General features: G+C 63.6%; 99 protein-coding genes and 4 pseudogenes (2 of these 103 running past the window's edge). 51 read left to right on the top strand and 52 right to left on the bottom strand.

The annotated features are described in order from the left end of the window. Window positions 1-1324: the 3' portion of a helicase HerA domain-containing protein gene (locus NKI63_RS19520; protein ID WP_352691798.1), read on the top strand. The gene continues 176 nt to the left of window position 1, outside the view; 1324 of the gene's 1500 nt are visible here — the last part of the coding sequence; its start codon lies off the left edge, out of view; it ends in the stop codon at window positions 1322-1324. 312 nt (window positions 1325-1636) lie between these two features. Here the strand turns inward: NKI63_RS19520 and NKI63_RS19515 are convergent, their stop codons facing one another. From NKI63_RS19515 to NKI63_RS19480, 8 genes and pseudogenes are all read right to left on the bottom strand, one after another. Further along, a complete protein-coding gene (locus NKI63_RS19515) occupies window positions 1637-2704 on the bottom strand; it encodes an ABC transporter ATP-binding protein (protein ID WP_352751956.1) in 1068 nt (355 codons plus the stop codon). Beyond that, window positions 2704-3492, bottom strand: coding sequence for an ABC transporter permease (locus tag NKI63_RS19510; protein WP_352452724.1), 789 nt, complete (start codon window positions 3490-3492; stop codon window positions 2704-2706). Before NKI63_RS19510 ends, NKI63_RS19515 begins: the two co-directional genes overlap by 1 nt. Continuing rightward, window positions 3492-4361, bottom strand: coding sequence for an ABC transporter permease (locus tag NKI63_RS19505; RefSeq protein ID WP_352822939.1), 870 nt, complete (start codon window positions 4359-4361; stop codon window positions 3492-3494). The genes NKI63_RS19510 and NKI63_RS19505 overlap by 1 nt, the downstream gene beginning before the upstream one ends. Before the next feature lie 60 nt (window positions 4362-4421). Beyond that, on the bottom strand, window positions 4422-5483 hold the full coding sequence (locus NKI63_RS19500; protein ID WP_352692027.1) for an ABC transporter substrate-binding protein: 1062 nt from the start codon (window positions 5481-5483) through the stop codon (window positions 4422-4424). 39 nt (window positions 5484-5522) lie between these two features. Then, window positions 5523-6509 (bottom strand): PfkB family carbohydrate kinase, encoded by a 987-nt coding sequence (locus NKI63_RS19495; RefSeq protein ID WP_352822935.1) that lies wholly within the window; start codon window positions 6507-6509, stop codon window positions 5523-5525. Further along, window positions 6506-7561, bottom strand: coding sequence for an ADP-ribosylglycohydrolase family protein (locus NKI63_RS19490; RefSeq protein ID WP_352822932.1), 1056 nt, complete (start codon window positions 7559-7561; stop codon window positions 6506-6508). The genes NKI63_RS19495 and NKI63_RS19490 overlap by 4 nt, the downstream gene beginning before the upstream one ends. Before the next feature lie 3 nt (window positions 7562-7564). Then, window positions 7565-8290, bottom strand: coding sequence for a GntR family transcriptional regulator (locus tag NKI63_RS19485; protein ID WP_352702513.1), 726 nt, complete (start codon window positions 8288-8290; stop codon window positions 7565-7567). Window positions 8291-8429: 139 nt separating this feature from the next. After that, window positions 8430-8669, bottom strand: a pseudogene (locus NKI63_RS19480) (ABC transporter permease); the annotation flags it as partial. 113 nt (window positions 8670-8782) lie between these two features. On the opposite strand from NKI63_RS19480, the gene NKI63_RS19475 reads away from it, so the two are divergent. The 10 genes from NKI63_RS19475 to NKI63_RS19430 all read left to right on the top strand — a co-directional run bounded on the left by NKI63_RS19475 (window position 8783) and on the right by NKI63_RS19430 (window position 22227). Then, window positions 8783-9382: an ANTAR domain-containing response regulator gene (locus tag NKI63_RS19475; RefSeq protein ID WP_023676288.1), complete on the top strand. Its 600-nt coding sequence runs from the start codon at window positions 8783-8785 to the stop codon at window positions 9380-9382. Window positions 9383-9384: 2 nt separating this feature from the next. Next, window positions 9385-10623 (top strand): CmpA/NrtA family ABC transporter substrate-binding protein, encoded by a 1239-nt coding sequence (locus tag NKI63_RS19470; protein WP_352822929.1) that lies wholly within the window; start codon window positions 9385-9387, stop codon window positions 10621-10623. 359 nt (window positions 10624-10982) lie between these two features. Further along, window positions 10983-12299 carry a CmpA/NrtA family ABC transporter substrate-binding protein gene (locus tag NKI63_RS19465; protein WP_352822926.1) on the top strand — a complete coding sequence of 439 codons (1317 nt, stop codon included), beginning with the start codon at window positions 10983-10985 and terminating at the stop codon, window positions 12297-12299. Between the two features lie 84 nt (window positions 12300-12383). Continuing rightward, window positions 12384-13280, top strand: a complete 897-nt coding sequence (gene ntrB, locus NKI63_RS19460) for a nitrate ABC transporter permease (protein WP_352649802.1) — start codon at window positions 12384-12386, stop codon at window positions 13278-13280. Window positions 13281-13291: 11 nt separating this feature from the next. Next, the gene (locus NKI63_RS19455; protein ID WP_352822924.1) at window positions 13292-14089 is read left to right on the top strand and encodes an ABC transporter ATP-binding protein; all 798 of its coding nucleotides are present in this window, start codon (window positions 13292-13294) and stop codon (window positions 14087-14089) included. A gap of 546 nt (window positions 14090-14635) precedes the next feature. Beyond that, complete coding sequence (locus NKI63_RS19450; protein WP_352822922.1) at window positions 14636-15937, top strand: MFS transporter; 1302 nt, start codon at window positions 14636-14638, stop codon at window positions 15935-15937. A 19-nt stretch (window positions 15938-15956) separates the two neighbouring features. Further along, complete coding sequence (nirB, locus tag NKI63_RS19445) at window positions 15957-18407, top strand: nitrite reductase large subunit NirB (RefSeq protein ID WP_352822919.1); 2451 nt, start codon at window positions 15957-15959, stop codon at window positions 18405-18407. Between the two features lie 66 nt (window positions 18408-18473). Continuing rightward, window positions 18474-18803 carry a nitrite reductase small subunit NirD gene (nirD, locus tag NKI63_RS19440; protein WP_352687031.1) on the top strand — a complete coding sequence of 110 codons (330 nt, stop codon included), beginning with the start codon at window positions 18474-18476 and terminating at the stop codon, window positions 18801-18803. 3 nt (window positions 18804-18806) lie between these two features. Beyond that, window positions 18807-21638 carry a nitrate reductase gene (locus NKI63_RS19435; protein ID WP_352822916.1) on the top strand — a complete coding sequence of 944 codons (2832 nt, stop codon included), beginning with the start codon at window positions 18807-18809 and terminating at the stop codon, window positions 21636-21638. 103 nt (window positions 21639-21741) lie between these two features. Further along, window positions 21742-22227: a hypothetical protein gene (locus NKI63_RS19430; RefSeq protein ID WP_352506987.1), complete on the top strand. Its 486-nt coding sequence runs from the start codon at window positions 21742-21744 to the stop codon at window positions 22225-22227. A gap of 27 nt (window positions 22228-22254) precedes the next feature. Here the strand turns inward: NKI63_RS19430 and NKI63_RS19425 are convergent, their stop codons facing one another. Further along, window positions 22255-23286, bottom strand: coding sequence for a hydroxyacid dehydrogenase (locus NKI63_RS19425; RefSeq protein WP_352506986.1), 1032 nt, complete (start codon window positions 23284-23286; stop codon window positions 22255-22257). 177 nt (window positions 23287-23463) lie between these two features. On the opposite strand from NKI63_RS19425, the gene NKI63_RS19420 reads away from it, so the two are divergent. Beyond that, entirely contained in the window at window positions 23464-24900 is a 1437-nt protein-coding gene (locus NKI63_RS19420) for an aldehyde dehydrogenase family protein (protein WP_352507006.1), read from the top strand. A gap of 38 nt (window positions 24901-24938) precedes the next feature. Then, window positions 24939-25520, top strand: coding sequence for a DUF1349 domain-containing protein (locus tag NKI63_RS19415; RefSeq protein WP_352506985.1), 582 nt, complete (start codon window positions 24939-24941; stop codon window positions 25518-25520). Between the two features lie 40 nt (window positions 25521-25560). Here the strand turns inward: NKI63_RS19415 and NKI63_RS19410 are convergent, their stop codons facing one another. Continuing rightward, window positions 25561-26313 carry an SDR family NAD(P)-dependent oxidoreductase gene (locus NKI63_RS19410; RefSeq protein ID WP_352506984.1) on the bottom strand — a complete coding sequence of 251 codons (753 nt, stop codon included), beginning with the start codon at window positions 26311-26313 and terminating at the stop codon, window positions 25561-25563. Between the two features lie 329 nt (window positions 26314-26642). Between NKI63_RS19410 and NKI63_RS19405 the strand changes: the two genes are divergently transcribed. Then, on the top strand, window positions 26643-27914 hold the full coding sequence (locus tag NKI63_RS19405) for an O-antigen ligase family protein (RefSeq protein WP_352822912.1): 1272 nt from the start codon (window positions 26643-26645) through the stop codon (window positions 27912-27914). Window positions 27915-27991: 77 nt separating this feature from the next. Here NKI63_RS19405 and NKI63_RS19400 read toward each other — a convergent pair whose 3' ends face one another. Together NKI63_RS19400 and NKI63_RS19395 are read right to left on the bottom strand one after the other, a co-directional pair. Beyond that, window positions 27992-29239: a polysaccharide biosynthesis/export family protein gene (locus NKI63_RS19400; protein ID WP_254816387.1), complete on the bottom strand. Its 1248-nt coding sequence runs from the start codon at window positions 29237-29239 to the stop codon at window positions 27992-27994. A 171-nt stretch (window positions 29240-29410) separates the two neighbouring features. Further along, on the bottom strand, window positions 29411-30088 hold the full coding sequence (locus NKI63_RS19395; protein WP_352479827.1) for a sugar transferase: 678 nt from the start codon (window positions 30086-30088) through the stop codon (window positions 29411-29413). A 559-nt stretch (window positions 30089-30647) separates the two neighbouring features. On the opposite strand from NKI63_RS19395, the gene NKI63_RS19390 reads away from it, so the two are divergent. From NKI63_RS19390 to NKI63_RS19355, 8 genes are all read left to right on the top strand, one after another. Further along, a complete protein-coding gene (locus NKI63_RS19390; RefSeq protein ID WP_352506982.1) occupies window positions 30648-30968 on the top strand; it encodes an exopolysaccharide production repressor protein in 321 nt (106 codons plus the stop codon). Between the two features lie 454 nt (window positions 30969-31422). Then, the gene (locus tag NKI63_RS19385; RefSeq protein ID WP_352702495.1) at window positions 31423-32445 is read left to right on the top strand and encodes a glycosyltransferase family 2 protein; all 1023 of its coding nucleotides are present in this window, start codon (window positions 31423-31425) and stop codon (window positions 32443-32445) included. Window positions 32446-32714: 269 nt separating this feature from the next. Further along, on the top strand, window positions 32715-33116 hold the full coding sequence (locus NKI63_RS19380) for a hypothetical protein (RefSeq protein WP_352702493.1): 402 nt from the start codon (window positions 32715-32717) through the stop codon (window positions 33114-33116). Window positions 33117-33247: 131 nt separating this feature from the next. Then, window positions 33248-34114, top strand: coding sequence for an endo-1,3-1,4-beta-glycanase ExoK (gene exoK, locus NKI63_RS19375; RefSeq protein WP_352702491.1), 867 nt, complete (start codon window positions 33248-33250; stop codon window positions 34112-34114). Between the two features lie 85 nt (window positions 34115-34199). After that, entirely contained in the window at window positions 34200-35531 is a 1332-nt protein-coding gene (locus NKI63_RS19370) for a UDP-glucose dehydrogenase family protein (protein ID WP_254816094.1), read from the top strand. 31 nt (window positions 35532-35562) lie between these two features. Continuing rightward, window positions 35563-36642 (top strand): glycosyltransferase, encoded by a 1080-nt coding sequence (locus NKI63_RS19365; RefSeq protein ID WP_352822909.1) that lies wholly within the window; start codon window positions 35563-35565, stop codon window positions 36640-36642. A gap of 187 nt (window positions 36643-36829) precedes the next feature. Continuing rightward, on the top strand, window positions 36830-37999 hold the full coding sequence (locus NKI63_RS19360) for a glycosyltransferase (RefSeq protein ID WP_352822907.1): 1170 nt from the start codon (window positions 36830-36832) through the stop codon (window positions 37997-37999). Next, window positions 37996-39459 (top strand): lipopolysaccharide biosynthesis protein, encoded by a 1464-nt coding sequence (locus NKI63_RS19355; RefSeq protein ID WP_352479832.1) that lies wholly within the window; start codon window positions 37996-37998, stop codon window positions 39457-39459. The genes NKI63_RS19360 and NKI63_RS19355 overlap by 4 nt, the downstream gene beginning before the upstream one ends. A gap of 222 nt (window positions 39460-39681) precedes the next feature. On the opposite strand, the pseudogene NKI63_RS19350 reads toward NKI63_RS19355, so the two are convergent. Then, window positions 39682-40734, bottom strand: a pseudogene (locus tag NKI63_RS19350) (polysaccharide pyruvyl transferase family protein); the annotation flags it as partial. Window positions 40735-41036: 302 nt separating this feature from the next. Here NKI63_RS19350 and NKI63_RS19345 point away from each other — a divergent pair. The 6 genes from NKI63_RS19345 (at window position 41037) to NKI63_RS19320 (ending at window position 48640) form a co-directional block, all read left to right on the top strand. Beyond that, window positions 41037-42209 (top strand): glycosyltransferase family protein, encoded by a 1173-nt coding sequence (locus tag NKI63_RS19345; RefSeq protein WP_352822904.1) that lies wholly within the window; start codon window positions 41037-41039, stop codon window positions 42207-42209. 11 nt (window positions 42210-42220) lie between these two features. Continuing rightward, a complete protein-coding gene (locus tag NKI63_RS19340) occupies window positions 42221-43213 on the top strand; it encodes a glycosyltransferase family 2 protein (protein WP_352822902.1) in 993 nt (330 codons plus the stop codon). Beyond that, window positions 43213-44163 (top strand): glycosyltransferase family 2 protein, encoded by a 951-nt coding sequence (locus NKI63_RS19335; protein ID WP_352822900.1) that lies wholly within the window; start codon window positions 43213-43215, stop codon window positions 44161-44163. Before NKI63_RS19340 ends, NKI63_RS19335 begins: the two co-directional genes overlap by 1 nt. After that, window positions 44153-45103 (top strand): glycosyltransferase family 2 protein, encoded by a 951-nt coding sequence (locus NKI63_RS19330; RefSeq protein WP_352822898.1) that lies wholly within the window; start codon window positions 44153-44155, stop codon window positions 45101-45103. The genes NKI63_RS19335 and NKI63_RS19330 overlap by 11 nt, the downstream gene beginning before the upstream one ends. A 70-nt stretch (window positions 45104-45173) precedes the next feature. Next, a complete protein-coding gene (locus NKI63_RS19325; protein WP_352649782.1) occupies window positions 45174-46070 on the top strand; it encodes a UTP--glucose-1-phosphate uridylyltransferase in 897 nt (298 codons plus the stop codon). A 149-nt stretch (window positions 46071-46219) separates the two neighbouring features. Further along, on the top strand, window positions 46220-48640 hold the full coding sequence (locus NKI63_RS19320) for a polysaccharide biosynthesis tyrosine autokinase (protein ID WP_352649780.1): 2421 nt from the start codon (window positions 46220-46222) through the stop codon (window positions 48638-48640). Window positions 48641-48655: 15 nt separating this feature from the next. On the opposite strand, the gene NKI63_RS19315 is transcribed toward NKI63_RS19320, so the two are convergent. Together NKI63_RS19315 and NKI63_RS19310 are read right to left on the bottom strand one after the other, a co-directional pair. Further along, window positions 48656-49420, bottom strand: coding sequence for a metallophosphoesterase family protein (locus NKI63_RS19315; protein WP_352822895.1), 765 nt, complete (start codon window positions 49418-49420; stop codon window positions 48656-48658). A gap of 129 nt (window positions 49421-49549) precedes the next feature. Beyond that, the gene (locus NKI63_RS19310; RefSeq protein WP_352822892.1) at window positions 49550-51457 is read right to left on the bottom strand and encodes a propionyl-CoA synthetase; all 1908 of its coding nucleotides are present in this window, start codon (window positions 51455-51457) and stop codon (window positions 49550-49552) included. A gap of 170 nt (window positions 51458-51627) precedes the next feature. Here NKI63_RS19310 and NKI63_RS19305 point away from each other — a divergent pair. Together NKI63_RS19305 and NKI63_RS19300 are read left to right on the top strand one after the other, a co-directional pair. Further along, window positions 51628-52152: pseudogene (locus NKI63_RS19305) on the top strand (DUF2259 domain-containing protein); the annotation flags it as partial. A gap of 86 nt (window positions 52153-52238) precedes the next feature. Beyond that, window positions 52239-52424, top strand: coding sequence for a DUF2259 domain-containing protein (locus NKI63_RS19300; RefSeq protein WP_352506971.1), 186 nt, complete (start codon window positions 52239-52241; stop codon window positions 52422-52424). A 283-nt stretch (window positions 52425-52707) separates the two neighbouring features. Here NKI63_RS19300 and dhaK read toward each other — a convergent pair whose 3' ends face one another. The 14 genes from dhaK to NKI63_RS19230 all read right to left on the bottom strand — a co-directional run bounded on the left by dhaK (window position 52708) and on the right by NKI63_RS19230 (window position 65433). Beyond that, window positions 52708-53694: a dihydroxyacetone kinase subunit DhaK gene (gene dhaK / locus NKI63_RS19295; RefSeq protein WP_352506970.1), complete on the bottom strand. Its 987-nt coding sequence runs from the start codon at window positions 53692-53694 to the stop codon at window positions 52708-52710. A gap of 26 nt (window positions 53695-53720) precedes the next feature. Next, window positions 53721-54143, bottom strand: a complete 423-nt coding sequence (locus NKI63_RS19290; RefSeq protein ID WP_352479842.1) for a hypothetical protein — start codon at window positions 54141-54143, stop codon at window positions 53721-53723. A gap of 8 nt (window positions 54144-54151) precedes the next feature. Beyond that, window positions 54152-55768 (bottom strand): phosphoenolpyruvate--protein phosphotransferase, encoded by a 1617-nt coding sequence (ptsP, locus tag NKI63_RS19285; RefSeq protein ID WP_352506969.1) that lies wholly within the window; start codon window positions 55766-55768, stop codon window positions 54152-54154. Continuing rightward, on the bottom strand, window positions 55752-56054 hold the full coding sequence (locus NKI63_RS19280; RefSeq protein ID WP_023676329.1) for an HPr family phosphocarrier protein: 303 nt from the start codon (window positions 56052-56054) through the stop codon (window positions 55752-55754). The genes ptsP and NKI63_RS19280 overlap by 17 nt, the downstream gene beginning before the upstream one ends. Window positions 56055-56076: 22 nt before the next feature. After that, window positions 56077-56466 (bottom strand): dihydroxyacetone kinase phosphoryl donor subunit DhaM, encoded by a 390-nt coding sequence (gene dhaM, locus NKI63_RS19275; RefSeq protein WP_352506968.1) that lies wholly within the window; start codon window positions 56464-56466, stop codon window positions 56077-56079. Further along, window positions 56463-57065: a dihydroxyacetone kinase subunit DhaL gene (gene dhaL / locus NKI63_RS19270; RefSeq protein WP_352506967.1), complete on the bottom strand. Its 603-nt coding sequence runs from the start codon at window positions 57063-57065 to the stop codon at window positions 56463-56465. The genes dhaM and dhaL overlap by 4 nt, the downstream gene beginning before the upstream one ends. Window positions 57066-57146: 81 nt before the next feature. Next, window positions 57147-58790: a dihydroxyacetone kinase subunit DhaK gene (locus NKI63_RS19265; protein ID WP_352506965.1), complete on the bottom strand. Its 1644-nt coding sequence runs from the start codon at window positions 58788-58790 to the stop codon at window positions 57147-57149. Window positions 58791-58857: 67 nt separating this feature from the next. Continuing rightward, window positions 58858-59871 carry an ABC transporter ATP-binding protein gene (locus NKI63_RS19260; protein WP_352506964.1) on the bottom strand — a complete coding sequence of 338 codons (1014 nt, stop codon included), beginning with the start codon at window positions 59869-59871 and terminating at the stop codon, window positions 58858-58860. Next, entirely contained in the window at window positions 59864-60976 is a 1113-nt protein-coding gene (locus tag NKI63_RS19255) for an ABC transporter ATP-binding protein (protein WP_352506963.1), read from the bottom strand. The genes NKI63_RS19260 and NKI63_RS19255 overlap by 8 nt, the downstream gene beginning before the upstream one ends. 3 nt (window positions 60977-60979) lie before the next feature. Next, window positions 60980-61180 carry a hypothetical protein gene (locus tag NKI63_RS19250; protein ID WP_352479849.1) on the bottom strand — a complete coding sequence of 67 codons (201 nt, stop codon included), beginning with the start codon at window positions 61178-61180 and terminating at the stop codon, window positions 60980-60982. Beyond that, window positions 61177-62127, bottom strand: a complete 951-nt coding sequence (locus NKI63_RS19245) for a carbohydrate ABC transporter permease (RefSeq protein ID WP_254816115.1) — start codon at window positions 62125-62127, stop codon at window positions 61177-61179. The genes NKI63_RS19250 and NKI63_RS19245 overlap by 4 nt, the downstream gene beginning before the upstream one ends. Then, entirely contained in the window at window positions 62124-63071 is a 948-nt protein-coding gene (locus NKI63_RS19240) for a carbohydrate ABC transporter permease (protein WP_302893612.1), read from the bottom strand. The genes NKI63_RS19245 and NKI63_RS19240 overlap by 4 nt, the downstream gene beginning before the upstream one ends. 128 nt (window positions 63072-63199) lie before the next feature. Continuing rightward, window positions 63200-64531: an ABC transporter substrate-binding protein gene (locus tag NKI63_RS19235; protein ID WP_352469942.1), complete on the bottom strand. Its 1332-nt coding sequence runs from the start codon at window positions 64529-64531 to the stop codon at window positions 63200-63202. A gap of 212 nt (window positions 64532-64743) precedes the next feature. Beyond that, window positions 64744-65433 carry a PIG-L deacetylase family protein gene (locus NKI63_RS19230; protein ID WP_352822884.1) on the bottom strand — a complete coding sequence of 230 codons (690 nt, stop codon included), beginning with the start codon at window positions 65431-65433 and terminating at the stop codon, window positions 64744-64746. A gap of 27 nt (window positions 65434-65460) precedes the next feature. Between NKI63_RS19230 and NKI63_RS19225 the strand changes: the two genes are divergently transcribed. The 5 genes from NKI63_RS19225 (at window position 65461) to nhaA (ending at window position 72385) form a co-directional block, all read left to right on the top strand. After that, window positions 65461-66351 carry a DMT family transporter gene (locus NKI63_RS19225; protein ID WP_352448474.1) on the top strand — a complete coding sequence of 297 codons (891 nt, stop codon included), beginning with the start codon at window positions 65461-65463 and terminating at the stop codon, window positions 66349-66351. A 75-nt stretch (window positions 66352-66426) separates the two neighbouring features. Further along, window positions 66427-69045 carry an ATP-dependent helicase HrpB gene (gene hrpB / locus NKI63_RS19220; RefSeq protein ID WP_352822881.1) on the top strand — a complete coding sequence of 873 codons (2619 nt, stop codon included), beginning with the start codon at window positions 66427-66429 and terminating at the stop codon, window positions 69043-69045. A 100-nt stretch (window positions 69046-69145) separates the two neighbouring features. Then, entirely contained in the window at window positions 69146-70471 is a 1326-nt protein-coding gene (locus NKI63_RS19215) for an ActS/PrrB/RegB family redox-sensitive histidine kinase (RefSeq protein ID WP_352506958.1), read from the top strand. 63 nt (window positions 70472-70534) lie between these two features. Further along, window positions 70535-71098, top strand: coding sequence for an ActR/PrrA/RegA family redox response regulator transcription factor (locus NKI63_RS19210; protein WP_023676342.1), 564 nt, complete (start codon window positions 70535-70537; stop codon window positions 71096-71098). Between the two features lie 93 nt (window positions 71099-71191). Beyond that, the gene (gene nhaA / locus NKI63_RS19205) at window positions 71192-72385 is read left to right on the top strand and encodes a Na+/H+ antiporter NhaA (RefSeq protein WP_352686959.1); all 1194 of its coding nucleotides are present in this window, start codon (window positions 71192-71194) and stop codon (window positions 72383-72385) included. Window positions 72386-72429: 44 nt separating this feature from the next. Here the strand turns inward: nhaA and NKI63_RS19200 are convergent, their stop codons facing one another. From NKI63_RS19200 to NKI63_RS19170, 7 genes and pseudogenes are all read right to left on the bottom strand, one after another. Continuing rightward, complete coding sequence (locus NKI63_RS19200) at window positions 72430-73857, bottom strand: gamma-aminobutyraldehyde dehydrogenase (RefSeq protein WP_352822877.1); 1428 nt, start codon at window positions 73855-73857, stop codon at window positions 72430-72432. 25 nt (window positions 73858-73882) lie between these two features. Further along, the gene (locus NKI63_RS19195) at window positions 73883-74698 is read right to left on the bottom strand and encodes an ABC transporter permease (protein WP_352506955.1); all 816 of its coding nucleotides are present in this window, start codon (window positions 74696-74698) and stop codon (window positions 73883-73885) included. Next, entirely contained in the window at window positions 74688-75638 is a 951-nt protein-coding gene (locus NKI63_RS19190) for an ABC transporter permease (protein WP_352822958.1), read from the bottom strand. Before NKI63_RS19190 ends, NKI63_RS19195 begins: the two co-directional genes overlap by 11 nt. Window positions 75639-75652: 14 nt before the next feature. Further along, window positions 75653-76648 (bottom strand): ABC transporter ATP-binding protein, encoded by a 996-nt coding sequence (locus tag NKI63_RS19185; RefSeq protein ID WP_352822873.1) that lies wholly within the window; start codon window positions 76646-76648, stop codon window positions 75653-75655. Window positions 76649-76839: 191 nt separating this feature from the next. Further along, window positions 76840-77994 (bottom strand): ABC transporter substrate-binding protein, encoded by a 1155-nt coding sequence (locus tag NKI63_RS19180; protein WP_352540421.1) that lies wholly within the window; start codon window positions 77992-77994, stop codon window positions 76840-76842. A gap of 201 nt (window positions 77995-78195) precedes the next feature. After that, a pseudogene (locus NKI63_RS19175) lies at window positions 78196-79108 on the bottom strand (LysR substrate-binding domain-containing protein). Between the two features lie 66 nt (window positions 79109-79174). Then, window positions 79175-79951 carry a DeoR/GlpR family DNA-binding transcription regulator gene (locus NKI63_RS19170; RefSeq protein WP_352686951.1) on the bottom strand — a complete coding sequence of 259 codons (777 nt, stop codon included), beginning with the start codon at window positions 79949-79951 and terminating at the stop codon, window positions 79175-79177. A gap of 266 nt (window positions 79952-80217) precedes the next feature. Here NKI63_RS19170 and NKI63_RS19165 point away from each other — a divergent pair, with 266 nt between their 5' ends. From NKI63_RS19165 to NKI63_RS19155, 3 genes are read left to right on the top strand one after another with little or no spacing between them, the layout of a single operon-like run. Further along, window positions 80218-80352: a hypothetical protein gene (locus tag NKI63_RS19165; protein WP_352506952.1), complete on the top strand. Its 135-nt coding sequence runs from the start codon at window positions 80218-80220 to the stop codon at window positions 80350-80352. 36 nt (window positions 80353-80388) lie between these two features. Further along, the gene (locus NKI63_RS19160; protein ID WP_352822955.1) at window positions 80389-81273 is read left to right on the top strand and encodes a phosphotransferase; all 885 of its coding nucleotides are present in this window, start codon (window positions 80389-80391) and stop codon (window positions 81271-81273) included. Beyond that, on the top strand, window positions 81270-83723 hold the full coding sequence (locus tag NKI63_RS19155) for a GcvT family protein (protein WP_352822869.1): 2454 nt from the start codon (window positions 81270-81272) through the stop codon (window positions 83721-83723). Before NKI63_RS19160 ends, NKI63_RS19155 begins: the two co-directional genes overlap by 4 nt. An 18-nt stretch (window positions 83724-83741) precedes the next feature. Here the strand turns inward: NKI63_RS19155 and NKI63_RS19150 are convergent, their stop codons facing one another. Further along, complete coding sequence (locus NKI63_RS19150) at window positions 83742-84374, bottom strand: class I SAM-dependent DNA methyltransferase (RefSeq protein ID WP_352506950.1); 633 nt, start codon at window positions 84372-84374, stop codon at window positions 83742-83744. 105 nt (window positions 84375-84479) lie between these two features. Between NKI63_RS19150 and NKI63_RS19145 the strand changes: the two genes are divergently transcribed. Further along, the gene (locus tag NKI63_RS19145; protein WP_352506949.1) at window positions 84480-85382 is read left to right on the top strand and encodes a phosphotransferase; all 903 of its coding nucleotides are present in this window, start codon (window positions 84480-84482) and stop codon (window positions 85380-85382) included. Here NKI63_RS19145 and NKI63_RS19140 read toward each other — a convergent pair. The 3 genes from NKI63_RS19140 to ilvD form a co-directional block, all read right to left on the bottom strand. Beyond that, window positions 85379-86302 carry a DMT family transporter gene (locus NKI63_RS19140; protein WP_352506948.1) on the bottom strand — a complete coding sequence of 308 codons (924 nt, stop codon included), beginning with the start codon at window positions 86300-86302 and terminating at the stop codon, window positions 85379-85381. The genes NKI63_RS19145 and NKI63_RS19140 overlap by 4 nt on opposite strands. Window positions 86303-86520: 218 nt before the next feature. Further along, the gene (locus tag NKI63_RS19135) at window positions 86521-87795 is read right to left on the bottom strand and encodes an amidohydrolase family protein (protein WP_352506947.1); all 1275 of its coding nucleotides are present in this window, start codon (window positions 87793-87795) and stop codon (window positions 86521-86523) included. A gap of 27 nt (window positions 87796-87822) precedes the next feature. Next, window positions 87823-89667, bottom strand: a complete 1845-nt coding sequence (gene ilvD / locus NKI63_RS19130; protein WP_352822863.1) for a dihydroxy-acid dehydratase — start codon at window positions 89665-89667, stop codon at window positions 87823-87825. A gap of 288 nt (window positions 89668-89955) precedes the next feature. Here ilvD and NKI63_RS19125 point away from each other — a divergent pair, with 288 nt between their 5' ends. Next, on the top strand, window positions 89956-90429 hold the full coding sequence (locus NKI63_RS19125) for a VOC family protein (protein WP_352506944.1): 474 nt from the start codon (window positions 89956-89958) through the stop codon (window positions 90427-90429). A gap of 170 nt (window positions 90430-90599) precedes the next feature. Here the strand turns inward: NKI63_RS19125 and NKI63_RS19120 are convergent, their stop codons facing one another. The 3 genes from NKI63_RS19120 to NKI63_RS19110 form a co-directional block, all read right to left on the bottom strand. Further along, window positions 90600-92192: a peptide chain release factor 3 gene (locus NKI63_RS19120; protein WP_352506942.1), complete on the bottom strand. Its 1593-nt coding sequence runs from the start codon at window positions 92190-92192 to the stop codon at window positions 90600-90602. Between the two features lie 86 nt (window positions 92193-92278). After that, window positions 92279-93196, bottom strand: coding sequence for a haloalkane dehalogenase (locus tag NKI63_RS19115; RefSeq protein ID WP_352506941.1), 918 nt, complete (start codon window positions 93194-93196; stop codon window positions 92279-92281). A 4-nt stretch (window positions 93197-93200) separates the two neighbouring features. Then, entirely contained in the window at window positions 93201-93791 is a 591-nt protein-coding gene (locus tag NKI63_RS19110; protein WP_352506940.1) for a TetR/AcrR family transcriptional regulator, read from the bottom strand. A gap of 116 nt (window positions 93792-93907) precedes the next feature. Between NKI63_RS19110 and NKI63_RS19105 the strand changes: the two genes are divergently transcribed. Beyond that, the gene (locus tag NKI63_RS19105; RefSeq protein ID WP_352506939.1) at window positions 93908-94984 is read left to right on the top strand and encodes an NAD(P)/FAD-dependent oxidoreductase; all 1077 of its coding nucleotides are present in this window, start codon (window positions 93908-93910) and stop codon (window positions 94982-94984) included. On the opposite strand, the gene NKI63_RS19100 is transcribed toward NKI63_RS19105, so the two are convergent. Then, complete coding sequence (locus tag NKI63_RS19100; protein ID WP_352507001.1) at window positions 94978-96351, bottom strand: amidase; 1374 nt, start codon at window positions 96349-96351, stop codon at window positions 94978-94980. The two genes, NKI63_RS19105 and NKI63_RS19100, sit on opposite strands and share 7 nt — an antisense overlap. Window positions 96352-96519: 168 nt before the next feature. After that, window positions 96520-96735, bottom strand: a complete 216-nt coding sequence (locus tag NKI63_RS19095; protein ID WP_023717932.1) for a DUF6356 family protein — start codon at window positions 96733-96735, stop codon at window positions 96520-96522. A gap of 115 nt (window positions 96736-96850) precedes the next feature. Here NKI63_RS19095 and NKI63_RS19090 point away from each other — a divergent pair, with 115 nt between their 5' ends. The 3 genes from NKI63_RS19090 (at window position 96851) to NKI63_RS19080 (ending at window position 98547) form a co-directional block, all read left to right on the top strand. Next, window positions 96851-97321: an Lrp/AsnC family transcriptional regulator gene (locus NKI63_RS19090; protein ID WP_254816142.1), complete on the top strand. Its 471-nt coding sequence runs from the start codon at window positions 96851-96853 to the stop codon at window positions 97319-97321. A gap of 84 nt (window positions 97322-97405) precedes the next feature. Beyond that, window positions 97406-97891 (top strand): dUTP diphosphatase, encoded by a 486-nt coding sequence (gene dut / locus NKI63_RS19085; RefSeq protein ID WP_352822858.1) that lies wholly within the window; start codon window positions 97406-97408, stop codon window positions 97889-97891. After that, complete coding sequence (locus NKI63_RS19080) at window positions 97891-98547, top strand: HAD family hydrolase (RefSeq protein ID WP_352479875.1); 657 nt, start codon at window positions 97891-97893, stop codon at window positions 98545-98547. The genes dut and NKI63_RS19080 overlap by 1 nt, the downstream gene beginning before the upstream one ends. 33 nt (window positions 98548-98580) lie before the next feature. On the opposite strand, the gene NKI63_RS19075 is transcribed toward NKI63_RS19080, so the two are convergent. Beyond that, window positions 98581-99165, bottom strand: a complete 585-nt coding sequence (locus tag NKI63_RS19075; protein WP_352506937.1) for a TetR/AcrR family transcriptional regulator — start codon at window positions 99163-99165, stop codon at window positions 98581-98583. 81 nt (window positions 99166-99246) lie between these two features. Here NKI63_RS19075 and NKI63_RS19070 point away from each other — a divergent pair, with 81 nt between their 5' ends. The 4 genes from NKI63_RS19070 (at window position 99247) to NKI63_RS19055 (ending at window position 102484) form a co-directional block, all read left to right on the top strand. Then, window positions 99247-99657, top strand: coding sequence for an SRPBCC family protein (locus NKI63_RS19070; protein WP_352506936.1), 411 nt, complete (start codon window positions 99247-99249; stop codon window positions 99655-99657). A gap of 75 nt (window positions 99658-99732) precedes the next feature. Further along, window positions 99733-100590, top strand: a complete 858-nt coding sequence (locus NKI63_RS19065; RefSeq protein WP_352506935.1) for a hypothetical protein — start codon at window positions 99733-99735, stop codon at window positions 100588-100590. A gap of 77 nt (window positions 100591-100667) precedes the next feature. After that, on the top strand, window positions 100668-101471 hold the full coding sequence (locus tag NKI63_RS19060) for an isocitrate lyase/PEP mutase family protein (protein ID WP_352506934.1): 804 nt from the start codon (window positions 100668-100670) through the stop codon (window positions 101469-101471). Window positions 101472-101485: 14 nt separating this feature from the next. Continuing rightward, window positions 101486-102484: a proline racemase family protein gene (locus NKI63_RS19055; RefSeq protein WP_352506933.1), complete on the top strand. Its 999-nt coding sequence runs from the start codon at window positions 101486-101488 to the stop codon at window positions 102482-102484. On the opposite strand, the gene NKI63_RS19050 is transcribed toward NKI63_RS19055, so the two are convergent. Continuing rightward, the gene (locus NKI63_RS19050) at window positions 102481-103176 is read right to left on the bottom strand and encodes a sulfate transporter family protein (RefSeq protein WP_352506931.1); all 696 of its coding nucleotides are present in this window, start codon (window positions 103174-103176) and stop codon (window positions 102481-102483) included. The genes NKI63_RS19055 and NKI63_RS19050 overlap by 4 nt on opposite strands. Window positions 103177-103259: 83 nt before the next feature. Then, window positions 103260-104150 carry a DMT family transporter gene (locus NKI63_RS19045; RefSeq protein WP_502896077.1) on the bottom strand — a complete coding sequence of 297 codons (891 nt, stop codon included), beginning with the start codon at window positions 104148-104150 and terminating at the stop codon, window positions 103260-103262. 208 nt (window positions 104151-104358) lie between these two features. Here NKI63_RS19045 and NKI63_RS19040 point away from each other — a divergent pair, with 208 nt between their 5' ends. Beyond that, window positions 104359-105351, top strand: a complete 993-nt coding sequence (locus NKI63_RS19040; protein WP_352506999.1) for an adenosine kinase — start codon at window positions 104359-104361, stop codon at window positions 105349-105351. Window positions 105352-105408: 57 nt separating this feature from the next. On the opposite strand, the gene NKI63_RS19035 is transcribed toward NKI63_RS19040, so the two are convergent. Next, complete coding sequence (locus NKI63_RS19035) at window positions 105409-107688, bottom strand: NADP-dependent malic enzyme (RefSeq protein ID WP_352506930.1); 2280 nt, start codon at window positions 107686-107688, stop codon at window positions 105409-105411. Window positions 107689-107890: 202 nt separating this feature from the next. On the opposite strand from NKI63_RS19035, the gene mutS reads away from it, so the two are divergent. Continuing rightward, window positions 107891-110539 (top strand): DNA mismatch repair protein MutS, encoded by a 2649-nt coding sequence (gene mutS, locus NKI63_RS19030; RefSeq protein WP_352506998.1) that lies wholly within the window; start codon window positions 107891-107893, stop codon window positions 110537-110539. Window positions 110540-110624: 85 nt separating this feature from the next. Here the strand turns inward: mutS and NKI63_RS19025 are convergent, their stop codons facing one another. The 3 genes from NKI63_RS19025 to NKI63_RS19015 form a co-directional block, all read right to left on the bottom strand. Continuing rightward, a complete protein-coding gene (locus tag NKI63_RS19025) occupies window positions 110625-111470 on the bottom strand; it encodes an aldo/keto reductase (RefSeq protein WP_352506929.1) in 846 nt (281 codons plus the stop codon). A gap of 109 nt (window positions 111471-111579) precedes the next feature. After that, entirely contained in the window at window positions 111580-111966 is a 387-nt protein-coding gene (gene copM, locus NKI63_RS19020) for a CopM family metallochaperone (RefSeq protein WP_352455040.1), read from the bottom strand. A 42-nt stretch (window positions 111967-112008) separates the two neighbouring features. Further along, the gene (locus NKI63_RS19015; RefSeq protein ID WP_352822850.1) at window positions 112009-114513 is read right to left on the bottom strand and encodes a heavy metal translocating P-type ATPase; all 2505 of its coding nucleotides are present in this window, start codon (window positions 114511-114513) and stop codon (window positions 112009-112011) included. A gap of 227 nt (window positions 114514-114740) precedes the next feature. On the opposite strand from NKI63_RS19015, the gene NKI63_RS19010 reads away from it, so the two are divergent. After that, on the top strand, window positions 114741-115343 hold the 5' end (the start) of the coding sequence (locus NKI63_RS19010; protein WP_352822848.1) for a [protein-PII] uridylyltransferase. Its footprint extends 2196 nt past the window's final position; the window shows 603 of its 2799 coding nt (coding positions 1-603); its start codon is at window positions 114741-114743; its stop codon lies beyond the right edge, outside the window.

Raw genomic sequence — 115343 nt, 5'->3', positions numbered from 1 at the left:
TCCCGAAGGCGACTTCGTGACACTGGGCGACCGTTTTGGCCATCTGGTGATCGACGCCGAGGAGCATACCGAGCGCGGCCTGCAGAGCGCCGGCGAGCGGGCGCGCATCCACCGCGTCTCCACGGTGCTTAATCTCGAGGGGCTCGACGCCGAGAACCAGATGCGGCGCGCCGCCGCCTTCCTCGGCGGACTTTTCGAGGTCGCCCGCGACCACTGGTATCCGATGCTGGTGGTGGTGGACGAGGCGCAGCTGTTCGCGCCGGCGGTTGCCGGCGAGGTTTCGGACGAGGCGCGCAAGCTCTCTCTCGGCGCCATGACCAATCTGATGTGCCGTGGCCGCAAACGCGGGCTGGCCGGGATCATCGCCACCCAGCGGCTGGCCAAGCTTGCCAAGAACGTCGCCGCCGAGGCTTCCAATTTTCTCATGGGCCGGACCTTTCTCGATATCGACATGGCGCGCGCCGCCGACCTGCTCGGCATGGAGCGGCGCCAGGCGGAAGCCTTTCGCGACCTCGAGCGCGGGCAGTTCATGGCGCTCGGCCCGGCGCTGTCGCGCCGCCCGCTCGGCTTGCGCATCGGCCCGACCGATACAAGTCCGCGCAACGCGACGCCGCGCCTGATGCCGCTGCCGGAATCGGGACTGGAGGACGCGCGCGCGATCATCCTGGCGGCCCCGCCGCCCGAAACCGTCCGGCCGCAGCGCCGGTCGTCGCCGGACCTGCTCGATCAGCTGATGGCGGCAAAATCGGCGGCGCTGGAAATCCGCCCCGAAGCGGTGGAGCCGCCGATCAGCGCCGAGGACTTGGCGGAGCGGCGCGAGCGTGTCGACCGGGTGCTGCGCGCTGTGCTGGCGCAACCCGACGCGGGCTTCCGTGTCATCGGCGTGCTCTATCAGGAGTTCGTGGTCCGCTGCCGCATAGAGGGCCTCGCCTCGGTCGTGCCGGACCTGCCCGCGTTCCGCCGCATGCTGACGCGCGCCCGCGCCGGCCTGGGCTCCGACATGGCCGACGATGACGCCTGGCAAGATGTCTCGGCGCGCGCCTCGCTGCTGCCCGAGGATATGCAGGGCGTGTTCATGATGATCGCCCGCGCGGCCAAGGAGGGGTGGCCCTGCCCGAGCGACGCGGCGATCGCCCGCGCCTATGGCTCGCACTCGCTGCGCCGCGCCCGGCGCCTGCTGACCTATATCGAGGAGCAGGGGCTGATCGTCTGCCAGCTGGATGGGGTTGGCCGGCGGACGGTGACGCTGGTCGAACTGGCCTGGGCGACGGCGCCGGGCGATCCGAATGCCGAGGAGGCGGAGCAGGGGAGGGTGGTGGGATGATGGGGAGGGCGATTTGGGCGAAAGCTGGCGTCGCTCAACAGCAGCAAAGCCAAAAGCGGTCATCGCCGAAGCATTACTCAGACGTCGCGTTTGGGCGGAAAGTGGACCGGCGGCTTCTTGGTGCGAGATGTGAGTGAGCCGGCGGTCTGCACGGCAAAGGATTTGTCCTGATCTGGACCCAACGCAGTCAATTAGTGCTGCCAATATCTGGCGGTGGATTTTTTCTTTGCTCACGATGAGCGACGAATGTTCGGTAGGGCAGAGGAGGTGGGGAGGTAACGCAACGTCCCGTTAGCACGGCCGCCCGCTAGACTAACTCGCTGCCATCAGGACGGTACTCTCCGGCGACCACCGCAGCACCACTTCCTGGCCCTCCGCCAGCTTGTCAGCACCGGTGTTCTGCACGATGACTTTCAGTATCTGTCCGCCACGTTCGACGAAGTAGGTGCTGCTATTGCCGGCAAAGATGCGTTTCGACACTTCCCCCCGCAGCACGTTCGCATTGGCCGTATCCGGAGCCGCAGCATCGGTGAAGATGCGGATCCGTTCGGGCCGTACGGCGCAACTGGCCTTTGCACCAGGGGCAAGGTTGGCGCCAGATCCAGCGAAAATCGCCGTGCCGTCCGGCAGCCGGATGCCGTTGCCTGTGCTCTCGCCACGAAAAATGTTGGCATCGCCGAGGAAGGTGGCGGCGAACTCGCTCTTCGGCCGATTGTAGATCTCCTCGGGCGGGCCTTCCTGCACCAGCTTGCCGTCTCGCAGAATGCCGACGCGGTCGCTCATCGTCAGCGCTTCTTCCTGGTCGTGGGTGACGAAGATTGTGGTAATGCCGATCTCGCGTTGGATGCGCTTGAGCTCGAGCTGCATTCCGACGCGCAGCGCTTTGTCGAGAGCGCCGAGCGGCTCGTCGAGCAGAAGTACACGCGGCTTGGTGATGATGGCGCGAGCGAGCGCCACCCGTTGGCGCTGGCCGCCGGAGAGCTGGTGTGGCCGGCGACCACCGAGCTTGCCGAGTTGCACGAGGTCGAGCGCCCCCTGCACCTCGGCAGCAATCACTGCCTTGAGCTCGCCGCGCACGGACAAGCCGAAGGCGACATTGTCGGCGACGCTCATATTGGGAAACAGCGCGTAGTTCTGGAACACCATGCCGATGCGCCGTTTTTCGACCGGCACCCGCTCGACGCTCTCGCCTCCGATCGCAATGCGGCCAGAGTCGGGAAAGTCGAAGCCGGCGATCTGGCGCAGCAGCGTGGTCTTGCCGCTGCCGGAGGGACCGAGCAGGGCGTAGAAGCCGCCGTCGGCAAAATCGATGGAGACATCGTCCAGCGCCTTGTGCGCGCCAAAACTGCGCGACACATTCGATACCTGCACGCCCGCCATTATTTCTCTCCGCCGAATTTGAAGAAACGCGCCGTGAGCAGCATCAATGCCATCGACACGACAATGATGATCGTCGAGACCGCATTGATCTCAGGTGTGAATCCCTTACGGATCGCGGCGTAGATTTCGACCGGCAGCGTCGTTTGGCCGGGCGTCGACAGAAAGTAGGATACGACGAACTGGTCGAAGGACACGGCGAAAGCGAACAGCCCTCCGGCAATGACACCCGGCATGATCCAGGGCAGCGTGACGCGGTTCGTCACCTGCCATTGATTGGCGCCGAGCGAGCGCGCCGCCTCTTCCAACTCGGGCGCGAAGGTCTGCAGCCGGGCCGATACGACGACGATGACATAGGGCAGTGCAAGCGCGACGTGGCCGAGCAGGATGGCGAACAGACCGCGCCCGATGCCGACGCCGAAGAAGAAGATCAGCATCGCCGTGCCGGTAATCAGCCACGGAATGGCGATTGGCGGAAACAGCAGCGCCTGCAGGAATTTTTTGCCGCGAAATTCATAGCGGTAGAGCGCCAGTGACGCCGCGGAGCCAAGCACCACGCAAATGATGGTGGTGATGACCGCGATCTCGAGGCTGTTCCAGGTGGCTGAGATGAGCTGGTCGTTCTGCCACAGCGAGGCATACCATTCCGTCGTCCATTCGAACGGCAGCTGATAGAAGGGCGAAACGTTGAAAGACATCAGCGCCATGATGATGATGGGCACATAGAGGAAGGCGAGCAATAGCCAGATGTAGAGGCGGCCGAGCCATTCGAGGACCCGTGTCGTCGCCATCACATAGCCCTCCTCAGCACCGGCGAGGCAACCGCCAGGATGACCAGCACGACGGCCAGCAGGATAAAGGAGAGCGCAGCACCCAGCGGCCAATTGAACACGGCGACGAACTGGTCCTCGATGACAGTGCCGTAAAAGGTGCCGGTACGGCCGCCAAGTATGCGCGGCTCCATGAACGAGCCAACGACCGGGACGAAGATGAGGGCCGCGCCAGCCACCAGCCCCGGCATCGACAGCGGAATGATGACCCGCTTCAGCATCTGCAGCCGCGATGCGCCGAGCGAGCGCCCGGCCTCGATCAGCGAGTCGTCGATGGCCTGTAGGGTCAGGTAGCAGGTCAGCACCATGTAAGGAACGTAGGAGTGCACTAGCCCGATGATGACAGCCGGATAGGAATACATCAGGTCGATATTGATCTTGAACGGCAGCACGGCGTTGAGCGCGGTATCGAGAATGCCCCCTTCGCGCAGCACCATCGCCCAGGAGAAGATGCGCACAAGCCCATTTGACCAGAACGGCAGGATGACGAGCAGGAAAATCGCTTCGCGGCTACGGCCTTTCAGCACCTTGCCTAGCACATAAGCGGCGGGATAACCGACGATGATGCACCACAGCGTCACTTCGAGGCCGAGGCGCAGCGAGGCGAGCAGAAGCGTCAGATAGAGGCTCTGCGAGAAGAAGGCGGTATAGTTTTCGAGCGTGAACGCCCACGGCTTGCCCGACAACGGCAGCTCGGTCATGAGAGAGAAGAAGACCATGGCTGAGAGCGGCAAGAAGATCGCAACCGACAGCCAGAGATAGGCAGGCACCAGTAGCGGCAAGGCCGATCTCAGCCCGCTGCGCGACGCGGCTGCAACCTGTGCTGCCATGACATCCTCCCAGGGAAGGATCAGCCGACATATATGATCGGCTGATCCCGCTTTCTGCTGTTACTTCACGTTGACCTTGAGCTGCTGCCAGAGCGACAGATAGGCTTCGCGCTGGGCGTTTGTGATCGGCGCCTGGAACTGAATGCGCTTGGCAACTGCCGGGTCACCCATCACCTTGCGGTTGAACGCATCCTCGGGAAGTGCTTCCACGGCCTTGGTATTGGCAGATACCGGGGCTCCGACCTTGGTGACCCATTCGACATAGAACTTCGGGTCGACCATGTAGTTGATGAAGGCCTCGGCGCCGGCGACATTCTTGGAACCGACGGGAATGGAGAAGGCGTCGAGCCAGGCGACAGCGCCCTCCCGCGGGATCACGAGCGAGACTGGCAGCTTGAAATGGGTCTTGGCGCGGTCGGCCGAGCCGCTCCAATAGGTGCCGATATCGATCTGGTTAGAGGCAACCATCTGGTTCCAGTCGTTCTCCGAGCTCCAGAACGTCTTGATCTGCGGCATGAGCGAGGTGAGTTTCGCCTTGACCGCCTCCATGTCCTTGACATCGTTGATGTTCTGGCCGGTGGCAATGGCGCCGAACTGCACCGCCTCGACGGCATCGTCACGGATGGTGACGCGGCCCTTGTGGGCGGGATCCCACATTTCGGCGATGCTCGTTGGCGGCTTGTCGAAGGACTTGTCGTTGATGGCGAGCGCCGTCAGTCCCCAGACCCACGGTACCCCATAGACCTTGCCGTTATGGACAAGCATCGGCGAACTCGCCTTGTCTTTGCTGATGTCGGCATAGTTCGGCAGCTTGGATGTGTCGATCGGCTGGATCAGCTTTTCCGCCATTGCCTGGTCGTTGAAGGCGGCGTTGATCATAACGACGTCGTAGAGGCCGGGATTGGTCCTGAGCTTGGTCAGCATTTCCTGTTCGGAATTGAAGAAGTCGTTGACGACCTTGTTGCCGGTCGCCTTCTCGAAGGCCTCGATGGCCCACGGCTCGTCGGCGCCGTAGCCCTTCCAGTTGAGTACGTGCACCTCGTCGGCCTTGGCGGCAAATGCGAGTGCGGAGGTGAAGACGGCGGCCGCCGTCACTAGGGCAGTAAAGTCGGGCATGCGCATGTTCGTTCCTCTCTGTGTTTGCCCGATTCCCGGGCTTTGTCAGGCTGTCGGGCGTTTGACCTCTTGCTTCCGGCCATGGAGGCCCATCTGGGGACCGCCGGCATGGCTTAGGAATGTCTGGATCTCGTAGTCGGTCGGCGCTGATGAACCACCGTGGCGGGTGACCGAAATGGCCGCCGCCGCATTGGCGTAGCGCGCTGCCTCAAAAGGCTGTACGCCGCGCGCCAGCGCGCTGACGAAAGCGCCGATATGGGCGTCGCCTGCGCCATTGGTGTCGAGGGCGTCGACCTCGAAGCCGGGGATGGTCTGGACGGAACCGTCTGCCAGCCGCACATGACAGCCCTTGGCGGCGCTCCGGATGACGACGCCGTCGGCCTTCGGGCAATGGCCGGCAAGAAGCCGCGCTGCGAGTGCCTTTACATCGCCTTGACCGGCGATCTCGGCCGCTTCCCCCATGTTGCAGCTCAACCATGTGGTGCGAGCAAGCACCCGCGCCAAGGTCGAGCCCGGAATGTCCGCTATGACCGGTGTCGGATCGAAGACGAAAGGTATCCCAGCCGGCAGGGCCTCGATCCAGTCGGCGAGCGCATCGCGGCTGCCCGGATAGCTCAACGTATAACCTGACGTGAACACCCAGTCGTCTGCAGCGACCACCACGGGCGCCAGCATGTCGAGGCTGAGTACGCTTTCAGCGCCCGGCCAAGACACGAAGGTGCGTTCGGCATCGCTCGAGATCAAGGCGACGCAATGGCCGCTGTCCATCATGGGCGATGGCGGGGTCATAGTACTGATACCCTCGGCGTTGAAGGCGCTGCGCAGGAAGTCGCCATTGGGTCCGCTGCCGAGTTGGCCGCCGAACACCACCTTCATGCCGGTGCGGCTGGCCGCGACCATCATGTTGAAGCCGCCGCCGGCGACTCGTGCATAGCTCGACGCAGTCTTCTCCGTGCCCGGGGCCGGCAAGGCATCGATGCGGTAAACATAGTCGACCACCGCGCTGCCGACATGGACGAGACGCCCTCTCATGCCGCCGCATCCTTGCCGCCACTGCCCTTGTCCACACGGCCCTTGGACATCCGCGCCACAACAAGGTCGGCGGCGAGCGCGCTAACCCCCGTCATGTCGATGCCCTTGAGGTTTGCAATGCGGTTCTGAGGCAATCGGGAAAAGCCGGTGCAGGCACCGGCCATGCCGGCCGCGATGGCGCCGATCGTATCGGTGTCGCCACCGAGATTGGCACTGATGACTGCCGCCTGCCAAGGGTCACCACCGGCGACTTCCAGCACTGCGAATGCAGCCGGAACTGACTCCTGGCTGGCGACGCCGGTGCCGACCAGATCGATGATCAGCCGGATCGCGTCCTTCGTCGCCTTGCCGCGCACAAGCTCCTGCGCCCAAGTAATGCGCGCAGCAATGTCACCGCCGGTCGCCCAATGGCCGAGCGTCGCCCCTCGTCTCGCTGCCGTGATGGCGTTGTCGGAAGCGGCACGCCAGTCACCGCCAGCGACGCCGCGGCTGATGGCGGCAGCGACCGCTGCGGCCGAAGCGATTGCGATCGACGTGTTGTGCGTCGCCATGCAGGTTTCGGCCACTTTGGCGACCAGCGCGTCAAGCGGCTCCAGCGGCATCATGATACCTACTGGCGCGATGCGCATGGCCGCACCATTTGTGTCGCCACTGCGCCCGGCTTCCTCGGCTGGTATACCATTGTTGATGGCGTCGATGGCGCGTTTGGTTGATGGTCCCAGCAGATCGTAGCTGCCGCGCGCCTTGACATCGCGTTCCCAGTCGAGCAGCGCGTTGACCCACCGCGCATGGTCGAACCGGTTACCGGATTCGACCAAGATACGGCCAAGCAGAAGCGCCTGTTCGGTGTCGTCGGTGATCGTTCCGGCCGGGAGCCCCTTCGACGTCGGATGGTCGGCGAAAGGAGTAATGAAGCCTTCGACATGGCCGTAGAGTTCGGCAATCCGCGCCGGCGACAAAAGCTGCGTCGGCATGCCCAGCGCATCTCCCAGTGCCCCGCCGACAAGCGCTCCCATAGCCCGATCGGTCGTGTCCCGGGTGTCGTCGGGCATCTCTCAGAACCTCATATGCAGCGCAAAATGCGCCGGGTTGAGCAGGCTGGTCACATATTCGATCGGCCGGTCATCGGCCGCACGCGTCAACCGGCGACCGCGCAGGAACGGCGTGCCTTGCGGGCAGCCGAGGATTGCGGCATCGTCGGCGTTGAGCATTTCGATGCCCACCCATTCGTCGCCATGGTCGGGAATGAGGCCGGCGCCGCGCAGCGTCTGGTGCAGCGAGCCTTCGCGCAGGCCGCGCAACGGCACGTCCTCCAGTTCGGGCGACAATGGCAGTCGGCTGCGCTCGATGGAAATAGCGTGGCCGTCGCTGGCATTGGTGCGCACCCGGTCGACAGCGATGAAAAACGGGTTTTCTATACCAAGTAGCGCGGCAAGATCAGGATCCTCGATCACCTCAAGGCGCAGGGTGCGCGTCTCGGCATTGGCGCCGGCGTTGGCGAGCGCCCGCGACCAACCGATTGAGTCATCGACGGGGTTGCCATCGAAGGTGACGAAAGAGCCGATGCCGACCTTGGTGGTGATCAGTCCGCGGCTTGACAGTTCCTCGAGGCCCTTGCGAACGGTGTTACGGCTGACGGAGAAACGCTGGACGAGCTCGTTCTCGCTTTGCAACCGGTCGCCGAAGCCCAGAACACCGGAGCGGATTTCATGTTCGAGAACCGTGGCAATCTGTTCTGGCTTGCCCGTGCCGGGAGACAGTTGAACCGAACGCCGCTTCATTTGGATACCTGTTCAGTGAACCTGTATGATCATGTTCATTATCCTCACGCGGTGGTCTTGTCAACGACGACTGATATCTGGCCTGCAGCCGTGAAGGACGCTTTCAAATCCCATGACTATCTGACCGCACAGCGTTTCGGGTGAGGATCAGCGCCCCGATGATGGTGGAGCCGCCGCGGCCGCCGGAGATCGAGGTTCCGCCGCCGACGGCCGCGGGCACCGAAGGCAGCACCAGCGGTTCGGCGAGCGACAGCGACGGCGCCTTGATCAGGCCGATATAGAGCAGTGCGAGCCCGCTCGAGATGATGTAGGGCACGGTGATCGCCTGCCAGGCGCAGACGCCGGACAGGCGTGTTGCCCGTTCGTTGTCGCCGACCGCCGCCCGCGTCGCGCCGGCCGTCGCGTCCAGTGCATCAGGCGGCGCGTCGGCTTTGTTTCCGTGAATCTCGCTATACCGCATTGCACAATCGCCTCGCCTGCGCAAAATGCGGCATGATCCGCAAATCCCTCACTGTCCTGGTGATCGATGAAAACCACATCCGCGCTTCCATAATCGAAGCGGGATTGCGGGAGGCCGGGCATCAGCAGGTCACGGTCATCCACGACGTCGCCGGCATAGCGCGGCGGATCGCCGAGATCGAACCCGACGTCATCGTCATCGATCTCGAAAATCCCAACCGCGACATGCTCGAAAACATGTTCCAGCTTTCGCGCGTGGTGAAGCGGCCGATCGCCATGTTCGTCGACCGCTCGGACCAGGCGTCGATCGAGGCAGCGGTGGAAGCCGGGGTGTCGGCCTATGTCGTCGACGGCCTGCGCCAGGAGCGGGTCAAGCCGATCCTCGACATGGCGATCAGCCGCTTCAACGCCTTCTCGCGCATGGCGCGCGAACTGGAAGAGGCCCGCAGCGAGTTGGAGAGCCGCAAGGTGATCGATCGCGCCAAGGGCATCCTGATGAAGTCGCGCGGCCTGTCGGAGGACGCGGCCTACACGCTGCTGCGCAAGACAGCCATGAACCAGAACCGCAAGATCGCCGAAATCGCGCAGAGCCTGGTGACGGCGGCAGGGCTTCTGGATCCCGAGGAGAGTTGAGAATGGCGGCCGAGCACCGGATCAATGTTGGCTTCATGCCGCTCTTCGACAGCGCCATCCTTGTCGCGGCGAAGGAAATCGGCTTCGCCCTACGTGAAGGCATCGACCTGACGCTCAACCGGGAAACGTCCTGGGCCAACATCCGCGACCGCATCGCCATCGGCCATTTCGACCTGGCGCATATGCTGGGGCCGATGCCGATCGCCTGCAATCTGGGGCTGACGCCGCTCGCCTCCGACACCGTCGTGCCGTTCTCGCTCGGCCTCGGCGGCAATTGCGTGACGGTTTCGAACGCGGTCTGGGCCGGCATGGCCGCGCACGGCGCCCGGCCCGATCTCGATCCGGCGCGGGCCGGTAAGGCGTTGCGAGCGCTGATCCGTGATCGGGCGAATGGCGGCGGCGATCCGCTGCGCTTCGCCGTCGTCCATCCGCACTCCGGGCACAATTACGAACTGCGCTACTGGCTCGCCGCCTGCGGCATCGACCCGTCGCGTGAAATCGAAATCGTCATCGTGCCGCCGCCATTCATGGCCGACGCGCTCGCCGCCGGCAGGATCGACGGCTACTGCGTCGGCGAACCCTGGAACAGCGCCGCGGTCGTCGCCGGCACCGGCCATATCGCCACGGTCAAGGCGGCCATCTGGAAGACCAGCCCGGAGAAAGTCGTCGGCGTGCGCAAGGCATGGGCCGAAAGAGAGCCGGACGCGCTTTCGGCTCTGCTGCGCGCGCTGCATCATGCGGCGCGCTGGTGCCAGGACCCGGCAAACCGTGGCGAACTCGCGGCCCTGATGGCGCAGCCGGCCTTTCTCGGCCTGGCGCCGGCGCTGCAGATGCCGATCCTCAGCGGGCATCTGGCGCTCGGCGGCGGTGCCGAACTGAGCGTCGGCGACTTCTTTCTGCCCTTCAACAAGGCGGCGAACTTCCCGTGGAAGAGCCATGCGCTGTGGTTCTACACGCAGATGGTGCGCTGGGGGCATGTCGCGCACACGCCGGAAAACCTCGCTATTGCCCGCGACTGCTACCGCCCCGATCTCTACCGCTCGGCGTTGAAGCCGCTTGGCGTGGCGCTTCCCGGTGCCAATGCCAAGGTCGAGGGCGCGCTGAAGGCCGCGACTCCGGTCGGTTCGGCGGGGGCAAGCCTGGTGCTCGGTCCCGATGGTTTCTTCGACGGTCAGATCTTCGATCCCGACGAGATCGACGCCTACATTGCCGGCCAGAAATTGGCGCGCGCCGAAGTCTGATCATTTCGGCGCCATTCTTGTGCATTGCACAAAAAATGTGCGTGCAACTGCGCTAATGAACAATCTTTGGCTTGCTCGCCCGGCGGGCCGGGGCGCCGACGATTTTGGCATGCCGTTGATCTCATTGATGTTTATCATCCATTCCGAAACTGGCACGGTTCCTGCGTTGCAATAGGCAGACTCTTCTCGGGGTCACGGAATAGGCGTCCAATGGCGGGCGCTACAGGCAAAGCTGCCGCTCAGGTCAACACGCGATCCCGGATGGACGGACGCGCGAGGCCTGGCCGGCGGCTTTTTTGTTTTGGTCGAACACGCAATCGACGGCGCCGATCCCAAGCCGCGCCCAACCGGAGATGACGATGACGAAAAGCACCAATAGCCATTCCGCCCAAACGGCGATCAGCCGCCGCGATTTCCTGAGGATCAGCGCGGCCACCGCGGCAACGCTGGCCGCGGCGCGTGCGCTGCTGCCCTCCGGCGCCTATGCAGCTACCGCCGTACCGGAAGTCACGGGCGCCAAGCTCGGCTTCATCGCATTGACTGATGCAGCACCGTTGATGATCGCCAAGGAGAAAGGCCTGTTCGAGAAATTCGGCATGCCCGATGTCGAGGTGCTCAAGCAGGCTTCCTGGGGGGCGACGCGCGATAATCTGGTGCTCGGCGGCGAAGCCAACGGCATTGACGGGGCCCATATCCTGACGCCGATGCCTTATCTGATGCACACCGGCAAGGTGACGCAAAACAAGCAGCCGCTGCCGATGGCGATCGTGGCGCGCCTCAACTACGACTGCCAGGGCATTTCCGTTGCCCTGGAATATGCCGCCACCGGCGTCGCCCTCGACGCCTCCAGGCTGAAGGATGCCTTCGCCGCCAAGCAGGCCGCAGGCAAGGAGGTCAAGGCCGCCATGACCTTCCCGGGCGGCACGCACGACCTCTGGCTGCGCTACTGGCTGGCCGCCGGCGGCATCGATCCCGACAAGGACGTCTCGACCATCGTCGTGCCGCCGCCGCAGATGGTCGCCAACATGAAGGTCGGCAACATGGACGTGTTCTGTGTCGGCGAGCCGTGGAACGAGCAGCTCGTTCACCAGGGCGTCGGCTTCACCGCCGCCACCACTGGCGAGCTATGGAAGGGCCATCCGGAAAAGGCGCTCGGCCTGCGCGCCGCCTTCATCGACAAGTATCCGAACGCCACCAAGGCGATCCTGATGGCCGTCATGGAAGCCCAGCAATGGTGCGAAGCCAAGGAAAACAAGGACGAGATGGCCGCCATCATCGGCAAGCGGCAATGGATGAACGTGCCGACCGCCGACATCATCGGGCGCCTCAAGGGCGACATCAATTACGGCAATGGCCGCGTCGCCAACGGCACAGATCTCTACATGAAGTTCTGGCAGGTCGGCGTGTCCTATCCCTTCAAGAGCCACGACAGCTGGTTCCTCGCCGAAAACATCCGCTGGGGCAAGTTTGCGCCGACCACCGACATCAAGGCGCTGGTCGCCCAGGTCAATCGCGAGGATCTGTGGCGCGAAGCGGCCAAGGATCTTGGTGTCGCCGCGGCCGATATCCCGGCGTCTTCATCGCGCGGCGTCGAGACCTTCTTCGACGGCAAGGTGTTCGATCCGGAGAACCCGTCCGCCTATCTCGACAGCCTGAAGATCAAGGCATCGGCCTGAACGGTGCAAACGGCGCTCGCGCCGTTTGTCGCCACAAGCGCAACGGCGCCGCTTGTCGCCAAATGCCAAAGAAACGTTCGAGAAATGTCTATCCAAGCCATCAAGGACCGCAAGGTGAAGCCGTTCCCCGCGCCTGCCAAGCCTGCCGAAATCATCGCCTTCACCGCCAGGACGCGGCGTCGCTTCGATCCGGCCGCAATCGCAGGCAAGCTGGCCAGCACGCTGGTGCCGCCGGTCATCGTCGTCGCCATCATGCTCGTCGTCTGGCAGGTCGCCTGTTCGTCGCCGACGGCCAGCCTACCGCCGCCAAGCCAGGTCTGGAACGAGGCCTATGACCTTATCGCCCATCCGTTCTTCAACAATGGCCCGCAGGACATTGGGCTCGCCTGGCGGGTGCTGATCTCGCTGCAGCGCGTCGCCATCGGCTTTGGCCTTGCGGCGGTCGTCGGCGTCGCGCTCGGCGCTCTGGTCGGCCAGTCGATCTGGGCGATGCGCGGCCTTGATCCGGTGTTCCAGATCCTGCGCACGGTACCGCCGCTCGCCTGGCTGCCGCTTTCGCTGGCGGCGTTCCGCGATTCCAGCCCGTCGGCGATCTTCGTCATCTTCATCACCTCGATCTGGCCGGTGATCATCAACACCGCCGTCGGCGTCCGCAACATTCCGGAGGACTATCGCAACGTCTCCCGCATCCTCAGGCTCAACCAGCTCGAATTCTTCGTGAAAATCATGGTGCCGGCCGCGGCACCTTACATCTTCACCGGCTTGCGCATCGGCATCGGTCTGTCCTGGCTTGCCATCGTCGCCGCCGAAATGCTGACCGGCGGCGTCGGTATCGGCTTCTTCATCTGGGATGCCTGGAATTCGTCGCGGCTGCCCGACATCATCGTCGCACTCGCCTATATCGGCGTCACCGGCTTTTGCCTCGACCGCCTGGTCGCGTCGGTCGGCGTCTTCGTCACCCGCGGCACAACGGCAAAGTGAGGAGAGGGACGATGACGGCCTATCTGAAACTCGACCATATCGATAAATCCTTCATGCGCGGCGGCCAGGTCAGCGACGTCCTGAAGGACATAAGACTGACCATCGACAAGGGCGAATTCGTCTCGATCATCGGCCATTCCGGCTGCGGCAAGTCGACCTTGCTCAATCTAATCGCCGGGCTGACCAAGGTCTCGGCCGGCGCGGTTCTGTTGGAGGACAAGGAGGTCGACAGCCCCGGTCCCGAACGCGCCGTGGTGTTCCAGAACCACAGCCTGCTGCCATGGCTCACCGTCTACGAAAACATCAACCTCGCGGTATCCAAGGTCTTCGGCGGCAAAAAGAGCCGGGCCCAACGGCATGACTGGATCATGCGCAATCTCGATCTCGTGCAGATGGCGCATGCGAAAGACAAGCGCCCAGCGGAGATTTCGGGCGGCATGAAGCAGCGCGTCGGCATTGCGCGCGCGCTCGCCATGGAGCCGAAGATTCTTTTGCTCGACGAGCCGTTCGGGGCGCTCGACGCGCTGACCCGTGCGCATCTGCAGGACGCGGTGATGGATATCCATTCCAGACTCGGCTCGACGACGATCATGATCACTCACGATGTCGACGAGGCGGTGCTGTTGTCCGACCGCATCGTCATGATGACCAACGGGCCGGCGGCCACCATCGGCGAGGTTCTTCCCGTGCCGCTGGCCCGGCCGCGTCGGCGCATCGAGCTTTCCTCCGACCGCACCTTCCTGCGCTGCCGCGAGGCGGTGCTGAGATTCCTCCACGAACGCCGCCGCTTCGTCGAAGCCGCGGAGTGAGGCCCTAACGGGAAAACGCGTCATCATCATTGGAAATCTGCATCGGCAATAGGCAATCTACCGCATTGCACAAATATTATGCTGCTGTGCAAGGCATTTTGACTAATCTTTGATCCGCTGCCGAGTTTGGTCAAAAGTCGCGCGGCTGCGGTTCATATTGATTTCATTCGCTAATTAAGAGCGCTGTCGAATTGGCACGCTTCCTGCTTTCCAAAATGTAGGGCCCGCAAGGGCCAAGTGACACGGCGTCCAATGGCGGGCGCCACAGGCAAAGCTGCCGCTCAGGTCCACACGCTCCCGGAAACCCCGGACGCGAAGACCTGGCCGGCGGCTTTTTTGTTTTGACGCAATCGACGGCGCTGGTCCCAAGCGGCGCCCAACCGGAGACGACGATGATGAAACGGATCGGAACTGGCGCGTCCCTCGCGGACGTCACGCGCCGCGATTTTCTGGCCGTCAGCGCGCTGACCGCGATGCCGCGCCGCTGACAGTCGCGAACGAACAGACAAGGGCGGTGCCTCCCACGCCGCAAACCGGAGCCAGAAAATGACCGCAAATCTCCCAGCAGCGCCCAGCCAGGACAGTGCTCCCCGGCAGGCGCTTGTCATGTCCACCATCGCCTTCACCGTCTGCTTCGCGGTGTGGACGATCTTTTCAATCATCGGCGTGCGCATCAAGCAGGAGCTGGGCCTGAACGAGACGGAGTTCGGCCTGCTCGTCGGCACGCCGATCCTCACCGGCTCGCTCGTGCGTATGGTGCTCGGTGTCTGGACCGACCGTTTTGGCGGACGGCTGGTATACACCGCGACTATGCTTGCGGCGGCGGTCGCGACCTTTCTGCTCGCTTTTGCGCACACCTACGGGCAGATGCTGGCCGCTGCGCTGGGCGTTGGGCTCGCCGGCGGTTCCTTCGCCGTCGGTGTCGCCTATGTCTCGCGCTTCTTCCCGGCCGGCAAGCAGGGTACGGCGCTTGGCATTTTCGGTGTCGGCAATGTCGGTGCCGCGGTCACCAAGTTCCTGGCACCGTTCGTGCTTCTCTCCTGGGGCTGGCAGTCGGTCGCGCTGATCTGGGCGGCAGCACTTGTCGTCATGGCCGCCGTCTTCTGGTTCACGACCGGCGACGATCCGGTCATTCGCGAGCGCCGCGACGGCAAGGCTGCACCCGCGAGAAGCTTCTGGCAGGAATTCGCGCCGCTCAAGAACCTGCAGGTCTGGCGCTTCGCCTTCTATTATTTCTTCGCCTTTGGTGCATTCGTGGCGCTCTCACTGTGGCTGCCCCGTTACCTGATCGGCGTCTATGGCTTCGGGCTTGCGACCGCCGGCATGATCGGCGCGGCCTATTCAATTCCGGCAAGTATTTTCCGCGCCTATGGCGGCGTGCTTTCCGACCGGATCGGCGCCCGCACCGTGCTCTACTGGACCTTCGCTGTCAGTGCCGCCGCGACTCTCGTTCTGTCTCTCCCCTCGGCAGACTACGTCGTGCGCGGTGTCAGCGGGCCGATCGCCTTCCATTTCGAGGTCGGCCCGCTCGCCTTCATAGCCGTTGCCTGTGTGCTCGGCTTCTTCATGAGCCTTGGCAAGGCTGCCGTCTACAAGCACATCCCGGCTTACTATCCGCAGAGTGTCGGCGCGGTCGGCGGCGTTGTCGGCATGATTGGCGGGCTCGGCGGCTTTATCCTGCCAATCGTCTTCGGCGCGCTCAACGACCTCACCGGCGTCTGGTCGAGCTGCTTCATGCTGCTCTTCGTCATCGTCGCCACCTGCTTTGCCTGGATGCATTTTTCCATCCGGCGGATGGAGCGCACGGCGTCTCACGAAGCTTCAGGCCTTTCCTACGCGGCTGAGTGAGACCGGAGTGGATCAGGACATGACCGAGAAACTCGTTATCATCGGCAACGGCATGGCCCCCGGGCGCATGCTGGAGCACCTCATGGAAAAGGCGCCTGGGCGCTACCAGGTCACCATCTTCAACGCCGAGCCGCGCGTGAACTACGACCGCATCATGCTGTCGCCGGTTCTGTCGGGCGAAAAGGCCTATGAGGAGATCATCATCCATGGCGACGGCTGGTACATCAAGCACGGCATCACCCTCTACAAGGGCCACAAGATCGTCGCCATCGACCGGCAGGCAAAGACCGTCACCTCCGATCATGGCGTGACCGAGCCCTACGACAAGCTCGTCATCGCCACCGGCTCGGTGCCGTTTATCATTCCGGTGCCCGGCCATGACCTGCCGGGCGTGCTCACTTATCGCGATCTGGACGACGTCCAGGCGATGATGCTTGCCGCCCAGTCACGGGCCAAGGCCGTGGTCATCGGCGGTGGCCTGCTCGGGCTCGAGGCAGCCGCGGGCTTGAACGCGCAAGGTATGGACGTCACCGTGCTGCATGTCATGCCGACGCTGATGGAGCGTCAGCTCGATCCGGCCGCCGGCTATCTCCTGCAGCGCGCAGTCGAGCAGCGCGGCATCAAGGTCATCACCAAAGCCAACACCCAGGCGATTACCGGCAACGGCAAGGTCGAGCGGGTGGAGCTTGCCGACGGCACCATCATCCCGGCGACGCTTGTCGTCATGGCGGTGGGCATCAGGCCGAATGCGGCGCTGGCCAAGGAAGCCGGCATTGCCGTCAATCGCGGCATTGTCGTCGACGCAGGCATGCGCAGCAACGATCCCGACATCTATGCAATCGGCGAATGCGCCGAGGTCAACGGCCAGGTCTACGGGCTGGTCGCGCCGCTCTACGAGATGGCGCGCGTCGCTGCCAGCCAGCTGGCTGGTAACGAGGCGGCAGCTTTCGTCCATATGGACACGCCGACCAAGCTCAAGGTCACCGGCATCGACCTGTTCTCGCTCGGCGACTTCGCCGAGGGCGAGGATCGCCAGGAGATCGTGCTGCGCGATGCCGCAGCCGGCGTCTACAAGCGCCTGGTGCTCAAGGACGACCGCATCATCGGCACCGTGCTCTATGGCGAGACAGCGGACGGCGCCTGGTTCAACGACCTCAAGAAGAAGCAGACCGACATATCCGAGATGCGTGACACGCTCATCTTCGGCCAGTCCTACCAGGGAGGCGCCCCCCTGGACCCTATGGCGGCCGTTGCAGCCTTGCCGGATGATGCGGAAATCTGCGGTTGCAACGGCGTATGCAAGGGAAAGATCACCGGCGCGATCACGGCCAAGGGCCTGACCTCGCTCGACGACGTGCGCGCCCACACCAAGGCGTCCGCGTCCTGCGGCTCCTGCACCGGGTTGGTCGAAAAGCTGATGGTGCTGACCATCGGCGACAAATACAACCCCGCGGCGGTCCAGCCGATGTGCAGCTGCACCACGCTCGGCCATGATGAGGTCCGCCGGCTGATCAAGGCCAAGGGCCTGAAGACCATTCCCGCCGTTATGCAGGAGCTGGAGTGGAAAACCTCCTGCGGCTGCGCCAAATGCCGGCCGGCGCTCAACTATTACCTCGTCTGCGACTGGCCCGACGAATACGCCGACGATTACCAGTCGCGCTTCATCAACGAGCGCGTCCACGCCAACATCCAGAAGGACGGGACCTATTCGGTAGTGCCGCGCATGTGGGGCGGCGTCACCAACGCCGCCGAATTGCGCGCCATCGCCGATGTCGTCGACAAGTTCGACATTCCGATGGTCAAGGTCACCGGCGGCCAGCGCATTGACATGCTCGGCATCCGCAAGGAAGACCTGCCGGCAGTGTGGGCCGATCTCGGTCAGGCCGGGTTCGTCTCCGGCCAGGCCTATGCCAAGGGACTGCGCACGGTGAAGACCTGCGTCGGCTCGGACTGGTGCCGCTTCGGCACGCAGGATTCGACCGGCTTGGGCATCCGTATCGAAAAATTCATGTGGGGCTCTTGGACGCCGGCCAAGGTCAAGATGGCGGTGTCGGGCTGTCCCCGAAACTGTGCCGAGGCGACCTGCAAGGATGTCGGCGTGATCTGCGTCGACAGCGGCTATGAGATCCATTTCGCCGGCGCCGCCGGCCTCGACATCAAGGGCACCGAAGTGCTTGGCCTGGTCAAGACCGAGGACGAGGCGCTGGAGCATATCGTGGCGCTGACGCAGATGTATCGCGAGCAGGGCCGCTATCTCGAGCGCATCTACAAATGGGCCAAGCGCATCGGCATCGCCGAGATCAAGCGTCAGATCATGGACGATGGCGAGAAGCGCAGGGCCTATTTCGACCGCTTCGTCTTTTCGCAGAAATTCGCGCAGGTCGACCCGTGGTCGGAACGCGTTTCCGGCAAGGACAAGCATGAATTCCGGCCGATGGCTTCGGTCGGCTTTGCGCAGGCGGCGGAGTAGGCGCGTGTTCCCGAAAAGTGGAATGCGGTTTTCGGACAAGAACAACGCGCAAAGAGGAATGGCCATATGAATTGGGTATCGATCGGCTCCCTGTCTGACATTCCGCGTCGCGGTGCGCGCTGCGTGGCAACGCCCGAAGGCAAGATCGCCGTCTTTCGTACGGCCGACGATCAGGTCTTTGCCATCGATGACCATTGCCCGCACAAAAGTGGGCCGCTCAGCCAGGGCATCGTCCATGGCACGGCGGTGACCTGTCCCTTGCACAATTGGGTGATCTCGCTGGAGACAGGCAAGGCGCTTGGCGCCGACGAGGGCGCGGTGCGCACCATCGCGGTGCGGATCGACGGCGAGCGGCTGTTCATTGCGCTGGAAGCGCTGGCCAGCCGCGCGGCGTGAACCATGCAGATTGATGAAGCGCGCGAGGTGAGGACCACCTGCCCATATTGCGGGGTGGGCTGCGGCGTGCTGGCGAAGGTCGCCGCGGACGGTGAAATTACCGTTCGTGGCGACCCGGACCACCCGGCGAATTTCGGCCGGCTCTGCTCCAAAGGCTCGGCGCTGGCCGAGACCACCGATCTCGAAGGCAGGCTACTTCATCCGGAAATCCACGGTCGCCGCACCGACTGGGACGAAGCGCTCGACCTCGTCGCCTCGACCTTCTCGCAAACCATTGCCGAGCACGGCCCCAACGCGGTCGCCCTCTACGTCTCCGGCCAGTTGCTGACCGAGGACTATTACGTCGCTAACAAGCTGATGAAAGGTTTCATCGGCTCGGCCAATATCGACACCAATTCGCGCCTGTGCATGGCATCGTCCGTCGCCGGCCACCGCCGCGCCTTTGGCTCGGACACCGTTCCGGGAAATTACGAGGATCTGGAACTTGCCGACCTGATCGTGCTGGTCGGCTCCAATCTCGCCTGGTGCCATCCGGTGCTCTACCAGCGCATCGCCGCGGCCCGGGAAAAGCGGCCCGAGATGAAGGTGGTGCTGGTCGACCCACGCCGCACCATGACGTCAGACATCGCCGACATGCATCTGGCGATCGCGCCCGATGGCGACGTCGCTTTGTTCACCGGCCTGCTCGCCTATCTCGGCCAGCACAACGCGTTGGACCGCACCTATATCACGGCACACACGACCGGCTTCGGGCAAGCGCTTTTCGCCGCCTCGGCGCTCGACCTGGCCGGCATCGCCGCGGCCACCGGCCTTGGCGAGGACGAACTGGCCCGCTTCTACAGTCTGTTTGCCGCGACGGCGAAGACGGTGACCGTCTACAGCCAGGGCGTGAACCAGTCGTCTTCGGGCACCGACAAGGTCAACGCTATCATCAACTGTCATCTAGCCACCGGCCGCATCGGCAAGCCCGGCGCCGGGCCATTCTCGGTGACCGGCCAGCCCAACGCCATGGGCGGCCGTGAGGTCGGCGGCATGGCCAACATGCTGGCCGCCCACATGGAGATCGAAAATCCCGAGCACCGCAACCGCGTGCAGCGCTTCTGGAACGCGCCGGCCGTCGCCGAAAAACCCGGCCTGAAAGCGGTCGAGATGTTCGAGGCGGTGGCCGACGGACGCATCAAGGCGCTGTGGATCATGGCGACCAACCCAGTCGATTCGATGCCGGATGCCGATGCCGTCGAAGCGGCGATCAAGGCCTGCCCGTTTGTCGTGGTGTCGGACGTGCTGGGCGAGACCGACACGGTCCGCCACGCCCATGTCCGGGTGCCGGCGGCGGCATGGGGCGAGAAGGACGGCACCGTCACCAATTCGGAACGCCGCATCTCGCGCCAGCGCGCGTTTTTGGCCACGCCCGGCGAGGCAAGAGCCGACTGGTGGATCATCGCCGAAGTCGCCAAGCGGATGGGTTTTGGCGAGGCGTTTTCGCATGTGTCGCCGGCCGACATCTTCGCCGAGCACGCGGCGTTGTCGGCATTCGAGAATGATAGTGCTCGCGATTTCGACATCGGCGCTTATGCCGATGTGGATGCAGAGACCTATGAGGAGTTGGCGCCATTCCAGTGGCCAGCGCCGAGCCAAGGCACCCCCCTCTGGCCTGCCGGCCATCTCCCCCGCAAGGGGGGAGATCGGCTATCATCACGGCCTTCGCTAATCTCCAATGCCGCAAGGGGAGAGCCGGCGCCAAAGCTGCCAATCTCCCCCCTTGCGGGGGAGATGGCCGGCAGGCCAGAGGGGGGTGCGTGGCGCCAGCCGGAGGACAAAAGCACCCGCTTCTTCGCCAACGGCAGCTTCTACACGCCCGACCGGAAGGCGCGCTTCATTGCCATCCGCCCAGCCGCACAAACCCGCACCAGCCTGGACTACCCGTTGGTGCTCAACACCGGGCGCGTGCGCGACCATTGGCACACCATGACGCGGACCGGCAAGAGCCCGCGCTTGTCGCAGCACATGGCCGAACCGTTCGTCGAAATCCACCCGTCGGATGCGCAGCACTTCGGCATCGGCGATGCCGAGATCGTCCGCGTCTCGACTGCCCGTGGCGAGGTGCTGGTCCGCGCCCTGGTGACGGTGCGTCAACGCCAAGGCTCTGTATTCGTACCGATGCACTGGACCGATCAGTTCTCCGCCCGCGCGCGCGTCGATGCGTTGGTCGCGCCGACGACCGATGCGATTTCAGGCCAACCGGCCTCGAAGAATGTTGCTGCCCGCATCGAGCGGTTCGCCGCCACAGCCTTCGGCTTCGCCGTGCTCGCCGAACGGCCCGCATCGATCGACGCCGATTACTGGAGCCTCGCCCGCAGCCCCGCCGGCTGGCGGCTTGAAATTGCGCTGCAGGACAGCCGCGACTGGACCGGGTTGGCCGCCGCGCTGTTAGGCATGGAAGGCGAGACGCTCGCCTATCACGACATCGCCGGCGGGCACCATCGCTTCGCCCGTTTCGCAGGCAATCGGCTGGTCGGCGCGCTCTATCTTGCGCCTACGCCGGTGGCGGTGTCGCGCGGCTGGGCGGTCGAACAACTTGGTGCTGACCATGCCGATCGGCAGGCGCGGCTGGCGATTGTCGCCGGGCGGCCGGGCGGCAACAGCGTCGACCGCGGTGCCATCGTCTGCGCCTGTTTCGGGGTCGGTGCCAACCAGATCGCGGAAGCGGTACGCGGCGGCTGTACCAGCGTCGCGGCAATCGGCGCCGCCCTTCACGCCGGCACCAATTGCGGCTCTTGCCGCGCCGAGATCAAGACCATTATCGACGGGCGGCGTCTGCAAGCTGCGGAGTGATGCGCCGAGGAACTCTGCCGCGCCGCTGCATGATGCTTACTAGCAATTTACAAACCATGGGCTACCAACGTTCTGACTTCGATTCGCTCGGAACGGGAGCCTCATGAGCAAAGCCCTGACCTCATTCGCGCTTGCCGCCGTGCTGACGGCCTTGCTGATGGCGCTCAGCCTGACGGTGGCCAGGCATGGCTATCCCTATGGCGCGATCGGCGCCAAGCGCCTGAGCGACGTTGCCGATGCGGGGACGTTCATTCCGCTCGCGGCGGTCTATTTTTTCAGCGCACTCCTGATGATGGTTCTGCCGATCAGGCTCGCCGGCATCGTCCTGACACATGCCGCCGACGCGATCTTCTGGACGGTCATCGTGCTGTTTGCGATCATCGTTGGATGTCTCGCCGCGAGATTTGCTTTCGGTCAGCGCGATATGCTCCCGGCGCTGCTGAACTGGCGGTTCCTGTTTGTCGCGGCAGTCGTCGGATGCCATCTCTTCATCAACGAGCTGCGCCGCAACATCCTGTTGCGAAGCCTGTTCTTCGTCGTCTTCGCCGCAGCGACACTGGCTTGCCTGTTTTGGTCCTTCACCGTCTGAGCATGTGCGACCCGTCGGGCAGACGGCCTAATTCTTGTCGACCGGCTTCGAACGCATGCGCGAAACGGTCTCACGCTCGGCCCGCTTCGAACGCATCGGCGGCAGGCCGCGGTCGACCAGGTCCATGTCTTCCAGCACCATGTCGCCCATCCGCTTGAAAGCGATGTCGAGCGCACCGGCCCGGTGGGCGGAGCGCAGGAACCCCGGCAATGTGCGGACCGGGTGATCCTGGGCAAGCGGCTCCTCAGGAAAAACATCGCTGGCGGCGACGATATGGCCGCTGCGGACGGCGTCCATCAGTGCCGGGAAATCGACCACGCCGGCTCGGCTGAGCAGGATGAAAGCGGCTCCCTTGCGCATCCTGGCAAACGCCTCGGCGCCGAGGAAGCCCTGGTTTTCGCTAGTCACCGAAGCGACGACGAAGACGAAATCGCTGTTCGACAGAACGTCGTCGAGAGAGGCCGGCTCGACGCCGTTTTCGATCAGGATCGACGGCGGCAGCCACGGGTCGAAGACTTTTGTCCGCGTGCGAAAGCCCGACAGCAGCCGGTTGAGCGCACGGCCAAGATCGCCGAAGCCGATGATGCCGACGTCCGCGCCGGAAAGAAGCCGCGCCGTCCGGTTGCTGTCGCCGCCCCAACGCTCCTTGCTCTGTCGAAAGGCGAGGTCGGCGTCGACGATGTCACGGGCGAGGTTGAGCGCCATGGCAAGGCCGAGTTCGGCCACCGGTTCGGCAAACACCAGCCCGGTGGTGACGACATGGATGCCGCGCGAAAACAGCGTCTCGTAGGGCATGTTGTTGATGAGGTTGCTCTCGACATTGAAGATGCAGCGCAGCGCCTTCATTTTTTCCAGCGTCTCCGGCGCGATAGGTGGCTGGCCGACGATGTAGCGCGCCTCGCCAAGGATATCGGCCGGCAGCACCGCCACCGCTTCGGGCGATGTTTCGACGATGCGGTATTTCGATCGAAAGTTCGCCAGCGCAGCCGGCGTGAAGATCAGGTCGAGCGTGCGCGGTTCGGGTGCGCTGATCACCAGGGGCAAGGCGCTGTCGGACATGATACTTCACCTCCCGTGCGATCCGCGTCGCACCACACTAGAATCGTCTTTTCCCGCCCCCGACACCTATCACATGCCTGTCGAGAAGGAGAAGTTTGCCTTCTTCGGCCTTGCGGTGCGGCGGTCGGTGGTCCAGATAGACGGCGATCGAAGGACGACAAGGAAGACAGCGACATGATCCCGTTTCGAAAGAACCTCATCGATGGCGAGTGGGTAGGCGATGCCGGCTCCCGCAACATCAACCCGTCCAATCTCGACGACGTGGTCGGCGAATATGCATCGGGAGGCGCGGAGCACGCTCGGCAGGCCATCGCGGCGGCGAAAGCGGCTTTTCCGGCATGGTCTCGATCGGGCCTGCTGGCCCGCCATGCGGTGTTGAGGAAAACGTCGGACGAGATCACCGCGCGGAAAGATGAAATCGGCCGGGCGTTGGCGCGCGAGGAAGGCAAGACGCTGGTCGAGGGCATCGGCGAGACCGTGCGGGCCGCCCAGATATTCGATTTTTTCGCCGGCGAGGCGTTGCGCCTGTCGGGCGAGCTGGTGCCGAGCGTGCGGCCCGGCGTCGGCGTCGAGATCACCCGCGAAGCAGTCGGCGTCGTCGGCATCATCACGCCGTGGAATTTCCCGATCGCCATTCCGGCTTGGAAAATCGCTCCGGCGCTGGCCTACGGCAACACCGTCGTCTTCAAGCCGGCGGAACTCGTTCCGGAGAGCGCCTGGACTATTGTCGACATCCTGCACCGCGCCGGGCTGCCCAAGGGTGTGCTCAATCTGGTCATGGGCAAAGGTTCGGTGGTCGGCCAGGCCATGCTCGACAGTCCTGACCTCAACGCGATCACCTTCACCGGATCGGTCGGCACCGGCAAACGCGTCGCCGCCGCCAGTGTCGAGCACATGCGCAAGTTCCAGCTCGAAATGGGCGGCAAGAACCCGCTTGTAGTGCTCGACGATGCCGACCTTGCCGTCGCCGTCGACTGCGCTATCAACGGTGCCTACTTCTCGACCGGCCAGCGCTGCACGGCGTCGTCCCGGCTGGTGGTGACGGACGGCATCCACGACCGCTTCGTCGAGGCGCTCAAGGACCGCATGGCCAAGCTAGTCGTCGGCGACGCTCTCGACGCCAAGACCCAGATCGGGCCGGTTGTCGACCAGAGCCAGCTCAAACAGGACGAAGACTATATCGCCATCGGCCGTCAGGAAGGTGCGGACCTTGCCTTCGGTGGCGAGCGGCTCGATCGTGAAACCCGCGGCTTCTATTTGCAGCCGGCGCTGTTCACCGAAACCACCAACGCCATGCGCATCTCGCGCGAGGAGATTTTCGGACCGGTCGCCAACGTCATCCGCGTCAAGGATTATGACGAGGCGCTGGCGGTGGCCAACGACACGCCGTTCGGGCTGACGTCCGGTATCTGCACCTCGAGCCTCAAGCATGCCACGCACTTCAAGCGCAATTCGGAAGCCGGCATGGTCATGGTCAACCTGCCGACGGCCGGCGTCGACTTCCACGTGCCTTTCGGCGGACGCAAGGGATCGAGCTACGGCCCGCGCGAGCAGGGCCGCTATGCCGCAGAGTTCTACACCACGGTGAAGACCGCTTACACGTTTGCCGGCTAAGAAAAGGCGGCAGACCAGCCAGGCAGGCGAGCAAATCGATGACATCTGAGAATACGGCCCTGACCTGGCTCAATCCGCCGCCGCACCACGCCTTCGGCAACAATACGGTGCATGTACGGACCGGCAAGGAGACCGACTTCTGGCGCGAGACATTCTACGGCTTCTGGCGCGACAATGGCCATTTCCTCTATCGTGAGGTCGAGGGCGATTTCAGCGCCGAAGTCACGGTCAAGGGGCACTATGAGGTGCTTTACGATCAGGCCGGGCTTATGGTCCGCCTGAGCGAGACGCACTGGATAAAGGCCGGCATCGAATACACCGACGGGCTGACGTATTTTTCCGTCGTCGTCACCAACGATGCCTCCGACTGGTCGCTGGCCAGCATTCCAGCCGACCCCGACGGGGTCAGGATCCGCCTGACCCGCCATGCCGAGACGATCCGCGTCCAGTATCTGGACGCGTCCGACAAGCACTGGAAACCGGTGCGGCTTGCCTATTTCCCGCCGTCGAAAACGGTCGATGTCGGCATGATGTGCTGTTCGCCGCAGCGCGAGGGTTTCGAAGTGACATTCAGCGATTTTTCGATCGGCCCGCCGATCTCGCGGGAGCTTCACGACTGAGGCGCCGCGATGCCGTCGGGCGGTTTGCGTCGGGCCGGCCTCAGTAGGTCGCCCGGCCGCCGGAGACGTCGAAGACGGCAGCCGTCGTGAACGAGCATTCCTCGGAGGCGATCCAGCAAATCAGCGCCGCCACCTCCCCGACCTCGCCGAAGCGCGCCATCGGTATTTTGGACAGCATGAAGTCGATGTGCTGCTGGCTCATCTGCTGGAAGATCGCGGTGCGCACAGCCGCCGGCGTGACGCAGTTCACCGTCACCTTGGTCTTGGCCAGTTCCTTGCCGAGCGATTTGGTCATCCCGATCACCGCCGCCTTGGAGGTGCTGTAGGCCGAGGCGTTCGGGTTACCTTCCTTGCCGGCAATCGAGGCGATGTTGACGATCCTGCCGTAATTGCGTTCGAGCATATGCGGGACCAGCGCCTTGTTGCAGAAGAAGACGCCGTTGATATTGATGTCGATGACCCGGCGCCAATCCTCTACGGAATACTCCCAGGTCGTCATGTTAGGCCCGGTGATGGCAGCACTGGTGACAAGGATGTCGACCGCGCCCAGCGCTTCGATAGTCTCTCCTGCGGCGGCTTCGATCGCTATGGGGTCGGCGACGTCGAGGGTGACGCTGTGCAGGCCTGTAACAATGGCCTTGGCCTGTTCGATCTGAGCGGCATCGCGATCCCAGACCGAAACACGTCCGCCTTCGTCAGTGATCCTTTGCGCGACGGCCAAGCCGATGCCTGAGGCGCCGCCGGTGATAACAGCGGATCGTCCGGCAAATCGTCCCGCGAAACTCATCGGCATGTCGTCTTCCTCCCAATCGGCGGCGAATGTGAAGTCAACGGCGGACAAGTTCAAGCACGGACTCGCAGCCTCAGAACAGCTTGTGATGGGCCAGCACCGGGCAATTGGACGGCACTGCCTCCTGGCCAAATCGTCCCGTCCGGTATTGCGAGAACTGCAGGAACGACGCGCCCAGTTGGCATTCGGGTGACAGGCGGCGCCGGATGCGTTATATTGCACTGCACAATGCGAGCACCTGCAGGCGAGGCTCCCATCGATCCGATGAATCGGCCCATGAAATAGGGCCATGAATCGGCATTGAGCTGCAAGGACGGAAAACCGATACCGAGATGAAGATTCCAAAATCTCTGTTGATCGATCCGGACAAGAACACGGTCTATGGCAGCTTTGCCGTTGCCGTCTCGATCTGGGCGTTCTCCTACTCGACCATTTTCGGCCAGGCCATGATCCTGGCCTACTATGCAGTCTGGCTGCCGCTCATCCTGGTCGACTACCGCAAGATATTAGGGCACGCTTCCAGCGCCTGGCTTCCGCTGGCCTTTGCAACCTATGTCTGCTTCTCGGTGTTCTGGTCGGCAGCTCCCGGCACCACGGCAAGGACGGCCGTCCAATATTGTTCCCATATCGCCTGCGCCTACATTGCCGCACGCACCGTCAGCGTCCGGACCTTGACCATAGGCGCCCTGATCGGGATTTTCATCGTCCTGCTCTACTCGCTCAAGGTCGCGAGTTATTCCTACGACGTTCTCGATGGGACGTACAATTTCGTCGGCGCGTTCAGCTCCAAGAACCAGATCGGCTTTGTCGCATCGCTTGGCATTTATTTCTGCGTTGTCTACCTCGCCTTTCTCAGGCGGGGCCGGACAAGCTTTTTGTTGATCGTACCGATTGTCCTTCTATCAGGCTATCTACTGGTCGTGTCGCATTCGGCCACTTCGATGGCATCGACCCCGGCGGTTCTCGCTCTGGTCGCCCTGCTTTCCATCGGCAAGGTGCTTTCGCTCCGCCATCGCCGGGTGATTTTCATGATCGGTGCGGGCGGGCTGGTCGCCTGCACCGTGATTGCGCTGAATCTCGGGCTGATGGACTTTGTCCTTGGCCTTTTCGGCAAGGATTCGACGCTCACCGGACGAACCTACCTCTGGCAGCAGGGCTGGAATGCCGCGCAGCAATCGCCCATGCTCGGCGTCGGCTACGCCGCCTATTGGGTGCAGGGCTTCTCCGAGGCCGAGCGGCTGTGGAACGAATTCTACATCGCCGCGCGAAGCGGCTTCCACTTCCACAACACCTACATCGAGACCTTGGTGGAACTCGGCTTCGTCGGCGCGACACTGCTTTCGCTGATTATCCTGCGCACGCTCTGGGGTCACGTCTCGGCGCTGATATTCAGGACATGGCAAGCCGACTCCGTGATTCTTGCCGGCGTCATGGTGCTTCTGTTCATCCGATCCTTCGTCGAGGTCGAGACCCTCAATCCCTACATCATGGGATCGTTCCTGCTGTACTATAGCTACTTCAAGCTGGTGAGGGTGCCGGCCGTCGCTGCTTCCCGGTGGAACGCCGTGAATCATCTGGAGGAACCGGACGCCGTGCGAGGTTAGAGCGGGCGGATCCCAAACAGCAAAAACCCCGCAGACCGCTGCCCACGGGGTTGGTGCTTCGCTCCGGTGGAAAGAAGCTACTGGATGGCCAGGGGCGCCGGTTTGACCTTGATCACGTCCCCTGGCAGCACCGGCGTGTCTTCATCGGCGGTGATTTCGCTGGTCTTGCCGTCGACCACCCGCACCAGGGAAAAAGACAAGGCCGCTGGTTCGTTGTTGCCATAGAATTGCGGCATAGGGCTGCCCGACAAGGCTTCGGACATCAGGGCCTTTTCCATGTTCAGCTTCAGCGTCACCTCGTTGAGATCGGCTTCCGTCTGTTGCCGGTCGGTCGCGAGGCTGGAGTTCTGAGTGTTCTCGAGATCGATGGCGTCCTGGGTGGCCTTGCTGATCGACTGCTTGGCCGTGAGAATCGCCGTTTCGTAATCCAGGATCTGGCCCTCAAGGTCGGCGATGGTTTGCTGCGAGTTCAAAACCCGCGTGTTGACGACCAGGCCCTTTTGCGCCAGCGAGCCGATGCCGTTGAGCTGCTCCTTCGCCAGATCAACCTGCTTCTGCTGGTTGACGATCTTTTTCTGCAGCGAATCGATCTCGCTCTGCAGCAGCGCCTTCAAATCGTCGAGCGCCTGCAAGCGCAGCTTGAGTTTCTTCTGGTCGGCTGCCAGGATCGCCGTCTCATCGGCAACGATGCTGGGCAGCTTCGGATCGTCGGCCACCTCTTTCGGCACCGCGAATGTCGGCTTGTCCGCCAGTTCCGCTTCGATGCGGGCGCGCTTGACGGTCAGCCTGACCAATTGGTCTTGTAGTACGTCGAAATTGCCCTTGGCATTGATCAGGTCGCGATCGTAGCGCTGTCCGCTCTCCGGGGTCCGCCGGGCTCCGCCGGCAATGCTCATCGCTTTCAGCACGGTCAACCCAGGCACACAAGGATACTGGCCAGGCGCTTGCACCTCGCCGGAGATGTAGAATGGCCGGTACTGCGCCATTTCGACGGAAGCCTCCGGCCTGTCGGCCAGAGCGAGCTTGCGCTGCAGCGCCTCGCCGAGCGATGCGGCGATCTCCGAAGTCGTCTTGCCGGATGCGGGCATCTCGCCGACGAAGGGAACCGACAAGGTTCCAGCGGGCCCGACCGTGTATTCTCCATTGATGGCCGACCAGTCGCGGAACGTGCCTTCGACGGTCTGCCATTCCGCCACGCGGATGGTCAGCTTGTCCTGTGCTCCAAGCCGATAGTCGTCGGCGAAGGCAAACTGTGGCAGGGCTAGCGACAGCGTCAGGCCGGTCGCCACTGTAAGGCAAGTCGTCAAAAGTCGTACTCGCCGCATGCGTCTGGAGAGAATGCCGGTGCAAAAAATATCGATTATATCTGCTTTCAACTGAGCGTTTCCGATCTGGTTTGCCCCGCCCGATGAACTGCCGATGCCTGAGTTAGGGGCCTGAGTTTCGGGCCCGAATTCTGGACAGCTGCTCCTCGATGTACGGCCAGCAAGCGGCCGTCAGTAGCAGCCTCGCGACATCCAGACCGCAGGTACGGTCTTGATGATGATGCGAATGTCTTCGAACATCGACCAGTTCTCGACATAGTGCCTGTCGAACGCGACGCGGCTGTCGTAGGAAACGTCGTTGCGTCCGCTGACCTGCCATAGCCCGGTCAGGCCGGGGCGCGATTTCAGGTAATAGACGGCCGAATTGCCATAAATCTCCAGCTCGTCGCGCACCACGGGACGAGGCCCGACCAGGCTCATATCCCCCTGCAGGATGTTGATGATCTGCGGCAACTCATCGAGGCTGAGCTTCCTCAGCACCGCTCCGACGCGGGTGATCCGCGGGTCGTTCTTCAGCTTGCGGGTCGCGATCCATTCGGCGCTGGCCTCCGGATTCGCGGCGAGATAGGCAGCAAGCACCCGCTCGCCGTCTGGAACCATGGTGCGGAACTTGAGGCACGGAAAAATCCGTCCTCCGCGGCCGATCCGGCTATGACCATAGAAAATCGGCCCGCCATCGGAAAACTTGACAAGCAGCGCTATCATCACGAACAGCGGGCTGAGAGCGACCAGGCCGATCAGCGAACCGGCAATATCGAAGCTGCGTTTGAGCAGGCCGCCGATCGGTGGCGGAAAATCGACACCGGCCTGCGAAAAATCCGCATCGGCCGGCTTGGCTACGTCCCTCATGCGTAAACTCCATACGTTGAACGGATGGTTTACCGCACGATACCAAAAAAATGCTGCAGCGCAACACACAATTTCCCAGACGGCTGTAATAGTCGCGTCATGAACTGACTAAATAATAAACTCGTCCTGCACAAAATTTCGCCTTTATGTCGCAAAAGAGACGGATTGTGGGCAATTTTGGAAAAGCTAGTCCAATTTTGAGGCTGATTGTAGGCGAATCGCTCATTATACCCTGTTGTGGAGCTTTGTCGTCATTTAGAATTTCGAAATAACGACTGATGTTGTGATAAAATACTAGTCGATATCATAAATCTTACTGGAGCGAGTCGATATCCGGCAATCAGTGGTGATGCCGACGTGTGCATTGCACCATGGCAGAGTCGATCCCGAGGATTCGTTTAAAATTTATTCCGCAGCTGCCCTTGCCGGCTATTGCGCGGCTCAATAGAGTTGCAAATTGTTTCTGTCGGACTAATGGACAGATTGGGCTAGGCCGGAAGCAACCGGCCAGAAGCGGGCAACCTAAATAAGCTCGCAGAGTTTAAGGGAGGTGCTCGGGGTGGGCTTGTCGACATTTTTTCCCGAGCCGGTGGATGGGCTATCGGGTATGTCACTGCCAAAGTTCATTATCGGAATGTGTTTTGCGCTGGCGATCGTGATCGTCTGGTCCTATTTGGGCGGCGCCTCGCTCGGTACGACGCTGTTTCGCGTCATCGGCTGTGCCATAGTCATCCAAATGGGTTATTTTCTACTGGTCTTTGCCATGGTCGCCAGAAATGCCCCGACCCCGGCCGACAAAATTCGCGACGCTGAACGAAAGCTGAGTTCGAACGAGGCGGCCGAAGGCGAGAAATTCAGCGCAAGGAGAGGCCTTCACTGATTTCGGGCCTGGCCGGGTCTGCGATGTCCATGTGACCTATGGTTAAGCTCGCCGGTCCTCTGACGAATTGCTCGCCTCGACAACACCGGCAGTCGGCATTCCTGTTCTTTCGTTTCCTTGACACTGCGGGCCTCGACGCGCTCGCTCCGCCCCGCCGCAGTCCGGTCGGCCAGGACCAGCAACTGGTTTTCCGCCAGTCGAGCGCTCTGATGGAGCGTGTAGGAACGGCTCTGCCAAGCGGCGCATTTCTGGAGCCATCCCGATTGAGGCTCGCCGCCTGCCCAGCCGGGCCATGACACCCAGCAAAATGAAAAACTGGACGGCGCCGATGATTTTGGCGATGCTTGCTTCGCACTTGCAGCATAGGCGTTTGGGCCGATGCATTTCAGGTTGGGCGGTGGGTCATTGAGCTGTCGGGCGAGGAAATCCGCAACGACTTCTGCAATCGAGAGGCATGTCCATGACATCATTCCAGGTCTGCGTGATCATCGCCGCCCGCAATGCGGCGCGGACAATCCCGGCTGCCATTGCATCGGCATTACGCGAACCTGAGGTTGCGGAAGTTGTCGTCGTCGATGACGCGTCCACCGACGATACGGCGAAAGTCGCCCACGCAGCCGGCGACGGCACGGGCCGCCTGTCCGTCATCCGCTTCGACGTCAATCGCGGCCCCTCCTTTGCACGCAACGCCGCGATAGCCGGTTCCAGGTCGCCGTTCATCAGCATTCTGGACGCTGATGATTTCTTTTTCGAAGGCAGGTTTCACAGACTGTTCGCCAGCACCGATTGGGATTTCGCCGCAGACAACATCATGCTTGTCAGGGATGACGCGGCAACCGACGTTTCGAAAATCGTTGCTCCACCGTTCTCGCCCGAGCCGGAATTCCTCGATTTCGAGGGCTTCGTCGATGGCAATATCTCCAGGCGCCGCGTGCAACGAGGGGAACTGGGCTTCCTCAAGCCAGTGATCAGCCGCGCCTTCCTCGATCGGCATGGGCTGCGCTACGACGAGAAGCTGCGCCTGGGTGAAGACTATGAACTCTATGCGCGCGCGGTTGCCCATGGCGCGCGCTTCAAGGTCATCAAATCCTGTGGCTACGGCGCGATCGTGCGCGCCGATTCGCTGAGCGGACTGCACAAGACCCAGGACCTGAAGCATCTGGCCGATGCCGACCTGGCACTGCTTGCGATCGACAGTTTGCCGGAGGCATCGAAGGCTGCGCTGAGAAGGCACGAGCGGCACATCCGCGACAAATACCGGCTGCGGAAGTTTTTAGACGTGAAGGCTGAGCGCGGGTTGGCACCGGCCGCGGCCTACGCCTTGGCCGGCTCGTCCAACCTCACAGCCGTCGTCCGCGGCGTTGCCTCCGACAAGCTGGATGCGCTGTTTCGCCGCGCTGGCCTCGCCGCGAAGCGTCAGCATGTGCCGCCGCTGCGCTTCCTCATGGCCGGAACCAGCACGGCCAGCGATAGCTAGGCCCGTCAACGTGCGATGGCAGTAGCCACTCCGTTACCCTTAGGTCGGCTCGCACCATTTCAACGAGATTCATGAGTTTACGATCTAGGTGGTTGCCTATGGGCGCCGGGAATGGCAATCTATGTTGCGGTGCAGCAATTGTGGACGGCCAACGGAACTGGCCCGAGACATACCCTGTCGGAGGAGCTGGACGATGCAAGAAATGTCTTTTGAATGTGGACGGGCTCTAAGGCCGTTCACCAGCTCGACGATGACGGGGCGCTGACTACATGGCCTCGATCTTTCGCTTCCGATCGAGAGATCCGGCGCGCGACACGCAGACCGACACCTCGCGCCTCGATCGCTTGGCAAAGCTGCTGGACCAGGTCGCGGCCGAAATCGAGGCGGAGAAGAGCGGACTTGAGAACCGCTACAGGACAACGGCCACCAATGCCGCCTTTCTGGTCGAGGCGATGGAGAACGGTTCGGTCTCCTCGCGCAGGTCTTCCGAAGTCGGCGAACTGACCAGGTCGATTCTGAATTGCGAGCGGCGCATCGCAGCGCTGTCGCGCCAGATGCAGATGATGAAGGATCTCCGTCATTCGCTGGATGAAATCTTCGAGCCGAAGCGGCAGAACGGTCCCGACATGAGGACTGATTTTGTGAAGCCCGCCGATTCCGGCACAGGCTGAGCGAACACCCGGGTCGGCGCAATGGTTTAGGCACAACACGGAGCTTGGGAGCGACAGAGGTCAAGATCAGGTTGTTTCGTCACGGTTCGAACGATCGCTTTGGGGGCGCATAGCACAAGGTGAGTTTTGATATGAATGCAGATCTTAAAAGCACGTCCGCCCCGGCACCCCGCGGCACCCCGTTCACGCGCCCGATCCCAGGCAAGCTGCGGCCGCTCCGTTCAGACGGCGCGTTTCTGCTGATCGTTCTCGTCAGTCTGGTTGCGGGCCTGGTGCCCGTCCGTGCCCAGGATCTGCCAACCGCGCCGTCTTTTGTCGATGATTTCACCAGCCTCAGTCGCGCGCGCTGGTACATTTCCGACGGCTGGACGAACGGCAAGCATCAGAACTGCACCTGGTCCAAAAGCCTGATCGGGCTTTCCGACGGCATGCTGACGCTCGGTTTCGAGAAGCGCAAGCTGAAGGATCGCGAATTCGCCTGCGCCGAGATCCAGACCAAGCAGCGCTTCGGCTACGGCACCTACGAGGCGCGGATGAAGACCGACACGGGCTCCGGCGTCAACGCGGCATTCTTCAGCTTCGTCGGCGATGCCGACAAGCAGCCGCATGATGAAATCGACTTCGAGGTGCTGACCAAGGACACGTCCAAGGTTCAGGTCAACGCCTACATAGCCGGCAAAGGCAAGAACGAGAAACTGGTCGACGTCGCCGGCGGCACCGACAAGGCCTTCAACGACTACGCCTTCGTCTGGGAAAAGGACCGGCTGCGCTGGTACGTCAACGGCAAGCTTGTCCATGAGATCACCGATCCGGCGAAGCTGCCCACCCATTCGCAAAGGATCTATTTCAGCCTGTGGGGCAGCGATACGATGAAGGGCTGGATGGGGCCGTTCTCGGATCCGGGCCGCAAGCTCACCATGCAGGTGGATCGCGTTGCATTCACCGCACTCGGCCAGCCCTGCCAATTCCCGGAATCGCTGGCATGCAACACAAACTAGAAGCGCATCTGAACCGGCCGGGCCGAAGGTGGTCGGAAAACCGAAGCTTGAACAGGCCCGAAGCCTTGAACAGGAATGAAACCGAATGAATTTGACTGTCTTTGGAATCGGCTATGTCGGTCTTGTACAGGCGGCGGTGCTTGCCGAAGTCGGCCACCAGGTGGTCTGTGTCGACATCGATGCAAAAAAGGTCGAACGGCTCAACCAAGGCCATGTCCCGATCTTCGAGCCCGGTCTCGAAAATATGGTCAAGGAGAACCATGCCGCCGGCCGCATCAAGTTCACCACCGACGCCGCCGCGGCGATCAAGCATGGCCAGATCCAGATGATCGCCGTCGGCACGCCGCCGGGCGAGGATGGTTCGGCAGACCTCAAATATGTGCTGGCCGTCGCCGAGGCCATCGGTCGTGAGATGGACGCGCCCAAGATCGTCGTCGGCAAGTCGACCGTGCCGGTCGGCACCTGCGAAAGAATAAAGGCCAGGATCGCCGAGACGCTGAAGGCGCGCGGGCGCGAGGATCTGGTTTTCGACGTCGCCTCCAATCCGGAATTCCTCAAGGAAGGGTCCGCTGTGAGCGACTGCATGAAGCCCGACCGCATCATCGTCGGCACCAGCAACGAGGACACCGAGGCGGTGATGCGCGAGCTCTACGCGCCGTTCAACCGCAACCACGAAAAGATGATCGTGATGGACGTGCGCAGTGCCGAGTTCACCAAATACGCGGCCAATTGCATGCTGGCGACCAAGATAAGCTTCATGAATGAAATGGCCAACCTGGCCGAGCAACTGGGCGCCGACATCGAGGAGGTCCGCAAGGGCATCGGCAGCGACCCGCGGATCGGCTACCACTTCATCTATCCGGGCCTCGGCTATGGCGGCTCGTGCTTCCCGAAGGATGTGCGTGCCCTGATCAAGACCGCCGAGGCCGTCAAGTTCGACGCCAAGCTGCTGCGTGCCGTCGAGGAGCGCAACAACCAGCAGAAGTCGGTCTTGTTCGAGAAGGTGCACCGCTATTTCAAGGGCAATCTCAAAGGCAAGACCTTTGCGCTGTGGGGCCTGGCCTTCAAACCCAATACCGACGACATGCGCGAGGCCCCGGCCCGCACGCTGATGGAAGCGCTCTGGGCCGCCGGTGCCAATGTCCAGGCCTATGATCCGGAGGCGATGCAGGAATGCCAGGCGATCTACGGGCTGCGCGACGACCTGCAACTGTGCGGCACCAAGGAGGCCGCGCTGCGAGGCGCCGACGCGCTCTTGATCGTGACCGAGTGGAAGAGTTTCAGCGCGCCGTCCTTCGATGCATTGAAGAACGCGCTGACCAGGCCCGTCATCTTCGACGGACGCAATCTCTACGACCCCAAGGTCATCGCCCGCCACGGCATCGAATACCACAGCATCGGCAGAATGGCGGCGTGACGCTAGGGCGGTCCAGCAAGGAGCCAGGTCCATGAAAGTTCTGTTTGCAGGCGGCAACGGCTACACACCGCAGTTCAGCGGTGGCGTTCAGTCGAGCACGCACCATCTGGTCGAGCAGCTGCGCGAGCACGGTCATGACGCCTCGGTGCTGGCGGCGCTGTTCGGTGACGGCATGTTCGGTTTCAAGGCGCGCGCCAAGATGAAGCTCCTTCGCCAGCGCGCGGTCATCGACAGCTATCCCGGCTATCTTGTCGTGCGGGCGTGGTTTCCCTGGGAGGCGGCCCGCTTCGCCGTCGAACGGCTCGATCCCGATGTCGCCGTCGTGCAGTGCCACAAATCGGTGCCGATCGGAAAGGCGCTGCAGGCGCTCGGCGTGCCGCTGGTGGTCTATCTGCGGAACGTCGAATTCCACGAATTGGCCGGCGACCTGCGCGAATTGCATTCGGCGCTTTATATCGCCAACTCCGAATTCACCGCGCGCACCTATAAGGAAAAGTTCGGCATCGACTCGACCGTAATCCCGCCGACCATCAATCCCGGGCTCTACAGCACGCCGACCACCGGTGAATTCGTCACGCTGATCAATCCTTACAATGAAAAAGGGTTCGAACTCGCCGTGCGCATCGCCGGCCAATGCCCCGAAATCCCGTTCCTGTTCGTCGAAAGCTGGAAGCTCGACGACGACCACCGGGCGCAGATCGAACGGATCATCGCGCCGCTACGCAACGTCAGGCTGGAAAGCCGCACCAGCGACATGAAGACCGTCTATGGCCGCACCAAGATCCTGCTGGCGCCCAGCAAATGGGAAGAAGCTTGGGGGCGGGTGGCATCCGAGGCCCATTGCAGCGGCATTCCAGTCGTCGGATCCCGCCGCGGCGGCCTGCCGGAAGCGATTGGCGCCGGCGGCGTGGTGCTCGACTATGACGCACCGCTCGACGACTGGGTCGCCGCGGTCAGGCGACTATGGAGCGACAAGGCCGAGTACGACCGTCTGTCCGCGGCGGCGCAGCTGTTTTCGGAGCGGCCGCAAATGAACCCCGACAGCCAGTTCGCGACTTTTCTCGGCGTTCTCGACCGCGCCAGGCAAGGCGCGCTGGAGCGTGCCGCCTGATGCATTTCGTCCAATATCGTTTATGTCGCCCAACAGCCTGCTTTTGCGCCTGACCGGGGTGTGAGCGGCTTTGGGACAACAACGTGCACAACACCAGACGCTTGAAGCGCCTCGCACGGCGGCGACGGGCGTCAGCCCTCATCCGTGCGAGCAGATCACCGACCGGCCTCGAAAGATCGTCCATTCGATGAAGATTTGCTTCGTAGTTGATAAGTTCCCCTCTTTGTCGGAGACCTTCGTCCTTGACCAGATAGAAGGGTGCCTCGAGCGCGGCATGCAAGTCGGCGTCGTCTGCAACGAGACGTCCTTCGGCAAGGACAGCAACACCGACGATCGCCGCTGGCAGGCTCTCCCTGGCAAGGTCGTCTGCTGGTGGGGCGGGCTGGGGCGCTTTCGCCCGACGCTCAGGAAATGGTCGGGCAGGTTCTGGGATAAGCTCTCGACCGCCGTCGACATCGCTTTTGCGCGCAAATTGCAGAACGCCGATGTGATCGTCGCGCATTTCGGCAATAACGGCATGCGCGTCGCCCGCGCCATGAAACGAGGCCGGATTTCCGCTCCTTTGGTGACCATATTCCACGGCCGCGATGTGGGGGAACCGCTGCATGACAACACGCTCACGCGCTACAAGGTTGTCTTCGACAAGGGCGTTCTCCAGCTCCCGGTGAACGCGTTTTTCCGCGATGCCCTGATCGGCGTCGGAGCACCCCCGGCGCAAGTCATGGTTCACCATATGGGCGTGCGGCCCGGTGAGATCGGCTACCATTGGCGTTCCTGGGAACGGGACACACTGTCCTTCATCTCGGTCTGCCGGCTGACCGAAAAGAAGGGCATCGAATTCGCCCTTCGGGCGCTCGCCAGCCTGCAGCGGCGCGACTGGGTCTATTCGGTGATTGGCGGCGGCGAATTGCTGGAAGAGTTGAAGAAGCTCGCCGCAAATCTCGGCATTGCCGACCGGGTGACTTTCCTCGGGCCGCGTCCGCACGCCGAGGTCAAGCAGCGCCTGCGTGATGCCCACGTATTCCTGTTGCCGAGCGTTACCGCGCGAGACGGCGATCTCGAGGGTATTCCGGTCGCGTTGATGGAGGCTATGGCCGCCGGGCTGATCGTCGTCAGCACCTATCACTCGGGCATTCCCGAACTGATCGAGGACCAGGAGACAGGCTTCCTCGCACCGGAGCGAGACGTTGCGGCGTTGGCCCGCAAGCTTGTCTGGGTGGCCGAGAACCCGGACAAATGCGAGCGCATCGCACGTGCGGCGCGCCGTAAGATCGAGCAGGATTTCAACGCGGACGTGCTCAACGAACGTTTTGCGCAGATCGTTGCCCAGCTGGCCGAAGCCGGACGCCCGGCATGAACGCCAACCCGCCCCCCCAGTTCGGTCGTGTCGCCCTGCGCGGCGGCGTGGTGACGATCGGCGCGCAAGGCTTCAAGATGGCGATCCAGTTTCTCTCCGTCATCGTGCTTGCGCGTCTGCTCGTGCCCGAGGATTTCGGCCTGGTGGCTTCCGTCGGTCCGATCGTGGCCTTTGTGGGGCTGCTTCAAAACCTTGGCCTGCAGCAGGCTGTGGTCCAGCGCAAGGATATCAGCACGGAGCAGCTCAACCAGGTGTTCTGGATCAGTGCGTTGGTTGGGCTGGGCAGTGCCGCGATGGTGGCATGCCTGGCGCCCGCCATCGCCGCCTTCTACGGCGATCAACGCATGGTCGGGATCACCATCGGCTCTGCCTTGCCGCTGCTGCTTGGCAGCCTCGCCGCGGTGCCGCTGGCGCTGATGAACCGTCACTTGCGCTTTGGCCAGCTCGCGCTGAACGACGTGATTACCGCCGCTGCCGGACTTGCGACTACCGCAATCGCCGCCTATGCGGGACTGGGCTATTGGTCGCTGGTCATCGGCCCGGCGGTATCGGCTGTTGTCGCGCTGGCCGCGGCATGGCAGGTGGCGCGCTGGACGCCGTCTCGGCCGGACCTGAAGGTCGATACCGACATATTGTCCTTCGGCGCCAATCTGACCGGCTTCAATCTGGCCAACTTCTTCTCGCGCAATCTCGACAACATCCTGATCGGAAAATATTCGGGCGCGATCGAGCTCGGCTATTATGACCGCGCCTACAAGCTCCTGCTGTTTCCGCTGCAGAACATCAACCAGCCACTGACACGCGTGATGGTGCCGCTGCTGAGCCGCATCCATGAGGACAAGGCGCGGTTTCGCGACATCTATGTGCGAACCAACTGGATGCTGGCGGCCGTCACCATGCCCGGCATCGCGGCGCTGACGCTGACGTCGGACCAGGTGGTGGGGCTTCTCTTCGGCGAGCGCTGGGCGGCGGTGGCGCCGATTTTCGCCTGGCTGGGCATCGCCAGCCTGATCCAGTCCGTCTCGAGCACCACGGGATGGATCTTCATCTGCCAGGGCAAGACCAAGACCATGTTCCACTGGGGCATCTACTCGTCGCTGACGACGGTCGCCGCCTTCATCATCGGATTGCACTGGGGGGCCGTCGGTGTCGCGGCGGCCTATGCAATCAGCGGCTATGTGCTGCGCGTCCCGGTGCTCGCCGTCCTGGTCCACCGGGTCGGCCCGGTGACCGCAGCCGACTTCCTGATCATGCAGGGGCTTTTCATCGCATCGTCGCTGCTTGCCTGGTCCGTGTACCGCGAGTTGCCGGCATCGCTGACCGGTCAGTCAGACCTGCTCGCGGTGGTCCTGGCGGTTGCCCTCAACTATTCGATCGGCCTGGTCCTCATGCTTGCCCTTCGCCAATCGCGCAGCGCCCTGTTCACCACGCTTTCCAGCGCCATGCGTAACGCCCGCTAGGCGAGCGATCACCGGCCTCAAAAGCTCACCTGCCGACATCGCCGACGCATGCTCCTCAAGCACTGCCTGAAGGCTCGTCCTGCGATAGAGGTCGAGATTGGCGGTAAGTCTGCCGAGCTTCTCGCTCGCTTCCTCGGGCGTCACCGTATCGATGTCGAGCAGCAGGTCGGCGACGCCGATCCGCTTGGCAAGTTCCTTGGTCTTGAATTCATAGGCGATCGGCAGCACCGGCGTGCCGACGCAGAGCGACATGATCATCATGTGCATGCGTGTTGCGACGACAAAGTCGAAGCCTTTCACCAGGGCCATCAATTGCTCCGGCGTGTGGAACGAAGCGTCCACGCTGACATGTTCGGCGATCTCCGGATCGAGTTCGGCAACGATAGCCCGCGCCGTCTTGGAATCGTCATGGGCGTATTCCGGCACGCCCTGGCAGGTGGAGACGAAGGTGACCTCCTTGGCGTGGTCCCTGACGAGGATAGTCGCGATCTCGCGGATCGAGTCGATGTAGCGGCGCATGCCGCCCTCGCCGTCGCTGACATAGTTCCAGTGACGGACGGAAATGGCGACGCGGCCGGTGACGGTCGCCGACTGGCCGGAGGCCAGAATTTTTCCGATCCTGTCAGTGTCGGCCAGGGCAAAGACGGCGTCGGCCACGACGTGGCATTTGCCGGGGTTTTTCACCATGTCCACAATGTGGCCCCGCGAACGTTCGTCGCGCAGCAGGATGAGCGGGCTCCGGTCGAAGATCGGGCTCAACTCCTGGCGATTGTAACTTTTGTTGAACGGGCCGAGCGATTGTGTGAAGAAGACCGGGTCCTTGCCCAGAATCGCGTCGATCCTGAATTGATTGAGGCGCCGCTCCAGATTGTAGGTCTCGACGAGATAGGTTCCGCCTGTCGTGACCACGAGATCGGCGTCTTTGTAGATCTCGAGACCACGGCGATTGCTTGAGCTGAACAAACGCCCGACAACGCCGCGGATGCCGAACCGCCGCAGGGCATTGAGGACGAGCCGATTGTAGATCGGCTTGAACAGGTTCTTCAGCCCGCTGCCGTATTTGTAGCGGAACAGCGATTCCGACAACAGCTTGTGGAATTCGAGGTCCGGATAGTCCTTCTTCGTGTAGAGCCTCGCCGCCACCTCCGGCTGGCTGTCGAAGACGTAGAACTGGATATCGTCCTGCACGATCGTCTTGAAAACATGGCGAATCGCCAGGAGAATCGCTGCATCCCCGGTATTCAGGCAGACGGTGTTTTCAACCGCGATCTTCATGGAATGACCTCATTTCGTGAGTAGTCCCGTGCTTCCATCGACGGGCGCGAAGGGGCGAATTGCAGGCGGGTTGGCCGAAAATGCTGCACGCCAAGGATGGTCCTCGCGTCGTGATTATTGGCGCGCAGTCCGATGGCAGGCCAGCGCGCGGTCCATGCGGCCCAAGCAGAGCGAGATTAACCCATCGATTTTGCAGTGCAACAAAAAACGTGGATCTTTGCTACGCTGCAACCAAAAATGTTGCGATGCAGCAAGAGGTGTACTAGCATCGTCGCGGGCGGGCCAACAGCGGTCGAGTTTTCATGCTGCATGTCTTGTACTTGGTACACGACGTCTCCGACCCGGCAGTGCGCCGGCGGATCATAATGCTCAAGGCAGGCGGCGCCCAGGTTACGCTGGCGGGCTTTCGTCGTACGGCAAGCGCAGTTGCTGATGTCGAGGGCTTGCAGCCGGTCGATCTCGGCCCGACTCGTGATGGCCGATTCGCCCAACGTCTGGCCGCGATCATGAAGGCGGTGGTCTCGACCGGCTCGAAGCTGGGCTCAATGCCACGGCCCGACCTCATTATCGCGCGCAATCTGGAAATGCTGGCGCTTGCCCGCCGCGCCAGGTCGGCTTTCCAGGCAACAGTGCCGATCGTCTACGAGTGCCTGGACATCCATCGCCTGCTGCTTCGCGACGATCCGCTGGGCTGGGCGATGCGCGGTGCGGAACGCTTCCTGGCCAAGGATGTGAAGCTTCTGGTGACCAGCTCTCCGGCCTTCATCGCCAACTATTTCAAGCCGTTCGGACAGGTTGCCGCCCCGGTCGAACTGCTCGAAAACAAGCATTTCGAGCCGGCCGCAGCTTCGCTGGATGACCGCATTACGGCGGAGAATCCCGTTGCGCCGCCGTGGCGAATCGGCTGGTTCGGTGCGCTCCGCTGCCGTCGCTCCCTGGAGCTTCTGGCCGAATTTTCGCGACGCCTCGACGGCCGCTTTGAAATCGTCCTCAGAGGCCGGCCGGCGCTGTCCGAATTTCCCGATTTCCATGGTTTTGTTCAATCGGAACCCTGGCTGTCGTTTGGCGGGCCCTACCGCAATCCCGAGGACATGGCGGCGATCTACCACGAGGTTCACTTTTCCTGGGCCATCGACTTTTTTGAGCAGGGCCTGAACTCCGAATGGTTGCTGCCCAACCGGCTCTATGAGGGCTGCCGCTTCGGAGCCGTGCCGATTTCGATGGGAACCACCGAAACCGGCCGGTTCCTCGACCGACAAGGCATCGGGGTTCTTTTGTCAGAAGCCACGCCCGAGGCGCTCGAAGCCGCCGTCGGCACGATGGAGCAGCATCGGTTCGAGACATTGAGGGCGCGTGTTCTCGCCCGCAATCCGCGCACCTGGAGCCACGACCGCGCCGATTGCCGGGCGTTTGTCGAAAAGCTCCGCGGGCTGACTGCGGCTCCCGGCCCATATGCTGCCGAAGCATTGGCATAGAAGGACTGCCGATGACGCAAACCGACATTCCATCCTGCATGATCGTGGTTCCATGCCTGAACGAAGCGGCCCATATCGGCGCATTGCTTCGAGAGCTTCGCCCTGCGGCCGAGAGGCTGGGCGCCGTGATCATCGTTGCCGATGGCGGCAGTACCGACGGCACCAGGACGATCGTCGCGGATATCGCCGCAAAAGATCAGCGGGTTACCCTGCTGCACAATGAAAAGCGCTTGCAGAGCGCGGCGATCAATCTCGCCGTCGCCAGATTCGGGGAAGGCGTCGACTATCTCATTCGCATCGATGCGCACGGCGGCTATCCCGCGGATTATTGCGACCGGCTGATCGAAGAAGCGCAGACCACCGGCGCGGATTCGGTCGTCGTCTCGATGCTGACCAGTGGCAGCGGCATGGTTCAGAAAGCAGCGGCAGCGGCGCAGAATTCCAGGCTCGGCACCGGCGGCTCCAAGCACCGGCACCTTTCGGCGGGGGAGTGGGTCGATCATGGCCACCATGCGCTGATGCGGATATCGGCCTTCACCGCGGTCGGCGGCTATGACGAGACGTTCAGCCACAATGAGGATGCCGAACTCGACTATCGGCTCCGCCAGGCCGGCTACCGCATCTGGATGACCGGCAAGACGCAGATGGTCTACTACCCGCGCTCCTCGCTGAAGGGCCTCTATTTTCAGTATCTCGGCTATGGCCGTGGTCGGGCGAAGAACGTTCTCAAGCACCGCATGATCCCGAAGATCCGGCAAATGGTGCCGCTTCTGGTGTTCCCCGTGGTTCTTCTCGCCGCCTTTTCCTTCGTCCACTGGCTGGCGGCCGTGCCGCTTTTGCTATGGGCGTCGGTCTGCCTCGGCTACGGCTTTTGGACCGCCGTTAGCCGGCGCAAACCCGACATTGCGCTTGCCGGGGTCTCGGCAATGGTTATGCATTTCGGCTGGTCGGTCGGTTTCTGGCTGCAACTGCTCGCACCGCGACCGCAGCGCGAGGTAGCGTGATGGACCCGGTCAGGAAAAATCGAAGCATCGATATCTGCATCTGCACATTTCGCCGGCCGGAGCTTGCCGACACGCTTCGCTCCATAGCGGCCATGGATATGCCCGTGGGATTCGACGTCGGTGTCATCATTGCGGACAACGACGATACGCCGACGGCCGAAACGCTGGTCGCCAGGCTGTCGGGGGAGTTGAAGCTGCCGGTAACCTACCGCCACGCTCCGGCCCGCAACATCTCGATCGCGCGCAACGCTTGCCTCGATGCAAGTGCGATGGATTTCGTCGCCTTTATCGACGACGACGAGACGGCCACCGCCGGCTGGCTTGCCGAACTGGTGGCGACGGCGGAAGCAACTGGTGCTGCGGCCGTTCTCGGGCCGGTGCGGGCCCGTTACCGGCCGGATGCGCCCGACTGGATGCGCGAGGGCGATTTCCACTCGACCCTGCCGGTCTGGGTCCGCGGCGAGATCCGCACCGGCTATACCTGCAACGTCCTGCTCAGGATTGGGGCTGAGAGCCTGCGCGGCCGGCGCTTCAGCCTGGCACGTGGCCAGACCGGCGGCGAAGATACGGAATTCTTCGACCAGATGGTCAAGGCCGGCGGCCGCATCGCCTTTTCGCCGGAGGCTTGGGTCGACGAAGCGGTGCCACCTGCCAGGGCGGCATTCGACTGGCTCGGCCGCCGCCGGTTCCGCGTCGGGCAGACGCACGGTCATCTTCTGGGGCGCAATGTACACGGCCTTGCCCGGCTCAAGCAGGTCGGCATTGCCGCGGCAAAGGCCGCCTACAGTTTCCTGTCGGCAATTCCGGTCGCCATCGACCCCGTGCGCCGGAACCGCAGCCTGCTTCGCGGCATTATGCATGTCGGCGTCGTCAGCGGCCTCGTCGGGGTTCGTGAAATTCGCCAATACGGTCTGTCTTCGCCGCAGCAAGGGGGCAAGCGTGCAGCCTGACGTGAGCTTCGTGATTGCCGCCTACAATGCCGAGGCGACCATCGATCGGGCGATCGCCAGCGCCATTGCCCAGCGCAATGTCAGCGTCGAGGTCATCGTCGTCGACGACGGGTCGGCCGACCGGACGCTCGATCTGGCGAGATCCTACCCCGAAGGCATCGTACGCGTGGTCGCGCTTGAGCAAAACCGTGGCCCCGGCGGCGCCAGGAACGCCGGCCTTGAACTTGCCCGCGGCAGGTGGGTCGCGGTCCTCGATTCCGACGACGCGGTCTATCCCGGGCGAATCTGCACCATGATCGAACGCGCGGAGAAGGCGGGCGCCGAGATCGCGGTCGATAATCTGCAGGTCGTTCGCGAGGATGGCGTTGCCGAAGAGACGATGTTCCCGGCCGACTATCTGGAAGGGCTCGGTGAAATCTCGCTGGCGGATTACATCGCCGGCAATGTGGTCTTCGAATCGAGATTCAATCTCGGCTATCTCAAGCCGATCTTCCAGCGCCGGTTCCTGAACGAAAACGGGCTCCGCTACGATGAAAGCTTGATCATCGGCGAAGACTATATCCTCCTGGCCAATGCTCTGGCCAAAGGCGGCAAATGCGTGGTCGAACCGACGACGGGCTATGTCTACCACATCCGCACCGGCTCCATTTCCCGGGTGCTGGAGCTTCATCACGTCGAGGCGATGCGCAGGGCCGATGCCATCTTCGCGAGAACCCATTCCATGGATGCTGCGGCCGCGGCGGCGTTTGCCAGGCGCGCTCGCAGCCTGCGGCGGGCGGCGTCATTCCTGTCGCTGGTTCAGCACATCAAGGCGCGGTCCCCGCTCAAGGCGATATGGACGGCGCTCAGCGATCCGGCGGCGGTTCGGCATATGAGCATGCCGATCGCCGTCCGGCTGCGAAGGGTAGCGGCACAGTTTGCCGTAGTGGCGGGGAGGTGAAGGGCTGCGGGCGAATGAAGATAGTTTTCGCCGCCTGCGACGGGTTGAAATCGATCAGAAGGAATATGCAATGAAGAAAGTCAGGAAGGCAGTCATACCGGTGGCAGGGCTTGGAACGCGGTTCCTGCCGGCGACCAAATCCATGCCGAAGGAAATGCTGCCGGTGGTCGACAGGCCTGTCGTGCAATATGCGGTGGATGAGGCGTTCGAGGCAGGCATCGAGCACATCGTCTTCGTTACCGGCCGCAACAAGGCGGTGATCGAGGACTATTTCGACCTGCATCCTGAACTGATCGGAACCCTGGAGCAGAGCGGCAAGAAGGCGCAGCTTGAAGCGCTCGAAAGCCTGCTTCCCGTCGCCGGCGCGACGAGTTTCATCCGCCAGCAGTCGCCGCAGGGCCTCGGCCATGCCGTGTGGTGCGCGCGCGAAGTCATCGGCGACGAGCCCTTTGCATTGCTTTTGCCCGACATGGTGTCCTTTGGCGGGCGCGGCTGTCTCGCCGAAGTCGCCGATCTTTATGCACAGACCGGCGCAAACGTCATCGCCGTCGAGCGCTGCGACCCGACCGAGACCAGCAAATACGGCATTGTCGGCCGCGGCGCGGATGTCGGCACTGGCTTCGAGGTGACGGCCATGGTCGAAAAGCCGGCTCCGGCCAACGCCCCGTCGAACTTTTACATCAACGGCCGCTACATCCTGCAGCCCGAGATATTCTCGCTGCTGGGCAGCCAGCAACGCGGCGCCGGCAACGAGATCCAGCTGACCGACGCGATGGTGCGCCTCGCACAGACGCAAGCCTTCTTCGCCCAGCCTTTCGACGGCCGCATGTTCGACTGCGGTTCGAAGGAGGGCTTTATCCAGGCCAATATCGCTTTCGCGCTGGCGCGGGAGGACATGAAGGGCCAGATCTTCGATATGCTGCAGGAATTCGTCCGGTCGCACCAGCGTCGGGAAGAAGCCGCATAATGTCCTTTTTTTTGAGGCATTGTGGGTGCGGCTGATGACGCAGGACAGGCCGTTGCGCCGCGCGTAACGCGCACTGTCCGGCGCAAGGTTTGCACCCTATGTCCCGACCTTCGAGGCGGTAGCGCCTGCAAACTAGAATTGGACCGAAGATGAACTATGCCAATTTTCCTGTCGAGAAGAGGACGCCATTGCCGGCTTCGAGTGCGGCAAACGCCGAAGACTTCATCGACATCGAGCGCCTGCTTGGCATGGCCGCACGGCAGGCGAAAGTGGTTGCCGCCTGTGCCGTCATCGGTCTCTTTCTCGGCGTCCTCTACTTGCAGACGACGCCTCCTACCTATGTGGCGACGAGCAGCGTGCTGATCGACGAAGGATTGAACAAGGTCGTCGACGACATTTCGGCGGCGTCGGTCAGCATGCAGACCGACTCCGCCGTTCTGAGCCAGATCGAAATTCTGCAGTCGGCCAGGCTGGCGGGGGTGGTCGTCGACAAGCTGAAGCTCGATCAGAACGACGCTTTCATGAACCCTCCGACGTCGGCTCTGTCGAAGGTCGCAGGCTTTGTACGCGGTATCATCCAGTCTGTCCGCCCCAAGCGCGCCGCTAGCACGACCGACGTCACTCAGCTTGATGCTGCGACGCGTGACGCGATCACCGCATCGTCGTCGCCCCGCGACTACGCAATCTTCAAACTGCAGAACCAACTCGACGCCGAGCGGATCGGCCGAAGCTTTGTCATCAGCATCTCCTTCCAGGCGACGGATCCGGCGCTTGCGACCGCCATCACCAAGGCCTATGCCGACGCCTATCTCGCCGATCAGCTCGATGCCAGCTTCGACGCGACCGAGCGGGCGGCGGTCTGGCTGCAAGGCCGGCTGACCGAGCTTCGTGAGAGCTCCCAGGCGGCCGCACTGGCGGTCGAAAAGTTCAGGGCCGAACATGGATTGGCCGTCAATGACGGCCAGCTGATCAGCGACAAGCAACTGTCCGATCTCAACACCCAGCTGATCGTCGCGCAGGCCGATACCGCACGTGCCGGCGCCCGTTATCAGCAGTACAAGTCGATCGTCGAAAGCGGCTCGGACAATGCGTTCAAGGACGCTGCGATATCGAACGACCAGCCGAGCAGCTCGGTCATTACGACGCTGAAGAACCGCTATCTCACCGTCGCCAAGCGGCAGCAGGATGTCGAAGCCAATTTCGGCCCGCAACATCCGCAGGCCGTCGCGCTCGCCAAGGAGAAGGCCGACATATCGGCGCAGATTTTCGGCGAGCTGAAGCAGCTCACCGAAAGCTACCGCAACGAATACGAGGTCGCTCTGGCGCGCGAGACCGCGCTCCGCGCAAATGTCGCCTTGGCGGCAGGCAAGAGCTCCATCGACAACCAGTCGCAGGTCAAGTTGCGTGAACTGGACCAGAAGGCGACGGCGCTCTCGACGCTCTATCAGACATTCCTGAACCGCTATGAGGAGGCTGCACAGCAGCAATCCTTCCCGGTCGGCAAAATCCGGGTCATCTCTGATGCGACGATGCCGCAGTCGGCCGCAACCCCGCGGACGGCCATCGTGCTGGGGCTTTCGCTGGCGCTTGGCATAATGATGGGGGCCGGGGTTGGCGGCCTGAATGAATTCAGGGAACGGTTCTTCAGGACCGGCGAGGATGTGCGCGACCGCGTCGGCCTCAAATTCCTCGGCTACCTGCCGGTCATCGGCAAGGCTGGGAAGGACGATCAGCGCGACGACGGTCAGCCCGACGTCAAGGCCGCCGAAACCAGGACCGCCAAGTCCTCCAAATCCCAGTCCTCCAAAACATTGTCGGCAGCCGAAAAACGTGCGCGCATGCGGGTAACCGTCGATGCACCGGCGTCAATGTTCTCCGAGACGCTGCGCAACGCCAAGATCGCCTTCGATGTCGTGATGGAAGGCCAGGGCAGCCGGGTCATTGGTGTGATCTCGGTGCTGCCCGGCGAAGGCAAGTCGACGGTTGCCGCCAATCTTGCCGGGCTGCTTGCCGCCAACGGATCGAAAACGCTGCTGATCGACGGTGACCTGCGCAACCCCGGCCTCAGCCGCAGCCTTGGCATGGAGGCCGAGCAAGGCCTGATGGAAGCAGTGGTGAGCGGGCGGACCTGGCAGTCGGTCGGCAAGATCGACCGGCAGACCAAGCTGGCGATCATCCCGGCCGTCCTGCGTGGCCATTTTTCGCACACCAGCGAGCTTCTGTCTTCGGCCGGCATGCGGCGCTTCATTGACAATGCCAAGGAAACTTTCGAATACATCATCGTCGATCTGCCGCCGCTCGGGCCAGTCGTCGACGCCAAGGCCTTCGCCCCGCTTGTCGATGGTTTCGTGCTGGTCGCCGAGTGGGGACGCACGCCGCGGGCAATGGTGCAGTCCGTGCTGAGCTCAGAACCCTATATCGCCAAGAAGATCGTCGGCGCGGTTCTGAACAAGGTCGAATTGAAGAAACTGGCCAAGTATGGCTCGATCGGCGGCTCCGAAAGATTCTTCGACAAATATTCGAGCTATTATCTGGAAAAATCGGAAGCGCGCACAAAGGCGGCCGCCTGAGCGACGATATCGCGCTCAGGAAAATATCAGCCTGGCGCGTTTGTCGGCGATCCTGACTGCGGTCAGCCGGCCGCTTTGGAAGGCGCCCGTGTCGATGCCAAGCCGGCGTCCCTCGAGCTTCGGAAACTCGACCGGCGTATGCCCGTGCACCACATAGCGGTCAAGAAGATGCGCGGCTTCGAAGAACTCCGAGCGGATGTTGAGCAGGTCGTCCTCGTCTTGTGCGGCGAGGTCGATGCCCGGCCTGATGCCGGCATGAACGAATACGAATCTCGCCGAACAGACCATGACCGGCAGCGCACGCATGAAACTGACGTGGTCGGCGGGAATGATCTCCCGAATGCGCCCGTCGACCTCCTCGTTTGAACCGTAGAGATCGGCCATGCGGTCCGGGTCGACGCCGTAGGAAAACAGCGTTTGCAGGCCGCCTATCGCCAGCCACGACTCTCTCGAAATGATCCCGTCGAGATAGTTCAGCATCACGACTTCGTGGTTACCGGCAAGGCAGATACGCTGGAAGCCTTGGAGTGGCGGCGCCAGCAGATGATCGAGCACGCGCGCCGACTGCGGGCCACGATCGACGTAGTCGCCAAGCATGATAATGAGCTTGCGCCCCTCGAAAGACGCAGAATCGAGCAGGATGTTCTGCTCCAGGGAGCGAAGCTCCTTATAGCAGCCATGCACGTCGCCGATCGCATAGACGACTGAGTCCCGGATATCGATCTCGAGCCGCTGGCGCGCCGCGGTCCGGGTGTTTCTCGATCGCTGGAACAAGGTCACGAATGGCGTCCCGTATGGCTATGAATGCGCCTCGATCTCGAAACAACATGGCGACGCAGCGCGTGGATACCATGTCTGGCACCGGTCGTTCCATACCGGAGCTTCGAACGCAACTCGGCTTCGGCGTTCTTACAGGCCGATCCCGCGGCCCTTCAGTGCTGCGGTGATCTCGTCGAGGATGGTGGGGTCGTCGATCGTCGCCGGCATGGCCCATTCCTCCTTGTCGGCGATCTTCTGCATGGTGCCGCGCAGGATCTTGCCGGAGCGCGTCTTCGGCAGGCGCTTGATCGTCACTACCGTCTTGAAGGCTGCGACAGGGCCGATCCGTTCGCGCACCAGCGTGACCACCTCGCTCTCGATGATCCCTGCATCGCGGTCGACGCCCGCATTCAGCACGACGAAGCCGAGTGGAACCTGGCCCTTCATCGCATCGGCAATGCCGACGACGGCGCATTCGGCAACGTCGGGATGCGCGGCCAGCACCTCCTCCATGGCGCCGGTCGAGAGCCGGTGGCCGGCGACATTGATGATGTCGTCAGTGCGGGCCATGACATAGAGATAACCGTCCTCGTCCATCATGCCGGCATCCGCGGTCTTGTAGAAGCCGGGGAATTCCTCGAGATAGGCTTGGCGAAACCGCTCGTCGGCATTCCACAGCGTCGGCAGGCAGCCGGGGGGCAACGGCAATTTCACCACGACATTGCCAAGCGCACCACGCTTGACCTCATGCCCGGCATCGTCGAGCACGCGGATGTCATAGCCGGGCATCGGCACGCCGGGCGAGCCGTATTTGACCGGCAGCAGGCCCAGTCCGGCGGGGTTGATGGTCATCGGCGAGCCGGTCTCGGTTTGCCACCAATGGTCGATCACCGGCACATTCAATTTCTGCTCCGCCCATTTGATGGTTTCCGGATCGGCGCGCTCGCCGGCGAGGAACAAAGTACGAAATTTGGACAGGTCGTATTTCGGGACGAATTCGCCCTTCGGGTCCTGTCCTTTGATGGCGCGGAAGGCGGTTGGCGCGGTGAACAGCGCGACGACGCCGTGCTCGGCAATCACCCGCCAATAGGTGCCGGCATCGGGCGTGCCGACCGGCTTGCCCTCGAACAGCACGGTCGTGCAGCCATGCAGCAGCGGGCCGTAGACGATGTAGGAATGGCCGACCACCCAGCCGACATCGGAAGCCGCCCAAAACACTTCGCCCGGCTTGACGCCGAACTCGTTTTCCATCGACCATTTCAGCGCGACCATATGGCCGCCATTGTCGCGCACGATGCCTTTCGGCTGGCCGGTCGTGCCCGACGTGTAGATGATGTAGAGCGGATCGGTGGCAAGCACCGGAACACAGTCGACATTGGCGCCGGCGGCCCGCTCACGCGCCACGGCGTCGGCATAGTCGATATCGTGATTTTCCCTGAGCTCGCAGCGCAATTGGTCGCGCTGCAGGATGAGGCAGGCTTCGGGCTGGTGCCGCGACATCTCGATCGCTTTGTCAAGCAGCGGTTTATAGGCAACGACGCGCCCTGGCTCCAGGCCGCAGGAAGCGGAGATGATCAGCTTCGGCTTGGCGTCGTCGATGCGGGTGGCGAGCTCATGCGAGGCAAAGCCGCCGAAGACCACCGAATGTACGGCGCCGATCCGCGCACAGGCAAGCATGGCGAAGGCTGCTTCCGGCACCATCGGCATGTAGATGATGACGCGATCGCCCTTTTGGATGCCGCGATTCTTGAGCACCGAGGTCAGCGCGACCACCTCGCGCTTCAACTCGGCATAGGTGAATTTTCTGATTGTGCCCGAAATCGCGCTGTCATGAATCAACGCGATCTGGTCGGCACGGCCGCCCGCCACGTGGCGGTCGACGGCATTGAAGCAGGTGTTGCAGGAAGCGCCGTTGAACCACCGGCCATAGACGCCGGCATTGGCGTCGAACACGGTCTCGAAGGGCGAGAACCAGTCGATAGCGCCCGCGGCATCGGCCCAAAACTTTTCCGGGTCGCGTTTCCAGCCGTCATAGATCTCGTGGTAGCGTGACGCCATCCAGCTTCCTCCCCAGGAATGTTTGCTGTCCTTGAAATAGCGTATGCTGGTTTGTGTAACCATGTATTTGTGCGTTTCGTTTGCTGTCGTTCTAACTTGGCCGCAAGTGCGGGTCATGGTGGTCTGGGGGCCGGTATCGTTCGAATTTTCGGCATTAGGGGCAGGGCGCGATGAAATTGCGATATGAGCTTGGGTTTGCCGCGGTTGCGACGCTGGCGGTGGTGCTCGCTTCAGCTGCTCAGGCAGGCGACGCGGCGGCTCGGCGCGTCATCGGCTTTTCGCCAGACGGCGACTACTTCGCCTTCGAACAGTACGGCACGCTCGATGCCGGTGCTTCGGATTCGGGCTGGTCGGAGATCGACATCATCGACACCCGCACCGATCAGTTCGTCGGCGGCAAGCCGATCCTCGTCGTCGACGAGACGGAGGATTCGACGCTGACACTTGCGCAGGCAAGGGCACAGGCCGCGGAGCAGGCGGCGCCCTTGCTGGCCAAGTATTACATAGCGCCGCGTGGCGAGCGGACTGCCTTGGACAGGTTCACCTTTCCCGACGACATGGTCGCCTACAACGACATTGCGCGCCTCGAGCAGGTTTCGCAACAATGGCTTTCGCCGACCTATGACGAGCTTGGCATCTCGACCATTCAGCTCGAGCAGATTCTTGCCGATAGCACGGCGGATTGTTCAGCGAGTTTCGACGGGGCACAGCAGGGCGAGATGACCGGCAAGGCGCTCGGCTTTCGCCTGACGCTGCAGGCCAGGACGGCCATCCGATCAAGGTGTTGCACGAGGACAGGACTGTACCCGGTTCGAGGAATTGCCCGACCTCCTATAGCCTGTCGGAATCCTACACCTTCACCCCAGACGGCAAAGCGGGCGTGGTTGTCGTGCTCGTGCAGCGCTTCAGCCAGGGATTTGAAGGGCGTGACCGCCGTTTTCTCGCCGTGACAGGCCAGGTGCACTGAGGCAACGCGCACGGAAGTAGTCCGCTACCCGAGTTGTTGTCCCTAAAGCGGGAGGGCAGCGAGCATAAGTCCGACCCCGCCGACGATCAGCAAGGCGGCTGCCAGCATCTTTCCATGGCGCTCGAAACCCGTCGGCGCCCGATCCCAATTGTAACGCATGATCGAACTCCCCAAACCCGCAGATTCTTTATCTTACGCAGGGTGAGGAGGGCAACTGTCTGACGGTACGCGGCGTTGCCGATGTCGGTCCTATCACCGACTATTTCTAGGGCATTCTCCGCCGCTACATGCCCCAGCGCAGCGCGGCCGTATGTACCGGTGCATCCCACCAAACAGCCGCCTCGTCGTCGAGCATGCTCAGCGTGATCGAACAGCCGGCCATGTCGAGGGAGGTAACATAGGACCCGACCAGCGACCGGGTTACCGTGACGCCGTGCTTCTCGAAGAGTTTGCGGGCGCTGTTGTACATCAGGTAAAGCTCCATCAACGGTGTGCCGCCAAAGCCGTTGACGAAGAGCAGTGCCTGGCCTCTGGCACCGTCGCCCAGGTCACCCAGGATTGCGGTACAGATCTCGTCGGTGATGGCGTCGGCGCTTTTCAATGTGTCACGCCGCCTTCCGGCCTCGCCATGGATGCCGACCCCGAACTCCATCTCGCCGTCGCCGATATCGAAGGTCGGCCTGCCCGCCGCCGGCACGGTGCAACTGGTCAGCGCCACGCCCATCGAGCGCGTCGCGCCGTTGACGCGCTCGCCCAGCGCCTTCAACGGCTCCAGTGGCATGCCTTCTTCGGCCGCCGCGCCGACGATTTTCTCGACCACCAGCGTACCGGCGACGCCGCGCCGGCCGGTTGTGTAGGACGAGTTTTCGACCGCGACGTCGTCATTGGTCACGATTTGCATCACGCCTTCCGACATTTCAGCGGCCATGTCGAAATTCATCACGTCGCCCTCGTAGTTCTTGACGATGAACAGGCAGCCGGCGCCCGTATTGACGACTTCGGCCGCCGCCATCACCTGGTCAGGCGTCGGCGAGGTGAATACCTGGCCGGGGCAGGCGGCATCCAGCATGCCGTGCCCGACGAACCCACCATGCAGCGGCTCGTGACCCGAGCCGCCGCCGGAGATCAGCGCCACCTTGCCCGGCTTGAGCAGCTTGCGGCGGATGAATTTGTGTTCCTCGCCAAGCGCCAGGATATCGGCATGCGCTGCAACGAAGCCGTCGAGGCTCTCGGTCAGCACCGTATCGACCGAATTCAGAAATTTCTTCATGGCTGTCCTCCCGAAATAGCCCAGCGTCAGCTGCCCTTGCCGGCGATGCTGGTGATCTTCTGGATGAAATCGTTGACCGCCCGGTCGAGCGCCGCGTTCTGCTTGTCGTCGCCGAAATCGGGAACGATCAGCGAGACATGACGTGTCTTGCGCATGCCTGCGGCCAGCGACATCTTTCCCGGATGCGCCCGATGGTAGGCCTCAAGGAAATGATCGCGTTCGACCGGGCTGAAATGGCAGACGGAGAAGATAGCCGGCAAATGCTTCGACGGGATCGGCGTCGAGTAGGCTGGGCTTGAAATCTGCGTGACGAAGCTGCGGTGTTTTCCAAGCGCGTCGGCGAGGCGCTGGCGCATGCCGGACGGGCGCTGGTCGATCACCTGCGACAGGATCGTCTTGTAGGCGCGGATCGCCTCTTCGGGGCCGGATTGCGACGCCTTGTCAGCCATGCCGGGGCCTAGATCGAAACGTCCGCGATGGCCGCCTTGGCCATCGCGAGTTGGGCGGGAGCGACGGAGAGGTCACGCAGGCCGGTTTCGAGCAGCGCCGGGATCGAGGCGGGGTCGCCGCCGGCATCGCCACACAGGCTGACCGGGATATTATGCCCGCGGCCGAAGGCCGCAACGGAGGCGATCAGCCGGAGCACGGCCGGGTGCCTGACGGAATTCAGATGTGCGACCGACGCATTGTCGCGCGCGGCCGCCATCACGTATTGGGTCAAATCATTCGAACCGATCGAGAAGAAGGCGGCCTTGGCGAATGCCTCCGGTGCGATGGCCACCGACGGCACCTCGACCATGATGCCAAGCGGCGGCATTTTGTGCGCGATGCCGCGCGCCAAAAGGTCAGCCTGCTCCTCCGCGAACAGCGCGGTGGCGTGTTCATACTCTTCCGGAACGGCGATCATCGGGAACATCACCTTCAAATTGCCGTGCATGGCGGCACGTAGCAAGGCGCGGATCTGCACACGAAAGACCTCCGGACGCATCAGCGACAGCCTGATGCCGCGCAGGCCAAGGAACGGATTACCTTCTTCGACGGTGAGGCCCGGCACAGGCTTATCGCCGCCCGCATCGACAGTACGGATCGTCACCGGCCTCTCGCCTGCCCATTCCAGCACTTTGCGGTAGGCGCGATATTGCGTCTCCTCGCCCGGCAGCGTCTTGCCGAACAGGAATTCGGTCCGCATCAGCCCGACACCGTCGCACGCCGCAGCATCGATGCTGTCGACATCGGACGGATCGGCGATATTCACCTGCACGCGGACCCCTATGCCGGTCTTCGTTGCCGCCGGCCTTGTCAGATAGGCTGCCGCTTTGCCGCGATGCGCCGCGAAAGACGACGACGATCGCCGGAATATGGCGATCTCCGCTTTCGAAGGCGCCAACACGATGCCACCATGTTCGGCATCGAGCAGTGCGATTCCGGTAAGGTGAGCCGGCGAAGCACCTGGCCTGGCCAGCCCACGCTCCATGAGCCCAAGCCCCACCACCATGGGCACGCCGCGTGAGCGTGCCAGCATTGCGACATGACTTGCGGCACTTCCTGCCGTAAGTGCTATGCCGCCGCCTGCACTCCAGTCGGTTTCGAGGAAGCGCGTCGGTGCGATATCCTCGCCGTAGAAGATCGCACCCGCCGGCGGCGCAATGTCGCCGCCCCCGGTCAGCGCGCGCAGCACCTGGTCGCGTATATCGCGCATGTCGGCGGCGCGCGCCCGGAAATAGTCCTGCTCGGATGTTTCATAGCCGGCTATCTCGGCGTCGAGCGCTTTTCGCCAAGCCACATCAGCAGCCATGCCGTCGGCAATTCGCGCAAAGGCCGGGCCGGTCAGCGCGTCGTCCTCCAGCATGGCGAGCTGGAATTCGAGGATGGCGGCCGCCTCGCTGTCGCTGCTTTCGATCAATGTCGCGAGCCGGCCCGCGGCAATGGAGATGGCGGCCTCAAGCGCCGCCTTCTCGCCCGCGGCAGTCGCCTTGCGGACATAACGCACAGCAGCCTGGTCCAGATCGAACAGCGGCCCCTCGGCATAGCCGGCCGATGCCGAAATGCCCTGCAGCCTAAGCGGTTCGGGCATGGTCCTTGCCTTCGTCGAAATCGCGGCGCACCAGCTCGACCAGTGCTCCGACCGCCTCGCCGGCGCCGTCCCCTTTGGCTCTGATGTGCAGGACAGTGCCTTTCGGCGCTTTCGCAGCCATCACCTTGACGATGCTCTTGGCGTCGAACCATGGCCCGTTGGCGGCGAGCGCAATCTCGACGTCGGCCGAAAACGTCTTGGCAAGCTTGGTGAACTTCACCGAAGGACGCGCATGCAGCCCCACCTCATGGGTGATCAGGACGCTGGCTTCGGCTGCTGCGGACATGCTTGTCAAAATTCCCGTTCGTTCACGACGGCGACAATTCGTGCGCCGTCGCCACCACTTCCCTGAGCGAGGCGCCGCCGGAAGCCTCGGTCGCCGCCATCACCGCGCCTTCGACGATCGGCGCATTGCAGACGACGATCTTCTGGGCGCGTGGTTCGCCGATCATCTCGATCGCCATCTCGCTATTGGTCTCGGCACCTCCGAGATCAACGAGGATCGCGACACCCGCCTCCGACCAGGCCTTGTCGATGGCACCTATGATCGCCTCGACATTGGTTCCCAGCCCGCCATGGCCGTTTCCGCCGCACCATGCAAGCGGCACTTCGTTGCCGACCATCTGCCGCACCATGTCGGCGGTGCCTTCGGCGACCAGCGGCGAATGCGAGACGATGACGATGCCGACATTGCTCATGCGCGCCTCTCGATTGCTTCGGCTACGGCCCGCACCAGAAGCGCGGTCGAGCGTGCGCCGGCATCCATATGACCGATCGAACGGTCGCCAAGGAAGGAGGCGCGCCCACGCAGCGCCTTCATCGGCACAGTCGCGTCGGCTGCGTTGTCGGCGATCTCGGCGATGTCCGCTGCCGCCTTTCCCTGCAGCAGGGCCTCGTGCACCGGCTGCAGCACGTCGAGCATGGTTTTTTGCCCGGCCTGCGACTTGCCTCTGGCGGCCACTGCTTCAATCGCCTTGCCGAAGGCCGCCGCCAGATCGGCGCGATCCGGCGCCGCGGGAATCTCCTTGCCGAGCACCATGAACAGCGTGCCGAACAAGGGACCGGAGGCTCCGCCGACGGTCATCACCAGTTTGGTGCCGATCGCCTTCAGCGCCTCGGGCAACGGCTTTGCCGCAAACACGCCGGCCTCGGCCCGCACGGCCTCGAAGCCGCGTTTCATGTTGAGCCCATGGTCGCCGTCGCCGATGGCCTGGTCGAGCCTGGTCAGCTCTTCGGCATGGGCGGCGATGGTGTTTGCCGCCGCCTCGATCAGCCTGGAAATATCCGCTGCCGCCATATCACCCATGCTCCTGGCCCCTACGCTGCCGGCAGTACGAGAAAATTGCATATCCGGCAATTGAAGCATTCTTTTCCCCAGTCAAGCGGGTTCGAGCAACGCAGCGAGGGCCGTGAAGACCTCGGCGACGGCAAAGGCGCCGGGGTCGACCACGCCGTCGAGCTGGCTGCCAATATAGGCGGACCGCCCGGCCTTGGCCTTGCGCATGGCAGCGGTGGCCTCGGCGCCGCGTCGCGCCGCGACCGCCGCATCCTCCAGACTGCCGCTATCCAGCGCCTTCAAGGCGGGTTCCAAGGCATCGACCATCGTGCGATCGCCCATCCTCGCTCCACCATAGAAGGACATCCGATCGAGGCCGGCGAGAAGCGCCTTGGGAAGCGTTTCGCCAGACTCCAGCGCCTGCCCGGCGGCGGTGAAGAAGATCGACAACAGCACGCCGCTGGAGCCGCCCATGCTGGCACTCAGGATGTCGCCCACGGCGGCCAGCGTGGCGGCAGGGTCGGCGAGCGGCAGCGCCGCAAGGCGGCCAAGCACGCTGCGCGCACCGGCCGCCACAGTCGATCCGGTGTCGCCGTCTCCCGCCTTGGCGTCCAGTCCGTTCAACGCGCCTTCAAGCGAGATCAGCCGTTCGCAGATGGCGACCACCAGCCGCTCGGTGCGTGCGTCCGGGCTGGCTTTCGACGCGTTGCCCCGGCCGGCGGCTTTGGCCATCGGCACGACGCTGGCTTGGCGAACGGCTCTTGCCGGCAGCCAGGCGTGAGGGCCTACCGGCGCCCTCAACGCCGCTTCGCGCGGCGCATCGAGCCGGATCAGCGACAAGGAAAAGCCGTTCATGTTGAGCGCGGTCATAAGCTGCCCGGGTCCGATCGTCAGCGTCACCTTTCGTGCCAGCGGTGATGTCAACACCGCATTGGCGACAAGCAACATTTCCAGCGGTGGCACCGAACCGAGATTGTTGATCAGCAAGGCGTAGTCGCTGGCGGGATCGAGCCGCGCGGCAAGGCGCTCCGACATGATCGCAACCAGCCTTTCGGCACTTTGCACCGCAATCCGCTCAACGCCCGGTTCGCCATGGATGCCGAGGCCGAGTTCAGCGTCGTCGGCGCCAAATCTTTCGTCATGGCTCTGACCGGGGATCGAGCAGGATGACAGCGATATGCCGAGGGAAACGATATCCGCCGCCGCGGCCCGCGCAGCAGCGGCAACCGTCGACAGATCGTTGCCGGCTTCCGACATGTGGCCGGCGATCTTGTGCACGAACAAGGTGCCGGCAACGCCGCGCGGCTGGGCAATATCAGGCAGGGCGATGTCGTCGGCGACGATCACCATCTCGACGCGGAAGCCTTCGGCGCGCGCCTTCTCGGCGGCCAAGCCGAAGTTGAGGCGATCGCCGGTATAGTTCTTGACGATCAGCAGGCACCCGGCGGGACCGGTCACCGCGCGGATGGCCGTCAATACTGCTTCCACGCTCGGCGAAGCAAAGATCTCGCCTGATACCGCCGCCGTGAGCATGCCCATGCCGACGAAGCCGGCATGCGCGGGTTCGTGCCCGGCCCCGCCGCCGGAGATGATGCTGACCTTGCTCTTGTCCCAGTCTGCACGGAGGACGACCTTGATTTCGGGATAGCCGTCGAGGCGGGCGAGATCGCCGGTGCCGGTCGTGCCGAGAAAGCCGTCCAGGGCCTCAGTTACGATCGTATCCCTGCGATTGAAAAAATGCTTCATCGAATTGGTCCACTCCGGTGCCCGAAATTGCCGGTTGAAAGGTGCCAGGAAAACACTCGCGCAGCGCTCACAGCAGCCGTCGCCCATCGGCGCCGAAATACAGCGGCGAGCGATAGCGGATCATGATCCTGTCGCCCTGCGCCAGGTCGGTGTCGGGGTCGGTCAGCGTCACCAGCTTCCTGGTCCCCACCGTCACATGCAGATGGTTCTGGTCGCCGAGATGCTCGACCCAATCGACGACGCCGTCGGCATGGCCGTTCGCCGCCTTCGCGATCGAAAGATGTTCGGTCCGCGCACCGATTGTCCTGGTCCCCGCCGGCGCTCCGCCATCCGGCAGCAGTCCGACCGGCAACAAATTGATTGCCGGTTGGCCGAGCCTGGCCGCGACGTGAAGGTTTGCCGGCTCAGAATAGATCGTGCGCGGCGAACCGATTTGGACCAGCACGCCGTCGGCGAGGATGCCGATGCGGTCGGCCATGGTCATCGCTTCGATCTGGTCATGGGTGACGTAGAGCATGGTGGCGCCGAGTTCGGCCTGTATACGCTTCAGCTCGAGCCTGAGATCGGCGCGCAGCTTGGCGTCGAGCGACGACAGCGGCTCGTCCATCAGGTAGATCGACGGCTTGCGCACCAAAGCGCGGCCGATGGCGACGCGCTGCATTTCGCCGCCCGAGAGTTTGGTCGAGCGATTATTCAGCTTGTGGTGGATGCGCACCATCTTGGCCACGTCCTCGACGCGGCGGCGAATCTGATCCTCCGGCATTTTCCTCGCCGGCGAGCGCAGCGGAAAGGCGAGGTTGTCGTAAACCGACAGATGCGGATAGAGCGAATATTGCTGGAACACGAAAGCGGTGTCGCGCTCGGCCGGCGACAGCGTCGTCGTGTCGTGGCCGGCAATATGGATCGAGCCCGCTTCCGGACGCTCAAGCCCGGCGATCAGCCTGAGCGTTGTCGTCTTGCCGGCGCCGGTCGGCCCGAGCAGCACGACGAATTCCCCGTCGGCGATATGCAAATCGAGATTGTCGACGGCGACATGCTCGCCAAAAGCCTTTGTCACGCCTTTGATGTGAACGTCAGCCATGATGCGCTCTCCCCTGGGAGGCCGAGTCATGGATTTCGGTGCGCACCGCACGGCCGGATCCTTTTGCGAACAGCGACAGCCGCGCGCTGTTCAGCGCCAGGCCCACATGATCGCCCGGATTGAGCCGGATTTCGGCCGGCACCCTGGCCTTGATGATGCCGTCTGCCGTCTCCACCGCCACGATCTGGGTGGTGCCGAGATATTCCGTGCCGTAAACAGCTCCGCGCAGCTTCGAAGCGTCGTCGAAGCGGATGTGCTCCGGTCGGATGCCAAGCGCCATCTCGGCCGGCGCGACATCCTCGCGCACCTCCGGCACGGCCACCGTCGCGCCCTGCACAACAACTTCCCTGGCGCCCTTTGAAAGGCCGCCGTCGAAGCCGAGGAAATTCATCGGCGGCGAGCCGATGAAGTCGGCGACGAACATCGTCGCCGGCCGGTCGTAGATCTCACGCGGCGTGCCGAACTGCTCGATGACGCCATGGTTCATCACCGCGATCTTGTCGGCCATCGACATCGCTTCCATCTGGTCGTGCGTGACATAGACGGTGGTGGCGTGGATGCGGTTGTGCAATTCGCGCAGCTCATGGACCATCAGATCGCGGAATTCGGTGTCGAGCGTGCCGAGCGGTTCGTCCATCAGGAAACATTTTGGCCGCCGCACGATGGCGCGGCCGAGCGCCACGCGCTGGCGATCGCCGCCGGCTAGCCCGGAGACCGATTTGTTGAGCAGATGGTCGATCCGCAACAGCTTCGCCGTCTCTTCCACCCTGGCCCGAATTTCAGCGCCTGGCATGCCTTGCGCCAGCAGCGGGAAACCGATGTTCTTTCTCACATTCATGTGCGGATAGAGCGCGAACAGCTGGAACACAAAAGCGATGTCGCGCTCGCGGGCACGCCGCATGGTGACGTCCTCGCCGCCAAGCAGGATCTTGCCGCCGGTCGGCAGTTCGAGCCCGGCGATCATACGAAGCGTCGTCGTCTTGCCGCAACCCGACGGCCCCAGCATGACGAAGAATTCGCCGTCCTCGACGACGAAGTTGGAATCCTGCACGGCGACGAAATCGCCGAATGCCTTTCTCAGATGTTCGACCCTGATCTCAGCCATCGTCTACTCCGGAAATTTCGAGACGATGATGAACATCGCCGTGCCGGCCAGCATGGTGACGAACGAATAGGTGTAGAGCGCCAGCGCGAAGGGCTGGAACAGCATCAGGAAGCCGATGGCGATGATCGCCGTGGCGACGTTTTCCATCAGTCCGCGCCTGGCCCAGACGGGCCAGCGCGATTTGCGTTTTACGGTCAGGCTCATTTGCGCACCGCGCCGAAGGTGATGCCGCGCAGCAATTGCTTGCGAAGCAGGATAGTGAAGACCAGGATCGGCACCAGGAAGATCGTCGTGCCGGCCGCGACCGCCGGCCAGTCCTGGCCGCCTTCGCCGATGATGGTCGGGATGAAGGGCGGCGCGGTCTGCGCCGTGCCCGAGGTCAGCAGCGCAGCGAAGGCGTATTCGTTCCAGGCAAAGATCAGACAGAAGATGGCGGTCGCGGCAATGCCCGTGGTCGCCTGCGGCAGCACGGTGCGCCAGAACGCCTGCAGCCTGGTGTAGCCGTCGATCATCGCCGCCTCTTCATATTCGCGCGGGATCTCGTCGATGAAGCCTTTCAGCAGCCAGACTGCCAGCGACACGTTGACCGCCGTGTAGAGCAGGATCATGCCGAGCGCGGTGTCCGACAGTCCGAGCTCCCGATACATCAGGTAGATGGGAATCGCGACCGCGATCGGCGGCATCATGCGCGTCGACAGGATGAAGAACAGAAGGTCGTCGGCGAGCGGCACCTTGAAGCGCGAAAAACCATAGGCCGACAGCGTGCCGAGGAACACCGCGCAAAACGTCGAGCCGAAGGCGATGATCAGCGAATTGACGAAGCGCGGCATGAAGTTCGACGGGCCGGCGATCACCATATTGCGCTTGCGCACCGTCTCGTCGCAGACCCCCGTCGCCGGTCCCAGGGAGTTGATGTATTCCGGGGTTTGCCGAGTCCGGGTCGAGAACAAGTTGCAGTAGCCCTCGAGGCTCGGCTGGAACAGGATCTTCGGCGGATAGGCGATCGAATCCGGCGGCGTCTTGAAGCTGGTGGCGAAGATCCACAGCAGCGGCACGATCGAGATCAGCGCGTAGGCAACGATGATCGTGCCGGCGACGCGCTTCGACGTGGCCGAGGGTGCGACAACGGAATGGGCTGACGTCAGGCTCATCTCTGCTTCACCTTGTTCAGTGCCTTGACGTAGATGTTGGCCAGGCCGAACACCGCGACGAACAGGATGATGGCGAAGGCCGAGGAATAGCCCGTCCGCCAGCTTTCGAAGGCCTGCCGCTTCAGCGTGATCGAGGCCACTTCGGTGGTCGATCCCGGCCCGCCGCCAGTGAGCAAATTGACCATGTCGAACATCTTGAAGTTCTCGATGCCGCGGAACAGCACCGCCAGCATGATGAAGGGCAGCGCCATCGGCAGCGTGATCGACCAGAACTGCCGCCAGTTGGAGGCGCGGTCGACCTCGGCCGCTTCGTAGATGTATTCGGGGATCGAGCGCAGGCCGGCGAGGCAGATCAGCATCACGTAAGGCGTCCACATCCAGGTGTCGACGATGATGATCGACCATGGCGCCAGCGACACGTTGGAGAGCATGCTGATCTGCGTTGCCGGAATGCCGGTGACGAACGAGACGGCGTAGGCGAACAACCCGATCTGCGGCTCGTAGAGAAAGCGCCAGAAATTGCCGACCACCGCCGGCGACAGCATCATCGGCACCAGGATGATGGTCGTCCAGAAGGCGTGCCCGCGGAACTTGCGGTCGATCAGCCAGGCCAGCGTAAAGCCGATCAGCGTCTGCAGCAGGATGGTCCAGAACACGAAATGCGCTGTCGTCTGCATGGCGATCCAGATGTCCTGGTCGGCGAGGATGCGCTTGTAGTTCGCGAGCCCAAGGTTCTTCACCACCTCATTGGGACGATTGGCGCGAAAATTGGTGAAGGACAGATAGATCGCCCAGAACAGCGGGAAGATGTTGATGGCTAAAAGCAACAGGATCGTCGGCGAGATGAACAGCCAGGCGAGGCCCTTGTCGCTGATGCCCCGGACCTTGCGGGCCAACGGCTCGGGCGTAGCCCGGGCAACGCTGTCCGCAGTCCGATTGAGCATGGTCAGTCCTGCTTCGGTCACTTGGATCGTCTCGACAATGGAATTTATCTGAACTGTGTCCCGTGCCAAGGGCGGCACGGGACGGTTCGGTCATGGGCTCGGGAGGAGCCGGTTACATCTTGCCCCGGTTACATCTTGCCATCGTCCTGGAAGACCTCGGTCCAGTCCTTGACGAGGCCGTCGAGCGCATCCTTGGCCGAGCCTTGCCCGGCAACGACATAGTCGTGGAAGCGCTTCTGCGATGCCTGCAACAGCGGGGCATAGCTCGGCTCGGCCCAGAAGTCCTTCACGATGGCCATCGAGTCGAGGAAGGTCTGCGCATAGGGCTGGCTGGCCGGGAAGGCGGGGTCCTTGACGACCGCGTTGAGGCAGGAATAGCCGCCGAGCGACCACCATTTGGACTGCACGTCCTTGTTGGCGAACCATTTGATGTATTTGAGCGCGGCTTCCTGCTTGTCGGAATAGGAGACCACCGAGATGCCCTGGCCGCCGAGCTGGGCGAACTGGTCCCCGTCCGGACCTTTGGGATTGACGAAATAGCCGATCTTGTCGCCGCCGACATTCTCGTCCTTCTGCAGGCCTGGCCAGGTGAAGGCGAAGTTCATGTGCATCGCCACCTGGCCGGATTTGAAGGCATCAACGCCTTCGCCCATGTAGCTGTTCGAGGCGCCGGGAGGGGTGCAGCAATCGTAGAGGGCTTTGTAGAACTCCAGGCCCTTCACCGATTTATCGGAGTTGACGAAGCCTTCCATCTCGTAGGGTTTTTTCGGGTTTTCGTACTGGAAGCCAAAGCTGTAGAGCACGTCCATGGCGCCCATGGTGATGCCTTCCGAGCCGCGCTCGGTGTAGATCGACGCGCCATAGACGGTCTTGCCGTCGATGTCGCGCTTCTGGAAGAATTCGGCGATCTGCTTCAATTGGTCGAAGGTCGTCGGCGGGCCGAGATCCCAGCCGTACTTTTCCTTGAATTCCTTCCGCAGCTCCGGCTTGGAGAACCAGTCCTTGCGGTAAGTCCAACCGACGACGTCACCCATGGCCGGCAGCGCCCAGTAATTCGGCGAGTTCTTCGGCCATTCCGAATAGCCGACGACGGTCGCCGGCACGAAATCATCCATGCTAATCTTCTCCTTGTCGAAGAAGTCGTTCAGCTTGACGTAATGGCCGTTCTCGGCGGCACCGCCGATCCACTGGCTGTCGCCGATGATGAGGTCGCACAGCTTGCCGTGCGAATTCAGCTCGTTGAGAAAGCGATCGGCATAGTTGGTCCACGGCACGAATTCGAATTTCATGCCGATGCCGGTTTCCTTGGTGAAGTCCTTGGACAATTCCACAAGCGCGTTGGCCGGGTCCCAGGCTGCCCAGCAAAGCGTCAGATCTTCTGCCCGCGCGACATTCGAAACGGCTGTCGACGCAAAGAGTGTCGATGCCAGTCCCAACGCCAATTTCAAGGTCGATTTCATGCCTTCCTCCCATTTGCGAAACACGTCCGGATGACGGTTTCAAGAGCCCGCTAAACCCCTCCTCCGGGGCCCAAACACAACGACGCGGCGGCGCACCGGATGTTTAGTAATTTGTTTAGTGATGCAATTTTTACTAAACAAAGCAAGCGAATTCGTTGCTGCACCGCAGCATGCTGGACATGAAAGCAACGTGAGAAGTTGCGGCGACCTGTCTAGGTCACCGTCTTGTTGCTGACAGCCACCGGACGGATCACTGGGGCCGGCGGCAGCAGCGCGCGGATATCGGCGAAGGGGAAGACTGGCTCGAAGCGGAAGGCCTCGGCAAACGATCCGGCCGGGCCGTTGCACTGGCCGGCGCGAAAGGCGTTCTGCGTGCGCGCCGCGTCGACGAAACGCTCGGGATCCTGCGACTGGTGCGCCCTGATCGCCTCCGCCTTGAGATCGAAATGCCTGGAGGTGTCGACGTAGTGCGTTGGCGAAAACCCGGTGCCGCCGAACGTGTCGGCATGTAGCACCGGCACCGAGAATGACGCTGCGATGCGCACGCCATCCGACAGCGCGCGGTGGTCGCCATGATAGTCGTTCGGCGCATGCGTTATCACCAGATCCGGCCCTATCTCGCCGATCAGTGCTTTGAGCGCCCCGATCAGCGCGGCATCCGCGACCAGCCCGCCATCGGGAAAGTCAAGGAAGCGCGGCGTCACGTCAAGCAGGCCGGCCGCCGCCATCGCCTCCTTGCGGCGCGTGCGGGCCAGCGCTGACGGATCGCCGTAGCCGCCCCTGGTGCCATCCGTGGCTATGGCAAAAAAGAGTTCTGCGCCTTGCGCGGCATAGGCCGCCATCGTACCGAACATGAAGATCTCGATGTCGTCCGAATGCGCGCCAAGCGCCAATATCTTCACTCTCATCTCTCCCGGAAATGGAAAAACGTGCCCAACGGAATTCTGCTCGCACTCATCGCCTATGCAAGCTATTCGTGCAGCGACGCCGTTGTCAAAAGCCTGGGCGGGCAGTTCAACGTCTTCGAGATCGGCTTCTTCTCGACATTGTTTGCCGGCTGCTTTCTGCTCTTTGCCAGGCCGGCAGGCGAGCGCTGGCTCGATTTCTGGCGCACCAACCGGCCCTGGGCGGTACAGGCCCGGGCCTGGGCCGGCATCGCCTCGGGCGTGCTCAGCGTCTATGCCTTCACCACCATCCCGCTGGCGGAAGTCTATGCGCTGATCTTTCTGGCGCCGCTGTTCGTCACCATCCTAGCCACGCTGGTCCTCAAGGAGAAGGTCGGCCCGTGGCGGTGGCTGGCGGTGGTCGCCGGCTTTGCCGGGGTCATGCTGGTCGTCAGGCCGGGGTTTCGCGAATTGCATCTTGGTCATCTGGCGGCGTTCATCATCGCCTTCCTGGCCGCCACCAATGTGATCCTGATGCGTTCGCTCGCCGCGCAGGAAAAGCGCACGACGATGCTCGGCGTGCTGATCGGCTACGGCCTGCTCTTCAACGGCGCCGGTGCGGCGGCTACCTCGTTCTCGTTGCCGGATGGCAGGCAATGGGCCTGGCTGGTACTGGCCGGCGCCTTCACCGCCGGCGGCCAGCTGTTGCATCTGCTGGCGGTCAAATACGCACCGGCCAACCGCATCGCGCCGACGCATTACTCGCAGATCGTCTGGGCGGTGGTTCTGGGTGCGCTGTTCTTCAGGGAATATCCGGATTTTCTGTCGCTGGTCGGCTTGGCCGTGGTCGGCGGTTCCGGCCTGCTGACCATGGTGCGCGAGGAGGTGCGGCTCGGCACGGTGCGCTGGAACCCGTTTTCGCGGACCAGGCTTTGAGTCGGCGCCGAGGTTGCGCCGCGACCGCCACCGCTGATATGCGGTTGCTGCCAACTGGCTGCACAGCATAGCACAATGACGACAAAACCCTTGCCGGACCTGCCGGTCTCCGTTGTCTTGCCGGCGCTCAATGAAACGCTGAGCCATGGTAACAGCGCCGTGCTGGTGGCGCCGCCCGGTGCCGGCAAGACGACGCTGGTTCCACTGGCGCTGCTCGACGCTGAATGGCTCGGCGCCGGAAAGATCATCCTGCTCGAGCCGCGCCGCCTCGCCGCCCGCGCTGCCGCCCGCCGCATGGCCGAATTGCTCGGCCAAGAGCCCGGCGAAACCGTCGGCTATGCCATGCGCATGGAAAACCGCAGTTCCGCAAAAACCAGGGTTCTCGTCGTCACCGAAGGCGTGCTGTCCCGCATGATCCTCGACGACCCGGAACTGCCTGGTGTCGCGGCGGTGCTATTCGACGAGTTCCACGAACGCTCGCTCGACGGCGATTTCGGGCTGGCGCTGGCGCTCGACGTGCAGGGTGCGCTGAGGCCCGAACTCAGATTGCTGGTGATGTCGGCAACGCTCGACGGCGCGCGTGTCGCAAAATTGCTGTCCGGCGCGCCGGTGATCGAGAGCGCAGGCCGCGCCTTCCCGGTCGACATCCGCTATGACGAGCGGCCGGCCGGCGTCACCATCGAGGACGCCATGGCCAAGGCGATCCGCTCGGCGCTTGCCGGGGAGGAGGGCAGCGTGCTCGCTTTCCTGCCCGGCCAGCGCGAGATCGAGCGCACCGCCGAGCGGCTGGCGGGCAAGGTCGGCGCCGATACCGACATCGTGCCGCTCTATGGTATGCTCGACAACAAGGCGCAGGACGCGGCGATCAAGCCGGCGCCGCTCGGCCGCCGCAAGGTCGTGCTGGCGACGTCGATCGCCGAAACCTCCATCACCATCGACGGCGTGCGCGTCGTCATCGATTCCGGCCTGTCGCGGCTGCCGCGCTATGAACCGGCGAGCGGCCTGACGCGGCTGGAGACGGTACGTGCTTCCCGCGCTTCCGCCGACCAGCGCGCCGGCCGTGCCGGGCGCACGCAGCCGGGCGTCGCCATCCGGTTGTGGCGGGCCGAGCAGACGGCGGCCCTGCCGGCCTTCACGCCGCCGGAAATCCTCGAGGCCGATCTTTCCGGCCTGTTGCTCGATAGCGCAGCGTTCGGCGTCGCCGATCCGACCAGTCTATCCTTCCTCGACCCCCCGCCGGCTCCGGCGCTCACCGAGGCGAGGGTACTGCTACGTGCGCTCGATGCTGTCGATGCGGCAGGACGCCTGACGGATGCCGGTGCCGCGATGCGTAGGCTGGCGCTACCGGTGCGGCTTGCCCATATGGTCGCCGAGGCGGCAAGGACCGGAGAGGCGCTCGAGGCGGCGATGCTCGCCGTATTATTGACCGAGCGTGGCCTTGGCGGCGATGGTGCCGATCTCGAACGGCGGCTGCTGCGCTTTCGCGCCGAAAGATCGCCGCGCGCCACCGCCGCCCGGCAGCTGGCTGAGAGGCTGGCAAAGCAGGCTTCACCCTTCCCCTCTAGGGGAGGGTCGGCGAGCGAGCCGAGCGCAGCGAGACGAGCGAGACGGGGCGGGGTCGTCGATGGCGTGCCCGAAGCGGCCCCACCCCTATCCGCTACGCGGATCGACGCGCCGGGGCGAGCCACGGGTCTCGCCCGTCCTTCCGACCCCCTCAAGGGGGAGGGCAGCACAGCCGGCGCTCTCCTCATCCATGCCTGGCCGGATCGGGTCGCCAAAGCGCGCGGCGAGCGTGGCCGCTTCGTGCTTGCCAACGGCTCGGGCGCCATGCTCGACGCCTCCGATCCGCTGGCCGGCGAGACCTGGCTCGTCGTCGCCGACCTGCAGGGCAAGGCGCAGAACGCCCGCATCACCGCAGCGGCAGCCATCGATGAGGCCGACATCCGCACTGCGCTGGCGGAAAAGATCGAGGCCCGCCGCGAGGTCAGCTTCGACCGCGACATGCGCGCGGTGCGGGTGCGCGAAACGGTTCGCCTCGGCGCCATCACGCTGTCCGAACGCATGCTGCCGGCGCCGACCGGTGCCGACGCGGATCGCGCCATCCTCGACGCCTTGCGCGAACACGGCCTGTCCCTGTTGCCGTGGAACAGGGAGGCGGAGACGTTGCGGCAGCGGCTCGGCTGGCTGCATCGCGGCCTCGGCGCGCCATGGCCCGATGTCTCCGATGCCGCGCTCGTCGAGCGCCTCGACGACTGGCTGCTGCCATTCCTTTCCGGTGCCACAGCCTTTACGGCGATTGATCCTAGCGTGCTTTCGCAAGGCCTGATGACGCTGGTGCCGCACGAATTGCAGCGCAAGATCGACACATTGGCGCCGACCCATTTCGACGCGCCGTCGGGCAGCCGGCTACCGATCCGCTATGACGGCGAATGGCCGGTGCTGGCGGCGCGCGTGCAGGAACTGTTCGGCCTCGACCGGCATCCGGCGATCGCCAACGGCACTGTGCCGCTGACCCTCGAATTGCTGTCGCCGGCGCACCGGCCGATCCAGACGACGCGCGACCTGCCCGGCTTCTGGCGCGGCTCCTGGGCCGATGTGCGGGCAGAGATGCGTGGCCGCTATCCCAGGCATGTCTGGCCGGAGAACCCGCTTCTCGCCGCCGCCACCAGCCGCGCGAAGCCGCGCGGTACCTGATGCTTCCCGGACCATGATCACAACCCGAAGGTCCGCGTCAGCGGAAGGTGGTCCCGGTTTTCGGAAAGACCTCCAGCGGTTTCCCCTCTATAATCCCGCCATGATAAACATTCTGCACGCGCCCGACTTCCAGCAAAGCCAGCGGCTGCGCCTCAACACGCTGATCAGGCTGCGCTGGCTTGCCATCGTCGGCCAGAGCCTGACCGTGCTTGTCGTCGCCTACGGGCTGAAATTTCCGCTGCCGGTCAGCATGTGTTTTGCGCTGATCGCCTGTTCGGCCTGGATGAACCTGTTGCTGACCTTCCGCTATCCGGCGGCGCATCGGCTTACCCCGTTCTCGGCCTTTGCCATCCTGACCTTCGATAGCCTGCAGCTTGCCGGCCTGCTCTACATGACCGGCGGCCTTACCAATCCGTTTTCGCTGCTGATGACCGTGCCCGTCGTCGTCTCGGCGACGTCGCTGCCGCTGCGATTGACGGCTCTGCTCGGCGCGCTGGTGATCGTGGCGGCGACGCTGCTGGTCTTCTACCACCTGCCGCTGCCCTGGCATGAGGGGGCGCCATTGGCGATGCCCTTCATCTATGTCGCCGGCATGTGGATGGCGGTGTTCTGCTCCATCGCCTTTACCGCGATCTATGCCTTCCGGGTGGCAGAGGAGGCGCGGCTGCTTGCCAACGCGCTTGCCGCCACGGAATTGGTGCTTCAGCGAGAACAGCATCTCTCGGCCCTCGACGGCCTCGCCGCGGCCGCCGCGCACGAACTCGGCACGCCGCTCGCCACCATCACGCTTGTCGCCAAGGAGATGGAGAAGGCGCTTGGCGAAGATCCGAAATACGGCGAGGACGTGAAGCTGCTGCGTTCGCAGAGCGAGCGCTGCCGCGAAATCCTGAAGCGCCTGACCAGCCTTTCCTCCGAGAGCGAAGTGCACCTCTCGCGCCTGCCGCTGACCTCGCTGGTCGAGGAAGTGACGGCACCGCACCGCGATTTCGGCATTTCGATCAAGCTTCGGCCGGGCGAGCGCATCGGCCCGGAACCGGTGGGCCGGCGCAATCCGGGCGTCATTTACGGCCTCGGCAATTTGGTCGAGAACGCCGTCGACTTCGCCCGCAAGAACGTCACCATACGCTGGAGGTGGAACGAGGCCGCCGTCAGCTTCTCGATCATCGACGACGGGCCGGGCTTTCCACCGGAGATCATCGACCGTATCGGCGAACCCTATATGTCGACCCGCCAGGGCACCGAAGCCGGCGGCGGCCTCGGCCTCGGCCTATTCATCGCCAAGACCTTGCTCGAACGCTCCGGCGCGACGCTCGATTTCCGCAATTCGAGCGAGCCCGGCGAGGGCGCTATCGTGCAGATATCGTGGCCGCGCAGCGTCTTCCTTAATCCCGAGCAGGCTTCGGCCACCATGTTCGACACGGCCTAAATTGGACAATAGCGTTGCGAAACTATATTTGCGTAAAAATCAGGCAGCAGGATTTTCAGCACGATGAGTACTGACGAAACGATTGGCGCAATGGTCGAAGGCGAGGACACCTCGTTGCTGATCGTGGACGACGACAAGCCGTTCCTGACGCGGCTTGCCCGCGCCATGGAAACCAGGGGTTTCGTGGTCGAGACGGCGGAGAGCGTCGAGGAGGCGGTTGCCAAGGCGCGCGCCAATCCGCCGGCCTATGCGGTGGTCGACATGCGGCTGGCCGACGGCAACGGCCTCGACGTCGTCGCTGCCATTCGCGAGAAGCGCGACGATGCTCGCGCCATAATCCTTACAGGCTATGGCAACATCGCCACCGCGGTGACGGCGGTAAAGCTCGGCGCCATCGACTATCTGTCGAAGCCGGCCGATGCCGACGACATCTTTGCAGCCCTGACCCGCACGGCGGGCGAACGTGCCGCGCCGCCGGAAAATCCAATGTCGGCTGATCGCGTGCGCTGGGAACACATCCAGCGCGTCTACGAAATGTGCGACCGCAATGTCTCGGAAACCGCACGCCGCCTGAACATGCATCGCCGCACGCTGCAACGCATCCTCGCCAAGCGCGCGCCGCGCTAAAAGGTTCTGACTGCCGGCTTGCCCGGCCAGCGCCGTTTGCGCATCATCGCTGGGCGGTGCGTCGGACCTTGCCGCTGATACGACGGAGGCGACATGCAGGACGAAAAGCGGCTGGTCTCCATGCTGCGCGAATTCCTCGACAGCGAGGCGGCCGGCGGCCTCATCCTGATGGCTGCGGCGGCCCTGGCCCTGATCGTCGCCAATTCGCCGCTGGCCGAAGCTTATTTCTCCGCCCTCCATGCCTATCTCGGACCGCTCAGCGTCTCGCACTGGATCAATGACGGCCTGATGGCGGTGTTCTTCCTGCTGGTTGGCCTCGAGATCAAGCGCGAGATGCTCGACGGCCAGCTCTCGACCTGGCCGCGCCGCGTGCTGCCCGGCATCGCCGCCGCCGGTGGCATGGCGGTGCCAGCACTGGTCTACGTCGCCATCAACCGCAACAATCCAGCCGCTCTGTCCGGCTGGGCGATCCCGACCGCCACCGATATCGCCTTTGCGCTCGGCGTGCTGTCGCTGCTCGGCAGCCGCGTGCCGGGCTCGTTGAAGATATTCCTTACCGCGCTCGCCATCATCGACGATCTCGGCGCCGTGCTCATCATCGCGGTGTTCTATACCAGCGGCCTGTCGCTCGCCTATCTCGGCGCCGCCTTCGCCGTCATCGCGCTGCTGGTGGTGCTCAACCGCATGCGGGTGCTGACGCTGCTGCCTTATATCGTGCTTGGTGTCGTGCTGTGGGTTTTGGTTTTGAAATCGGGCGTCCATGCGACGCTCGCCGGGGTCGCGCTGGCTCTCACCATACCGCTGAAGATCTCGTCGGGCAGCGGCCACGATCTCGACCATTCGCCGCTGCACCGGCTCGAACACGGCCTGCACACAATCGTACCCTTTTTCGTCATCCCGATCTTCGGTTTTGCCAACGCCGGCGTCTCACTCGGCGGTCTCAGCGCTGCCGCCTTGATCGAGCCGCTGACGCTCGGCGTCGCCGCAGGCCTCGTCGCCGGCAAGCTGGTCGGCGTGTTCGGGTCTTCCGCGCTTGCCATCCGGCTCGGATTTGCCGATCTGCCGGTCAATGCCGGCTGGCTGCACATGATCGGTATTTCACTGCTCTGCGGCATCGGCTTCACCATGAGCCTGTTCATCGGCCTGCTCGCCTTCGCCAGCGACGTCGCTCTGCAGGACGCGGTCAAGGTCGGCATCCTCGCCGGCTCTTTCATCGCAGCGATCCTCGGCGCCGCTGTGCTGCTGGTTGCGCCGGCCGCGAGCGGGGCGGAGGAGGCGGAAGAATAATCGCGTGGCGCCTTCGGCCTGAGGCCACCGTCTCCCCGAGGGCGCTATCCGTGCGCAATCATGACGTGGCGGACTGCGGTATAGTCCTCCAGCGCATATAGCGACATGTCCTTGCCGTAGCCGGATTGTTTCAACCCGCCATGCGGCATCTCGTTGGTCAGCATGAAATGGGTGTTGATCCAGGTGCAGCCATATTGCAGGCGGGCGGCCGTCGCCATGGCGCGCGAAACATCCTTGGTCCACACCGACGACGCCAGGCCGTAGTCAGAATCATTGGCCCAGTTCACCGCTTCGTCGACTTCGGAAAAGCGGGTGACCGAGACCACCGGGCCGAACACTTCGCGGCGCACGATCTCGTCCTCCTGCAGCGCGCCGGCGACGACGGTCGGCTGGTAGAAGAAGCCGGAGCCCTCGCCCGGCTTGCCGCCCGTAGTGATCTCGATGTGCTTGAGCTCCGAGGCGCGCTCGACGAAGCTCGAGACGCGGTCACGCTGGCGACGCGAAATCAGCGGGCCGATCTCGTTCTCGGTATCATCTGGGCGATCATACTTGATGGTCGAGACCGCAGCGGAGAGGTCCGCGACGAGTTTGTCATAGATCTTCTTGCCGGCATAGATGCGGCAGGCAGCGGTGCAATCCTGGCCGGCATTGTAATAGCCGAAGGCGCGCAGGCCGTTGACCACCGCACCGAGATCGGCGTCGTCGAAGACGATGACCGGCGCCTTGCCGCCGAGCTCGAGATGTGTGCGCTTGACCGATTTAGCGGCGGCCTGCAGCACCTTCTTGCCGGTGGCGACGTCGCCGGTGATCGAGATCATGTTGACCTTCGGATGGTTGATCAGCGTGTTGCCGACGCTGTCGCCGCGGCCGAGCACGACGTTGACGACGCCTTCCGGCAGGATCTCGACAAGGATTTTCGCCAGCTTCAGCGCGGTCAGCGGCGTCTGTTCCGACGGCTTGAAGACGACCGTGTTGCCGCCGGCAATCGCCGGCGCCAGCTTCCAGGCCATCATCATCAGCGGATAGTTCCACGGCGCAATCGACGCCACAACGCCGATGGCGTCGCGGCGGACCATCGAGGTGTGGCCGGGAATGTATTCGCCGGCGACCTGGCCAGGCATCGAGCGGACCGCGCCGGCAAAGAAACGGTAGCAGTCGACGATCGCCGGGATCTCGTCATTGAGCACGGCATTGATCGGCTTGCCGCAGTTCAGCGCCTCGAGCGCCGCGAAATCCTGTGCCGCGGCCTCGATGCGATCGGCGATCTTCAGGAGATAGCCGGCGCGCTGCGCCGGCGTGGTGCGCGACCAGGTGACGAAGGCTTTTTCGGCGGCAAGCACTGCCGCCTCGATCTGCGCCGGGCTGACCTCGGGCAGATTGAGGATGGTCGCCCCGGTCTTCGGGTTGAGGATCGGTTCCTCGGTCTCGGTGCCTTTTTCGAATTTCGCGCCGATCAGCATCTGCGTGTCCATGGAAGTCTCTCCCTTATGAACGAGATCATTTGCCCGAACCGGCGATCTGGTCGCCGTCGCGGGTCAGGTAATAGGCAGCGAGGATGGGAAGCAGCGTCACCAGCACCACGACCATCGCCACGACATTGGTGACCGGACGCTGGCGCGGACGGATCAGCTCTTCGAGCATCCAGATCGGCACCGTTTGCTGCTGGCCGGCGGTGAAAGTGGTGACGATGACCTCGTCGAAGGACAGCGCAAAGGCGAGCATGCCGCCGGCCAGCAGCGCGGTTGCGATGTTGGGCAGCACGACATGCCGAAAGGTCTGGAAACCATCGGCGCCGAGGTCCATCGACGCCTCGATCATCGAGCCGGACGTGCGGCGGAAACGGGCGACCGCATTGTTGTAGACGACGACCACGCAGAAGGTCGCGTGGCCGAGCACGATCGTCCAGAACGAGAACGGGATTTCGGCCAGCGCGAAGGCCGAGCGCAGCGCAATGCCGGTGATGATGCCGGGTAGCGCGATCGGCAGGATCACCAGCAGCGAGATGGTTTCGCGGCCGAAGAATTTTGTGCGGGACACGGCGGCGGCGCAGAGCGTGCCGAGGACCAGCGCGATGGCGGTCGAGATCGCCGCGACCCGCACCGACAGCGACAGCGCCTGCCAGACGTCGGGGCGGTTCCAGGTGACGGCGAACCATTGCGTGGTCAGCCCCGGCGGCGGCCAGACGAAGCTCTTCTCCTCGGTGGTGAAGGCATAGACGAAGATCAGCACAATCGGCAAATGCAGGAAAAGCAGGCCGCCGGTGGCAGCGAGCTTCAGGCCGATCGGCGCCGATGGGCCACGGTCAGAGCGCATCGAAAGCCCCCATGCGCTTGGCGCCCCAGAGGTAGAAGCCCATGATGACGATGGGCACCACGGTAAAGGCGGCGGCGAGCGGGATGTTGCCGGCGGTGCCTTGCTGCGAATAGACGGCCTGGCCGATGAACAGCCGCGAGGTACCGATGATCTGCGGGATGATGTAGTCGCCGAGCGTCAGCGAGAAGGTGAAGATCGAGCCGGCGACGATGCCGGGCAGCGTCAGCGGGAACAGCACGTTGCCGAAGGTCTGGCCGGGCGAGGCGCCCAGATCGGACGAGGCCTCGACCAAATTGCCCGGCACGCGCTCGAGTGCGGCCTGCACCGGCAGGATCATGAAGGGCAGCCAGACATAGACGAAGACGATGAAGGTGCCGGTTGACGAGACCGACAGCGAGTTGCCGCCGACGATCGGCAGCGATAGCCATGCATCGAGCAGCCATAGAAGATGCAATTTGGCCAGCAGCCACGTCAGGATGCCTTCCTTGGCGAGGATCAGCTTCCAGGCATAGATCTTGACCAGGTAGCTCGACCACAGCGGCAGCATGACGCCGAGATAAAACAACGCCTTCCAACGGGCGCGCGCATAGCGCGCCGCGTAATAGGCGATGGGAAAGGCAATGACCGCCGACGCCAGCGTCACCAGCGCCGCCATCGTCACCGTGCGCAGGATGATGTCGAGATTGGCGGCCTGCAGCAGGTCGCCATAAGTCTTCAGCGTGAACTCGCGGTTGATGAGGCCGGAGAACTCGTCGATCGAAAAGAAACTCTGCAAAAGCAGCGCGAAGAGCGAGCCGATATAGACGATGCCGAGCCACAGAACCGGCGGCAGCAGCATGAGCAGGAGCAGGAGTTGCGGCCGGCGCCAGAAGATGTCGGAGAGCGCGCCGCGTACGCCGCCGCTGCCCGGCAGGATGGCAGGCGCCGTGGCCCGCGGCATGGCAGCGTCCAGGCTCATCCCAGTTCGTCCATCAAATGCAAATGCTCGCGGTTGAAGGTGAGCACCACCGCCTCGCCTTCCCGGGGCAAGGCTGCACCCGCCGGGACGATGGCATGCAGCCGCAAGCCCTCTGCATCGAGCGCCAGTCTAGTCGTGGCGCCGAGATAATTGGTCGAGACAAGGCGGGCGGCAACGCCTTCGCCGTTGGCCCGGCCAATACGGATGGATTCGGGCCGCAGGCTGCCCCAGCGATGCTGGCCGGCATAGCGCTGGACGAAATCCGGCGGCAGCACGTTGGACGAGCCGACGAAATCGGCGACGAAGCGGGTCTTGGGGCGCTGGTAGATGTCTTCCGGCGTGCCGATCTGCATGATCTTGCCATCATTGAAGACGGCGACGCGGTCGGCCATCGACAGCGCTTCGCCCTGGTCGTGGGTGACGAACACGAAGGTGATGCCGAGCGCCTTCTGCAGCGATTTCAACTCCTCCTGCATGTTTTCGCGAAGCTTGAGGTCGAGCGCGCCGAGCGGCTCGTCGAGCAGCAGCACCTTGGGCTGGTTGACCAGCGCCCGGGCGAGCGCGACGCGCTGGCGCTGGCCGCCGGAAAGCTGGCCAGGGCGACGGGCGCCGTAGCCGGGAAGCCGCACCAGCGCCAGCGCTTCTTCCGCCGCCTTTTGCCGCTCCGGTCTGCCGACGCCCTTGACCATCAGCCCATAGCCGACGTTGTCGAGCACGTTGAGATGCGGGAACAGCGCATAATCCTGGAACACGGTGTTGACGTTGCGGCGATAGGGCGGCACGCCCTCGGCGCGTTCGCCGAAGATCGAGATCGAGCCGGCCGTCGGCTGCTCGAAACCGGCGATGAGGCGCAGGCACGTCGTCTTGCCCGAGCCGGAAGGCCCGAGCATGGCGAAGAACTCGCCCGGCACGATGTCGAGATCGACCGCGTCGACGGCACGCACGCTGCCGAAATGGCGGGAGACTTTTTGGAAGGAAACGGCGGAGGTCATGGGTCGTCCTGATCTGTCAGGCTCATCAAATTTCAGGCGGTCGCGCCGCCCCTCATCCGCCTGCTGGCACCTTCTCCCCGTATATAGTGGACGGCGAGAAGGGAGGCGCTCCAACGCTGGCGACCCCCCGTTTCTTCACCGGGAGAGGGTAAGGGTGAGGGGCAGCGCCGGGCTTCGTAGGTGAGGCGAACTCACCGCCCGCCGATGACGCCGATATAGTCCGACACCCAGCGGTAATAGGGTACGCACTGGTCGTTCTGGGTGGCGCATTTCGAGACCGGCGTCTTCCAGAACTTGATCTTGTCGAAATTGTCGTAGCCGTTGGTCTTGCAGCCTTCTTCGCCGAGCAGTTCGTTGCCCTTGCAGGCGGCAGGTACCACCGGCAGCGAGCCGAACCAGGCGGAGACGTCGCCCTGCACTTTCGGCGACAGCGAATGCTCCATCCACATGTAGGCGCAGTTCGGGTGGGCAGCATCGGCCTCCATCATCGTGGTATCGGCCCAGCCGGTGACGCCCTCCTCGGGGATAGTCGAGGCGACCGGCTTCTTGGCCGCGATCAGCGTGTTTACCTGGTAGGGCCAGGAACCGGAGGCGACGACGCCTTCGTTCTGGAAATCGTCGACCTGGATGGCGGCGTCGTGCCAATAGCGTCCGACCAGCGTACGCTGGACCCGCAGCAGGTCGAGCGCCGCCTTGTACTGATCCTCGGTCAGTTCGTACGGATCCTTGATGCCGAGCTCCGGCTTGTGAGCCATCAGGTAATTGGCGGCGTCGGCGATGTGGATCGGCCCGTCATAGGCCTGGACGCGGCCCTTGTTCGACTTGCCGTCGGGAAGCTTCATTTCCTCGAAGACCACGTTCCAGCTCTTCGGCGCCTCCTTGAACACTTCGGTGTTGTACATCAGCACGTTCGGCCCCCACTGATAGGGGACGCCGTAATGGACGCCGCCGACGGTGAACCAGGGCGCATCCTTCAGCCGGTTGTCGACCGTCTTCCAGCTCGGTATGAGGTCGGTGTTGATCGGCTGGACGCGCTTGCCGGCGACAAGGCGCAGCGAAGCATCGCCCGAGGCGGTGACGAGATCGAAGCCGCCCTCGTTCATCAGCGAGACCATCTCGTCGGAGGTGTTGGCGGTCTTGACGTTGACCTTGCAGCCGGTTTCCTTCTCGAACGAAGTGACCCAATCATAGGCCTTGTCGGTTTCGCCGCGCTCGATATAGCCCGGCCAGGCGACGATATTGACCTCGCCTTCGCCTTTGCCGAGCTCCTTGACCTGGGCGATGGCCTGGCCGGAGAAGCTCAGCGCGACCGTCAAGGCAGTGCATGATTTCAGCAATGAATTCATCGTCGATCTCCCATTTTTGCATGACCTCGAAACCGGTTTCGGTTTTCGGAAGAAGATCATGCGCCCGTTCAAAGACGTTGGATGCGCGGCTCTGAGGGCCGTGCTCCGGCGGCAGCTTTGTTCCCTGACCGAAAAGTGCTGCGAAATTTCCGGTTTCGCAAATTCATTTATCAGAAAGCCGATATCGATTTTTCCGATAGGTCAGCGGCCAATCTTCTCAGGCCGTTGGCGCACCATGCGCTGCGACTGGGCAAGTCCGATGAAGTCGCGCGCCGCCTGCGGCAGACCGGAGCCGCGCCGCCAGACCATGCCGACCTGGACGACCGGCAACGACCCCGAAATATCGCGCGATTCGATGCGGTCGCCTTCCAGCGACCATGGCCGGTAGCAGCGCCACGCCGGCGCCGGTAGCGACGAGGCTGCGCACCGCTTCGACCGAGCGGGTGCGGAAGGCGACATGCGGCTTGGCGCCGATTGCCGTCAGCAGCTTTCCGGTATTCTCCTCGATCTCGTCGACGGTCAGCATGATCAGCGGTTCCGAGGCGATGTCGCCGATGCCGATGATGTCGGCACCGGCCAAGGGGTGTCCGAGCGGCAGCCACAGCCGGTAGGCCGAGACTTCGAGGATTTCGGACTGCAGCGCGGTGCGGTCGCGCAGGTTCGAGGTGACCATGACGGCAATGTCAAGCTTGCCGCCGATCAACAGATGCTCGAGATAGTCGCCATTGTCCTCGATCGCCGAGACCTCGACACCCGGATAGGCGCGGCGGTAGCGGGCAAGAAGATCGGAAAGCACATAGCCAGCGACCAACGAGGTGACGCCAAGTTGCAGCCGCCCGCTTGCCGCGATCCGTTCGCCGAAGAAGGCGCGGCGCGCATCGGAAACGTCGGCCAGGATCTTCCTCGCATGGCGCAGGAACTGGTGGCCTTTGTGGGTGATGTTCAAGCCGCGCGGGTGGCGCTCGAACAGCTCGACGCCGAGATCGTGCTCCAACTCCTTGATCGCTTCGGTGACCGAGGATTGCGAGATCGACAGGTTCTGGGCGGCGCCCGACACTGTGCCCTGCTCGGCGACGGCGATGAAGAACTGCAATTGGCGGATGGTGAAAGCCATGGCCGGACTAAACACGGCAGAGGCGGCGCTGGGAAGTGGGTGCTGGTGCCGATCTGCCGATAGAGCTCAGCCCTCGCTTCCGCCGTCCGCAATGCTGAGCCGCGCGCCGGCCTGGACGAGGGCGGCGGCGATGTCGTGCGGCGGCGGCCGGTCGGTGGCGAGTTCGGAAAAGCCGCCGAAGCCGCAGACCTGAACAAGGCCCTGGCGGCCGAATTTGCTGTGGTCGGTGACGACAAGCGAACGCTGGCCGCGCGACAGCACCATGCGGGCGAATTCGGCCTCTTCCAGGTCATAGTCCATGACGCCGGTGACGGCATCGACCGCACCGGTCGATATCACTGTATGGTTGACGGAAAAGCGGCTGACGAATTCGATGGCCGAGACGCCGAAGGCAGCACCGGAATCGCTGCGCAGCTCGCCGCCGGCCATATAGACTTTGTTGCCGTTGACGGTGGCCAGTGTGCGGGCGATGTCGGAGGAGTTGGTGACGACCGTCAGCCGCCGGTGGCCGAGCAGTTCCCGGGCCAGGAAAGAGGTGGTGGTGCCGGTGTCGAGCATGATGGACTCGCCGTCGCGGATGGTGGCGGCGACCATGCGGGCAATAGCCCGCTTGGCATCGGCGTTCTCGCGCATGCGCCGCTCGAACGGCGCTTCGCCGGCAAACGACGGCAGGCTGATGGCGCCGTGCATCTTGAGGATGGAACCGTCGCTGGTCAGTGGCTTGACGTCGCGGCGTACCGTCTCCAGCGAGACGCCCAGCCGGTCGGCCAGGCTGGCAATGGTGACAGTGCCTTCCTCCTTGAGGAGGCGCAGGATTTCGCCATGCCGCTTCGAGTGGACCATCGGTTCCATCCGGTCGGATTGTTGCAGCGTTGACCGTTTCTACGGCAAAAACGCTACTAGCTTCAATAAATTTCGCAAAATTCGGGCAAAAACGCAGAGAACACCACAATTTCGCGTTGACAACGCCTCCAGCGTGGCGCGACATTATCGCTGTGACAGGCTCGGAACGGAGGACGACGGCTGAGCCGCACGAAAAATCGCCTGCCCGAACGCCCGGGAAAACTGTTGGGTGCAAGGGTGCCGAAATTCAGGATCCGCGGGGGCGGATGCCGGCGTCGAAGAAACCCGGCACAAAGGGGCTCGTCGGTGCGGTGCGGGATACCGATCCCGAGATCTGCACCGACGAGATCTTCGCGTTGCCGCCATTCCTCTGTCCGATTGTCATCCCCGGCCAGCCGTGACATGCGTGGAAAATTGACCCGATGTTGGACGAGATCGTGACTGTCGAAGACCGCATCCGCGCGCTGCCTTGCTGGACCGGCAGCATCGACATTGCGCCGCTGCCGGGTGGGCTGAGCAATGCCAATTATCTGGTCAAGGACGCGGCCGGGCGGCACGTCGTACGGCTCGGCCAGGACTATCCGTTCCACCATGTCTTTCGCGAGCGCGAGATGATGACCGCGCGGGCAGCGCACGCCGCAGGCTTCGCTCCGGCCGTCCACTACACCGGACCGGGCGTCATGGTGACGGAGTATCTCGGCGCCAAGGCCTACGTCGCGCAGGACGTGCGCGCCGATCTCGGCCGCGTTGCCGCGTTGCTGCGCGGCTTCCACCGGGAGATGCCCAGTCACATCTCCGGCGCCGGCTTCATGTTCTGGGTATTCCATGTCATTCGCGACTATGCGCGCACGCTGGAGGAAGGCCGCAGCCGCAAGCTGGGCGAATTGCCACGCCTTTTGACTCTGGCGGACGAGCTCGAGCGCGCGCAAAAACTGCTGCCGATCGTCTTCGGTCACAACGATCTTCTGCCGGCTAACATAATCGACGACGGTCACAGGCTGTGGCTCATCGACTTCGAATATGCCGGCTTCAACACCGCGATGTTCGACCTTGCCGGCGCGGCTTCGAACGCCGGCATGAGCGACGAGGAATCCTTCGCCTTCCTGACTGCCTATTTCATGAAGGAGCCGGACCCGGCGATACGGCGCTCGCACGCCGCCATGCAATGCGCGTCGCTGCTGCGCGAGGCGATGTGGGGCATGGTTTCCGAGCTCTACCTCGATGCGCCCGGTGTCGACTACGTCGCCTACGCGGACGAAAACCTGGCGCGGCTCGAAGCCGCCCTGGAAAACTACAGGACAAAATACGGGACGCGGACATGACCTTGCCCGCCCAGGCCGGGATCGTGGTCATCGGCGGTGGCATCATCGGCTGTTCGACGGCCTATCATCTGGCGCGCGACCACAAGGCCGAAATCGTGCTGCTCGAACAGGGCAAACTGACCTCGGGTTCGACCTGGCATGCTGCCGGGCTGGTCGGCCAGCTACGCTCGTCGGCGTCGATCACGCGCGTGCTCAAATATTCAGTCGATCTCTACAAGGGGCTGGAAGCCGAAACCGGCCTCGCCACCGGCTGGAAGATGACTGGCTGCCTGCGCCTCGCCACCAATGCCGACCGCTGGACGGAGTATAAGCGGCTGGCAACGACGGCCAAAAGCTTCGGCATGGACATGCATCTGCTGTCGCCGGCCGAGGTCAAGGAAATGTGGCCGCTGCTGGAAACCGGCGACCTCGTCGGCGCGTCCTGGCTGCCGACCGACGGTCAGGCAAGCCCTTCCGACATCACCCAGTCACTGGCCAAGGGCGCGCGCATGCATGGCGCAAAATTGTTCGAGGAGGTGCGGGTCACCGGCTTTGAACTGACCAACGGCCGGATCGTCAAGGTTAGGACGAACAGGGGCGATATCGCCTGCGACAAGGTGGTGAACTGCGCCGGGCAATGGGCGCGGCAGGTGGGTGCGTTGGCCGGCATCAACGTGCCGCTGCAGCCGGTGAAGCACCAGTACATCATCACCGAGAGGATCGTCGGCCTGGCGACCGACGCGCCGACAATTCGCGACCCCGATCGCCGCACCTATTTCAAGGAGGAGGTGGGCGGGTTGGTGATGGGCGGCTACGAGCCGAACCCGCAGGCGTGGACGACCGGCCTGCCCGGCGGCGATGTGCCGGACGATTGGGAGTTCCGGCTGTTCGACGATGATTACGATCATTTCGAGCAGCATATGAGCCAGGCCATCGAGCGCGTCCCGGCGCTTGCCAATGTCGGCGTCAAGCAGATGATCAACGGGCCGGAGAGCTTTACGCCGGACGGCAATTTCATCCTCGGCGTGGCGCCGGAATGCCCCAATATGTTCGTCGGCGCCGGCTTCAATGCCTTCGGCATCGCGTCCGGCGGCGGCGCCGGCTGGGCGCTGGCGCAATGGGTCGTCGACGGCGAGGCGCCGCTCGATTTGTGGGTGGTCGACATCCGCCGCTTCTCCGACCTGCACCGCGACCGGAAATGGGTCGGCGACCGCACGCTGGAAGCCTACGGCAAGCACTACACGATCGGCTTCCCGCATGAGGAATATGCCAGCGGACGGCCGCGCATCGTCTCACCTTTGTACGAGCGGCTGCAAAAACATCGCGCCGTGTTCGGCTCGAAACTTGGCTGGGAGCGGCCGAACTGGTTCGCGCCGGCAGGCATCGAGCCGAAGGACGTCTATTCGATGGGCCGGCAGAACTGGTTTTCACCCGTCGGCGACGAGCATCGCCATGTGCGCGAAAAGATCGGTATTTTCGACCAATCGTCGTTTGCCAAATACGAAATGACCGGAGCCGACGCGCTGAAGGCGCTGGACTGGATCTGCGCCAATGACGTCGCCAAGCCGGTCGGCCGGCTGACCTACACACAGCTCCTCAATACGCGCGGCGGCATCGAGGCCGATTTGACCGTGGCGAGGCTCGGTGAGGAAAAATTCTACATCGTCACCGGCACCGGGTTCCGCACGCACGATTTCTCCTGGATTGCCGATCATATCGGCAGGGAGTTCGACGTGACGCTGACCGACGTCACCGAGGATTTTGGCACGTTGTCGCTGATGGGGCCGCGCGCACGTGACGTGCTGTCGGCGGTGACCGATGCTGACGTCTCGAATGCCGCCTTTCCGTTCGGCCATGTTCGCGAGATCGCCATTGCCGGCCACACCGTGCGGGCACTGCGCGTCACCTATGTTGGCGAACTGGGCTGGGAATTGCATGCGCCGATCGCGGCGACAGGCGAGGTTTTCGACGCGCTGATGGCGGCGGGCGCTACCCACGACATCCGCCCGGTCGGCTACCGGGCGCTGGAATCGCTGCGGCTGGAAAAAGGCTACCGCGCCTGGGGCGCCGACATCACGCCCAACGACACGCCGCAGGAGGCCGGCCTCGGCTGGGCGGTGAAGCTCAGGAAGAACACCGATTTCCTCGGCCGACGGGCGCTTGAAAAGCTCGGTGGCTCGACGCTCAGGAAACGCTTTGCCGGCTTCACTGTCGACGATCCCGACGTCGTGCTGCTCGGGCGCGAGACCATCCTGCGCAACGGCGAGGCGGTCGGTTACCTCACCAGCGGCGGCTATGGCTACACCATCGGCAGGAACATCGGCTACGGCTATGTGCGCAATGCCTATGGCGTCAGCGATGATTTCCTCACCTCCGGCGACTACGAGCTGGTTGTGGCAATGGAACGGACGCCGGCGAAGATTCACCTCGAGCCGCTTTACGATCCGGCAGGAGTAAAGGTGAAGGCGTAGAGCGTTCCGATTTCAGCCTCAGTTCACGATGAGCACCAGCCCCCGGCTAGGCACCGTATCGGCCTCGCCTGGCATCGAGACATAGGGCGGCGTCTCCTCGGCGCGGGTGACGATGCCTTGCGCCTCGAGCTCGGCGATCCGCGCGGCAAAGCCCGTGTCCCACAGCGTGTTCTTCACCGTCAGTACGATCACTCCGCCCGGCCGGCAGATGCGGATCAGCTCGTCCAGCCCCTCGGCTCCGACATGGCCCGACGTGAAGACGCCGGCTGAGATGATCCCGGCATAGGCATCGTCCACGAAGGGCAGCGGCCCGCCAAGCGCCAGGCAGTGCAGCGCCGAATAGATACCTTTGCGCGCCGCTTGCGCCAGCATTCCTTCCGAGATGTCGAGCGCCTCGACCTGCGGATAACCGGTGATGGCGAGCCACTCGCCGATGAGCCCGGTGCCGGCGCCGGCATCGAGGAGAGGTGCGGCGCCGCGCGGCAGATGGCGGGCCAGCAAGGCAAGGCAGATGGTGGGATGGCGATAGCCGGCCGCCGACATGTCGGCGTCGTAAGTGCCGGCCCAGCTGTCGTAGAGCGCGGCTACGTCTTCCGGCCGCTTCGCCGCATAGGCTGCGGCGAGTGCGCTCTGCTGTTTGCTGTCCGTCATTGCTGTTTCGTCGCCCGGTATTGATCCGCTACGCGATGATAGCCAAACGGTGAAAACTGTGGAACCGTCGTCGCGACAATAAAGATGGGAAAAGGAGCGAAAGCCATGGCGGATGACCAGGCACGCGCCGCGCTTGCGGCAATTCCGATGCTGGCCGGCTATGACGGCCCGCTGGAACGGCTCGGCGGCCTGACCAACCTCGTCTTCAGAGGTAAGGATTTCTGCCTGCGTATCCCCGGCAAGGATACCGAGGAATACATCAACCGCGCCAACGAGGCAGTGGCGGCCCGGGAAGCGGCGAAGGCCGGCGTCAGCCCGGAAGTGCTGCATGTCGATGCCGAGACCGGCGTGCTGGTGACCCGCTTCATCGCCGGCGCCGAGACGATGTCGCCGGAAAAATTCAAGACCCGACCGGGCAGCCCGGCACGCGCCGGCAAGGCCTTTCGCAAGCTGCACACATCCGGCGCGGTGTTCCCCTTCCGCTTCGAGCTGTTCGCGATGATCGACGATTATCTGAAAGTGCTGTCAACCAAGGACGTCGCCCTGCCTGCCGGCTACCACGATGTGGTCCGCGAGGCGGAGGCAGTGCGCTCAGCACTTGCAGCTCAACCTCTGCCGATCGTCGCCTGCCACTGCGACCCGCTCTGCGAAAACTTTCTCGATACGGGCGACAGGATGTGGATCGTCGACTGGGAATATTCCGGCATGAACGATCCGCTCTGGGATCTCGGCGACCTCAGCGTCGAAGGGCAATTCGACGCCGCGCAGGACGAGGAAATGATGCTGGCCTATTTCGGCGGCGAGCCGAGACCGGCGGAGCGCGCCCGCATCGTCATCTACAAGGCGATGTGCGACCTTTTGTGGACGCTGTGGGGACTGATCCAGCTTGCCAACAAAAATCCGGCCGACGACTTTCGCGCCTATGCAGACGGCCGGTTTGCGCGCTGCAAGGCACTGATGGAGATGCCGGAATTTTCGCGGCATCTCGCAGCGGTGCGCCGGGGTTAATTCACACCCTTCGGCACGTTCTCGGGCGGCACCACGGTTTCGACCACCTTCTGGCGATGGAAAATGAACAGGCCGGCCAGCACGACGATGGCCGAGCCGATCAGGATGCGCGGCCCAGGCACATCGCCGAAGAAGGCGAGGCCGAAGACCACTGCCCACAACAGCAGGCTGTAATGCAGCGGCGCCAAGGTCGAGGCCGGCGCCAGCTTCAACGCCCTGGTGATCATCAGATGCGCACCGCAGGAGACGATGCCGAGAAGCAGCATGGCGCCGAAGTCGAGCGAGGACGGCGTCCTCCAGCTGCCGAGGGTCAGCGCAGCGCCGACCAGCAGCGTGCCGATGGTTTGCCAGGTGACCAGCGAAGTGTCGCTGGTGCCGCGGAGCCGCCGATTGAGGATGATGGCGAAGGCAAAGGAAATGCTGCCGGCGAGCGCGAACATCGAGGACAGCGAGAACGCGGCCGACGACGGCTTCAGCATGATCAGCACACCGCAGAAACCGAGCAGGATAGCCGCCCAGCGGCGCCAGCCGACCCTTTCGCCGAGCAAAAAGTGCGACAGCGCCGCGACGTAGATCGGCCCGGCCATGTAGAAGCTCATCACATCGGCGAGCGGCAGATAGACGACCGCCGCGTAGAACAGCGCCGTGTCAAGCGTCGTCATCACCACGCGCAGCAGCTGCAGCTCCGGCCGCTCCATGAGAAACAGCTTGGCCGCACCCTGATGGGCAATCATCGGCCCAAGTATGAAAAACGCGCCGATCGAGCGGATCAGCACGACCTGGCCGACGGAAAAACTGGCAACCAGCCACTTGCCCATCGCATCGTTCAGCGCAAACAGGAAATCGCCGGCGAGCATCAGCAGGATGCCGGCCAGCAGCACGTTCCTGATCGTCGAATTATGGGCTGCGGGCTGCGCCATTCCGTTACCGGTTCCTCGCCGTGGGGTACGGTGACCCGCGTCGTAGTCGCAAGCTGCGGCCGTGACGAGGCGAAAATCGAGAATTCGGTAAGACCAGCGCCGGAAATCGGCTGGACTAATGCATGTCGCGCAAAAGTGTGCAGCGGTTTTGCGACAACGACATGCATCAAAACAGGAACTTAAGCGCGTCGCATGAGGCCGGTCGAGCGCAACGCGCTTTAAGCGTGGCGCCGGTTCACCGTGCCCGGCCTTCCGGCGATCGAAAGCCGCGTGTCCTGCCGGCTGCGCTCGGCCACCACCTTGCCCCTGGCAATGACGCAGAGACGCTCTGGGCGCAGCCGCAGCGCCTCGACCGGGTTGCCGGCATCGAGAACGACCAGGCTGGCGCGCTTGCCGACCGCCAGGCCAAGGTGGTCGAGGCCCATGATGGCGGCATTGACGTTGGTGACCATGTCGAAGCAGCGCGCCATCTCTGCCGGGCTCGACATCTGGGCGACATGCAGGCCCATGAAGGCGACGTCGAGCATGTCTGCGGTGCCCAGCGAATACCAGGGGTCGAGCACGCAATCCTGGCCCCAGCCGACGCGGATGCCGTGCGCCAGCATCTCCTTGACCCGCGTCAGCCCGCGGCGCTTGGGAAAGGTGTCGTGGCGGCCCTGCAGCATGATGTTGATCAGCGGATTGGGGATCGCCGAAACGCCGGCCTCGGCAATCAGCGGCAACAGTTTCGAGACGTAGTAATTATCCATCGAATGCATCGATGTTAGGTGCGAGCCGGCCACTCTGCCCTGCAATCCAAGCCGCTGCGTCTCATAGGCAAGCTGCTCGATGTGGCGCGACAGCGGATCGTCGGTCTCGTCGCAATGCAGGTCGACCATCAGGCCGCGCTCGGCCGCGATCTCGCAGAGCTCGGTGACGGAGCGCGTGCCGTCGGCCATGGTGCGCTCGAAATGCGGAATGCCGCCGACGACATCGACGCCTATGTCGAGCGCCCGGATGGTGTTGCTGCGCGCCGTCGGCGAGCGATAGAAGCCGTCCTGCGGGAAGGCGACCAATTGCAGGTCGATATACGGCGCAACGGTCTTCTTCACGTCGAGCAGCGCTTCGACCGCCAGCAGGCGGTCGTCGCAAACATCGACATGGGTTCGGATCGCGAGCAGGCCCATCGACACCGCCCAGTCGCAATAGGCAAGCGCACGGTCGCGCACCGCCTCGTGGGTCAGAAGCGGCTTCAGCTCGCCCCAAAGCGAGATGCCTTCGAGCAGCGTGCCCGAGACATTGATGCGGGGAATGCCGAGCGAAAGCGTGGCATCCATATGGAAATGCGGATCGACGAAGGGCGGCGAGACCAGATTGCCACGGGCATCGATCGCCGTGCCGGCGCTGACGTTCAGCTCGGGCTCTATCGCTGCGATCGTTTCGCCGACGATGCCGATATCGGCGATCCTGCCGTCGGGCAGCGTGCCGCCGCGCACCACAAGGTCGAAATCCATCTATCGTTACCCCTTTGAAGAGTATGCCTATTCCGGCACGTACCGCACCGCCCCCTTGGCGGCACTTGTCGCCATCGCCGCATAGGCGCGCAAGGCCGTCGTCACCTTGCGCTTGCGCTTTTCCTCGGGCTTCCAGGCAGTTGGTCCCCTGGCCTCCATCGCCGCACGACGGCCGGTGAGTTCGGCGTCGTCGACGGCAAGCCTGATGGTGCGGTTGGGGATGTCGATCTCGATCGTGTCGCCTTCCCTGACCAGCCCGATCAGACCGCCTTCAGCCGCTTCCGGCGAGACGTGGCCGATCGACAGGCCGGAGGTGCCGCCGGAAAAACGACCGTCGGTGATCAGTGCGCAGGCTTTGCCGAGGCCCTTCGATTTGAGATAGCTGGTCGGATAGAGCATTTCCTGCATGCCGGGGCCGCCGCGCGGGCCTTCATAACGGATAACGACGACATCGCCGGCGTTGATCTCGTTCGACAGGATCGCCTTGACGCTGGCGTCCTGGCTTTCGAACACTCTTGCCGGACCGGTGAATTTCAGGATCGATTCATCGACCCCGGCCGTCTTCACGATGCAACCGTCGAGCGCGAGATTGCCTTTCAGCACGGCAAGGCCGCCATCCCTTGAGAAAGGATGTTCGGCCGAGCGGATGACGCCCGTCTCGCGGTCGAGATCGAGCTCGTCCCAGCGGCGGTCCTGGCTGAAGGCGACCTGCGTCGGCACGCCGCCAGGTGCCGCCAGAAAGAAGTCGCGGACATTCTGGCTTGACGTGCGGGAGATATCCCAATGATCGAGCGCTTCGCCGAGGCTTGGGGTGTGCACCGTCGGCAAGTCGCGGTTGATCAGCCCGGCGCTATCCAACTGGCCGAGGATCGCCATGATGCCGCCGGCGCGGTGGACGTCCTCCATGTGGACGTCGGCCTTGGCCGGCGCCACCTTGCACAGCACCGGCACCCGCCGCGACAGCCGGTCGATGTCCTCCATTGTGAAGTCGACCTCGCCCTCATGTGCCGCGGCGAGGATGTGCAGCACGGTGTTGGTCGAGCCGCCCATGGCGATATCGAGCGTCATGGCGTTCTCGAAAGCGCCCTTCGACGCGATGCCGCGCGGTAGCGCGGTGTCGTCGTCCTGCTCGTAATAGCGTTGGGCGAGATCGACGATCAGATGGCCGGCCTCGACGAACAGCCGCTTGCGGTCGGCATGCGTCGCCAGCGTCGAGCCGTTGCCGGGCAGCGACAGGCCGAGCGCCTCGGTCAGGCAGTTCATCGAATTGGCGGTGAACATGCCCGAGCACGAGCCGCAGGTCGGACAGGCCGATCGCTCGATGATCTTGACGTCCTCGTCGGATACCTTGTCGTCAGCGGCCGCGACCATGGCGTCGACCAGGTCAAGCGCCTGGCTCTTGCCGGCGAGCACCACCTTGCCGGCCTCCATCGGTCCGCCGGAGACGAAGACGGTCGGGATGTTGAGGCGCAGCGACGCCATCAGCATGCCCGGCGTGATCTTGTCGCAATTCGAGATGCAGACCATGGCGTCGGCGCAATGCGCGTTGACCATGTATTCGACCGAGTCGGCGATCAATTCTCGCGACGGCAGCGAATACAGCATGCCGTCATGGCCCATGGCGATGCCGTCGTCGACGGCTATGGTGTTGAATTCCTTGGCGACGCCGCCGGCCTTTTCGATCTCGCGGGCAACCAGCTGGCCTAGGTCCTTCAGATGGACATGGCCGGGCACGAACTGGGTGAAGGAGTTGACCACGGCGATGATCGGCTTGCCGAAATCCGAATCCTTCATCCCGGTGGCGCGCCACAGGCCGCGGGCGCCGGCCATGTTGCGGCCATGGGTGGTGGTGCGGGAACGGTAGGCGGGCATTGAACTGTCCTTGCTGTCTGTTCGCGCCGCACAGGCGCGGAAAACCGGAATTGAGCCGCAGGCCTTATAGACGCCAAGCTCTGGTCTGGCCACAATTTTGCGCTGCGCCAGGGCGCGGAACGAGCGCCAGCCAAAGACGCAGCCGGTCCAGACCGTAAAAAAGTCAGAGGTGCTGTCGGATCGGGTTTTGCTCGAGCGTCCTTGGGCAGACGGCGGGCCGGGCATCAATCGCCAGCCGGCCGTTTTGTGAGTGAAAACAAAGCCAAAACCAGTCCGAGGAGCAAGAGAATGCAAAAGATCACCCCCTGCCTGTGGTTCGACGACCAGGCCGAGGAGGCCATGAACCATTACATCTCCATCTTCAAGAATTCGAAGGTGCTGAGCGTGATGCGCTGGCCCAAGGGCAGCGGCGATAATGAGGGCAAGGTGCTGATGGTCTCATTCGAGCTCGACGGCGTTCAGTTCCAGGCGCTCAACGGCGGGCCGCAATTCAAGTTCACCCAGGCAGTCTCGCTCTCCATCGACTGCAAGACGCAGGACGAGGTCGACTATTTTTGGGACAGGCTCATCGCGGGCGGTGGCGAGCCCAGCCAGTGCAGCTGGCTGAAGGACAAGTTCGGCCTCTCCTGGCAGGTCGTTCCCGAGCAGTTGCCCAAGCTGCTGCTGGACCCCGACAGGGAAAAGGCCGGCCGCGTGATGCAGGCGATGATGCAGATGAGCAAGATCGACATCGCCAAGATCGAAGAGGCAGCCAGGGGGTGAACGAACGCGGTCTTGCCTTCCCCCCCTGTGGGAGAAGGTGGATCGGCGCGAAGCGCCGAGACGGTTGAGGGATGTTGGACGGAATGAGACGTTGGTGTTTCCTGGAACACCCCTCATCCGTCGCCTTCGGCGACACCTTCTCCCCCAAGGGGAGAAGGGAAGGGGCCGCATCAAGCCGCTTTGTCGCGGACTTGATAATCCTTCACCGCGGCAAAGCGGATCGCCTTCCAGCGTTCAGCCTCGTAGTTGAGCGAGAAGGCGTGCTGGGCGAGGAACACCGGATCGTTGTCGAGATCGCGGGCAATGTCGCCGCGATGCGCCTCGATGAAGCGCTGGAGCTCGGCCTTGTCGTCGGCCGAGATCCAGCGGCAGACCGAAAAGCGCGACATCTCGAAATCGACCGGCAGTGTGTATTCGAAGTTCAGCCGCTCTTTCAGGACATCGAGCTGCAGGGCGCCGACGACGCCGACGATGGCCGGCGAGCCGTCCTCCGGCGAGAACAATTGCACGACGCCTTCTTCGGCCATCTGGTGCAGCGCCTCCTTGAGCTTCTTGGCCTTCATCGCGTCGCCGAGGCGGACGCGGCGCAGGATTTCCGGCGCGAAATTCGGCACGCCGCGAAACAGGATCTCCTCGCCCTCGGTCAGCGTGTCACCGATGCGCAGCGTGCCGTGGTTGGGGATGCCGACGACATCGCCGGCGAACGCCTCGTCGGCCGTGACGCGGGTGCGGGCGAAGAAGAATTGCGGCGCCGACAGGCTCATCGGCTTTCCCGTGCGCACCAGCTTGGCCTTCATGCCGCGCTCGAGCTTGCCGGAGCAGACACGGACGAAAGCAATACGGTCGCGGTGGTTGGGGTCCATATTGGCCTGGATCTTGAAGACGAAGGAGGTCATCTTGTCCTCGGTTGCCTCGACCTTGCGCGTGTCGGCCTCCTGCGCGCGCGGCGGCGGCCCATAGGCGCCGAGCGCCTCGATCAGGTCGCGCACGCCGTAATTGCGCAGCGCCGAGCCGAAATAGACCGGTGTCAGATGGCCTTCGCGAAAGGCTTCCAGATCGAGCGGGCGGCAGGCCTCGCGCGCCAGCTCCAGCTCCTCGATGAAAGCCTCGCGCTCGTTCTCCGGCAGCAGGCCGGCGACGCGGTTGGAATCGGGACCGTTGACCGGCGTGCGCTCCTTTTCGGCGTCGCCCTTGCGCACAGCATTCAGTGCCAGATGGTAGGTCCCGGAAAAGGTCTTGCCGCGGCCGATCGGCCAGGTGATCGGTGCGGTATCAAGCGCCAGCTTCTGCTCGATCTCGTCGAGGATGTCGAACGGGTCGCGGCTTTCTCGGTCCATCTTGTTGACGAAGGTGATGATCGGGATGTCCCGCAACCGGCAGACCTCGAACAGTTTCAGCGTGCGCGGCTCGATACCCTTGGCGGCGTCGATGACCATGACCGCGCTGTCGACCGCCGACAGCGTGCGATAAGTATCGTCGGCGAAATCCTCGTGGCCGGGCGTGTCGAGCAGGTTGAAGACGGTGTCCTCATATTCGAAGGTCATCACCGAGGTGACCACCGAAATGCCGCGCTCGCGTTCGATCTTCATCCAGTCGGACCGGGTCTGGATGCGGTCCTTCTTGGCCTTGACCTCGCCAGCAAGCTGGATCGCGCCGCCAAACAAAAGCAGCTTTTCGGTGAGCGTTGTCTTGCCGGCGTCGGGGTGAGCAATGATCGCGAAAGTGCGGCGGCGCGATACCGCATCTGTAATCGTTTCGGACATTTTCAGGATTTCCGTGTGAGGCCGGGCTTCTAGCAGCGGAGTGCAGAGCTGTCGACCTCTCCGGCGGAGTGGCCACGCTCCCGGCTTCACGCCGGTTCGGCGGCATGGCTCTCGAAGGCTATCTCGGGAATCCACTCGGCAATGGCGGTACCGATCCTGTCGGCATGGTCCTCCTGCAGATAATGCGCGCCGGGTCCGAGATCGATCAACCGGCAGTTCTTCAGGCCCACCGCGAATTCCCGTGCCGCCTGCGGCGAGACGAGGGCGCCCGGATCGCCTGAGAAAAGCAGCTTCGGGTAGGAGGAAGCCCGGAGCGCCCGATGGTCGTTCTCACTGATGGCGGCGACGTCGGCGGGCTGGCCTTCGATCGGCAGGTCGCGCGGCAGCCTCAGGATCGGCTCGCGCGATCGCGGTGTCGGGAACGGCGCCCGATAAGCTGCCATTTCAGCATCGCTCATCGTGCGCAGAACCGAGGCCGGCAGCACCTTTTCGACGAAAACATTGTCTTCCAGAACAAGCTTCTCACCGATGCCAGGCGTGCGCATTGCCTTGAACAATTCGCGCGCCTGCGGACGCTGGTGGAAATCGTCCCAGCTCTCGAAGGGCCGGATGAATTCAATGAAGGCGAGGCCGAGGATCCGCTGCGGCCGCCGGGCGGCGAGATGGAAGGCAAGGGCGGTACCCCAGTCCTGCGCGACGACCACCATGTCGGTGATGCCAAGCGTCTCGATGAAAGCGTCGAGATACCGGACGTGGTCGAAGAAGCGATAGTCGATGTCCGGCTTGCCGGATTGGCCATAGCCGATCAGGTCGGGCGCTATGCAGCGGCCGAACGGCGCTACATGCGGGATGATGTCGCGCCAGATGTAGGACGACGTCGGGTTGCCGTGCAGGAAGAGTACTGTCGGGCCAGCCGTGCCTGCCTCGATATAGGAAATGGTGGAATCGAGTACCGCGACTTGCGAGCGCGGCAACATTCTGCGCTTTTCGAGTTTCGGGTTCATCGGATCAGCTCCTTTTTGCGAAGACTGTTTTGAAGACGATATTCTTGAAACGCTCGACCGGTTCGGGACTGCGCTCCACCTTCATGCGCAGCATCGCACCTTGCCAGGAACTCAAAAGGAAATCGGCGAGGTCCTCGGCATCGAATGCGTCGGTGATATCGCCGGCCGCCTGGCCTTCGGTGATGCATTCGGCGAACGGCTTGCGCCAGCGTTCGAAAATGGCGACGAGTTGCAGCCTCAGCGCCTCACTGTGAGCCGCCGTCTCGAGGCTGAGATTGCCGATCATGCAGCCCCGTGCCCAATCATGCGCCTCCAGCTTCGACGTGATGATTTCGAGATAGCGGCGCAAGCGCCCGACCGGGGGCGTGCCGTCCCGGGCAAGGGCCTGCTCCACCAAACCGCTCACATAGGCGAAATAGCGGTCCAGCACCTCGCCGGTGAACGCCTCCTTGGATGCAAAATGATTGGTGAAGGACCCCGGGCGGGCATCGGCCGCGGCGACGATGTCGCGTACGCCGGCGGCCGAATAGCCGGAACTCCAGATGGTCTTGAAACCGGCGTCGAGAAGTTTTTCGCGAAGTGAATGTCTAGCCATGCCGTATAATACGTACGTACGTATTAAAGTCAAGAAGCATGTTTTATACCGCGCGCTCTTGGCAGAACCCACGGGCAATGGCATCGCAGTGGTGGCGTTGGAACGAGGAGTGAAGCATGGCAGCGGCGAAACAAGTCATCGTCATCGGCGCCGGCATCATCGGCGCCTCCATCGCCTGGCACCTGACCAGGGCCGGAGCAAAGGTGACGGTCATTGCCGGCAGCGGTGCCGGCGGCGTCGCGACGCCGAATTCCTTTGCCTGGATCAATGCCAGTTGGGGTAATCCGCAGCCTTACTTCCGGCTACGGACTCGATCGATGGCCGAATGGACGCGATTGGCGAACGAGGTGCCGGGCATCCCGTTGCAATGGTGCGGTGGCCTGTGCTGGGACCTGCCCGCGGCCGAACTGGAAGCCTATGCCGCCGAACATTCCCTATGGGGCTACGGCATCGAGCGTGTCGACCGTGCCGGAGCGGCCCGCATCGAGCCCAATCTGGCCGAACTTCCCGACTTCGCCCTTTATGTCGCCAAGGAAGGTGTCGCCGAGCCGGTCGCCGCCACGCAAGCACTGCTGGCCGACGCCGAACGGCGCGACGCGCGGCTGCTGACGGGAGTTACCGCGACCGCGCTTGTGCAGGCCAACGGCAGGATTGCCGGCGTCGATACATCCGGCGGGCCGATTACTGCCGACGAGGTGGTGATCGCGGCCGGAGCCGGCTCTCCGGCACTAGCGGCAACAGCCGGGATAGAACTCCCGATCGAAACGCCGCCCGGCCTGATCGTGCATTCGCGCCCCTACGAAAAGCTGCTCAACGGGCTGGTGATCGGCGACCGCCTGCATATGCGCCAGACAGCGGGAGGCCGCGTCATCGCCGGCTCGGATTTCGGCGGCGCCGATCCCGGCATGGATGCCGCGGCCACCGCCCGCGACCTGTTTGCAGCGATGAAGGCGATGCTGCGCGGCGCGGATGGGCTGGAACTCGATTTCCACACCATTGGCTACCGGCCGACGCCGGTCGATGGCTTTCCCATCATAGGCCGCGCCGAAGGCACGGGCGGCGTCTACGTCGCCGTTATGCATTCCGGCATCACGCTGGCGCCGGCCGTCGGCCTGTTCGCCGCCCGCGAAATCCTCGACGGCGAGCGCGATCCGCTGCTTGATCCCTACGGACTGGCGCGGTTTACTCAATAACCGGGTGGGCGGCGAAAGCCGCCGGCCAGCGGCTCGATGGCCCTGGCGATCCCGAGCAGGCGCGACTCCGACCAGCGTTTGCCAACAAGCTGTAGTCCGATGGGCAGGCCGTCGCGATCCTGTCCGCAGGGCAGCGACAGTGCCGGATGGCCGCTGTAGTTGAACACCGCGCCATAGGCCGGCAGCATCCAGTAGCTTTGCTTCTCGCCGTCGACCTCGATCGGCGTTCCCGGCTCGCAATGCGGGAAGGCGGTGACCATGGCCACCGGGCACAGCAAGGCGTCGCAACCGTCGAAGAACCGTTCCCATGCCAGGATGGAGCGGTCGCGGCGGGCGAGCGCCTCGAACCAGCGCGAGACCGGCGTCGGCTTCTCCGGTGGTTCGGGCTGCGCCGCCTCCAGCATCATGCCGATCAGGACGCCGCCCTGCTTCAGGTCGTCGTGCAGGTCGAGCTCCGGCAATTCGGCTTCCTCGACGATGGCGCCCGCAGCCTGAAGCTCTTTTGCCAGACTTTCGACCGCCGCGCTGATCTCGCCGGCCACTGGAAAGCCCGGAAAGGACGGCGCGACGGCAATGCGCAAATTTTTGAGGTCCAGCTCAGGCATGGTTTCGACCGGGACCGGCGCAAGGTCGGTATCGCTTCCATCCGGCCCGGCAATGAGGCCGTAGATGAGCGCCAGGTCCTCGACGCTGCGCGCCAGCGGTCCGAGGCAGGACATCAGCCGCACGCTGCGCGGCGCCCCGCCTGGATCGGGGAAGGCGCCGGCGAGCGAGACGCGGTGCTCGGTCGGCTTGAGGCCGTAGACGCCACAAAAGGCGGCCGGCAGCCGGATCGAATCCTGCATGTCGGTGCCGACCTCGAACGGCGTCATTCCGGTGCTGAGCGCCGCCGCCGCACCGCCACTGGAGCCGCCGGCGGTGCGCTGGAGATCCCAGGGATTGCCGGTGCGGCCGAATGGCGGATTGCTCGACTGCCAGTCACCGAGCATTGTCGCCACGTTCGTCTTGCCCACCAGTATGCCGCCTGCCGCCTTTAGCCGGGCAACGACCGAACTGTCTGCCCTCGGGGCATAGTCGGCGAAGGCCGGGAAGCCGACGGTGGTTCTCATGCCAGCGGTTTCGTGCGTGTCCTTCAGTGTGAACGGCAGGCCATGCAGCGGCCCAAGTGCCTCGCCGCGCGCCTGCGCTTCGTCGGCTTTCTTCGCTCGAGCGCGAGCCTCCTCCCTGTCGAGCGTGACGACGGCATTGGCCGCCTCATTGTGCCTGTCGATCTGCGCCAGATGCTCGTCCAGCACTTCTATTGCGGAAACCGTACGGTCGCGGATGGCCGCGGCCAGTTTGGTGGTCGAGGAAAAGACGATATCCATCATGACCGCTCCGGGCTATCGCGTCGCGCTCCTCAAAATGGTGGATTGCGGCGCGGCTTCAAGCCTGGCTCGGCATTTTGACGACGGCGGCGCTTGATCGGATTGCGCTGCCGGGATTTGTTGAGGGGGCGCTGTACCGCGGCCTCCCGCGATCGGCACCTCTACGGCTTACCGTCCCCTGTTATGCGTCCGTTCGTAGAGCTCACGGATGATGCCGCTTGCCGTGGTCTCGAACAGAAACGGCAAGAAAGCATGAATGAGCGCGGCAAAGGCCGCCATGAACAATCGCGACGAGAACCATGCGGCGAAAGCCATATGGCCGAAATAGCTCTCGCCGACCGCGGCCGGGTGAGAGGTGAAAAGTCTTGCGAGCCGTGCTGTCATGTCGATCCCTCCTGCCGGCATGAAGAGCCAGCGATGAATATCCTGCCACGGCTATCAGGGTCATCGGTCTCAAATTGTCCTTGTCTAAAGCCAAATTTTGGGACAAACATCCCGCATGATGGCGGAAATCGACGAAATAGACCGGAGATTGCTGGCCGAGCTGCAACGCGACGGCACGCTGTCCGTCGACCAGCTCTCGGCAAGAATATCGCTGTCGCGCAATGCCTGCTGGCGCCGGGTCAAGCGGCTGGAGGAAGACGGCGTCATTACCGGTCGGGTGGCACTGGTCGACGCCGACAAGCTCGGACTCGGGCTTTCGGTGTTCATCCTGATCCGCACCTCGAACCACGATCCCGACTGGCTGCAAAGATTCCGGGCGGCGGTGACCGGCTTTGCCGAGATCACCGGCGCCTACCGCATGTCCGGCGATCTCGACTATGTGCTGCGCGCCCGCGTCGCCGATGTGAAGGCCTATGACCGGCTCTACCAGCGGCTGATCGCCAAGGTGGCGCTGTCGGACGTTTCGGCCTCTTTCGTCATGGAGGAGATCAAGGAGACCACGGTCGTTCCGATGGAACTGCGCTGAGGCGGAACTGCGCTGAAAGAAAGCCGTTGATAGCATTGCCGCCGAGTTGACTGAACCGGCGTTCGCGACGATAGGATCAGCCTTATGCGCGCAGCACCTTATCCTACCTCCGTCATCGGTCCGGCTGTCGGTTTCGTCAGGCTGCCGCATGGCGAGGGCTTGCCGCTTCCCGCCTATGAGAGCTCGGGCGCCGCCGGCATGGACCTGCGCGCCGCCGTCCCCGACGACAGGCCGCTTTTGATCCTGCCCGGAAAGCGCGCGCTGGTGCCGACCGGGCTGGTCCTGGAAATTCCGGAGAGCGTCGAAGGCCAGGTCCGGCCGCGTTCGGGCCTCGCCGTCAAGCACGGGCTCACCTGCCTCAACACGCCGGGCACCATCGACAGCGACTATCGCGGCGAGGTCAAGGTGCTGCTGATCAATCTCGGCGACGAGGATTTCGCCGTGACGCGCGGCATGCGGATCGCCCAGATCGTCTTCGCCCCGGTAACGCAGGCGACCGTCGAGGAGCGCACATTGGCCGGCGGCACGGCGCGCGGCTCGGGCGGCTTCGGATCGACCGGCACCGCTTGATGAAAATACCCAAACTCGTCATCTTCGATTGCGACGGGGTTCTGGTCGATACCGAGAACCTGGCCAATCGGCGCCTCGCCGAATGGTTGACCGCGGCAGGCTTCCCGGCCAGCTTCGAATATTGCCGCAAGAATTTCTCCGGCCGCAGCATGGTCTCGGTGCAGAAGGAAGTCGAGGCGACCGGCGTCAGTCTTGGCGCCGATTTTGTCGAGCGCTGGAACGCCGGCCTGCCGGACCTGTTCGCACATGGCGTCGAGGCCATCCCCTACGTTCGCGAGTTCATCGAAACCGTGCACGCCGCCGGCATCGCCACCTGCGTCGCCTCGTCGGCACGGGTATCGAAAATGCACATCACACTCGGCCAGACCGGGCTGCTGCCGCTGTTCGAGCATGCGCTGTTCAGCTCGACCATGGTCTCGCGCGGCAAGCCGTTCCCCGACCTCTTCCTGCATGCGGCAGCGACGATGGGCTTCGCGCCCGCCGACTGCATCGTCATTGAGGACAGCGTCGCCGGGACGACAGCCGGCATCGCCGCCGGCATGCGCGTCTATTCCTACCACGGCGACCCGCTTTCCGACCGCGATGGACTGATCGAAGCTGGCGGCATCCTGTTCGACGACATGCGTGAACTGGCCGGGCTGGTGCCGATCCACTGATCGCCTTTGCGTAAGCTGCATGCGCATCCGGTCTCAGACCGGGCGTGGGGCTCCAAGTACTCGGTCGACCGTGTCGCGTATGAGGCTGCGCAGCTTGGCCGGCCTGTCGAGATGACTGACGACAAGGAGGCCGTCGGCCGCCACCGTTAGCGCGTCCGCTGTGCGGTCCGGATCGGGATTTGCGTCCGCGATCAGCAGATCCCTGAGGATACCCCACTTCCAGTGACGATGCTGATCGATCGCCTGGCGAACCGGGCTGCTGGGATCCGGATATTCAGCGGCGGCATTCTGAAACGGGCAGCCGCGGTAGCCCGGCTGATCTGCCGCATCGGCGATGAGATCGAATATCGCAAGGATCATCTGCCGAGGTGGCCGCCGCCCAAGCTTCGCGATTGCCGCCCGTCCTCCCTTGCTGAGCTCCTCGATATAGGCGCGGACCAGATCGTCCTTGGCCGCGAAGTGATGATAGAACGTCGCCTTGGCAACGCCGGCCTCGGCGATGATGCGGTCGATGCCGACTGCGCGCACCCCCTCCAGAGAAAACAGCGCGGTCGCCGTATCGAGGATGCGACGGCGCGCAAGACTTTCGGGACGATTGTTGATTCGGGCTGCGGACATGCCTTGACTATATAGCAGACAGGTCTGTATACATCCACATGTAGACAGACAGGTCTACCTACTAATGAAGGAAATGCGAACATGGCTTCGATAGTCAGGGAAATCATCGTAGATGCTTCACCGGAAAGCGTATGGGCGACGGTCGGCGACTTCGCCGGCGGCGCCCAACGGATAGCCCCAGGCGTTTTCGTCGACTGCAGGGTGGATGAGGACGACGTACGGGCCCTTACTTTCGCCGACGGCAAGATTGTGCGAGAGCGGCTCATCGCCCGCGACGAGCAGAGCCGGCGCATCGTGTGGGGATGGCTCGGCGATGAGGTCGCCCATGATAACACCTCCATGCAGGTCTTTGCCGAGGGTGAGGGCCGGAGCCGCCTGGTCTGGATCCATGACACTCTGCCGGACGAACTCGGCGCGTGGCTCGCAGCCGCCATGGATCAGCTGGTGCCTGTTTTCCAGCAGACCCTGGCGACCGAAGCCAAACCAACATAGCGGGGTAACGCCAGGTGTTTCCTCTTGGCCGCAAAATGCTCTAGCTTGCGCGCGCCCGACATAACGAGCGCGCGCATGGCCTTCTCGCTGGTTCGTTTCATCCTTGCCTGCCTGCTGCTGCCTTGTCTTTGGACGACGGCCAGCGCCGAGGCCGTCAGTTTCCCGGAGCTCGGCAGCGCTGTCCCCGGCCACGGCGATGTCACCTATCTCGACCTCGCCAGGATGGTCATTCCCGATCTGGCCGCGGACAAGGACGGCTTTTTCCGGGGTTCGACGCCGATCGAGATGCGCCACATCGCTGGTCCGGACTACGGCGGCTCCCCGCCGGCGACGTCGGGTCTTTCCAACGCCGGCGTGCTCGGCATCAAGGCCGGCGGCAAGGAGCGGCTGGCCATGCTGTTCGACCTTGGCGACTCGCCTGACAGCGCCGAGGGCTATGCCGTGCTGGCACTCTATGACATCACCGGCAAGCCGGCGCTGCTCGACGCGGTCAATGTCGCCGTCGACCGCATCACCTATCTTCGCGATCCGGGCAAGCTGGCGATCGGGCCTGGTGACGACGCTATCATCAGCATGAGCATGCATTTCAATTCGAGCCAGGGCTATGGGATCACGCCGCTGATCATGGTCCGCAACGACAGGTTCGAGCTGATCGACATGATCTATACGTTCGACGAAAACCTCTGCACTCATAGGAGGACACAGAATGCGGCGTTCCAGGTGGTCGCCGACGGCCAGCCTTATGCAGCCATCAAGGTCACAGTGACCGACGCGACGCTACCGGGAGAAGAAAGCTGCGACGGCCAGCCGCCGCCAGAGGCGTCTTCGCGCGACATTTCCGTCACCTATCATTGGAACAAAAATGCTTCGCGCTACGTCAAGGATTCCGATGCGCTGGACCGATTGGCAGATGACAACGCCAAACGCTTCTGAGCCAACCGCATTTGTTTGCCCGGCGCCTTCCGCCGGGCTAGAATTTGCCTCACATTCTGCACTGGAGGGGAGCATCCATGGACAAGGGTAAGATTTTTCGCGACCTGCATGCCTCGATCTTCGTCATGGCCAATTCCTGGGACGTCGGGACGACCAAGCTCTTGGCTTCGTTCGGCTTCAAGGCGCTGGCCACGACCAGCGCCGGCTTTGCCTTTTCGCGCGGCCTGCCCGATGGTGCGGTGACGTTCGAGGCGATGATCCATCATTGCCGTGAAGTGTCGGCGGCGACCGGGCTGCCGGTTTCGGCCGATCTCGAAAAGGGCAAGGGCGACAGCGCAACAAGTGCCGGCGAGACCATCTTCGCCGCCGAGGCGGCTGGCCTCGCCGGCTGCTCGATCGAGGACCATACCGGCGAGCCCGACAAGCCGATCTATGATTTTGCGCATGCCGTCGAGCGCGTCGCGGCGGCGGCAGAAGCGGCACGGGCACTGAAACGCGATTTCGTCTTCACCGCGCGGGCCGAGAATTTCCTGTGGGGCAAGCCCGATCTTGACGATACGATCAAGCGGCTGCAGGCCTTCGAGAAGGCCGGCGCCGACGTGCTCTATGCACCGGGGCTAGGCGACATCGAGATGGTGCGAACCGTCTGCTCGGCGCTGACCAAGCCGGTCAACGTCATGGCCAGGCCCGGCTTCACCATCGCCGACCTGGCCACGGCGGGGGTAAAGCGCGTCTCGCTCGGTCCATGGCTCACCAATTTCGCCTTCGGCATGCTGGAGACCGCGGCGCGCGAGATCCAGCAGGATGGCACCTTCGGCTTCACCCGCGCCGCCATGCCGTTCGGCAAGCTGCAGGCGCTGTTTGCCAAATCTTCAGCCTAGGTCGGGCCCGGCGAATGACCCTCACCGTCGTCGACATGCACACCGGCGGCGAGCCGCTGCGGATCGTCACCGGCGGCTACCCCGACATTCCCAAGGGCACGATCCTCGAAAAGCGTGCCTATGTGCGCGACCATCTCGATCATCTCAGAAAGATCCTGATGTTCGAGCCGCGCGGCCATTACGACATGTATGGCGCGCTGCTGGTGGAGCCTGACCTGCCGGGCGCCGACCTCGCGGTGCTGTTTATGCACAATGAGGGCTATTCGACGATGTGCGGCCACGCCATCGTCGCGCTCGGCCGCTACGCCGTCGACGAGCGGCTGGTGGCGCCACGCGAGCCGTTGACGACCGTAAACATCGAGGCGCCGTGCGGGCTGATCTCGGCTTCTGTGGACGTAAGGAATGGCAAGGCCGGTGCGGTGTCCTTCGAAAGCGTGCCGGCGTTTCTGTTCGCCCGCGACCGGCGGATCGAGCTGCCGGGCTATGGTCCGGTCGGCTTTGACATCGCCTATGGCGGCGCCTTCTATGCGCTCGCCGACTGCCGCCAGTTCGGGCTGGAATTCGGCAGGAACCGGGTGCGCGATTTCGTCGATGCAGCGACCGCGCTGACCGATAAGCTCAAGGCCGAATTGCCGCTGTCGCATCCCGACCATGCCGATCTCGCCTTTCTCTACGGCACCATCCTGACTGACGGACAGGATGCGTTCTCCGATACGCCGACCAAAAACATCTGCGTTTTCGCCGAAGCCGAGGTCGACCGTTCGCCGACCGGCTCGGGCGTCACCGCGCGGCTGGCGGCCATGCACGCCAAGGGGCAAATCGAGATTGGCCGGGCGCGGCTGTTCGAGAGCATCGCCGGCTCGCGCTTTTCCGGCGCGGTCGCACGCAGGGCCACAGCCGGGCCGCATGATGCCATCATCGCCCGGGTCGGCGGCCGCGCCTATTACTCAGGACGGGCCGAATTCATCGTCGAGGACGATGATGACCTGGGCAGGGGTTTCCTGCTGCGCTAGCTCCCTTCCCGCGCCGAGATCGCCTTGTGCAGATGCACCATCATGGCGGCGGCGAACAGCGGCGTCAAAAGGTTGAGCAGGGGCACGGCCAGGAAAGCGGCGACGACCAGCCCGGCCAGGAATACGGTGACCGCGTGCTTTCTGCGCAGCGCCCTGGCCTCGGCCTCCGGGCGAAAGCGCATGGTGGCGAACTCGAAGAACTCGCGCCCGAGCAGATAACCGTTGACGATGAAGAAGGCGGCGATGTTGATGCCCGGCACCAGCAGAAGCAGCAGAGCGATGATGTTGCCGAGGATGACGACGCCGAAGAACCTGATCGCCAGCACCAGCGAGCGCAGCGCCGGCACGGCGCAGCCGGGCGGATCGTTGGGATAGTCGGTGCGCTCGACCACTTCGGCGACGTCGTCAAGGAACAGGCCGGCGATGATCGCCGTCACCGGCGCGATAAAAAGCGCCAGCCCCAGCGCAAGGCCGACGCCGGCGACGACGGCGCCCAGCCATCCGGCCCAGGAGGGAAGGGCGGGCAGCCATGCATCGATCCACGGCCAGGCCAGCCATTCGAACAGGCTCTTTATCCCGAACCACAGCGCCGCCAGTGCCAGCAAGGTCAGCCCCAGTGTCTTCACGAACACGGAACGGAATTCGGGCGAGAACAGCCGGCTCAAGGCGGCGCGGGCGGCGTCGAGGATCACGGCGTTTCCAATTCCATGTCAAACATGCCCGTGGCTGATATCTCCGAATAGGCGGAGACCGCCCAAGTCGCAAGCGCGGCTTCCTAGCGCGCGACCTTCGCCTGGGGAATGGTCATCGCCGCCACGCCGACGACGACCAGGGCCATTCCCCACCACGCGCTCGGACCAAGGCTTTCGCCAAGGAACACGGCTCCGATAGCAACGCCGATCGGCACCCGCAGATAGGCTTGCGAGGTGGTGCCGACGGAGCCCAGCGAATGGAGGAGGCGGAAATAGATCGAGAAGGCCAGCGCGGTCGAAAACACCGAAAGCCCGAGCAGCGCAAGGACCGAAGCTGTCGATGGCGCCAAGGTCCATGGCCGGTCGAACGCAAGGCTCAACGGGATCAGCATCGCGGCGCCGCAGAGCATCGAACCGGCGGCCGGCACCATCGGGTCGAGCCCCCTGAAGCCGCGGCCGAAAACGGCAGCGCCGGCGTAGCAGATCGTCGCCGCGACCACGGCAAGTTGCGGCAATATTTGCTGTCCGAGGCCGCCTAGCGCTGGGGCGCCGACAACGAGGCATATTCCGGCGATTCCCGCCGCGACACCGAACAGCTTGCGCATGGTCGCCGGTTCATGGCGGGTGATGAGGGCGGTCAGCAAGAAGGTGAAGATCGGCGAGGTCGCATTCAGGATCGTGGCCAGCCCGGCATCCAGCGAGCGCTCGGCCCAAGCGATCAGCGTGAACGGCACGACGCTGTTGAGGCATGCCTGGAATGCAAACCGGCGCCAGCTTGCGGCATCACCCGGCAAGGCCAGCCCGCGCCAGCGGATCCAGGCGAACAGGATGCCACCCGCGACCAGGGTTCGCGCGGCGATCAGCGTTACCGGCGGGATCGTCGCGACGCCGATCTTGATGAAGCTGTAGGATACGCCCCACAGCAGCGCCAATACGACGAGCAGCACCAACTCGAGCCTCGTGTCGGTTTTCATGGACATGGCCGGCTGGAACCTCTGGGCATCGCTCATCTCAGCCATGCTTGTAAGCCAGGCACGCGGGAAATGCTTCGGCCGCCATCCAACGATGGTCGCTATGCTGACATTCGTCGGATCGCCGCTAGGCAAAGCCGCATCAAACCGCTAGACCCGCCCGCGCCCGGCGTGGCAGAAAGCCGGTGGCTTTTGGCGGAGACATGAATTGATGCCGGATTATGACGTGCTTTGTATCGGAAATGCCATCGTCGACATCATCGCCCAGTGCGACGAGGCGTTCCTGGAGACCAACGGCATCATCAAAGGCGCGATGAATTTGATCGACACGAGGCGCGCCGAACTGCTCTACAGCCGCATGGGCCCGGCCATCGAAGCCTCGGGCGGCAGCGCCGGCAACACGGCGGCGGGCGTTGCCTCCTTCGGCGGCCGCGCCGCCTTCTTCGGCAAGGTCTCCAACGACGCGCTCGGCGAAATCTACGCGCATGACATCCATGCCCAGGGCGTCGCCTTCGACACAAAGCCGCTCAACGGCGAACCGCCGACGGCGCGCTCGATGATCTTCGTCACGCCGGACGGCGAGCGCTCGATGAACACCTATCTCGGCGCTTGCGTCGAGCTCGGCCCGGAGGACGTCGAGGCCGACAAGGCGTCGGGCGCCGCCGTCACCTATTTCGAGGGCTATCTGTGGGACCCGCCGCGCGCCAAGGAAGCGATCCGGCAGACGGCGAAACTCGCCCACGCCGCCGGGCGCGAAGTGTCGATGACCCTGTCGGACTCGTTCTGCGTCGACCGCTACCGCGACGAGTTCCTCGATCTGATGCGCTCCGGCACCGTCGACATCGTCTTTGCCAACAGCCACGAGATCAAGTCGCTCTACCAGACCGCGTCCTTCGACGAGGCGCTGGCGCAGATCCGCAAGGATTGCAAGATCGCCGCCGTCACCCGCTCGGAAAAGGGCTCGGTGATCGTGCGCGGCGACGAGACCGTCACCATCGAGGCGACCAGGATCCGCGAGCTGGTCGACACGACAGGCGCCGGCGACCTCTATGCCGCCGGTTTCCTCTATGGCTACACGCAAGGCCGCAGCCTGAAGCAGTGCGGCGACCTCGGCTCGCTGGCCGCCGGACTGGTCATCCAGCAGATCGGCCCAAGGCCAAGGCAGAATCTGCGCCGCGAGGCCGAACAGGCGGGGTTGCTGTAGCGCGGCGCCTCTTCCTTCTCCCCCAAGGGAGAAGGAAGAGGTGCCGCTAGGCGCTCCTCAAGCCCCGGTGCTATACGCCGCGATCGCCGCCATATTGACGATGTCTGAGTCCTTGGCATTGAGCGAGACGATCTGAACCGGCTTGTTCAGGCCGACCAGCAGCGGGCCGATGACGGTAGAGCCGCCGAGTTCCTGCAGCATCTTGGTCGAGATCGAGGCCGAGTGGAAAGCCGGCATCACCAGCACGTTGGCCGGGCCGGTCAGCCTGATGAACGGGTACTGCGCCATGGCGCGGGCGTTGAGCGCCACGTCGGCGGCCATTTCGCCGTCATACTCGAAATCGACGCGGCGCTTGTCGAGGATGCGCACCGCTTCCTGGACGCGCTCGGAGCGCTCGCCCTGCGGATGGCCGAAGGTCGAATAAGCGAGCATGGCGAGCCTCGGCTCGTAGCCCATGCGGCGGGCAAAGCCGGCGGCCTCCTCGGCGATGTCGGCGATCTGTTCAGCATTCGGCATGTCGTGCACGGCGGTGTCGGCAACGAGGACGGTGCGGCCCCGCGCCAGCACGATCGACACGCCGATAACGCAGTGGCCGGGCCTTGCGTCGATGACGCGGCGGATGTCATCGAGCGCCGTCGAATAGTTGCGGGTGACACCGGTGACGATGCCGTCGGCATCGCCCAGCGCCACCATGCAGGCGGCGAAATGGTTGCGATCGTTGTTGATCAGCCGCTGGCAGTCGCGGAACAGGAAGCCTTTGCGCTGCATGCGCTCGTAGAGATAGTCGGCGTAGACCGAGTTGCGCCGCGACAGCCGCGCATTGATGATCTCGATGCCTTGCTTGCCGAGGTCGATGCCGGCGTTCCTGGCGTTTTCCTTGATGATGTCGTCGCGGCCGAGCAGGATGGCGGTGCCGAGCCGCTGGTTCACATAGGAGACGGCGGCGCGCATCACCTGCTCCTCCTCGCCCTCGGCAAAGACGATGCGCTTGGGCTGGCGGCGCACCCGGTCGTAGATGCGCTGCAGCGTCGATGCGATCGGGTCGCGGCGGGCGGAAAGCTCCTGCGCGTAGCGGTCCAGATCGAGGATCGGCTTGCGGGCGACGCCGGAGTCCATCGCCGCCTTGGCGACCGCGATCGGGATCGCCGAGATCAGGCGCGGATCGAACGGCACCGGGATGATGTAGTTTGGACCGAATTTCGGCCGCATGCCCTGATAGGCGGCGGCGACGTCGTCGGGCACGTCCTGGCGCGCCAGTTCGGCGAGCGCTTTGGCCGCGGCGATCTTCATGTCGTCGTTGATGGTGGTCGCCCGCACATCGAGCGCGCCGCGGAAAATGTAGGGGAAGCCAAGCACGTTGTTGACCTGGTTGGGATAGTCGGACCGCCCCGTCGCCATGATGGCGTCGGTGCGGATCTCGGCGACCTCCTCCGGCGTGATCTCGGGGTCGGGATTGGCCATGGCGAAGATGATCGGGTTCTTGGCCATCGACTGCACCATCCTGGTGGTCAGCGTGCCCTTGGCCGAGAGGCCGAGGAACACGTCGGCGCCGTCCAGCGCTTCGGCCAGCGAGCGCGCACCGGTTTTCACGGCGTGCGCCGATTTCCACTGGTTCATGCCTTCGGTGCGGCCCTGAAAGACCACGCCCTTGGTGTCGCACAGGATGATATTTTCTGGCGCAAAGCCCATCGCCTTCATCAGTTCGATGCAGGCGATGCCGGCAGCGCCGGCGCCGTTGCAGACCATTTTCGTGGTCTTCATGTCGCGGCCGGTGATTTCCAGCGCGTTGATCAGGCCGGCGGCCGAAATGATGGCAGTGCCGTGCTGGTCGTCATGGAAGACCGGTATGTCCATCAGCTCGCGCAGCCGCTGCTCGATGATGAAACACTCCGGCGCCTTGATGTCCTCGAGGTTGATGCCGCCGAAGGAGGGGCCGAGAAAACGCACGCAGTTGATGAATTCGTCGGCATCCTCGGTGTCGACCTCGAGATCGATGGAATCGACATCGGCGAAGCGCTTGAACAGCACCGCCTTGCCTTCCATCACTGGCTTCGAAGCAAGCGCGCCGAGATTGCCGAGGCCAAGGATGGCGGTACCGTTGGAGATGACGGCGACCATGTTGCCGCGAACCGTATAGTCGAAGGCGCGGCTCGGATCCTCGGCAATGGCGAGAACCGGCACGGCGACGCCCGGCGAATAGGCGAGGCTGAGATCGCGCTGCGTCGCCATCGGTTTTGTGGCGACGATCTCCAGCTTGCCCGGCCGCCCCATGGCATGGAATTCCAATGCCTCCTGGGCGCTGACGGAGGGCCCGTTGCTTTCGGATTTCTTGGCCATGATGCTTTCGGTTCCTCGCCCGTACGGCACCGCTTGAGATGGGTGCGCATGCTTTCTTTTGTGGAAGGTTCGGGATTAAGGCTACACTTCGCCGCTGTAAACCGCCAAGCATGGCCTGGAAAATTTTGGAAGCAGCTTCTTGAACGACGAGACGCCCATTCGAAGCGACAATGCCACGCCGGCCTTCGCGCCGGCGACGCCGATGATGGAGCAGTATATCGAGATCAAGGCGGCGAACCCGGATTCGCTGCTGTTCTACCGCATGGGCGATTTCTACGAGCTGTTCTTCGACGACGCCGAGAAAGCAAGCCGGGCGCTCGGCATCGTGCTGACTAAGCGCGGCAAGCACCAGGGGCTCGACATCCCGATGTGCGGCGTGCCGGTGCATGCCGCCGACGATTATCTGCAGAAGCTGATCGGCCAGGGGTTCCGCGTCGCCGTCTGCGAGCAGATCGAGGATCCGACGGAGGCCAGGAAGCGCGGCGGCAAATCGGTGGTGCGCCGCGACGTGGTGCGGCTGGTAACGCCCGGCACCATCACCGAAGACAAATTGCTGGCGCCGTCGGAATCGAGTTTTCTGATGGCGCTGGGACGGGTCAAGGGCGGGGCCGAGCATTCCTTTGCCTTGGCCTGGATCGAGATCTCGACCGGTGTCTTCCGCGTCGCCGAGACCACCGCCGACCGGCTGCTCGCCGATGTCTTCCGCGTCGACCCGCGCGAGCTGATCGTCGCCGAGCCGGTGTTTTACGACCCGGAGCTGAAACCGGTCTTCGACGTGCTCGGCCGTGTCGCCAGCCCGCAGCCGCCGTCGCTGTTCGATTCGGCTTCGGCCGCCGGCCGCATCGCGCGCTTCTTCGAGGTGGCGACCCCTGACAGTTTCGGCTCGTTTTCGCGCGCCGAGCTGTCGGCGATCTCAGGCGTCATCGCCTATGTCGAAAAGACGCAGAAAGCCGAGCGGCCGCCGCTGTCGCGGCCGGAGCGCGAGGAGCAGGGCTCGACGCTGTTCATCGACCCGGCGACGCGCGCCAACCTGGAACTGCTGCGCACGCTGTCCGGCAGCCGCGACGGATCGCTGTTCAAGGCGATCGACCGCACGGTGACCGGCGGCGGTGCAAGGCTGCTCGCCGACCGGCTGATGGCGCCGCTGACCGATCCGGCGGCAATCGCTGCAAGGCTGGACTCGGTGTCGTTCTTCCGCTCCGAGACGCGCCTTTGCCAGGCGGTGCGGGCAAGCCTGAAGAGCGTTGCCGACATGCCGCGCGCGCTGTCCAGGCTGGCGCTCAACCGCGGCGGCCCGCGCGACCTCGGCGCGCTGCGCGCCGGTTTCGAAGCGGCCGGCGCCATCGCCGAACTGTTCGGCCAGATCGCCTTGCCGGGCGAACTGGCCGCGGCGTTGGGAGCTATCAAGACGCTGCCCAATGAACTGGCGGCGCATCTGGCGCAGGCGCTGAGCGACGAGCTGCCGTTGCTCAAGCGCGACGGCGGCTTCGTCCGCGGCGGCTACCACGCCGAACTCGACGAGATGCGGGCGTTGCGCGACGAGTCGCGAAAAGTGATCGCCGGGCTGGAGCGCTCGCTGATCGACGAGACCGGCATCCGCTCGCTGAAGATCAGGCACAACAATGTGCTGGGCTATTATATCGAAGTCATCGCCAATCATCATGCGCTGATGACCGGCAGCGACGGCGCCAGGGCGCGCTTCATCCATCGCCAGACCATGGCCAACGCCATGCGCTTCACCACCACCGAACTCGCCGAGCTGGAAACCAAGATCGCCAATGCGGCCGACCGGGCGCTGGCGATCGAGCTTGCCGCTTTCGAGGCGCTGACGGCGCAAGTGGTCGGCCACGCCGACAGGATCCGTGCCGGCGCCGAAGCGCTCGCCGTGCTCGACGTTTCGGCCGCACTTGCCTTGCTTTCCGAGAGCGAGGCCTGGTGCCGGCCGTTGGTCGATGCGAGCCTTGCCTTCGAGATTTCGGGCGGACGCCACCCGGTGGTCGAACAGGCGCTGCGGCGTTCCGGCGAAGGCCCGTTCGTCGCCAATGATTGCGATCTGTCGCCGCAAGGCGATGCCAAGACCGGCGCGATCTGGCTGCTGACCGGCCCCAATATGGGCGGCAAGTCGACCTTCCTCAGGCAAAACGCGCTGATCGCCATCCTTGCCCAGACCGGTTCCTTCGTGCCCGCGGCATCAGCCCATATCGGCGTCGTCGATCGGTTGTTTTCGCGGGTCGGCGCCTCCGACGACCTGGCGCGCGGCCGCTCGACTTTCATGGTCGAGATGGTCGAGACGGCGGCGATCCTCAACCAGGCAGGCGAGCGCGCACTGGTCATCCTCGACGAGATCGGCCGCGGCACCGCCACTTTCGACGGCCTGTCGATTGCCTGGGCGGCGGTCGAATATCTGCACGAGAAGAACCGCTGCCGGGCGATCTTCGCCACGCATTTCCACGAAATGACGGCGCTGGCCGGGAAACTTACACGGCTCCACAACGTCACCATGCGGGTCAAGGAATGGGAAGGCGACGTGGTCTTCCTGCACGAGGTCGGCAAGGGTGCGGCCGACCGTTCCTACGGCGTCCAGGTGGCGCGGCTGGCCGGCCTGCCGGAAGCCGTCGTCGGCCGGGCCAAAGAAGTGCTGCACCAGCTCGAAGCCGGCGAGGTCTCGGGCAAGGCCAACCGTCTGGTCGACGACCTGCCGCTGTTTTCTGTGGCGGCGCAGCGGGAAGCGTCGAAGCCGGCGAAGAGTGATGGGCTGGGTTTGGCGCTAGCGGAGATCAATCCCGACGAGATGACGCCAAGGGAGGCGCTGGAGGCGCTGTACAGATTGAAGGGGATGCTGGCGAAGTAGGGCTTCTGCAATCGGAGCGGCGTCGGCGAAACCGCCAATCTCCCCCTCGAGGGACCCACCAGGGGGGAGATTGGCAGCTTCACCCTCAAATCATCGCCAAGCCCGACTTCCGCCTCGGCGGTGGGAAGGCGCGGTCAATTTCGGCGAAATCTTCGCTCGTGAGCTCGATGTCCAACGCCGCGGCATTCTGCCGGATATGCTCCGGGCGACTGGCCTTCGGAATGGCGATCACGCCCTGCTGCGCCATCACCCATGCAAGTGCGATCTGCGCCGGCGTCGCACCGTGGCGGGCGGCGATGGCATCTAACCTGGCGTTCCGCGCCAATACCCCCTGATCGACCGGCGAATAGGCCATCAGCGGCATGCCGCGTTGCCGGCTCCACGGGGCAAGGTCGAACTCGACGCCGCGCTGCGACAGATTGTAGAGCACCTGATTGGTCTGGACGTTGCCGCCGGCCGGCAACCGAACCAGCTCTTCCATCTCATCGGTATCGAAATTGCTGACGCCCCAATGGCGGATCTTGCCGGCCGCCTTCAACGCTTCGAACGCCTCTACCGTCTCCATCAAAGGAACGCTGCCCGGCCAATGCAAGAGATAGAGATCGATGCGGTCGGTGGCGAGATGCCTCAGGCTGTTCTCGCAGGCCCGTTTCACGCCGGCGCGCGAGGCATTGGACGGCAGCACTTTGGAGACCAGGAAAACCTCGTCGCGGTGCCCGGCGATGGCCTCGGCCACCACCTGCTCGGCACCGCCGCTGGCATACATTTCGGCGGTGTCGATCAGCGTCATGCCGAGATCCAGCCCTAGCTTCAGGGCATTGGCCTCGTCGGCGCGGCGGCGGCCGTCCTCGCCCATCTTCCAGGTGCCCTGGCCGAGCACCGGCACGGCTTCGCCGCAGGGCAGGGTGGTCGTTCTTATCGTCGATGCCATGGCATGCTCCAGTCCGAGGCCCGGATAGCACCATAGCCGCCAAGGGAAATCCAGGTGAAGCAGAAATCCAGGTGAAGCCTCTCGCCAGGATTCCCCGACAGCGTGACGCCTACTTCACCGGATGGGCGGCGAGCCAGTCTTGCATCTGCTTGATCTCGGCTTGCTGCGCGGCGATCACTGCTTCCGCCAGCTTGCGGATTTCCGGATCCTTGCCATTGGCGAGCTCGATCTTGGCCATATCGATGGCCGCCTGGTGATGCGGGATCATGCCGCGGGCGAAATCGACATCGGCATTGCCGGAATATTCGATTGCCATCATGTCGGTATGCATCTTGTCCATCGCCGCCTTGTAGCCCTCGGTCGAGGGGCTCTGCGCGCCCATTGCGCCCATGTCGTGCTTCATCTCCTCGGCTTGTGCCGGAACGCTTTCGAGGAAAACAGCAAGCAGCATTCCCGCCGCCATCATCAGCAGCACGATCTTCTTGGCCAAGGTCATTCATCGTCTCCTTTTTGAACAGGGTCTATCTGGAAGTTTTACTCAGAGTTTCAACGTCCTGAGCCGCAATGCGTTGGCAATGACCGAAACCGAAGACAGGCTCATCGCCGCCGCCGCGAGCATCGGCGACAACAGCGTGCCGGTGAGCGGATAGAGCACGCCGGCAGCGACCGGCACGCCAAGCACATTGTAGAGGAAAGCGAAAAACAGGTTCTGGCGGATGTTGCGGATCGTCGCGCGGGCCAGCGTTCTGGCCCTGACGATGCCGTTGAGATCGCCCTTGACCAGCGTTATTCCCGCGCTTTCGACCGCAACATCGGCGCCTGTGCCCATCGCGATGCCGACATCGGCGGCGGCAAGTGCGGGCGCATCGTTGACGCCATCGCCGGCCATGGCGACGCCCGCACCGCCGGCACGCAATTCCTCGACCAGCGCGTTCTTCTGTTCGGGCAAAAGCCCGGCACGCACCGCGTCGATGCCGAGCTTGGCGGCGATGGCCTTGGCGGTGCGCTCATTGTCGCCGGTCGCCATGACGATCTTCAGCCCGCTGTCATGCAGCGCCTTGATCGCCTCGGCGGTCGTCGCCTTGATCGGATCGGCGACGGCAACGAGGCCGGCGAGCTTGCCTGCGACAGCGACGAACATCGCGGTCTTGCCATCGGCCTGCAGCGCCTCGGCACTGGCCAGGACCGATGCCGTGTCGATGCCGAGATCGGCCATCATCGCGGCGTTGCCGAGCGCCACCTTCTGTCCCGAGACCGTGCCCGAAACGCCCTTGCCGGTGACGGCCTCGAAGCCGCTCGCGTCGGGGACCTTCACGTAGCGTTCGTGGGCGCCGTCGACGATAGCCTCGGCCAGCGGATGCTCCGAGCCTTTTTCCAGCCCGGCGGCGAGCGCCAGCAGATCGTCTTGTGCCATGCCTTCGACGGCGACGACGTCGGTCAGTCGCGGCCGGCCTTCCGTCAGCGTTCCCGTCTTGTCGACGATCAGCGTGTCGACCGAGGCAAAACGTTCGAGCGCCGCCGCTTCCTTGATCAGCACGCCGGCATGCGCGCCGCGCCCGGTGGCGGTCATGATCGACATTGGTGTCGCGAGGCCCAGTGCGCACGGACAGGCAATGATCAGCACCGAGACCGCCGCGACGACGGCAAAGACCAGGCTGGGTTGCGGTCCGATGACCGCCCAGGCGACGAACGCAATGATCGCGACCAGAACGACAGCCGGGACGAAGTAGAACGACACGCGGTCGGCCAGCCCCTGGATCGGTGCGCGCGAACGCTGCGCCTTGGCGACAAGCTCGACGATCCGCGCCAGCGTCGTCTCGGCGCCGACTTTGTCGGCGCGCATGATCAGCGAGCCGTTCTTGTTGAGCGTGCCGCCGGTGAGATTGTCGCCTTCGGTCTTTTCGACCGGCAGCGGCTCGCCTGTGATCATCGATTCGTCGACGGAAGAGCGCCCTTCGAGCACAATGCCGTCGACCGGCACGGCGTCACCGGGGCGGATGCGCAAGCGGTCGCCGGCCTTGACGGTTTCGAGCGGCACGTCGTTTTCGGAACCGTCCGCGCCGATCTGCCGCGCCGTCTTCGGCGCCAGGTCGAGCAGCGCGCGGATCGCCGAGCCGGTTTTCTCGCGGGCGCGCAATTCCAGCACCTGGCCGAGGAACACCAGCGCAACGATCACCGCCGCCGCCTCGAAATAGACCGGCACGGTGCCGTCATGGCCGCGGAACTGGTGCGGAAAGAGGCCCGGAAACAGCGTGGCGACGACACTGTAGAGATAGGCGGCACCGACGCCGAGCGAAATCAGCGTCCACATATTGGGGCTGCGGTTGAGGATCGAATCCCAGCCGCGGTGGAAGAACGGGAATGCCGCCCACAGCACCACCGGGCTGGCCAGCGCCAGCTCCAGCCAGACCTTCGCGCGGTCGTCGATGAAGGCCTGAAACGTCAGGCCGAGCATCGGCGCCATGGCGATGACCAGCAACGGCACGGACAGCACCGCGCTCACCCAAAAGCGCCTGGTGAAGTCGACCAGTTCCGGGTTAGGCCCCTCGTCGCCGGTCGGCACGCCCATCGGTTCCAGCGCCATGCCGCAGATCGGGCAGGAGCCGGGCTTGTCGCGGATGATTTCCGGATGCATCGGGCAAGTGTATTGCGTCCCCTTGGGCATCGCCTGCGGCGCCGGCCTGTCGCCGAGATACTTTGCCGGCTCGGCCTCGAATTTCGCCTGGCAAGCGGCGGAGCAGAAATAGAAACCCTGGCCCGCGTGCCGCAAAAAGTGCCTGGCCGTGGCGCGGTCGACGCTCATGCCGCAGACGGGATCGGTTGCGGTCAGGTATTTTTCCGGCTCGGCGATGAATTTCGAGCGGCAGCTCTCGCTGCAGAAATGATAGCGACGGCCGTCATGCTCGGCGGTCGGCTTGCCGGCAGCCGGATCGACGTTCATGCCGCAGACCGGATCGCGGACGACGGCGTCCGCGGCAGAGGGGGCGCCTTTTGCCGAGCAGCAGCTGCCATGGGCGTGATGATGGTGGTCGGAATGCGTCATGCCGAAAGCCCCTGTATTTCGATGTTGCGGCGGAGGTAGTGCTTCCAGTAACTGGAAGGTCAAGGGCTGATTTCGATTTTTCGTGGCCAGGCGCTAACCGAACCGGCCGCGGGCACGAGACGATCGTCCAGTTCCACGGCTGCGGAGAACGCGTCTGTCCGCCCCATACCCAGCGCCGCGAAAACGCGCTATAGACGCCGCCGAAACGGCGAGGCCGAACGGCATTTATGGCAAGAATATCCCTGAAGCTCGAGGAACTGATCGACGGCGAAGCCTTGCGCCGCGAGATGACCGAACTGACCGCGGCCACGGCAGGCGACGGCTCCGGCAAGGCCGCGCGCAGCGGCGTCCTCAAGCTTCTCAAAAGCCGGCTCGCCGACGGCCGCACGGTCGCCGAACGCATGCTGATGGACGACGGCAGCGGCACCGCCTGCGCCGCCCGGCTGTCGCATCTGATGGACGAGATCATCCGCGCGCTCTACGATTTCGCCGCCACCCACGTCTATCGCGTCAAAAACCCATCATCGGCCGAGCGCATGGCGGTCGTCGCCGTCGGCGGCTACGGCCGCGGCACGCTGGCGCCCGGGTCCGACATCGATCTCCTGTTCCTGCTGCCCTACAAGCAGACGCCATGGGGCGAGCAGATTGTCGAATACATGCTCTACATGCTGTGGGATCTGGGGCTGAAGGTCGGCCACGCCACGCGCAACATCGACGAATGCCTCAGACTGTCGCGCACCGACGTCACCATCCGCACCTCGATCCTGGAGGCGCGCTTCCTATGGGGCGAGCAAAAACTCTATGACGAGCTTTTGCAGCGCTTCGACCAC

Origin of the sequence: Mesorhizobium sp. M0410 (assembly GCF_040321435.1) — a bacterium.
GTDB lineage: Bacteria > Pseudomonadota > Alphaproteobacteria > Rhizobiales > Rhizobiaceae > Mesorhizobium.
Note: the sequence above shows the minus strand (reverse complement) of the source record. Positions and strands in the feature narration are given on the sequence as shown.

Bases quoted from the DNA above. Each gene is read 5' to 3' on its own strand.
- NKI63_RS19365 (WP_352822909.1), top strand. From the start codon at position 35,563: ATGAAAGTTCTGTTTGCAGGCGGCAACGGCTACACACCGCAGTTCAGC.
- NKI63_RS19310 (WP_352822892.1), bottom strand. From the start codon at position 51,457: ATGGCGTCACGCTACCACGAGATCTATGACGGCTGGAAACGCGACCCG.
- NKI63_RS19155 (WP_352822869.1), top strand. From the start codon at position 81,270: ATGACCTTGCCCGCCCAGGCCGGGATCGTGGTCATCGGCGGTGGCATC.
- NKI63_RS19110 (WP_352506940.1), bottom strand. From the start codon at position 93,791: ATGGCTAGACATTCACTTCGCGAAAAACTTCTCGACGCCGGTTTCAAG.
- NKI63_RS19035 (WP_352506930.1), bottom strand. From the start codon at position 107,688: ATGGCCAAGAAATCCGAAAGCAACGGGCCCTCCGTCAGCGCCCAGGAG.
- NKI63_RS19345 (WP_352822904.1), top strand. From the start codon at position 41,037: ATGCTGCATGTCTTGTACTTGGTACACGACGTCTCCGACCCGGCAGTG.
- dhaL (WP_352506967.1), bottom strand. From the start codon at position 57,065: ATGGCGGCAGCGGATATTTCCAGGCTGATCGAGGCGGCGGCAAACACC.
- NKI63_RS19080 (WP_352479875.1), top strand. From the start codon at position 97,891: ATGAAAATACCCAAACTCGTCATCTTCGATTGCGACGGGGTTCTGGTC.
- dut (WP_352822858.1), top strand. From the start codon at position 97,406: ATGCGCGCAGCACCTTATCCTACCTCCGTCATCGGTCCGGCTGTCGGT.
- NKI63_RS19495 (WP_352822935.1), bottom strand. From the start codon at position 6,509: ATGAGAGGGCGTCTCGTCCATGTCGGCAGCGCGGTGGTCGACTATGTT.
- NKI63_RS19235 (WP_352469942.1), bottom strand. From the start codon at position 64,531: ATGAAATCGACCTTGAAATTGGCGTTGGGACTGGCATCGACACTCTTT.
- NKI63_RS19045 (WP_502896077.1), bottom strand. From the start codon at position 104,150: ATGAAAACCGACACGAGGCTCGAGTTGGTGCTGCTCGTCGTATTGGCG.
- NKI63_RS19215 (WP_352506958.1), top strand. From the start codon at position 69,146: ATGATAAACATTCTGCACGCGCCCGACTTCCAGCAAAGCCAGCGGCTG.
- NKI63_RS19400 (WP_254816387.1), bottom strand. From the start codon at position 29,239: ATGCGGCGAGTACGACTTTTGACGACTTGCCTTACAGTGGCGACCGGC.
- NKI63_RS19290 (WP_352479842.1), bottom strand. From the start codon at position 54,143: ATGGCTGACAAGGCGTCGCAATCCGGCCCCGAAGAGGCGATCCGCGCC.
- NKI63_RS19260 (WP_352506964.1), bottom strand. From the start codon at position 59,871: ATGGCTGACGTTCACATCAAAGGCGTGACAAAGGCTTTTGGCGAGCAT.
- NKI63_RS19265 (WP_352506965.1), bottom strand. From the start codon at position 58,790: ATGAAGCATTTTTTCAATCGCAGGGATACGATCGTAACTGAGGCCCTG.
- NKI63_RS19475 (WP_023676288.1), top strand. From the start codon at position 8,783: ATGATCCGCAAATCCCTCACTGTCCTGGTGATCGATGAAAACCACATC.
- NKI63_RS19115 (WP_352506941.1), bottom strand. From the start codon at position 93,196: ATGAACCCGAAACTCGAAAAGCGCAGAATGTTGCCGCGCTCGCAAGTC.
- NKI63_RS19040 (WP_352506999.1), top strand. From the start codon at position 104,359: ATGCCGGATTATGACGTGCTTTGTATCGGAAATGCCATCGTCGACATC.
- NKI63_RS19510 (WP_352452724.1), bottom strand. From the start codon at position 3,492: ATGGCGACGACACGGGTCCTCGAATGGCTCGGCCGCCTCTACATCTGG.
- NKI63_RS19255 (WP_352506963.1), bottom strand. From the start codon at position 60,976: ATGGCTGAGATCAGGGTCGAACATCTGAGAAAGGCATTCGGCGATTTC.
- NKI63_RS19515 (WP_352751956.1), bottom strand. From the start codon at position 2,704: ATGGCGGGCGTGCAGGTATCGAATGTGTCGCGCAGTTTTGGCGCGCAC.
- NKI63_RS19370 (WP_254816094.1), top strand. From the start codon at position 34,200: ATGAATTTGACTGTCTTTGGAATCGGCTATGTCGGTCTTGTACAGGCG.
- NKI63_RS19325 (WP_352649782.1), top strand. From the start codon at position 45,174: ATGAAGAAAGTCAGGAAGGCAGTCATACCGGTGGCAGGGCTTGGAACG.
- dhaK (WP_352506970.1), bottom strand. From the start codon at position 53,694: ATGAAGAAATTTCTGAATTCGGTCGATACGGTGCTGACCGAGAGCCTC.
- NKI63_RS19320 (WP_352649780.1), top strand. From the start codon at position 46,220: ATGAACTATGCCAATTTTCCTGTCGAGAAGAGGACGCCATTGCCGGCT.
- ntrB (WP_352649802.1), top strand. From the start codon at position 12,384: ATGTCTATCCAAGCCATCAAGGACCGCAAGGTGAAGCCGTTCCCCGCG.
- NKI63_RS19095 (WP_023717932.1), bottom strand. From the start codon at position 96,735: ATGACAGCACGGCTCGCAAGACTTTTCACCTCTCACCCGGCCGCGGTC.
- NKI63_RS19470 (WP_352822929.1), top strand. From the start codon at position 9,385: ATGGCGGCCGAGCACCGGATCAATGTTGGCTTCATGCCGCTCTTCGAC.
- NKI63_RS19185 (WP_352822873.1), bottom strand. From the start codon at position 76,648: ATGACCTCCGCCGTTTCCTTCCAAAAAGTCTCCCGCCATTTCGGCAGC.
- NKI63_RS19280 (WP_023676329.1), bottom strand. From the start codon at position 56,054: ATGTCCGCAGCAGCCGAAGCCAGCGTCCTGATCACCCATGAGGTGGGG.
- NKI63_RS19500 (WP_352692027.1), bottom strand. From the start codon at position 5,483: ATGCGCATGCCCGACTTTACTGCCCTAGTGACGGCGGCCGCCGTCTTC.
- NKI63_RS19170 (WP_352686951.1), bottom strand. From the start codon at position 79,951: ATGGTCCACTCGAAGCGGCATGGCGAAATCCTGCGCCTCCTCAAGGAG.
- NKI63_RS19435 (WP_352822916.1), top strand. From the start codon at position 18,807: ATGCAGATTGATGAAGCGCGCGAGGTGAGGACCACCTGCCCATATTGC.
- NKI63_RS19385 (WP_352702495.1), top strand. From the start codon at position 31,423: ATGTCCATGACATCATTCCAGGTCTGCGTGATCATCGCCGCCCGCAAT.
- NKI63_RS19120 (WP_352506942.1), bottom strand. From the start codon at position 92,192: ATGTCCGAAACGATTACAGATGCGGTATCGCGCCGCCGCACTTTCGCG.
- NKI63_RS19455 (WP_352822924.1), top strand. From the start codon at position 13,292: ATGACGGCCTATCTGAAACTCGACCATATCGATAAATCCTTCATGCGC.
- NKI63_RS19490 (WP_352822932.1), bottom strand. From the start codon at position 7,561: ATGCCCGACGACACCCGGGACACGACCGATCGGGCTATGGGAGCGCTT.
- NKI63_RS19335 (WP_352822900.1), top strand. From the start codon at position 43,213: ATGGACCCGGTCAGGAAAAATCGAAGCATCGATATCTGCATCTGCACA.
- NKI63_RS19090 (WP_254816142.1), top strand. From the start codon at position 96,851: ATGATGGCGGAAATCGACGAAATAGACCGGAGATTGCTGGCCGAGCTG.
- NKI63_RS19070 (WP_352506936.1), top strand. From the start codon at position 99,247: ATGGCTTCGATAGTCAGGGAAATCATCGTAGATGCTTCACCGGAAAGC.
- dhaM (WP_352506968.1), bottom strand. From the start codon at position 56,466: ATGAGCAATGTCGGCATCGTCATCGTCTCGCATTCGCCGCTGGTCGCC.
- NKI63_RS19135 (WP_352506947.1), bottom strand. From the start codon at position 87,795: ATGGATTTCGACCTTGTGGTGCGCGGCGGCACGCTGCCCGACGGCAGG.
- NKI63_RS19240 (WP_302893612.1), bottom strand. From the start codon at position 63,071: ATGCTCAATCGGACTGCGGACAGCGTTGCCCGGGCTACGCCCGAGCCG.
- NKI63_RS19200 (WP_352822877.1), bottom strand. From the start codon at position 73,857: ATGGACACGCAGATGCTGATCGGCGCGAAATTCGAAAAAGGCACCGAG.
- NKI63_RS19100 (WP_352507001.1), bottom strand. From the start codon at position 96,351: ATGGATATCGTCTTTTCCTCGACCACCAAACTGGCCGCGGCCATCCGC.
- NKI63_RS19430 (WP_352506987.1), top strand. From the start codon at position 21,742: ATGAGCAAAGCCCTGACCTCATTCGCGCTTGCCGCCGTGCTGACGGCC.
- NKI63_RS19210 (WP_023676342.1), top strand. From the start codon at position 70,535: ATGAGTACTGACGAAACGATTGGCGCAATGGTCGAAGGCGAGGACACC.
- ilvD (WP_352822863.1), bottom strand. From the start codon at position 89,667: ATGCCCGCCTACCGTTCCCGCACCACCACCCATGGCCGCAACATGGCC.
- NKI63_RS19360 (WP_352822907.1), top strand. From the start codon at position 36,830: ATGAAGATTTGCTTCGTAGTTGATAAGTTCCCCTCTTTGTCGGAGACC.
- copM (WP_352455040.1), bottom strand. From the start codon at position 111,966: ATGACCTTGGCCAAGAAGATCGTGCTGCTGATGATGGCGGCGGGAATG.
- NKI63_RS19015 (WP_352822850.1), bottom strand. From the start codon at position 114,513: ATGACGCATTCCGACCACCATCATCACGCCCATGGCAGCTGCTGCTCG.
- nirB (WP_352822919.1), top strand. From the start codon at position 15,957: ATGACCGAGAAACTCGTTATCATCGGCAACGGCATGGCCCCCGGGCGC.
- NKI63_RS19450 (WP_352822922.1), top strand. From the start codon at position 14,636: ATGACCGCAAATCTCCCAGCAGCGCCCAGCCAGGACAGTGCTCCCCGG.
- NKI63_RS19190 (WP_352822958.1), bottom strand. From the start codon at position 75,638: ATGCCGCGGGCCACGGCGCCTGCCATCCTGCCGGGCAGCGGCGGCGTA.
- NKI63_RS19195 (WP_352506955.1), bottom strand. From the start codon at position 74,698: ATGCGCTCTGACCGTGGCCCATCGGCGCCGATCGGCCTGAAGCTCGCT.
- NKI63_RS19025 (WP_352506929.1), bottom strand. From the start codon at position 111,470: ATGGCATCGACGATAAGAACGACCACCCTGCCCTGCGGCGAAGCCGTG.
- NKI63_RS19150 (WP_352506950.1), bottom strand. From the start codon at position 84,374: ATGACGGACAGCAAACAGCAGAGCGCACTCGCCGCAGCCTATGCGGCG.
- NKI63_RS19380 (WP_352702493.1), top strand. From the start codon at position 32,715: ATGGCCTCGATCTTTCGCTTCCGATCGAGAGATCCGGCGCGCGACACG.
- nhaA (WP_352686959.1), top strand. From the start codon at position 71,192: ATGCAGGACGAAAAGCGGCTGGTCTCCATGCTGCGCGAATTCCTCGAC.
- NKI63_RS19165 (WP_352506952.1), top strand. From the start codon at position 80,218: ATGCCGGCGTCGAAGAAACCCGGCACAAAGGGGCTCGTCGGTGCGGTG.
- NKI63_RS19355 (WP_352479832.1), top strand. From the start codon at position 37,996: ATGAACGCCAACCCGCCCCCCCAGTTCGGTCGTGTCGCCCTGCGCGGC.
- exoK (WP_352702491.1), top strand. From the start codon at position 33,248: ATGAATGCAGATCTTAAAAGCACGTCCGCCCCGGCACCCCGCGGCACC.
- nirD (WP_352687031.1), top strand. From the start codon at position 18,474: ATGAATTGGGTATCGATCGGCTCCCTGTCTGACATTCCGCGTCGCGGT.
- NKI63_RS19415 (WP_352506985.1), top strand. From the start codon at position 24,939: ATGACATCTGAGAATACGGCCCTGACCTGGCTCAATCCGCCGCCGCAC.
- NKI63_RS19425 (WP_352506986.1), bottom strand. From the start codon at position 23,286: ATGTCCGACAGCGCCTTGCCCCTGGTGATCAGCGCACCCGAACCGCGC.
- hrpB (WP_352822881.1), top strand. From the start codon at position 66,427: ATGACGACAAAACCCTTGCCGGACCTGCCGGTCTCCGTTGTCTTGCCG.
- NKI63_RS19145 (WP_352506949.1), top strand. From the start codon at position 84,480: ATGGCGGATGACCAGGCACGCGCCGCGCTTGCGGCAATTCCGATGCTG.
- NKI63_RS19140 (WP_352506948.1), bottom strand. From the start codon at position 86,302: ATGGCGCAGCCCGCAGCCCATAATTCGACGATCAGGAACGTGCTGCTG.
- NKI63_RS19405 (WP_352822912.1), top strand. From the start codon at position 26,643: ATGAAGATTCCAAAATCTCTGTTGATCGATCCGGACAAGAACACGGTC.
- NKI63_RS19340 (WP_352822902.1), top strand. From the start codon at position 42,221: ATGACGCAAACCGACATTCCATCCTGCATGATCGTGGTTCCATGCCTG.
- NKI63_RS19180 (WP_352540421.1), bottom strand. From the start codon at position 77,994: ATGAATTCATTGCTGAAATCATGCACTGCCTTGACGGTCGCGCTGAGC.
- ptsP (WP_352506969.1), bottom strand. From the start codon at position 55,768: ATGCCCGAACCGCTTAGGCTGCAGGGCATTTCGGCATCGGCCGGCTAT.
- NKI63_RS19065 (WP_352506935.1), top strand. From the start codon at position 99,733: ATGGCCTTCTCGCTGGTTCGTTTCATCCTTGCCTGCCTGCTGCTGCCT.
- NKI63_RS19485 (WP_352702513.1), bottom strand. From the start codon at position 8,290: ATGAAGCGGCGTTCGGTTCAACTGTCTCCCGGCACGGGCAAGCCAGAA.
- NKI63_RS19245 (WP_254816115.1), bottom strand. From the start codon at position 62,127: ATGAGCCTGACGTCAGCCCATTCCGTTGTCGCACCCTCGGCCACGTCG.
- NKI63_RS19060 (WP_352506934.1), top strand. From the start codon at position 100,668: ATGGACAAGGGTAAGATTTTTCGCGACCTGCATGCCTCGATCTTCGTC.
- NKI63_RS19075 (WP_352506937.1), bottom strand. From the start codon at position 99,165: ATGTCCGCAGCCCGAATCAACAATCGTCCCGAAAGTCTTGCGCGCCGT.
- mutS (WP_352506998.1), top strand. From the start codon at position 107,891: ATGATGGAGCAGTATATCGAGATCAAGGCGGCGAACCCGGATTCGCTG.
- NKI63_RS19465 (WP_352822926.1), top strand. From the start codon at position 10,983: ATGACGAAAAGCACCAATAGCCATTCCGCCCAAACGGCGATCAGCCGC.
- NKI63_RS19105 (WP_352506939.1), top strand. From the start codon at position 93,908: ATGGCAGCGGCGAAACAAGTCATCGTCATCGGCGCCGGCATCATCGGC.
- NKI63_RS19250 (WP_352479849.1), bottom strand. From the start codon at position 61,180: ATGAGCCTGACCGTAAAACGCAAATCGCGCTGGCCCGTCTGGGCCAGG.
- NKI63_RS19125 (WP_352506944.1), top strand. From the start codon at position 89,956: ATGCAAAAGATCACCCCCTGCCTGTGGTTCGACGACCAGGCCGAGGAG.
- NKI63_RS19505 (WP_352822939.1), bottom strand. From the start codon at position 4,361: ATGGCAGCACAGGTTGCAGCCGCGTCGCGCAGCGGGCTGAGATCGGCC.
- NKI63_RS19395 (WP_352479827.1), bottom strand. From the start codon at position 30,088: ATGAGGGACGTAGCCAAGCCGGCCGATGCGGATTTTTCGCAGGCCGGT.
- NKI63_RS19410 (WP_352506984.1), bottom strand. From the start codon at position 26,313: ATGCCGATGAGTTTCGCGGGACGATTTGCCGGACGATCCGCTGTTATC.
- NKI63_RS19055 (WP_352506933.1), top strand. From the start codon at position 101,486: ATGACCCTCACCGTCGTCGACATGCACACCGGCGGCGAGCCGCTGCGG.